We start from the raw sequence: 115343 nt of genomic DNA on the forward strand, positions 1-115343 counted from the left end.
ACTGGCTACCCGTATAGCCAATATACTGGAGCAAACGGATGCGCATGCAGAAAGTATATTGTGCTTAACTTATACCGATGCCGGTACCATAGCCATGCGCAAGCGCCTGTTAGATATTATAGGCACCGATGCCTACCGCATAGATATATTTACCTTCCATGCTTTTTGCAATACCGTTATACAAGATAACCTGGAATATTTTGGGGTACGCAGCTTAGATGCCATCAGCGAGCTGGAACAGATAAAATTTGTACAGGATATAATAGACGATTTTGCAGCCGACAATCCGTTAAAAAGATATACAGGCGAAATATATTACGAGACCAAACGCCTGCTTAACCTGTACCAGGTAATGAAGCGCGAAAACTGGTCGGCAGAACTGATTATAGTTAAAATAGAGGAGTACCTGAACGAGCTGCCAACCCGCGATGAATTTATATACAAACGCAATGGCAAAGGCTACAAGGCTGGCGATATAAAACAAGCCGCTTACGATAAGGAAGTACAGAAAATGAATGCCCTGCGTGCCGCAGCGCTTACCTTTAATACCTACCAGGCCAAGCTAAAAACGCATAACCGCTACGACTTTGCCGACATGATTCTGTGGGTGATAAACGCCTTTAAAAACGAGCCCAACATGTTGGCCCAATACCAGGAAAAATACCTGTACTTTTTGGTTGATGAATACCAAGATACGAGTGGAGCGCAAAACGATTTATTGTTTTTATTGCTCAATAATATAGAGCAGCCCAATGTATTTGCCGTAGGCGATGACGACCAGTCCATATTCCGTTTTCAGGGAGCCAACGTAGAAAACATAAGCAACTATATTAATAAATATAACCGGCAAGGTTTAGCCACAGTTACGCTTACCCAAAACTACCGCAGCAGCCAGCTTATATTAAATGCAGCCAAAGCTATTATAAGCCAGAACGAGTTGCGTTTGGATAGTGATAAGCTGTTGGTGGCAAGCAACCCAACTTATGCCGACTTGGCCATAAACCCTGCCATCTATGCGTATTACAATGCTGCCCACGAAAGCACCCATATAGCCGAACAAATAAAAGCCCTGCAAGATGAAGGTGTATTGTTAAGCGAAATAGCCGTATTGTACCATAAGCATGCGCAAGCCGATGATTTAATAACATGGTTGCAACACCACCAAATACCCATAAATACCCGCAGGCATGCCAATGCTTTTGACGAAGTGCTGGTGAAAAAAATAGTAACTATTTTACGTTATATCCATGCCGAATTAAACCGCCCCAACAGTGGTGAGCATTTGTTATTTGAAATATTGCATTACCAGTTTTTTAATATACCACCTATTGAAATAGCCAGACTGGCCAATACCATTACCCTTAAAAACAATACAGGCGATTACGATAAACCAAAGCTGCAATGGCGCGATGCATTGGTGAATACCTTTGTAAAAGCCAAAGTAGATTTACTCACCGAAAACAAAAAGACGATAGAAGCATTTACCAATGCATCTAACCAAATAGAAAAGTGGATAGGCAATGCCGTAAACTTAACCTTACAGCAGTTGGTAAAAGAAATTATAAACGACAGTGGCTTGCTGTTTGAAGCCCTGCAAAGCGAAGAGCGCACTTACAATATGCAGTTGTTGCATACCTTTTTCGATTTTGTAAAAAGCGAGTGCGCCCGCAATACCAAGCTTGCCTTAAAACAACTGGTTGAAACCATTGACCTGATGGAAAATGAAAGCGTAAGCCTGCCTACGCAAAAGCTGGTATACAACCCCAATGGCGTTAATTTTATTACCACACACTCCTCCAAAGGTTTGGAGTTTGAGTATGTTTTTATTATAGGCGCCAATGCCAACGTATGGGAAAAGGCCCGCAAAATGAGCACCTATTCCTTACCCGATACTTTGTTTGAAATATCGAAAGAGAACGATATAGAAGAGAAAAGGCGCTTGTTTTATGTAGCCATGACCCGTGCCAAAAAACAATTATCCATCAGCTATCTACTGCACGATAACAATGGCAAAGAATTAGAAAAAAGCCAGTTTGTAGCCGAGCTGGAAGAGTATGGAAACATACCCACCACCAGCTATACCGCCTCAGCCGAAGCCCTTACCCAATTTGAATTAACGGTATGGCAAAACCAGCAAATAGCTGCCCACAACGATTTATTTGCCAACGATTTTGTAGATGAGTTGCTCGATAAATACTCGTTAAGCGTTACCCATTTAAGCAGCTATTTAAAATGCCCTACCGCTTTTTATTTTAACAGCTTAATAAAAGTACCCGCTCCTTTAAGTGCCAGCATGACCTTTGGTAGTGCTGTGCATCATGCCTTAGAGCAATTGTTCCGTAAAATGAATGCCAGTGAGGAAAAACATTTTGCGGCCATTGAAGACATGGTAAAAGACTTTAACTGGTATATGCGCAGGTACGAGCAAAACTTTACCGCTAAAGAATACAAATTACGCAAAGAGTATGGCGATCAGTTTTTACCCAAATACTATAACCACTATATTAAAGACTGGAATAAAATAACGAGCGTGGAGCGAAGCTTGCGCAATGTGGTAGTAAACAATGTTCCTTTAAATGGTAAGCTGGATAAGCTGGAGTTTGACGGTAAAATAGTAAACGTGGTAGATTACAAAACGGGCAACTACGAAAATGCCAACGATAAGTTTAAGCTGCCCAATGCAGCCCAGGTAGCTACCGATGAAACACAAGGCAAAGAACCCAAGTTTGAAGATAAATACGGTGGCGATTACTGGCGACAAGCGGTGTTTTATAAAATACTAATGGATTATGATCAGTCGCCACAAACCAAAGACTGGCAAATGCGCACAGCTGAGTTCGACTTTGTAGAGCCCAACAAAAAAACAGGCGAGTTTAAAAAGATACGTGTCGCCATTACCCCGCAGGATATTGAAATGGTAATAGGGCAGATAGAATATGCGTATGCCAAAATAAAAGCCAAGCAGTTTAGCCAGGGTTGCGGCAAAGAAGATTGCCATTGGTGTACCTTTACCACAAACTACTATACCAATAAAAACAAAGTAATTGATTTAAGTACTGCTCACGAGGCCGCTGAGGAGGAAGGTTAATTGGTTGATATTGTTGAATGGTTATATTGTTAGTACTGAATTATAGTTAGGAGGTGTGCGTTGGCCCGACAAAAAAGCGAGCCGCGCATCAGGCCCTGCGCGCAGAAGCATTTTTTTGTCTAGACTTTTTGCTTACTTTTTTGTCAATGAAAAAAGTAAGATATTAAAAAACGTTATGAAGCTATCGGAACAATCCTTTTGATAATAATAGGGAAAGGCAAGTGATTGAAATGGCTTCACTGCGTTCGCCATAACGTATGTTGAGCGTAGCCGAAACATATTTTTTGTGTTCTCTTCCGATAGCTCCCGATAACTATCGGGACGGAATTCGCTCGAACTGACTAATAATTAAAAATTTTATTGATACAATAAGTGCTAAACTAAAACACTTTACTGGCTATGGCTTTGGTTGTTTCAGCCAAACCCATGGTATAATAATGCAATACAGGCGTACCTGCCGCTTTCAACTCTTTCGATTGTTGAATAGCCCATTCAATACCCACTTGTTTTACCGCTTTGTCGTCCTTGCATTTTTCCACTTCGTTGGTCAATGCTTCCGGTAAATCAATATGGAATACTTTAGGTAAAATAGACATTTGCTTTTTAGTAGTCAGTGGTTTTAAGCCCGGAATAATTGGTACCGTAATACCCATATCGCGTACCGTTTTTACAAAGTCTAAAAACTTCTCATTGTTAAAAAACATTTGCGTAACAATGTACTCAGCCCCTGCATCTACTTTGGCTTTTAACCATTTTAAATCAGAGCTCATATTAGGCGCTTCGTAATGTTTTTCAGGATAACCCGATACCGATATACAAAAGTTAGACTGACTGGCATTTTCCAAATCAGGGTCTAAGTATATGCCGTTGTTCATGTTCTTCACCTGGTGCAACAGCTCCAACGAAGTTTTGTTGCCATCAGGCTCAGGCGTAAAGTTGGGTTCGTTTTTAATATTATCCCCACGCAATACCAATACATTGTCAACGCCCAAAAAGTTCAATTCAATTAAAGCATTTTCGGTTTCCTCTTTGCTAAAGCCGCCACAAATTAAATGAGGTACTGTATCTATTTTGTATTTATTCATTAAAGCCGCACAAATAGCTACCGTTCCCGGGCGTTTGCGGGTATATACCTTATCAAATCCACCATCGCTTCTTTTGCGCAATACATACTCTTCGCGGTGGTAAGTTACATCAATAAAAGCAGGCTTAAACTCCATCAGCGGGTCAATACCGTTGAAAACAGAATTAATATCTTTACCCTTTAAAGGCGGTAATATTTCAATGGAAAATAAAGTGCTTTTAGCGTTGTTGATGATATCGGTAACTCTCATGAAAGGGGATTAATTGGACAAATGTATAATTACTTCACTTATATACCAGTAAATTTTATAGCAATAGGTTTTTTATATTGATAGATAGCTTGTTTTGTTATGAAAAGGGGTGGGGAAGGGGGCTCGAACTCAAAGGTCAATTTGAGCGGAGTTGCTTTCCGTGGTAATGTCTTCTGAGCAAGGGCTGTGTTTGGTGTTGTTGAAGGCCGTATTGTTTTCTATAATTACTACCAACTTTATGCTCGCGGACTTATGCAGTTGCCAATTACGGAACGAAAATCTGTCAACCAAGATAAAAAATAATGCAAAACTAAATGCTGAATTTAAGAGTGATAACGGCAACTGCGCAAGATTGCTGTTAGCTGCTGGTTTTTCTTTCAAATTTCAAGTCTGCCGCTTTTAATAATTGTAAAAAACGTCCAATTTCTGTTGATTCTACTGCGGTATTACTAGGGTCATTTTGTATGGTTGTAATTATAGTTTCTAATGTAAGAAATTCAATTTTTACTTTAAATCCTTCTTCTCCGCTCAAACTGTCAAGAAAAAGTTGGTTGTTACAAAAGTCATTTACATATCTGCTATTGTTTAATTTTGTCACAGCTATAATATAGTTAAATTGTTTTTGTTTTGTCTCTTCGAATATTTTGTTTCTAAACGCTTTTGACCAAATAGGGTCAGTCAATTCACGAAAAGATTTCCAAACTTCTCGCCCACTTACTTTTGTCGAGTGCTTCTCAGGGTCAGATAACCAATGCAAATGTTTCTCAACATTAAAACCACCCTGCCAAGATTTGCAAGTAACAACATTAGTTGTCTTTTTTTGTAAGTTGACCGAGAGAATGTCAATGTCTGAGTGAACACTATATTTGTTTTTTTCTTCTTTTTTTATTGAGCTTTGGTCAGGCCGATATTTTACATTGTGTTTTGTAAAAGTTGCAACTTGTCTTAAAAAGTAGCCGTCAATTAATTGTTCTAATATGTCTTCTTTCATTTTTCGTGTCGTGTTTAAACTTGGAGCTGCATCTACCCGAAGGGTGGGATTTATACCACAAAACTATCTTTGGAACACGAAACCCCACCTTTTTGGTAGGCGCTGTTGCGCGTTCGTATTACTTTCACCTGCTAAGACTGTCGTTCCATTGATGCAGAAATATCATTTAAAATGTCTGACATTTCTTGAAGGCCTATTCTGTCTCTTTGTATGCATGCACGAATTAACAATGTCATATCTTCAATTGGAATTTCGCTCGAACCATGAGGACTGAATTTGCCCTCTTCATTATAAACTGCTCTTCTAATAGATTCAGTTTGCTCGTCTACTGGATTATTTTCTGTCCAAGTAGAAACTCCTATTTGAATTTCGTGATTATCAAGACTAGGATGTGGAAATGCTTCTCTTACTTTCATAGAATTTTATTTTTTAAATTAATATTGTTATTGCAATCTTTGTGTTCGTGTTACTTTGACTATAATGCGGTGCAGTGACAAGTCAGTACATCTTGTGTATTATTTTAGCTTTGTGTAACTTCTATTGCAAATCTTGCATTATATGCTTTACAAATACAAGAGTATAAATACCCTTTTTTCGTAGTATAAATACTCTTTTTTTATACCCGTTGTTATGAAACAAATAGGTGTTTGACTTTTATCCTATTTGTTTTCAGTCATTTAAAGCCACATAGGTACAAGCAGTTCTATTTAGCCAGGCAAAGCGGGTTCTTGTTTAAATATATTTATATATATAGGTTTGGGGATAATTGTTCTATACAATCATTAGATATAATGAAGAAAATAACTTTAATCTTAGTAGCAATAACTTTAACAGCCGCGTTTGGTATGGCGACTGTTTACCTGCGGACAAGCAATGCGAAACAATTGCAGAATGACCCAATTGAACAAATTGCAACTGCAAGTTTTCAGGCAGTTGAACAAGACAACTCAACACTAGCAATTCCTGTAGACACAAGTAAGGTTGCACAATCAAGGAACTCTGATGATTGTTTTACTTACGAATGTGCCTATCAACAATACCTTGCTATGTTGGAAGGCAAGAAACCTTTAGACTTTAAACGTGCTGTTTTTATATACGAAAACACGTATTTGAAAGGAGCTTTAGATTATGCCGAGTTTTCAAATCATTTTACAACGGTTGCACAAAAACTAAACGATTACATCAATAAAAAAGGAATTGCTTCATACAAAACAGCAGCACAATATGCCATTTTTAGTTATATGTATGAGCCATCTTACCTCAATGATAGTCAGGTTTTCAAATACGATTTCAATGATTTTTTAGGTGATAAAGACTGGACAAATATGTTTGTAAGCAAAGTAATGAAAACAAAAATGGGTAACTGTCACGGATTACCTTACTACTATAAGTTACTTTCAAACGAACTTAAAGCCGAATCATTTTTGGCTATTGCACCCAATCATATGTATATTAAACACATTGATGAAAATGGAAAATGGGTAAATATTGAACTTACAAACGGACACCTTTCAAGCGATGCTTGGATGATTTCCTCAATGGGAATTTCAGCAGAAGCAATAAAGAAAGGCATTTATATGGATGGCTTATCAGAAAAAGAATCTATTGCTTTATGCCTTTGGGATTTGGTGATGGGTTATGAAAAAGATAACGGCTATGACGATTTTGTTTTAAAGTGTTGTAATACCGTAATAAAATATTACCCAACATGTATTACAGCACTAATGACAAAACAAAATTGCTTACAATTTATTGGCAAAAAGCAGCAAGCAGAAGCAAAGAAAAAAGGTATTAAGAAAAACACACCCAAAATGATTGCAACATACAAACAATTCAAAGCATTAAACCAACAAATAAAAAAACTGGGCTACCGGGAAATGCCTCAGGACTTATATGAACAATGGATTAAGTCTGTTGAAAATGAAAAACAAAATACAACAACCAATAATAAAAACTAATAAATTAGCAACATGAAAAAGGCGATAATAATTTTAGTTTCATTAAGTTTTGGCTTCGCCAAAATTTATGCTCAAAATGATAACCCTTATTCTGTTTTCGGTTATCAGGGTAAAGTTTTAAAAACTCCGGAAGAAGAAAGCGGAAGGCAATATTTGTTTCTTAATACAAACGATACAACTCAAAAGTTAAAGACAATTGCTTTCAATACAAAAACACAGTCGATTGAATACATAGACCACAATAATGTTATTTACAAAACTGATAGTTTACTACCAACCTTTGTGCTTCGTTTTTTAAGCACGGACCCACATGCAAACAAATATCCGGGAATGAGCCCGTATAACTTTGTTGGTAATATGCCAACAAGAGCCATTGACCCAGACGGAAAGGATATTTATATATTGTTTTATACAAGTGGAAATAAAAGAGGAGATGAAATGTTTAGAGCATCAGCTTTAACTCGACAAAAAGACATTGAAAACAGCAAAGGATTTGACCCTTCAAAGGACAAAGTTGTAGTTTTAGCCGTTCAAGATATGGCTTCAATTCAAAAGCAAGTTAATAATACAGTAAAGACTTTTAGCTCTCAATACGGACAAACTCAGGAATTTAGTATTTGGTCACATGCAAGTCTTGACGGTCCAACGGGAACGGCACCAACGAGTTCAAATGCACTTGATGGAAAGCAAATGACAACTACTGGTTGGGGTAATATTAACTTTAATTGGAAAAATAATGGTGCAGGAACAAATGCAAATTTTTTCGGCTGTAGAACCGGAGTGAATGGAGAACAAGTCGTTGATTATGGTGCTGGATATGGTTCTGGAACACAAGCAACACCATCTTTTGCAAACAAATTGTCTTCTCTTTCTAATTTTAATAATGTAAATGTTGCAGGTCAAACATCTTTTGCCTACCCTTCGGCTTTTACTAATTATAGACAAAATTCAGAAAATGGTGCAGACAATTTTATAAACAGTGAAAGTAATGGAATGGTTTATTTCCAAAGAACATATATGGTTGGAGGCAATCCCAGTTTTATGGGTCTTAACACTGATGCAAGCCAAACAACTGCTTATCCCATGCAGACAAATGTAAATGGACAAACAACAGGAACAGCAACGCAACAAGGAACTACTAAAAAGCCATGATAAAAAAAATATTCTTCACCCTTTTGATATTGATTGTAAGTTTTATTGTTTTTCAATTACTCAACCATTTAGTAATTGAAAAAATTATTATTGGAGACCCATGTGAATACGATACAGAAGGAAATGAAACAGGTAAATTGTTTAACTTGTTTTATACCATATCATCCAATACAGGCTATCATCCGGAACCATCATTGTTTAATTTTTATTTTACTACTATATTGAGTACTGTAATAGGTTTACTCGTAGCATATAAACGACTTTGGAAACCGACAGGAAAAAGAAGTACGAATGCCTAGTGGAAGGAAGTTTCTTCTTAGAACAAAAGCATTGCAAAATTTAGTACCCGAAGCCAGAGTCGAACCAAGTATGTTTTTCTTAAGTCAATCATAAAACCAACCAATTTGTGATGGCTTTGTGTTCTACTATTACATTACTATCGCTGCATTAATTAGTTTGTACTTATTATAAACGCTACACGTCTATTCTTTTGTCTGCCGTCTTCGGTATCATTGGTTGCAATGGGTTTTAAACCGCCAAATCCGGTAAAGGTAATATGGCTTTGGTTTATTCCATTTTTAATTAAATAATCAGCCACAGATTTTGCCCTTGCCATAGAAAGATTTTTATTGTGATGCTCATTTCCAATATTGTCTGTATGTCCGCTTATTTCAATTTTATGAGTAGGGTTCAATTTTAAATATTTCACCAACCTATCTAATTCTGCATAAGATTGTGAAAGAAGTGTGCTTTTATCATTCTCAAATAGTATGTTTTTAAGGATTATATTTTCCCCAATTTTAGGTGTTAATGGCTCCGTTGTATTTTGCTGAAAGATATCTCCTCCCTTAATATCATCCATATGAACAAAACCATCTCCTCTAATAAATAATCCACCTGGCTTTAACTCCGGAATATCAATCGTAATGGAGTTGATAAGTGTTTTACCATTTGAGCCATACAATTTACCAGTTACATTGGTAGCAGTATTGAATCTTATTTCAGCTCTATACCATACACCCATTCGGTATGATTGATTGACTGATTTTAAAATGGGGTTTGTATAATTAGGGCTACTAGCAAAGTGCATAGTATTGGTACTTGGATCTATACATAAATAGAAAGCCTTTGAAGCATCGGCTCCAAAACCAAAGTGAACCCTTGATGGTATTTCAAAACGCTGCCACCAACTAATTATTTGTCCTTGTGTTCCTATTTTTATATCAGTACGAAACATCAGCTCACTTGAATTTCTAAGTCCAAATTTACCTGTATGTGCAGAAAGCGATGTTTTTTTAGAAATAACATTGTTTTTATTGCTTGCATTAACCCAAGGTGTCCAAGGCCATGAATCAGTAGTTTCAAAATTTTCTATAGTGGGAATATTCTCGTCACCTTGTCCGAAAGCTTTGCTACATAAACAAAATAGCAAAATCAGGATTAGTAAGTTTTTGTTCATTGTCATGGGTATTTAGTACATACAGAAAATGGTACTCGGAGTTGGAGTCGAACCATGCATATTCTCATCAAGTCGAACCTATTTATGGTCGGTGAGGACACCAACCATGGGCAGTCAGTATTATTGTATAAACAACAGCTTACCTACTATCGATTTACTGCCATCTTTATTAGCGGCATAAACCACATACACACCTGTTTCTACTTTACTGCCTGCAAAGTTGCGTCCGTTCCATATAGCAAAGCCTCCGTTAGATGTTGTTTCCGCTACCAGGTTACCTGCCACATCGGTAATTTTTACATTTACATTCTCCGCCAATCCTTTAATAGAAATATTGCCGTCAAAACCTGGCTTAATAGGGTTCGGGTAAATCTCTACCCCTTTAAAGCCTTTATCTGCTTCGGTAGCATCGCCCATATAGCTGATAATACCTTTGGCCGTACCAAAAAATACTTCGCCTGTATTGTCGTTAATGCCTATACTTATAATAGCATTATCCAGCAAGGGACTGTTTTTAATGGTAAAGTTTTGCAATACGGTATAACCATCAGGCGATACCAGCCAAACACCATTGTTGGTACCTATCCATTTACGGTTGGCGCCATCTACTTTTATGCTGGTAATGTTTTCACCACCTAAAAAGTTGGCGTATACCAAACCTGCTTTTATCACTATTTGTCTGGAGTCGTACGACTGGCCGTTGTTTTCAAATATTAAATCAGGACTGCTGAAAATACACAAGCCATTGTTAGTACCTACCCACATTTCGCCTTTCCTGTCTTTGCTGATGCAGTTAACCTGGTTACTTGGCATTTCGCCATTGCCTTTTTCTTTGGTCAGTACTTTGTAGCTGTCGTCACCGGTGTTTAATAAATCTTGCCCGTGGTTATAAACCAACAAACCTCCGTCACGCGTATGGGCTATCCATTTATTGTTTAAATCGTCAATGCTGATGGCGCTTACTGCATTGTTACCACCAAAGGCACTACCTACCGAAAAACATTTTAAAGTACCATCTGTGGTGAGCACACAAACAGGTTGTCCGCTTGAGTGGTTGGTTAACCATATATTATTGTCAACGTCCATAGCCAAACCGGCTACACGGCAACTACCTGCAAATACTTCCTGCAATGCACTGTTGCTTTTGTTGTAAACGGCTTCCACTTTCCCGGTCGGGTCCATTTTTACCAAACCGCCACCATACGATGCACCATATAACTTATTGTTATAAGCATCGTAAGTAAGGTTTAAAATATCCCGAATAGAATCAGGCGTAAGGGATAAAGCAGAATTATTGGGATTAACGGTATTGCTCCAAGTGGTGCCATCGTATATATATATGCCATTGTGGTTAAAACCTTCGTTAAAAGAGGGTGCGTAACCACCGGCTGCATACATCAATCCATTGATAAATTTAAAATCCGTAGCCAAACTTTTTAAAGGTCCGTTAGGGGCTATATAATCAATGCCGCCAAACTCGCCACCCGGAAAAAGCTGTAAGCCATAAGAATCGTCAATAGTGGCAAAGCGGTTGTTAGGTAAAACCAAAGCTGAGTTTTTATAGGGACTGCTTGTTTTATCCAATACATTATCAGTATTAATGGTGCTTACAAAGTTGGAGTCAGTAATAACCAACTTGCTGTTATAAACCTGTAAATCGTTTACCACTTTAATGGTTCCGCTGCTTACAGGGGTCCAGTTGTTGGTATCGTATTCCTGTAAAGTACTGTCTATTTCGGCATAAACTTTATTGTTAAAAGTTTCTATTTTATTGCTTTTGGTTGAAGCTTTAATTTTAGTCCAGAAAGTAAAGTCGCTTAAATTACCGGTGGTTAAGTTAGCTCTGTATATTCCATCAATACAGCTTGCATAAATAAAATTATTTAAAATGGCTATATCCAGTATTTCTATAGTGCTGCCGTTAGGGCCAATGTTTTGGTACGAGTCAAATATCTGCGCTTTGTTAATATCAATAACGGTAATGCCAAAGCTACAAGCAAGGTAGGCTTTGCCATTGTAAAAAGTAACATCGTTAATGGCTTTTTTACCAATAATATTGCGTTGGTATATTTGTGGCATATTGGTAACCTGTCCGTTTACCATTAAATCAATATTGCTGTTTTGGTACACAATAAACAGCATGCTGTTTATTGCATTGGCACGTAACAGGCGAACCTCCACATCAGAAAGTCCTTCGGTTTTTGAAATACGCTCCGTTTCGCGGGTGCTTTCATTGTAGCTGAACAAGCCGCTGGCTGAGCCACAATACACCGTACTGCCTAAGGCCGCCACCGCATTGTTTTTTAAATAAGGTAAATGTACGCGCCATGAGCCCAAACCGCCTTTGTTTTGAGCGGTAGTGAATAGGGGTAAGGCAAAAATTAAGTATATGAAAAATCTTTTTATCATTCAGGTGCAATTACGGTAAAGTAGTTAGCAAACGTAAATTCAATCAGTTTATTTTACAATAATATAAAAGTAAACTGTAAGTGTATGGCAAAATTATTTGATTATTTTGCACCCGTTTTATGTGGAGCAAATTAGCTGATTTTATTCTTAAATATAGATGGCAAAGCCTTTTAGCCATTTTATTAACAACCGTTTTTTTCGGTTACTACGCAAGCAAAGTTCAACTGGCTTACGATTTTGCCAAAATTATTCCGGCCGATGACCCGGATTATATTGATTACATAAAATTTAAAAACACTTTTGGCGAAGATGGAAGCTTGCTGGTAATAGGAGTGCAGTCGGATAAAATATTTGAATACAACTTTTTTAAAGACTGGGCTGATTTAACCACCAAAATAGAAAACATTGAAGGGATAGAGAAGGTTGTTTCGCTAAGTAATATCCAAACCATATACCGGAACGATACGACACAAACCTTGAGCTTAAGTCCGTTATTAACGACTAAAATAGCTAACCAAACGGAATTAGATAGTTTTAAAACCAAGGTGGCCGACCTTAAATTTTACAACGGCTTTTTATACAACCCTGAAAACAATGTAACCCTTTTAGCCATTACGCTTAAAAAAGATGTATTGGATAGCAAAGGCAGAATTCCATTAGTACTTAGCATAGAAAAAGCTGCGGATGCATTTGGGGTAAAAAATAACTGCGAAATGCATTATTCGGGTTTGCCTTATATAAGAACTTTAATGAGTAGTAAGGTAGCTGACGAAATAGAAATATTTATTTACCTTTCTATATTAATAACGGCTGTTTTTATTTTCGTATTCTTTAGGTTTTTAAGTGCCGTTATATTGTCGTTGCTGGTAGTTATTATAGGTGTTATATGCACCGTTGGTACCACTGCCTTGTTTGGTTATAAAATGAGTTTGCTTACGGGCATTATTCCTCCTTTAATGGTTATAGTAGGTGTGCAGAATTGTATTTACCTGCTAAACGTATACCACCAGGAGTTTTTAAAACACAACGATAAAATTAAAGCCATTAAAGAGTTGATTGCTAAAAATGGTTTGGCTTTGTTTTTAACCAATATTACTACCGCCATAGGCTTCTGTGTATTTAGTTTTTCGGGCAGTTCTATGCTTGACCAATTCTCTGTAGTATCTGGCATTAATATTATGCTTATTTACATTATCAGTTTGGTGTTAATTCCTATTGTGTACAGTTATTTACCGGCACCAAAAATTAAGCATACCAAACATTTAAAAGCCAAACGATTAAATAAAGTATTGGCTTACTGTAATTACCTGGTGTACAAAAAACGCAAAGCCATTTATATTGGAACCATTCTGTTGGTTTTGGTAAGTATAGGCGGAGCTTTGATGGTTGATGAAACAGGTTACGTGGTTGATGATTTACCACAAGACAATAAAGTATACAAAGACTTAAAGTTTTTTGAAACCAATTTAAAGGGAATTTTACCTTACGAAATATCCATTGATACCAAGAAACCGAATGGCGTAAAAGACTATGTTACCCTACAAAAAATTAACAGGCTGGAAAAAGAATTGTCCAAAGTACCTGAGTTTAGCAGAGGTGTTTCCGTAGTCGATTTTTTAAAGTTTGCCAACCAGGGCATGCACTATGGCGACCCTAAATATTACCAGGTACCGGATGTGTTGGATATAAGCGAAATAGTAAACTACCTGCCTAAGCAAACAGGGAAAGTAAATTTACTCAAATCAATGGTTGATAGTAATTTTCAAACGGCCCGTGTAAGTATTCAAATGGCTGATGTGGGTTCGCAAAAAATAAAAAACATTCATAAGCTGGTACAACAAAAAGTTGATTCCATTTTTGATAAAACCAAGTACGATGTAAAGCTGACCGGTACCAGTGCTATATTTTTAAAAGGCAACGATTACCTCATCGATAATTTATTAAGTTCTGTATTTTGGGCTTTGTTGTTAAACTCGTTCATGATGATATTTTTATTTGCTTCGTGGCGCATGATGCTGATATCGCTTTTACCTAACATCATTCCATTAATAGTTACCATTGGTATTATGGGCTTTTTCCATATACGCCTAAAACCTTCTACCATTATTATATTCAGTATTGCTTATGGTATTGTAGTTGACTTTACTATTCACTATTTAGCCAAATACCGCCATAGTTTAAAGAAAAACAACTGGGATATGAGTATAGCCATTCCTGAAAGTTTAAATGAGGCAGGTCCGAGTATTATTTATACTGCGGTAGCCTTGTTTGGTGGGTTTATTGTATTTGCTGCCAGCTCATTTGGTGGCACAGTAGCCTTGGGAATACTTACCTCTCTATCGTTGGTATTTGGTATGCTGATGAATTTATTATTGCTGCCATCTTTGTTGTTATCGTTAGAAAAATCAATCAACAACAAAAAGGAATTTGATACCACTTTTGTAGAGGTAGAGCCGGAAGATTAATGAAATAAAAGTTTATTAGCCCTTAAGCTAATAAACTTTCTCCATCCATTTCTTTTGGTTTATGAAGGCCAATTAAAGCCAAAGTTGTTGGTGCTAAATCAGCCAACTTACCATCGTTTATTTTATCGGGAATATGATTGCCTACCAATATCAAAGGTACATCGTTGGTGGTATGGGCTGTATTGGCTGAGCCATCCGGGTTCATCATAAACTCACCATTACCATGGTCAGCAGTAATTAAGAAAGTATAGTTGTGGGCTAAACCTGCTTCAATAATCCGGCCTAAACATTCATCTACTTTTTCTACTGCTTTTATTTCAGCAGCAATAACGCCCGTATGTCCAACCATATCAGGATTGGCAAAGTTTACACACATAAAATCAGCTTCGTTTTTAGCTATTTCGTCCAATGTAAATTGGCAAACACCTTCGGCATTCATTTCTGGTTTAAAATCGTAAGTAGGCACATCCTTTGGCGATGGTGCCATGTGGCGAACCTCTCCTTTAAATAAGCTTTCACGCCCACCACTAAAAAAGAAAGTTACATGCGGATACTTTTCTGTTTCGGCAATACGTACTTGTTTTTTATGGTTGGTTTGTAATACTTCGCCTAACGTATTGTTCAGTTCAATATCGGCAAACATGACGTTTACATTTTCAAATGTTTTATCGTAATTGGTGAGTGTAATATAGTGCAAAGGTATTTTAAACATACCATTGGCTACAAAATCGTGTTGGGTTAAAGCTTGGGTAATTTCCCTGCCTCGGTCTGTTCTAAAGTTAAAACAAATTACTACATCGTTAGGCTCCATGGTAGCCATTGCATGGTTGTTTTCATCCACACATAACAGTGGTTTTAAAAACTCATCCGTTTCGCCTTCGGCATATTTGTGTTTAATACTTGCCAGTACATCGTGTGTTTTTTCGCCTATACCATTTACCATTAAGTCATAGGCCAGCTTAATACGTTCCCAACGGTTATCCCTGTCCATGGCATAGTAACGGCCAATAACACTGGCTAATTTACCATTGGTTTGTTCCAAATGGTTCATTATATCAGCTAGGTATTTTACCCCATTATTAGGATCCGTATCGCGTCCGTCAGTAAAGGCATGTAAATAAAAATTGTCGAAGTCGTTTTCTTTAAGTATAGAGCATAAGCCTTTTAAATGGTTAATGCTGCTGTGCACACCACCATCGCTTAACAAACCCATTAAATGTATTTTTTTATTGTTGCCTTTGGCATGTGCAATGGCATGTTTCAATACATTGTTATCAGCTACTTTATGTTCACGGAACATTTTATCAATCAGCACCAGTTGTTGGTACACAACCCTGCCTGCTCCAATATTCATGTGGCCCACTTCACTGTTACCCATTTGTCCATCGGGCAAACCAACCCATTCGCCACTGGTATGTAACAAACTGTTCGGGTACTTTTTTATCAAAGCATCAAAGTTTGGAGTATTGGCTAATTCAATAGCATTACCGGGGTATTTGGTTCCCTGTCCCCAGCCATCAAGTATTAATAATATAACGCGGTTATTCATAAATTGGAGTGCAAATAATTATAAATTATTTAATAGCGCAAATGTATTATAAAAACACGTACAGAGCCCGTTTTTAATAGAAGTGAGTGTAATTTAATCTGCTTGAGTTTTAAGTCAAATTACCTTTATTGGTAGAGACGTTGCATGCAACGTCTTTACTAAATGGTTTTCAACTGCGCTCGAACTGACAGTATTGATAGGGCAAAAAAAAGGAGTAAGTTATTAGCTTACTCCTTTTTTGTTATTCAACTAACCATTTCTGGTTAAATGATTTGTCGTTTTCCTGAAACTTAATAATGTATAAGCCTTTTGCAAATTCGCTTGCATTTAAGTCGAAAGTATGTTCGCCACTACTTAATTCATCGTTGCAAATATTTTTAACCAATTTACCGCTGATATCAAAAATACTGATGTTAATGTTTGATTGGCTTTGAGTAGTAAATGATAATTTTGAAACGCTGTTACTAGGGTTTGGATTTAAGCTGAATTTAATATTTTCTTTTAATCCGTCAGCAACACCTACAGGAGTGCTAATAGAAACATTGTCAATATAAGTATTGTTGCCTCTGCGAGCTTGTAATTCAAATCTAACCCTGAAGTTAGTGTATGTTTTATAAGCAGCTAAATCTAAAGTAATGGTTTTCCATTGGCTGCTGGTAGGTACAAACTCAGTTGCAGTTACATCAGCTGTTTCTATATCTGTTACGGTGTATGTTTTAGCTAATATTTCAGTTCTTCCGTAATTGTCAGAAACGTATACGTTCAATTGATCTGTTGAACCGGCTACTCTTCTGGCATGTGCCACTTTAAAAGTTAAAGTAGGGTTGGTTAACTGGCTAATATTATAGTTTCTGGTATGGAAAGCATCGCGTGTATTCAATGTGCTGGTAGCGCCATTTTTAAAAGTCGATATGCTCATACAGTTGTTGTCATCAAATCCAACCGAATTGTTTACTGCCCAACCATTGACAGGGTTATTAAAGTTTTCAATAAACCAAGTAGTAGTAGTTTCCTGGAAACTTGTATTAAATGGTGCTGTAACTGTAGCCGGGGTTAATACTTTGTAGGTTCCGTCAGCATTTAAACCTGCGGCTGATATGTTAGACGCAGAATAAATAGTTGAACGGTACTGACTCAGTAAGCTTTTCATACGTGTTACTTGTCCGGCAGTGTACATATTCATACAAGTACCGTCAGCATAATCCATATAGTTCTGTACATTATCAGGTAAATCAGGTACATCGTTGGTACATGAGTTTTGACTGGTAGGGCAACCGCTTGTAGAGGTAGCAACCGGTGGCGTATCGCAAACCTGATCTCCGGAACCTGCACAATTAGAAGCCGTTCCGCCTACGCAACCACCTTGGAAAGTATGGTATAAACCACACCAGTGGCCTGCTTCGTGCGTTACTGTTCTGCCCCATTGGGTTTGTTGAAATTGGTAACCAATGGCTCCAATATTATCTGCTCTTACTATTATACCATCAGTACTGGCTGAACCTCCGTTAGGAAATTGCGCATAACCCAGAGTTGTTCCTGCAGTGCTACCCGATGCTGCAATGGTATTAACAACCCAGATATTAAAATATTTTTTGCTATCCCAATAGCTTAATGCTTTGGCTGTATTGTCTGCATTTACTGTTTTAGCTGCATTTAAAATTCTGTTTACCCCATCCATTGGGTTTCCGTTAGGGTCATATTGAGCCAATCTGAATTCAATTTCTGCATCAGCGGCACGTGTATTTGTCGATGCGCCCCCATTGGTTCCAACCATTTTTCTATAGTCTTCATTTAGAACCCTGATACAATCGTTTATTTGTGCTTGAGTAATGTTTTCTAAACCACTATTGTGTATGATATGAAAAACAACCGGTATATAAATAACAGTGCCTTTTTTGCCCATTTGTAACTTAGCCGCATAATCGCGGGCAATGGCATTGGCTTTTTCTTCCTCAATTTTAGCCTGAGGATTTTGTTTTACATACTCTTCGTATAATTCATCTGTTGCACAACGTTGTGCAAATGTGCTGATACTTGAAAGGAGTAGTAGGGAACATAAAAATCTCTTCATTTTATAATTTTTTAATGCGGTAAATTAAGTAATAATTATTTAATAATGTTGTATTTGCTTTGTTTGCCTTTAGTAAAAATAACATTAACTAGCTATAAACTTTATTTAATAAATAATAATCAACCAGTACCAAAGCGGCCATTGCCTCTACAATAGGAACGGCTCGGGGCACTACACAAGGGTCGTGGCGACCTTGGGCTGTAAATTGGGTGTTTTCAAAATGCGTGTTTACCGTATTTTGGTTTTGTTTAATGGTAGAAACAGGTTTAAAAGCCGCTTTAAAAACTATATCCATTCCATTGCTTATGCCACCTTGAATACCTCCGCTGTGGTTACTTTGGGTGGTGAGCTGCCCGTCTTTCATTTCAAAAATATCGTTGTGCTCACTGCCTTTCATGGTAACGCTGTCAAAGCCATTTCCTAATTCAAACCCTTTGCAGGCATTAATGCTTAAAATAGCTTTACCTAGTTCAGCATGCAGTTTATTAAAAACAGGCTCACCTAAACCAACAGGTACTTTTTTGCAAACACAGGTAATAACTCCACCAACCGAATCACCTTCCTGTTTCACCTGTTCTATCAAGGCTATCATTTTATCAGCCGTGTTGTTATCCGGGCATCGAACTATATTTGATTCAATAGCAGCAAAATCAAGGGCGTCAATATCCTTATCCAGTTTAATGGTATGGATTTGCGAAACAAAAGTGTGTATTTCAACACCAATGTTTTGAAGTATCATTTTGGCAACAGAACCCGCCAATACACGCGCTACGGTTTCTCTGGCCGATTGACGGCCTCCACCTCTTACATCCCTGATACCATATTTTTGTTGGTGGGTATAATCGGCATGTGAGGGTCTGTATATATCTTTTAAATGCTCGTAGTCTTTCGATTCGTGGTTTTTGTTTTTAACTATAATAGTTAAAGGGGTACCTGTAGTTACTCCATCCAATAAACCACTTAATACTTCAAAGCTTTCGTCTTCGTTTCTTTCCGTAGTTATTTTCGATTGGCCGGGTTTGCGTTTGTTTAAATCAGCCTGCACCAAATCGAAATCAAATTTTATTTTTGGTAAAACGCCATCAATAATTACACCCAATGCAGGGCCGTGGCTTTCGCCAAAAGTTGTTATTTTAAATAGATTACCAAAAGTATTACCTGCCATACGTAAGCAAAAGTATGTTTTTATTGTAAATAATGCTTGTTAGTTGATAGGCGTTCAGTTTTGCAGAGATATTACTTTTGTAATAGTACCTGCCAGTTGGAGAACAATGCAATTAAACCTTACGAAATATATTTTGAATTAAAGTTACAGTAAAATCGGGTATGACTTTTTGTTCTTTCTTACTTTTTTCATTGACAAAAAAGTAAGCAAAAAGTCTAGACAAAAAAATGCTTCCCCGCACAAGGCCTGATGCACGGCCCGCTTTTTTGTCGGGCTAACACACGCCTACTAATTATAATAGTCAACACTCTTGTAAGGTACGAAGCAATAAAGTTTAATTCATTACCAACAATATAGCAATCCAACAATTTAACAGTCTAACCAATAATTCAAAGCAACCAAAAACCAATTTAAATATTATTTTGCGCCACTTTAATAAAAGAAAATGCAAGCATTTAGTAAGCCTACTATTTTATTTAATCCGCAACAAACAACAAATGCAGATGCTGTTTTTAGCATCGTTATTCCTTCGTGGAATAATTTAGCCATGCTGCAATTTTGCATAGCTGCCATTCATAAAAATTCGCATTTCAAACATCAGATAGTTATACATGTAAATGAAGGTACCGATGGTACTTTGGAATGGGTAAAGCAACAAGGGTTTGATTATACCTATTCTGCCGAAAACGCAGGCGTTTGTTATGCCATGAATGCCATGGCAACTTTAGCCAAGACTGATTATATATTGTTTTTAAACGATGATATGTATGTATGCCCTAACTGGGATTTACCTTTATGGAACGAAGTAAAGAAACAATCCGATAACTTATGGTATTTTAGCGGTACCATGATTGAGCCTACTTTTAGTGGTAATAAATGTGCTATTGCACCTTTCGATTTTGGTAACAATCCAACCAATTTTAAAGAAAAGGAATTATTGGCTTTTATAGCTAAACTAAAACTAAGCGATTGGTTTGGTGCAAGCTGGCCACCAAGTTTGGTGCATAAAACATTGTTTAACCAAATAGGAGGCTATAGCGAAGAGTTTAGTCCCGGTATGTACAGCGACCCTGATTTTTCTATGAAACTATGGAATGCTGGCGTACGTAATTTTAAAGGATTAGGCAATAGTTTGGTATACCATTTCCAAAGCAAAAGCACGGGTAGGGTAGTGCGCAACGATGGACGCAAACAATTTGCGGCCAAATGGGGAGTACCTTCTTCGTATTTCTATAAGCATGTATTATTGTTAGGCGAAAAATACAAATCAGACCAACTACTTACTATGCGTAAAAATGTATTTTATTATGTGGCTAAATTAAGAGCCTTATGGATTTCAAAATAAGGAGTACATGGAATTAAGTATAGCTATTATTACGCATAATGAATCGTTGAATATAGAGCGGTGTATTAATTCTGTTAAAGGTATTGCAGACGATATTATTGTAGTTGATTCTTACTCCACAGACAATACCGTTGCATTGGCTCAACAAATGGGTGCAAGAGTAGTATTACAAAAGTTCTTGGGTCATATAGAACAAAAAAACTTTGCTGTTTCACAAGCCAAATATCCTTTTATTCTTTCGCTTGATGCAGACGAAGCCATTGACGAAACTTTACTGAACGAAATAAAAGCCATTAAAAGCAATCCGATACATGCAGATGGTTATTTAATTAATCGGTTTAATAACTATTGCGGCCAATGGATAAAACACGGTGCGTGGCAAAGCGATATAAAACTGCGTTTGTGGGATAGTACCAAAGGCAAATGGGCAGGGCTTAATCCGCACGATAAATTTGAAATGATACCCGATGCCAATATTCAACTCTTAAGAGGCCAAATATTGCATTGGTCATATACTTCAGTGGAGGAGCATAAAGGTAAGGTGGAGTATTTTTCAACCATTGCTGCGCAAGCTTATTTTAACAGGGGTAAACAATCTTCGTATTTTAAAATTGTGTTCAGTCCGTTATTCCGTTTTGTACGCGATTATATTTTTAAGTTGGGTTTTTTAGATGGCAAATATGGATTGATTATAGCCCATTTAACAGCCAAAGAAGTAAGGCTCAAATACCAAAAGCTAATGGCTTTGAATGTCGGTTAGTGTGTTGGATTTTCTTTTATCCTTTATAAAGCAAAAAAGACCACCTTTTCAGGTAGTCTTTTTTACTTATAATGTTTTATAAATATTATTTTACTCTTTCTGAGTAAGACTCTGTACGTAAATCAACTTTTACTTTTTCGCCTTGGTTTACAAACAATGGAACCATTATTTCTGCACCGGTATCAATAGTAGCTGGTTTAAGCGTGTTAGTAGCAGTATCGCCTTTTACACCCGGCTCGGTATAAGTAATTTCGTAAATGCCAAAGTTAGGGGGCTCTACACCAATTACGGTATCGCTTTCAAAAGCTACTTTTAAAATCATTTCTTCTTTTAAAAATTTAGCGGTAGTACCCACGGTTGAATCTTCTACATAAATTTGTTCAAAGTTTTCTGGGTCCATTAATACCAGGCTGCTTCCGTCTTTATATAAAAATTGCATTTCGCGGTGTTCAACACGCATCATTTCTACACTTTCGCCTGCACGCATGCGGTGCTCAACTTGTTTACCTGTTTTTACGTTACGCAATACTACCTGATAAAATGCTCTTAAATTACCCGGTGTGCGGTGCTGATATTCCATTACCTGGCATAATTCGCCATTGAATTTTATAAAACAGCCTTTAAATAAATCGCCTGTACTTGCCATTATTGTCTATGTTTTGAGTTAACTATTAATTGTTATTTGGTGTGCGAAAATACATTTTAGTTTTTAGTTTACAACTAGGGTGTATTTTAAGTTAATTTATGGAGTTTAAAGCTCCGTAAAGTATTGTTTCTTTTCTACAAAATGTTTCCAAACCACACTGTTAGCATATAAGCCATGTAGTTTTTTGTTTTTAATGGTAGCCTGTGTTTTTTTACGCAGTTTTAGCCAAGTAAAAAAATGTTTGGCAAAATGGTAGTGTGCTTTGTGTATAGCCAAACTATGTTTAGGAAAACCGTTCAATAAGAAAAAACCGGAACTCATTAAGTCCAAAAAGTGCCTGAAAGGAACAAGCCACCATACTTTATGGGCGGGTAAATTTTTCAGTAACATAATAAGCGAGTTCCTGAAATTTAAATAGGTTTTTTTCTCGCTTTGCTTATTTAAAGTGCCGCCTCCTACGTGGTAAACAGTACTGGTAGGTACACTTATTATTTTGTAGCCTCTAAGCTGCAAACGCCAGCAAAGGTCTACCTCTTCCATGTGGGCAAAAAAGTGTGCATCAAATCCGTCCACTTCGTGAAAAGCTTTTGCTTTTATAAACAAGCAGGCACCTGTAGCCCAAAAAACCTGTTCAATGTCTTGGTATTGATTTTTATCCTCTTCGCATGTTTCAAATAACCGGCCTTTACAAAACACATAACCAAAACTGTCCATATAACCGCCTGCAGCACCTGCATATTCAAACAGCTTTTTATTATTGTATTGCAACATTTTGGGTTGAGCGGCTGCTATGGTTTCATCGGCCTGCATGGCTTCAATAACGGGTGCTATCCAATTATCAGTTACTTCAATATCATTGTTTAAAAGTACATAATAATCAGCTTCTACATGTTTTAAAGCATGGTTGTAGCCACCCGCATAGCCATAATTATAGCCGTTTTGTACAATGGTTATTTGCGGGTAATTTTCTTTTACAAATGCAATAGATTCATCGCTTGAATGGTTATCGGCTAAAACTATTTCTAAGTTTGGATAATCATTAGCAACTACTGAAGGAAGAAACTTTTGTAAGTATTCAACTTTATTCCAATGGATAATTACAACAGCTACCTTCGGGTAATTAATCATCAGGGTTTTCCTCCTTGCTGTTTTTTTTGTATGGAATATATACAAACTGGGCCGTTTGCGGTGTTAGCCACAATACGCAGCAAAATTTCTTGTAGTTTTTATAAGCTGTTTTAAACTCAGCTACTTTGTCTTCAGCAATTACTTTTCTTTCCACCAATTCTTCCAGTGTAGAGGCATAAATATCATTATCCCTCGCAAAGTCGCGCATTGATAAAATAAGCTCACCTATTTTTACCTCATGGGCCGAGGCCAAGAATATAGGAAATTGGGTAAAGTTTTCTTTTACCATTTCTATTGCTACTTCCTTCACTGATTCGGTGTAAAAATCAATATCAGCCTTGAGTGCATTTAACTGCGTTTCGAATGTTGAATCCATTTTGGGATGGCGAAGATAGTAAAACCTTAAATAATTGAAAATTTGCTTTGGCTATTTTCCAATTCTATTATTCAAAATACCAAAATATACCTTTTATCTTATACCAGACACGTTGGTATAAATAGTGTGCGTCATTAGGCTTATTATAATTTATATTGCAACCATTATTAATCAAAATTTATATGAAACAATTTTTTAAATTCATGTTTGCCAGTATGCTAGGCTTTATTATAAGCGGAGTAGTATTGTTTTTTATCCTTGTTGGCTCCATAGCCGGTTTGGCCAGTAAAGGCGATAAAAAGGAAACAAAAGTGGCCAGCAATTCCATTCTGAAGTTAAATTTAAATTATGCTATTCCTGAAAGAAGCAGCAGTAATTTTTTTAAGAACTTTAATTTTTCGAGCATGGAAAATAAAGAAGAAATTGGTTTAGACGATGTATTGAAAAATATTAGAAAAGCAGCTGGTGATGACAACATAAAAGGCATTTATCTGGAAATGGGTATTTCTATGAACAGTTTTGCCAATACGGAAGAAATAAGAAATGAGTTGATTGCTTTTAAAAAGTCAAAAAAATTCATTGTGGCTTATGGCGAGTTGGTTGATCAAAAATCATATTACTTATGTTCAGTAGCCGACAAAGTATATTTAAATCCGGCAGGGGAGCTTATTTTGAATGGTTTGTCAAGTAGTACACCATACTTAAAAAACATGTTCGATAAAATTGGTGTGAACCCTGAGTTGATAAAACATGGTAAATTTAAATCGGCAGGAGAGCCGCTTATTTCAGATAAAATGAGCGATGCCAACAGAGAGCAAATCAGTGCATTTATGGGTAGTTTATATCATACCATGACAGGTAATATTGCCACAGCACGTAAAAAACAAGCGGTTGAAATAGAAAATATTATCAATGAATTAGCCGTTCAACATCCATCAGATGCAGTAACTTTAGGTTTAGCCGATGGTTTAAAATATGATGATGAAGTAGAAGCTGAATTGAAAAAATTAACCAATACAGAAGAAAGTGCGGACTTGAAATTTATATCGTTAGGGAAATATAAAAACACACCTAACCCAAGTGTTTCCACAAGTGATGATAAAATTGCAATTATTTACTGCGATGGAGAAATAGTAAGTGGTGAAAGCAACAACGAAAACATGGGTAGCGAAACCATTTCTAAAGCCATTAAAAAAGTAAGGTTAGACGATAGCTATAAAGCCATTGTTTTACGTATTAACTCACCAGGCGGAAGTGCTATGGCAAGCGATATTATTTGGAGAGAAGTAATATTGGCTAAAAAAGCCAAGCCAGTTGTAGTAAGCATGGGTAGCGTAGCAGCCAGTGGAGGTTATTATATAGCTGCTCCTGCTGATGTAATTGTAGCACAACCAAATACTATTACAGGTTCAATAGGTGTTTTTGGTGTGATGTTCAATGCCAAAGAATTAATCAATAACAAACTGGGTATTAAATTTGAAACCGTAAAGTTTGGTGAGTTTGCTGATTTAGGTTCGGTTGACAGACCTTTAACCGAAGCAGAAAGAGCTATTATTCAAAAAGGTGTTGACAGAGTATATGATGAGTTTATTACCCGAGTAGCTGATGGCCGTAAGTTAAAAAAAGAACAAGTGGATAGTATTGCACAAGGAAGAGTTTGGGCTGCTAACGATGCGAAAAAAATTGGTTTAGTAGACGAAATAGGTGGATTGGATAAAGCTATTGAAATAGCTAAGAAAAAAGCAAAACTAAGCGATGCACGTACCGTAAACTTACCGGAACAAAAAGACCCGATAGAAAATTTCTTTAACGATATGGCAAATGAAACAAGTATTTTCTTTACCAAAAGAAGCTTAACTCCTGAGCAATTTAAATTGTATAACGACATGAATAAAGTAATGCGTTACCAAGGCATTCAAGCCAGAATGAGCTTTGATTTAAATGTACAATAAGCATTGAATGCAATGAATATAAAAACAGCCTCAGAATAATCTTCTGAGGCTGTTTTGTTTTATGTAAAGTTGGTTCTATTTTGAGTTTGTTGAAGTTTGTTAGCTACCGACAAATTTTTCTGTTTGTTTTTTCAAATTTACTTTTACGTTTTCGTCCCATTCATTTTTCAAAATACTCAATTTAATGGCATCAATTATATTTCCATCAGCATCTTTACCATATTGCCTTAATATTCCTTCTACTTTACAACCAATACTTTTCATTGCGTTAATGCTTCTCTCATTTTTGCTGTTTGCTCCAAATCCAACCCTTACCATTTGAAGTTTGTCAAAAGCAAATTCAAGTAGCAAATATTTACAGTTTTTGTTTAATCCTGTCCCTTGAAAGTTTTTTCCATACCAGGTAAACCCAATGTCAAGCCGCTTAGATTCATTGGAGATTTCGTATAATCTCGTCATGCCAACATACTTATTATTTCTTTTGTCAAATACGATAAAAGGATATTGATTTTTATCTCTGAACTGTTTGATTGCGGTATCAAAATAGTTCTCAAAATTTTCTTTTCCGTTTCCTCCGTTAGCGTTAAATTTCCAAATTTCAGGTTCATTTATCCCAAATTCTATCAGAACTTCTTTGTCCATAACTTCTAATGGTCGTAATAAAACAAAGTCATTCTCTAAAATATATTTTTCTGTAAAGTCCAAATTCATAATTGTCAATTTTGTTAAGTTTAAATAGTTTATTCTAAATTCATTAATCGGGTAAAACCAGTATAGGGCTGCAATGCCATTATTTCAAAAGCTATTATTTCTTTCTGAACCAATGGTAATTCGGCTAATAGTTGCTTGGCAGCAATTTTATCCTCACATTCAAGAATAAGTACGGCATGCTTGTTTTCAGTGAAGTATATTTCCCGTAAATTACCTGAAAGTATTAATTTATAAGCTGATTTTGCTTCTTCGATCAGTGTTTGCATTTCATTTTCCCAATCAACGGTTTTCAACTCTTTTTCTATGGCTAATATTTTCATTTCTTTTTTACCTGCTTTCTTGCTTTTACAAATGATAAAACGGAACGTGTTACATCATCTTCTGTTGTTGCCCATGAACAAACACTTATTCTGATTACCTTTTTATTAAACCATACAGAACCACCACACCAACATTCTCTTAACTCTTGCAGGTTTTTCAAAATTTCTTCCGTCTCAGCATCACTATCACAAGCAACTAAAACCTGGTTAAATACCACCTCATTTAGTATTTGAAAGTTGTTTTCTTTGAGTGCTGCAGCAAACTGTTTAGCTCGTTCATGTAATCCATAAACTAACACATCAATACCCTCTTTACCTAAATATTTCATGGTTGCCCAAAGTTCAACAGCGCGAGCCCTTCTCGACATCTCAGGTGTGTAAAGCATTCCATCTCTATTTTCGCCATATACTATATATGAACCCGTTGCCTGAAGAGCAGAAACCAGTGCTTCTTTATCTTTGCATAATACAATACCACAATCGTATGGTGTATTCAACGTTTTGTGTCCATCAACAGACCATGAATCTGCTTTTTCAATTCCTGATGTTAAATGTTTGAGTTGCTCCGAACCAGCAGCCCATAAACCAAAAGCACCATCAATGTGGACCCATGTATTTGTTTTTTTTGCCTTATCGCAAATTTCATTAAAATTATCAAATGAGCCGGAGCTTACATTGCCTGCCTGGAGAATAAGTATGGTGCTTTCATCCAGTTCCGGAATTTTATCTACAATCATTCTTCCTTCACTATCCACATCAACCCATTCAATATTGTCATTTCCAAAACCTAGCAACGCTACGGATTTTAGAACAGTAGCATGTGCGTGTTGTCCAGCAACAATTCTAACTTTAGGAGCATTCATGAATCCTTTTGCATTAATATCCCAGTTTAATCTTTGATAAATCCTGAAACGTGCAGCAGCAAGTCCGCACAGAATTGACATGGACGTGCCACTTACAAAACCTGCAACAGTTGATTCTGGAAAGTTAAAAAGTTGTTTCAGCCAACCCTCAACCACGGTCTCCAATTTTGATGTTATCGGAGAAGTAACATATAAAGGTGTATTCTGGTCCCAAAAATCATTTAGCCATTTAACCGCCAGAGCCGTTGGTATAATACCGCCATTAACTAACCCAAAGTATCTTCCTCCAATTTGAGTAACTGTTGCAGGAGAACCATATGTATGAAGTAATTCTATTATTCCTAAAGAATCACCGATGTTATCAGGTAATTGTTCATCGAAAATAGCCAGCTTTTCAAGTGCTTCATCAGTCGGATAAACATTTCTTTCCAATGCTTTATCTGCATAATCAAATGCATATTCTTTAGCTTGATTGAATATTTTTTTATCAATCATTTCTTGTTGCATCTGTCTTTGTAAATTCTTCTCAGTCATTTTATGCTATCGTATTCAGTTTTGTGTATTTGGTATTTACCTGATACAAAAAACAACGAAATAATGCAATAAGTACAGATACAAATTTGATTATTTTAACCCGTACAGTTTCGTTTTACAGATGAATGAGAAAGGACGACCTTAATCAGGCACACAGCTCTGTTTAGTAGCTCATAGGTTGAATATTTTTTATGAATATTTCTTGCTTCATCTGTCTTTGTAAATTATTCTAGGTCATCTTATGCTATATTTGATTTCAGTTTTGCATGAATATTCCATAAGCCAATCCAGTTGTCATAATTAGTGTAAGTATAATCCATGCAATTCCGTTAAGATTATCAAGCAGGTAGAGTAAGAAATGTCGTTTTTGGTCTTTAATTTTTCCTTCTTCTCTTTTTAGTTTATTGAATGTCTGATGAAACTCTTCAAAGTCCAGATGCCCAATACTGTTGAGTTTAATAGTTCTGCTATCAGAAAGGGTTATTAAGGTTGTAATATCTGTGTAAATGTGACTTGATTTCCATAATGAACTACCCACAACAGCACTTACTTCTTTTTCCGTTTGTACCATACTTTTTATCTCCTGCAAATTATGGGTCTTTTTAATTGGTAAAAGCAAGTATGAAATTATTACATTGTCTTTTGTAAGTTTTATTGTCTTAATAGATAAAAAATAGAACAAAGATGCCAGCGAAAGAGTTGCGAAAAACACCAATCCGGTCAGTGCAAATAAATCGTATTCACTTTGAGAATAGAGTATAGTCAATAGAAATAGAAGTCCAAAAAATACAAACGCTAAAAAAGTCATACTAAGTATGAAAAGCCTTGGTTGGGTTTTATAGATTATTTTGTTCATTTCTTGTCTGTATGGTTTGTTGTCTTAGTATTGGGAGTCACGTTCTCTGCCAAGAACTGTTGCCATTTGTGGAGCATTTGTTTGTCAAGCAAAGATAAAAATAAAAGCGGAATGAAATGCTGAAATTTAAGGAGGATAACGGCAATTGTGCGAGTTTGCTGTTAATGGTAGTTTACTGGTTTATCCAAATTCCCATAGAACACTTTTTCCTGCCTTAATTGCTGAGTCCAAAAAGTCGTAACATTTCTTAAATTCATCTTTGAACTCTTCGGCCTTGGTTATTGATTTGGTAAAATATCTTTTGTTAGCGATTTCTACTTCGGGTTTTACTTCTACGAAAAAGTCAACTTTTCCATAATCTTCATTGTAACTTTTCACATGAATTTTATTTTTGACATTATCATAATTGTCATAGAAAAATAAATCACCCTCAAGGTGGGCTTTAATACCTTCAATTTGAACGTAGCCTATTTCATCTTTTAGTTCTGAATCCGTATACACAAAATGAACTAACGGTAATTCTGAACTTTTATCTGTCAAATATTTTTCAACTCGTTTAAGAGCGTTTTTCAAACTCTCAGGGTTTCTTTCTCTATCATTTACTTTTTGGCTTCTTACAACCAGTTCATCTCTCATTTTATTTATTTCATCTACTGTAATTGTACCTTGTAGTGCTTTATACATTATGATTGGAAGTTTGGCCTTTTCTAAAAAGGTAGCATCTCGTTTTTTGCCAAGAACTATTTCACCATAGGAATTTGGTGCAACTATGGCAGATTCATCTTTGGAGAGAAAGTCACTGAACTTTATATACCCTTCAAAAATAATTTCATCCTTGAACTTTCTTGATATATAGGGGCTTTCGATGCTTTCATCATCAACATATAAACTTATATTCTGTCCCATATTGTTCTTTATTACCGCTAACGTTCCCGCGCCTGCCACTGGTGGCGATTGCGAGGAATAATTTATCAAGCTAAGATATACAAAATACGTAAACGAAAAACTCGAACTTACCATATTGGCTCCATTGCGGCAATATCTTGTTAGCTGCTGTAATTTTCAATTATTATTTCTTCTGTCATTTTCAATTCAAATATTTTCTGGTATTCATAAGCTTTGCTCTCCATCTCAATAAGTCTTGCCATGTCTATTAAATTGTTTGAAGAGTCAGGATTCTCCCAACTGAAAAATGTCTTGTATAATGTTTTGAAATTTTCAAAATCATCATTTTCATAGTCAGATATTCTACAGTCAAACAAACTAAATAGCACTTGAAGAGCATATGAAATTTCCCTTTTTTCTTTCAGTTGTTTAATTTCATTATAAAGTTCCGAAAATTTGATATTCAAATTTTTAAGCCCCTCATAAGTAAATCTAACTGTTCCTGTAGAACCAGAATAAGTTTCCCAATTTGGATTGAATAAAGCTTTCTTGAAATATTTTTTCCCTTCTTCACCACATAATGAAAAACCCAATATTATACCTGCATTACAATCAGTTGAGGCAATTTTGTCACCTGATTCGTATAATTTTTCAAGCATTTGTTTTTTGTCTGACAATTTACAAACCAATGCAGGAATAAATTCCGGGAACAGATTTTTATTTAAACAGTTCTCAATATTTGCTTTGATAGTGTCTTTGTATTCGTTACAATCATAGTTTAACAACCCTAAAATTGAAGCTTTTTGAAATTGGTAGTCAGACTCAATATTTGAAAATGCATAGTTAAAAAGAATCTTCTTTATTGGTTCATAATTTAATTCAGCCAGTAATGTTAATATATCAGGGTCGGCATTTTCATTTAACTTTTCGTCAGCTATAACTATATTAAAGATTTTATCTGCAAATGTTTTATCACCAAACTTTCTAAACAGAATAAGTAAATAACTATGGGCAAAATCGAAATGTTGCTTTAAATAACTATCCAACAACAGACTTGCATCTTCTTTTGAACCAAGTTTAAATATTGCCTCCACATATGATTGAACTAGTGAAGTCTCTCTTTTGTCCTTGTCAACTTTTAAATATTCTATAAGTTCGGCTGTTGATTTTATCATTTGTAGAGTCTGTTATTATATAGCAGCTAACTACCATATGCAAGAACTTTCTTCCTTATAAGTTTCCTAGTATCATATCTCTTGGTTAATACTAGGATTCTTTCGCAGAATAGTTAGTGCTGGGTATTGCTCATTTTTTTATTTTATCAAAAGGGCTAAATTTTACCCAATTGTTCCTGCCTCTCCAACTCTAGCTAATTTCCTAAGGCCTTATCAATGTAATAGAACCACGTACTACCGTTTCTTTGTCTTGTGGGTTAAACTTATATTTAAATATATAATAGTAAACCCCGTCAGGGCAAATATTTCCTTCGTTATCTGTTTTACCATTCCAGTTGTTACCATCGTTGGCTACACCGTCTTTGGTACCTTCAAATACTTTACCACCCCAACGGTTAAATATTTGTATGTTATAGTTCGTTTGCCCTAGTATTTCTATGTCAAACGCATCGTTTTTATTGTCGTTATCAGGCGTAAATACATTTGGAATATTGATTAAACGGGCCACAGGAATGATGGTTTTGCATAAGGTATCGTAACAGTCGTTTTTGCTTTTAGCTATTAAACATACTTTAAAACTATCGTTTAAATTGTTATAGTTATGTGTAGGGTTTTGTAAGATCGACTCGTTAGCACTACCAGAACTAGGCTGCCCAAAATCCCACTGATATGAAACCGCATTAACAGATTTATTGGTAAATGTATAAATAGGTGAATTAGCGGCATCAATATCAAAATCAGCTTTAATGCTTCTTACATATATTGGATGCACAGCGGTATCAATACAAGTGATAGGAGCAGTAGTTGAGGGCGTTAGTTTAATATAGTAACTACCGGAGTCACTAAAACTATATTTAAAAATAGAATCAGAACTAGGACTTAATGGTTTGGTAAATCCGGTACTGGTTTGCCATAAAAATTGTTTATATATAGTATCGGCATTATTGGTCTTAACAGTAAACTCTACATTCGGGCAAATGGTATCAGGCCCCGATAAATTAACCAATGGTTTATCGTATACCGTTACGTAAACCGGTCGCACATTAGGGTTCAATGTGTCCGGGTAAACAGAAGTACAGAAAATAATTCCACCCGTAACATTATCTGTAATAGAGTCGGTTCCCAATAGCAATATTCTATAACGGCCTGCTTTTACTAAAGTAAAATCGGTAGCCGTATCTTTTTTGGTAGATATGACAAAATCAAGCGGCCCATTTACAGTCCATTGCCAGCTTTGCAGTTGGCTGCCTGTTGTATTGTTTAATTTAATTTTTACAGGGCTACAACCTATTGTATCGCCACTGGCAACATTGTATTTAGGTTTAGGTCCTTTTATGGTTAACGGAGTAGTAATAGAATCTCTACACCCGGCTTGTGTTATAACGGTGTGCTTCAGTAAAAACGTACCGTTTTCCGTAAAGTCATGCAATGGGTCCTTTGCTTGGCTTGTACTCTTTAAATCACCAAAATCCCATTCGTACGAAATAATAGAATCGTATGGAGTACTGCCATATAACAACGATGAATCTATTTGTAATGATTGGTCTTTTAATGGAATAATTTTAGGTGCACAAATTAAGTTGGCACTAATAGGGGCAATACCGGCTTTTACATCCACTATTTTAATTTGGTCAGTATAGGTAAATGTATCACGACAACCTAAACTATCCTGAACAGCTATTCTTATAGTATAATTACCCGGTCTGCTGTATTTATGTTTGGGCGAATAACCTACCGGTACAAAAATATTGGTATCGCCAAAGTTATACCATATACGTTCTTTGTTTGCAGCCGCCCTAGCGGGTTTGTTCCAGTTGCCCGTGGCCAGTTTATAGTAATCTATATCATCTAAAAACTGCACACTATCCGACACACACCGTATTGAACTGTTTACTTTAGAATTTATCCTAAAGCCCAAATAAAGAATGGTATCATACGTTTCGGTACAGCCTTTGGTATTTAGTAAGGTGACGGAAATATGCTTAATACCCATGGTGCCAATGGTACTCGTTTGTTCATGAATAACAGAATCAGTGAGGGCAAAATTTTGTGTCTTTATAACACTTTCAAAACCAAAAGTGGCCTTTTTTAAACTGTCTTGTATGGAATCAACCATATTTAAAGTTATTTTATAGGGTGCACAAGTACCCTCTACCTTTAATCTGAATACGGGATTAAGAGGTAAAATTTGAAACATATTATGGTACCAGGCAGTATCATAACAATCACCATTTTTTACAATTAAGCCAACGGTAACAAATCCCTTTGGGTCAATAGTATTATTGTAAACAGTAGGATAGAACTTTTTATCGGTGGGCACACTGTCCCATCGGCCTGATAGGGAGTCAGTCATTATCCAAATTCTTTCGGGCTTACAGGTTGGTAATAGCTGATCGATTTTAAATATAAAAGCACTTGAAAAACAGAGTAGTGGCGGACCAAGTTCACCGGGTGGAATGGTATAAAAATACAAGCCTTTTCGGGTAGGCAAATCAGGCCCTGCATCGGGCGGTGATAAGCTAAGGGTTAAAGTATCTTCGTCACTACAATTCCGAATAGGGTCGCTAATAATTAATTTTACTTTATAACAACCGGGTTTGGTTGGGTCGTACTTATGTTTAATATAAGTACTATCCTTACTGTAACGGCAGTTTACACCAACGTTTTGCCCATTTTTAGTATAGGTAGTACATGGTGGCGCAAAGCCATCGCCAAAATCCCAAAGCCAATCGGGTACGTTTTGGTAAAAGCATGATAATTCAGGACGGGGTACCCTGAAAAATACAGTATCGTTTGGATTACACTGCGCTGCATTTAATGGTTTGGAGGTGTCGTTTGCTAAAATAGTATTAGGCCCGTAAATGTCTACAAAAGTATCAACTACTGAGTTACAGGTACCGAGTGAAGCACGCATGCGCACTTTGTATCTGCCGCAACTAAAACGTTTGTATATTTGGTAATAAATGTCAGTAACTACGCTATCAAATAAATCATTCTTTGGGTCAAATATAATCCATGAAATATTGGCTCCTACAGCACCCGGTACACTAAACGTATAGTTCTGGTCGCTGAAACATTTGCTGGTGTAATCAATTTGTAACTGATCGCTGAATTTAATGTTTCTGGCCCCGTTCACAAGTGTAAAGCTGTCTACACAATTGTTAAAATCAGTTACAATTAACTTGGGCGAAAAAAAGCCACCCTTGGTATAGTTGTGTACAAAGTTATTCCAGTTGATTCCGCTTGAGTCAATAGTTCCATCGTCAAAATCCCATTTGAACTTTTTTATTTTACTCAGTGGCATAATACTGGTATTTAAAAAAGTAACGGGGGTGGTATTACATTGTATAGTATATTGGGTGGTAAAACTAATTGGATCCATAGCCGGAAAAATCCTTACGGCATTGTTTCTTTCTAATCGGGTTAAGCAATTATTGGCATCGGTTACTTCTATAACCAATGAGAATAATCCGCCAAATTTTGAAGTATAGTTATGACAGAAATTTTTTGTTGCCAAAGGTGAGGGTTCAAAATTACCATCACCCCATAAAAAAGTACGGTCAATAATGGCTGCTCCACTGCTTCCCGGTGTAGATAAATCCTGCACACAAATAGCATTGCCTTTAAAACACTGGCTGTCGCTGCTTGTTATGTTAAAAGCGGCTATAGGTTTTGCTAATACCGTCATAAGCGGACCATTAACAATACATTGGGAGTTATTGGTAAATGTAATTTTTATGCTGGGTGTAAAAGTCCCCGTTACCGGGTAATTGTAGGTTGGATTGGCCTGTGTATTTAAAACGCCATTTCCAAAGTTCCATTCGTAAGTATTGGCCGTAAGTGTATTGTCAAAAGTTACGCTAAAGCTAACTGCATTGCCCAAACATACACTGGTAGAGGTAACAGCTATAACGCAGTTTTGTGCTTTAACACTTAAGCTAAGTAGGAATAAGGATAATAGTAAGAGGTTTTTTACCATATTGTATATGTTCAAAAATGCACCTATTAGGTTGCATCGCTATTGTTTTTTATAAGCCAAAACGAATATAACCATGTTTTATATTACCTTATATGCCTATTTATGTAATTTTTTCTTAATTGTTTAAATATGTTTTACTTATGAGATAATCTGTTTACATTAAGTGCAGTAAATTAGCTATGTCCTCTTCGAGTGTATTTTTAGCTTTTTCAATAATACGTCCTTGCTCTTTACCATCTTTAAAAAATATAAAAGTAGGTACATTGGTCACTTGCAAAACACTAACATTAAGCGCATTTGTTTCCTTTTGCTCGTTTACCATTATCAGCTCAATATTTTTATTCGGAATGCCAATGGCATCGGCTAATTTGTAAAAATGAGGCAATTCTCTTTGTGTATCACCACACCAGGTACCAGCAATTACCAGTATTTTTAAATCTTCTTTTAAAGGTTTTAGTTGGTTTACAATTTCTGGGTTTGGTTTATAGTTTGTGTAACCTTCATCAAACCATTTAAAGTTTTTGTTATTGCTTAAATCACTTTTTGAAACACGTCCGTTTAAAATCATATTGCCATTTTGGTTTTGAGAAGTAAAGTTTTTACAAGTAGTGCAAGCACCTATTGTAAACAATAAAAAGATATAAAAATATTTCATGTATTAGTTGGAATAAATAATAACAATAATACTAATAATAGTTTGATAAATGAGTATTTAACCACAGCCGTTTATTCAGGCTTTTAACGGGTAAAAAAAGTAGGGACAACAGCACTAAATGGTACTGATAAAATTGAAAATGCGCTGAGGTAAATGGGTTAAATCGGCTGTTTTATCTAGGCAAATAGAAATATGTCCGTTGTCAATTTCTTTGATTAGTTGAAAGAAGTTGCCATAGGCTATAATCATAAAATTTAAACCGCCACAATCAACATTGCCTCTTTGCCTTGCCAAAGTTAATAAAGCTGGATTGACAAACAACTCTTCGTATTTATCACTTTCGCCCGAAGAGTTATCAGGATGTTGTTGTTTTTGCTTAGCCGTTAAATGCTGATTTCTGTAAATAGCAACGTACCTTATTTGCTCAGAAAATTGAAATAAGGATGCTATTATTTTATCATCTTCCTGTTGCATATTAGTAGTCTAATTCCAATTCAAGTAATTGCCTTAAAGTAGCCAGGTTAGGGTTTTGCTCCGTCATTTTATTAAACTTATCTTCTACCGAAAGCGATTTAGTTTCAGGAATCAGTGTAGGGTCAATGGTGAACTCAACATCTATAGTCGTATTTTTAAGTTGCGTTCTTAAAAATTGAATAATATTTAAACGCTGGTCTTCAAACAAACTTTTTTCATGGTTACTGCCTAGTACAATGCTAACCATGTTGGTTTCAGATAACTTGAGTGTACGTTCTTTTATAAAGCTTAAACTGGCTTTTTCAATTTGCCTCACGTAGTCTTTCCAGGTTTTAACCAAATCGTCATAAGTAAAAGATTCATCAACGTTTGTTATTACGATGCTTTCCTTCTTTTCCTCGTCTTCTGTTTGGCTGGTGAGTATGGCTGTTTTAAGTCTTTCTGCCATCTCCTCCTTTTTCTGCGATAGCAAATCATCAGCTCTTTTGCCAAACAAACTTCCGCCTGTATTGCCGGTAAAAGAAGGTTTTTCAGTAACAGGCTTTGGTGTAGTTTCCGTATTGGCAGCAACTACATTTGGCAGCGGTTCTGCAATTGGTTTTACTTCCTCTTGTATGGTGGTATTGGTTAAAGTAGCAGTAGTACTGGTGTTATCCGGCATATTGATGCCAGTATTTTCAGTAGTATCAGTTATTTTTTTTTTAGTTCAACATTGCCATTTTGCAAGTTGATATAAGATTGTAGGTGGCAAAGTTTCATTAAGCAAAGCTCTACATGAAGCCTTTGGTTTTTGGCCGCTTTGTAATCAAGTTCACATTTGTTTAATACATTTAATGCATTAATGAGTAATCCTGAACTGGCTGCAGCGCCTTGCTCCATAAACTTTTTAGCCACACTTTGTGATACTTCAAGTAGTTTAACCGTATCTGGGTGTTTACATACCAATAAGTTTCTGATATGCTCGCTAAAGCCTCCTAAAAAATGAAGTGAATCAAATCCATTGGTTAATATATCATCAAACAGCAATAACATACCTGCTAAATCTTCGTTTAACAGTAAGTTTACGGCTTTAAAGTAATAGTCGTAATCAAGTATGTTTAAGTTATTTATTACATCTTGGTACTTAATATTATTACCGCTAAAACTAACAATCCTGTCAAAAATAGAAAGAGCATCACGCATAGCGCCATCAGCTTTTTGCGCTATAATATGTAGTGCATCTTCATCGGCAGTAATGTTTTCTTTTTCACAAATTTGTTTAAGCTGCTTTACTGCATCGTCAATTTTTATTCTGTGAAAATCAAAAACCTGGCAACGGGAAATAATAGTCGGTAAAATTTTATGTTTTTCTGTAGTAGCTAAAATAAACTTAGCGTATGGAGGTGGTTCTTCTAATGTTTTTAAAAAGGCATTGAACGCTTGCGCACTCAACATGTGAACCTCATCAATAATATATATTTTATAAGTAGCTCCTTGTGGTGCATACCTAACTTGTTCTACCAAAGCCCTTATATCGTCAACCGAGTTATTGCTGGCAGCATCTAATTCATATATGTTAAACGAAGCATTGTTGTTAAAAGCATTGCAACTATCACAGTTATTACAGGCTTCTAATTCAGGTGTAAGATTGGTACAGTTAATGGTTTTTGCTAAAAGTCTGGCCGATGTAGTTTTACCTACACCACGTGGTCCACAAAATAAAAAGGCGTGCGCTAAATGTCTGTTTTTAATAGCATTTTTTAAAGTTTGTACAACATGGCCTTGGCCAATTACTGTATCGAAACTAGCCGGACGATATTTACGGGCAGACACCACAAAATTTTCCATGCCCGCAATTAATTTCATTTTTTGCATAAAATAAAACTTTTTGTGCTTTGTTGATATATTGTTGGTGGTACCCAGCGGTCAACTGTTTTATGAGCAGACTTTTAGCTATAAATGTAATCTGTTAGCTAAAGTCTGTTATGAAAATAACGGGAAGCATTATTTGGGAAAAAATTTGTGCTTCAAACCATATTAGTTTAATTTCGAAGCCAAGAAAGGTATAAATGAAAAAAGCGCATGTTTCGCAAATAAATGCATTGCAGGATGTTATTCTGGTAAACAAACCATTGGGATGGACAAGTTTTCAGGTGGTAAATAAATTGCGCTATGCCATTACCCGGTTTCACAAAGAAAGTTTATTGGAAAACAATGGGCAAAAACGCAGAATAAAAGTAGGACATGCAGGCACACTCGATCCTTTAGCTACCGGTTTATTAATTATTTGTGTGGGAAAAGAAACCAAAAATATAGACCAATACATGGCTACTGAAAAGGAATATACGGGGAGTTTTTGTTTAGGTGCTACCAGACCCAGTTACGATAAAGAAACAGAAATTAACCAGCACTTTGAAACAAGCCATATTACCAATGAATTGATAATGGAAGTAGCTGCCGGTTTTGTAGGAGAGCAAATGCAAATGCCACCCATATTTTCAGCCATAAAAAAAGATGGACAAAGGGCATACAACGCAGCGCGTAGTGGCACTGAAATAGTTTTAGATAAGCGATTGATTAATATACTATCGTTTGAGATTACAAAAATTGAAATGCCTTTGGTTTACTTTAAAATAGTATGTAGCAAAGGAACTTATATACGCAGTATTGCAAACGATTTTGGCGAAAAATTAAGCAGCGGTGCTTACCTTGATTCACTGTGCAGAACAGCTAGTGGAAACTATCTTTTAACCGATGCGGTAACCATTGAAGAATTTTTGCAGGTAGAAAATAAAGAATAAGTAGTTTTAAATTGATAAAAATATGAAATCATATAGCATAGAAACAGGACGGTTTAAATTAGATGGTGGAGCCATGTTTGGTGTAGTTCCTAAATCAATCTGGAACAAGTTAAATCCGGCCGATGATAACAATATGATTAGTTTGGCTATGCGTTGTTTATTAATTGAAGATGGAAACAGGTTGATGTTAATAGACAATGGAATGGGCGATAAACAAGATGCTAAATTTTTTGGACATTATTATATGCATGGCGATTTTACATTGGAGAAATCGCTGGCAGCACATGGCTTTACAACTGATGATATAACAGATATGGTTTTAACACATTTGCATTTTGACCATTGTGGTGGCAGCATAAAATGGAACAGTGACAGAACCAAATATGAAACAGCTTTTAAAAATGCTACTTACTGGATTGCTGATGCACACTGGCAAGAAGCTATAGCACCCAACCCAAGAGAAAAGGCTAGTTTTTTAAAAGAAAATATTTTACCGATTGAAGAAAGCGGACAATTAAAATTATTGAAACAAAACGAAAAATTCCATTCAGAAATTGATTTACTTTTTACCGTTGGGCATACCAATAACATGATGCATCCCATTGTACCTTATAACAATACTAAATTGATTTATTTGGCTGATGTAATACCAACTATGGCGCATATTCCTACCCCTTATGTAATGGGCTATGATGTGCGTCCGCTTGATACGATGAAAGAAAAAACTAATATTTTAAAGCAAGCTGCCGATAACAATTATTTACTCTATTTTGAACACGACCCATTCAACGAAATGTGTTCGGTGCACGAAACAGAAAAAGGCATCAGGGTAAAAGATATTTTAAAAATGGAGTAATAAAAAAAGTGGTATTTATTGTACCACTTTTTTTATGCTTATCCGGCTTTTTTCAAATACTCGTTAGCCTTGTCTTTATAATAAGGTTTTAGTTCCGTTGGAACGGTTTTAAGTATTTCTATTTGTTTGTTTTTCTCATCCAGGTATTTATCAAAAATAGGAGGAGGGGCAGTCTTTTCTTTTTCCTTACTTTGTTCTGCTTCCCTTTTTTTATCCTGTTCCTGTTTCTTTTCTGCTTTCTCGCTTTCAAGCATACGTGTCAGTATTTCTTCTTGGCGGTTTATTGTTTCCTGACTCAAACGTTTGTTAAACAATTCCCGTTCGGTTTGTTCCATTTGTTTTTGCAGTTGTTGCAATTTACCGGCACCACCCAATCCTTCTTTTTCTTTGGCATCCATTTGGCTTAGCATTTTTTGTAATTGCTGGCGAATAGCCATTTGTTGTGCGGCCATTCTTGCAAATTGTTCACTGCCTGTACCTCCTGGTTTATCTCCATTTTTGCCACTGCCATTGTTGTTTTGGCCTTCGCGCAATTGTTTGTTCAGCTCCTCTTGCATTTTTTTAAGTTGACTCATGCTTTTGTTGCCCTTGCCTTTTCCGCTGCCTTTGCCTTGTCCCTTACCTTCACCTTTTCCTTTTTGCGGCTTACCACTTTTTTTGCCTTTACCTTCACCACTACTTTGCAAGTCGTTTTGCATTTGTTTTAATACATCGCTCAGCATTACGGCAAGGTTATTCATATGCGTCATAGCCGTTTGTTGGTCAACTCTTATTTGAGGGATGTTACGTACTGTAAATCCTTGATTAGCCTTGTTCATGTGGCTATTCATTTTGGTCATTTCTTTATTAATAAATGAGCTTATTTCTGGTACCCTTTTACTTAATGCATCCAAGCTGTCTTCTATTATTTTAGCATTGTCTTTTAAGTTTTTTTGCTCCTGACCCATTTGCACAAATTGAGGATTGTATCCATTTACCTCTCTGAATTTTTGCATAAGCCCTTCTTGCTGCTTACTTAACTCTACCAAGTTTTCAATAACTTCCCTTATTGCCTGCACATCTATTTCAGCCTCTTTGGCTTCCTGCTCTTCTTTGTTTTTCTTCATTTTCTCAGCCATTTCTTTCATTTTTTCGGCTGCTTTCTTTTGTTTTTTTTGCGCCTGACTTTCTTTGCCATCATTTAAGTCATCGCTGCTTTTTTTCATTTCTTCTTCTATACTTTTTTCTTCCTCTTTGGTATCAGTCAGTTCTTTTTTATCTTCAAGCGACTCGTTTTGTTTTTCAATGTCTTTCAGGTCTTTTTTTAACTCGTCAAACTCTTTATTCAGTTTGTCTTGTTCCTTTTTCAACTCTTCGCTCGAAGCCTTTTTTTGCTCTGTTTTTTGTTGTAAGTCTTCTTGTTTCTGCGCTAAATTCTCCAAGTCTTTGGTGGCATTATCCAGTTTTTTTTCTAACTCTAATTCCTTGTACATTTCCAGCATTTTATCCAGCTCTTTTTCTACATCCTTATTGTTCAGTTGCAGGTTTTCCATTTCTTGTTTCAACTGATTTTTGTTTTGCTGTTTCATCATGTCCTCCACCTTTTTCATCAGTTGTTTCATTTCATCATTCATCAACTCATTGTACATTTTTTCAATTTGTTGTTGCTTTTCTAAAATGTTTTCAGCCTCTTTTTTATATTCTTGTTCACGCTGGTTATTCAGTTTAAATTCTTTGTTGAGCTGTTCAATTTTTTTATTGAGTTCCTGTTGTTGTTTTAAAATGCTTTCAGCTTTGCGTTTCTCTTCCCACGTTAGTTCTCTTTTCTCCTGCATTTTTTGTTGTAATAGTTTTAATTCCTGTTGCAACTCTTTTGCTTCTTTAAGCGCTTCTTCCATTTTACTTTGAGTAGCCTCTGCATTTTTACTGCTTTGTTCTTTTAACTCCTGTTGGCTGGCCGCTTTAAATAACATGGTTTTCGATTTGGCTGATTTGGCGCCAAACACACCATCATTATCCCATATTTCAAAGTAATATTCTAACTCATCACCCGATTCAATATTGGTTTCATTCAAATCGATATAGTAGTTAAAACGAATAGGGTTTTGTTTCCTGTCAATAGCAATTAAACGGGTACTTGTTTTGTTTAATTTTGCTTTGTTTTCACTATTTACAAAACGATAATTAAAAGTTAGTTTAGTTAATCCGTAATCATCATTTCCATCGCCAATAAAGTAAACCTGTTTGCCAGTAACCGAATCACGTTTTTCTTCTACATTAATAATAGGTAATGCATCGGGAATAACGGTTAAAGCATAGTACATGGAGTCGCCTTTTGCTTTGGTTAAATTACTGTTTTTTATAAAATAATTTTGACTGACAAATACTTTTTTATGGAAAGAAAAATGGCTTTCATCACTAGCCGAAGCTTCTACTGTTTTATTGTCAAATCCAAGTTCAATTTTAGTTGTTTGTTTACTGGTAAAGTTCCATGTTAAATTAGTTCCTGCCGGAACCGAAAAATCAGTTGGGTTATTTATTACCTCTTCTTTTTTACCTAAATAACTAGGGTACACACATTTTACTTGGTAGCCTAAAATAATAGGCTTAGCCACTACATTTAAAGTATATGCCTGGCTATTAAATTCATCAGCTTGTAAGTTAAATAAAGTACTTTTTTGTACGTTTTTAAAACTGTATAAAAAATGGGTTTTATCCTTTTGTTGTAGTTTGTATAAGTTGCCATCTACATTAATGAAAACCTCGCTGGGTATTTGCTTACCCGATACTTTAACCTGTAAATCAAAATCAGTGAACTGTTCGCTATTTAAGTCAGTGTTTTCAATAGTAAAATTAAAAGGGGCAATAGGGGCAAAAGTTTTATCGTATTGTAATATACGTTTACTTCCATCGCTCAATAAATCAGGCTTTACAAAACTTAATAAAACAATAGCAATAATGGGCAGTATAGCATATTTGGCGTATTTTAAGTTTTCTTTAAAATTAACAGCGAGTTGAAAAGGAATAGGATTTAGCAAAGCCGTTTTTTGTTCAATAGCTGCTATTAATAAACTATTGTCTTGCTGCAAAGCATCGGCTGTATGTTTCAGTTGTAATGTATTTAGTAAGCTATCGTTTACGTTGCTAAAATGCTTGCCAATAATAGTAGAAGCCTGTTCGTAATTAATGGTTTTTCTTAGCTTTAAAATACCGGTTAATGGAATAACAATATACTTAACAATACCAAAAATGGTAAAAGCCAAGAAAGTGAAAAATATGCAGGCCCTTATTGTTGAATTATACCTGCCAAAATATTCCAAAGTAGCAATTAAAATAAAAGTAGAAATGGTAGCAATGAAAAAAAATATAGACCCTTTTATTAATTGATTTTTGTAATATTTGCGTATAAACGCATCTAATTTTTGTGTTAGTATTTGATAATGGCTGCTCATGGTTACTCAAAAGCGAATTTATAGTTTAATAACGAAGGAAAAAGTAAAAATTTTTAAATGGAAAACGACCCTATTTAGGCGAAAATTACCTGAAATGGTTAAAGTCAGTAACTTATGTCTTGGTTTGGAAAATATAGCCATTTTTACCCTACAACAGCGCCCTTACCAATGCCAAATAGTTTTTACCGGAATACAACCAATTACTAAATTATGTTTACTTATTGTTTTATAAAAGCAAAGTTTATATTTGCTAACTAGCTTAATTAAACATAAACAGATGTTATTGAGAGCTAAAATTTTTGTAAAATATTTTAAATCAAATAAATGAAACACTTTAACGCATTAAAAAAAGGTTTATTTCTGTTAAGTGCCAGTGCATTTTTGTTAACAGCAAAAGCGCAAACGGCCCGTTTTCAAATCATTCATAATGCAGCCGATCCGGTTTTAGATACGGTTGACGTTTATGTAAATGGAACTAAATGGGATAACATAGCTTTCAGACAAGCCTCTTCTCTAATTACAGTAAATGCAGGAACAGTATTAATCAATATAAACGATAAGTCAAGTGTTGATAGTAGTGATCAGGTATTGACCAGGTTCTCAAAAGCATTAACTGCTAACTCAAATACTATATTAATGGTTGCAGGTGTAAGTAATACAAGCAATTTTGCTGCTAACCCCAATAGTGTAAATACAGCTATCCAGTTAGTTTCAAAAGCAGTAACCACTTTGGCTGCAGGCAGCGGAAAAGTACAAATCAGCTTTATGCATGGAGTAACAGATGCTCCATCTGTTGATATTTTCTCTCGTCCTTCACCTACATCAGGTGCATTACCAACGGGTTTATTATACGGACAAGCAAGTGGTACAACACCTGTTTTCTTCGATAATGGTACCATTTACGCTGAAATCCGTTTAGCCGGAACAAAAAACGTATTGAAATCATATACAACCAGTTTAAGTGCATTTAACCAACAAGCCATTACTGTTTTTGCTTCAGGATTTGTTGATCCTTTAGCCAATCAAAATGGCTATGGAATGGGTTTATTTGCGGTAGATACTAACGGAAATGTAGTGGTGTTAAAAGAAGCTGCAAGAGTTCAGTTAATTCATAATGCACCCGATACAGCAATAAAAAATGTAGATATTTACTTTAATGATGATAAACTGGTATCGAATTTAGCTTTTAGAAAAGCAACTGCTTTTTTTACTGCTGAAGCAGGTGCACACAGAATAAGAGTAGCGAATGCTAACCAAACCGATACTATTTTTTATATACCATCGGTAACTTTATTTACAGGTAAATCATACGTGGCTATAGCTACAGGTGTAAAAGATACTACAACTTATGCTGCAAATCCTGAAGGACACGACAGAGGATTTACCATTAATGGTTTTGACAGTTTATCAGAAGGTTCAACAGTAACCGGTAACTTTCAGTATGTAGTTTATAATGGTACGCCAGATGCAGTAGATTTATCATTCAACAGAATTTCAAATAACACTACAATTATCAGTAATTTAGCTTATGGCAAATTCTCTAATTTATTAAACGCCAATGCAAACTTTATTTTTAATGTAAGTAACAGTACGCAAACTGCCTATAACGGAGCTTATACTTTAACCGCTACAGGTACTAACTTAAACCAATCAGGTGTTATATTTACTTCAGGTTTTTATAGCGAAACTGGAAACCCTGTTAATTCACCATCGTTTAAAATTTATGTTGCTTATAACAATGGTACTGTAGCTGAGTTAATTCGTTTAAAAAACAAATTACAAATTATACATAACTCGCCTGATACAACCATTAAAACTATTGATGTATATGCAAACGGAGTAAAATTTGTAAATGGATTAGGCTTTAGAAAAACAACAGGTATTGCAGCTACTGATGCATATGTGCCGGTTAGGTTAAACTTAACTAATGGTGGTTCGGTTGATACAAGTAATTCATTATGGGCAGTTAGTTTATTACCTGATTCAAACTTTAATATTGCTATCACTCACGGATTTACCGGAACTGCATATAGAGCTAACCCTGAAAGTATTTCAACTAACTTTGGTGTAACCGTAATAAGCCCTGCCAAACAAGTTGCTACTTTACCTAAACCAACCAATGAGGTTACGTTTTTCCATGGTGCGGTTAATCTAGGGAAAATTACTATACAAGGTGAGCAAGAAGGTTTGTTTGTAGCAAAATCAAACTCATATAAAACTACTTACAAATACTCTCCAACAAAAGGTAATGCAGCAGCTACTTACAATATTACTGATGCTAATTCTGGTGCAGGTATATCAACTTACAAAGCGAATTTCGTGGGAAGAACAGGTAATACAGGTGTGTTATTAGCTTCGGGTGTTGCTTTGGATTTAAGAACAGTAAAAGTACAGTATAAATTAGATTCATTACATACAGCTCTTAAGGACTCTGCTTTAAACTACGCTGATTCATTATTGTATACACAAAATAAAGATATACTATTAGGTTATTATATTGTTTGGACTGATGGCTCAGTAGATACTTTAGAAAGAGTAAGAGGAGTTGGTATTGCTGAGGTAACTAAACAAAACGAATTACTTTTATATCCAAACCCGGTTAAAGAAACTTTAAATGTAGTATTCACAAGTAAATCAAACCAGGAAGCAGCTATCAATATTATTGATTTACGAGGAGCGATTGTAAAATCGGAAAAAGTAAATTTGAGAAACAGCTTAAATGAAATAAGCTTAAATGTAAGCAACCTGAATGCAGGCATCTATTTTGTTCAACTAACCACCAATGAAGGTGTAGTAACAAAAAAATTAATTGTTGAATAAATAAGAGAATTAATACAATTGAAAATAGAAAAGCGGGCATTGTTACAATGCCCGCTTTTTTAATGCAAATACCTTATAAAAATATTATTTACTTAAGGTGTTTGCAATTATATTTGCTGCCTTATTTAAAAAAGCAATATGAGCAAAGGACCTATTTCAAATTTCATTGAAACACATTATAAACACTTTAATGCAGCCGCTTTAGTTGATGCTGCTAAAGGTTATGAAACACACCTTACCGAAGGTGGTAAAATGATGGTAACATTAGCAGGTGCTATGAGTACCGCTGAGTTAGGTAAATCATTAGCTGAAATGATTCGCCAGGGTAAAGTTGATATTATTAGCTGTACAGGTGCAAACTTAGAAGAGGATATTATGAATCTGGTAGCTCATAGTCATTACAAACGCGTACCTAATTACCGTGATTTAAGTCCGCAGGATGAATGGGATTTATTAGAAAACCATTACAACCGTGTAACCGATACTTGTATTCCTGAAGAGGAAGCTTTCCGCAGATTACAAAAACATATTTATAAAATTTGGAAAGATGCAGATACAGCAGGCGAACGCTTTTTTCCGCATGAATACATGTATAAAATATTGTTAAGTGGCGAGTTAAAACAATACTACGAAATTGATCCTAAAAACTCGTGGATGTTAGCTGCTGCTGAACGTAATTTGCCAATGGTAGTTCCGGGTTGGGAAGACTCAACAATGGGAAATATTTTTGCTTCATACGTTATTAAAAATGAAATAAAAGCCACTACAATGAAGTCAGGTATTGAATACATGGCTTGGTTAGCTGACTGGTATGTGAAAAACAGCGAAGGAAAAGGAATTGGTTTCTTTCAGATAGGTGGCGGTATTGCCGGTGATTTTCCTATTTGCGTAGTACCAATGTTATACCAAGATATGGAGATGGAAAACATTCCGTTTTGGAGTTATTTCTGCCAAATCAGCGATTCAACAACCAGTTATGGTTCGTATTCAGGAGCTGTACCAAACGAAAAAATTACTTGGGGTAAATTAGATATTCATACACCTAAGTTTATAGTAGAAAGTGATGCTACTATTGTGGCACCGCTTATGTTTGCCTGGATATTGGGTTGGTAAGATTAAAACTTATCTATACATAAAAAAGCCCTGCATGTTTTCATGCAGGGCTTTTTATTTTATGTCTTATTATTATTTCTTACTGGTTAATTCATTTACCAGATTATCGGCTTTGGCTACTTTTTGCAGTATCCATAAAACGTAGCGAATATCAACAGCTACACTTCTGCTATAGCTTTCGTTCCAGGCATAATCATTTATAGTAGCTGTGTAAGCCCTGTCAAAGTTTACACCTACCAGTTCGCCTTTTGCGTTCATAACAGGGCTACCGCTGTTACCACCTGTAGTATCTAAATTATATAAAAAATTAATAGGCAAATCATTAATGCTTGGTTTCAATAAATCGCCATAATCTTTGGCTGCATATAACTCTTTAATAACAGGTAGTAATTCATAATCCACACCATCTTCTTTTTGTATAATTCCGCTTAACGAAGTAAAAGGTGCATGGTATTCTGCATCGTTAGGGCTATAACCTTTTACATAACCGTAAGTAAAACGCAGTGTTGAGTTGGCATCCGGTACAAAGCTTTTGTTTTGATATACCGTTTTGGCATCTACATATTTTGCCATCAATAAATTTAACTCCGCGTCTCTTTTTTTATCCTCTTCATCAAAATAATTTATTTCAGTATTTAACTCATGTGCAAAGTTTAATAATGGGTCGTTAAGGGCAAACAGTTTTTCAATATCTTCATTGGCAAGCTTGTCAATAGCTTTGGCATCTTTAAAAATAGTGGTATTATAGAGTACATTTATATCGCCTAAACTACCTATTGCTTTAACCGTATTTTCTTTATTAAATGCTGCGGCATCGTCCGCCATTTTTGCTATGGCTACGCGCTCAAAAGTTTCATCGTATTTGTAGAATGTAGTATTGAGTAATTGTTTTAGTTTAACACCTTGCTTTAGTTTAAATTCAGTCCTTTCTGCATCGGTTTTTAAATTTTGAAAAGCTACTTTATAATTATCAACGGCCGCAGCAACTGATAGGATAGGGGCTATACTATAAATTTGATCGTACCATAAGTTACGTGGAGCATATTTAATAATATCATCATATAATACATTGATACGTGGAATAACCTGGCTGTAGGTAGCCTTTAAGGTTTCATCTTTTGATAGAAAATCTTGCAACAATTTTTCATCAGCATATTTTTTATCTGTTAATTTAACACGTTTAAAACCTTGTAATTTTCCTTTGAAATTTTTAGTTGTATTGGCTAATTGTTTTATACGTGTAGCATATTTTATTTCTAATGCTTTATTGCCTTTACCCAATTTTTCCATTTCATTTATTTGCCAATCGTAAATATTGCTGATGTATTGGAGCATGTATTGTTCGTGGTATTTATAAAATGCAGCAGGTTGGTGGCGGTAAGTTCTGCCGGGGTAACCCAGTATAAAAACAAAATCATTTTCATTTACACCTTTAGGGTTAATGGGTAAATACTTAGCTGGTTTATAAGGTATATTGTTGGGGCTATAATCAGCCGCACTTCCGTCAGGAGCTACATAAGCTCTTAAAAAAGCAAAGTCGCCACTGTGGCGAGGCCAAACCCAATTGTCTTTTTCTCCTCCGTATTCACCAATACTACGTGCCGGTACATAAACCAGTCGTACATCTTTTAATAACTTGTACCTGAATAAAACATAAGTCCTGCCGGTAAACATTTCCGATATTTCACAGCTCAATCCTTGGTTGGCTTTGTTTTCAGCCTCGGTTACAGTTTTTATATTATTGGCAATTATTTTTAAGCGTTCAGCCGCATCGCTGGTGCTTTGTGTACCTTGCAGTATTTTGCCCGATACATCTTCGTAGCTGGCTGTAATTTTGCATACCAGTCCTTTTGCCTGCGCTTCTTCATTTTTTGTTTTAGCTAAATAGCCATTTTTTATATAATCATGTGCGGTATCACTAATAGCAGCAACAAAGCTAAATGCACAGTGGTGGTTGGTTACTATTAAACCATCGTTACTTACAAAACTTCCTGTACATCCGCCAACACGTACTATAGCATCCATTATGCTAATACCATTAGGGTTATACAATTCAATTGGTTTTATTTTTAATCCAATCTTTTTAAGATCAATTTTTTTAATTTCAGATAAAGGAAACATGCCTTCGTCAGCTTTAAAGCTTTGGCTAATCCCAATAATAGCAAGGGTTAGTACAACTACAATATATTTTTTCATAACGTATAAAAGGCAGGCAATATAAATTATTTGTTAAGCATAATATATAAATATTGGTTTATGTAATAATGGAAATAATGCGACATTTTTCTTGAAGGTATTGTAACAAGCTTTTACCCCCCTTGCTTTTTGTTGTGTTTTTAATAAGTCCAATTTTTTTAAAATACGCACTATTGTATAATGTTTTGACAGTTAAATATTTGTAAGTTTAACTCGTGACAAATAAGTATTAAAATTTGAGTTTTCTGAAAGTTTTTATTGTAAAATTTTTGACAGCCGTAAATAAAATGACAAGGTGCTACTCCTTACCGCTACTCATTTTTCTTAATTTTTAGTAAATTTTAAGTTATTAAATAAACAATAATCTGGATTAAATGTAGAAGAGGCTGCTTTTTTATGCTAAATAAAACGGATAAATAGCAATAACAAAATTCACAAAAATCAAACAAAATAAATCAAAAGAATGTATGAAAAACAACTACAAAAACAAAGTCTTTAACCCTTTTATTTGGCTGTTAGCCATTGCAGTGAACTTGGTTTCATGGAGCAATATCAGTGCACAGACCTGTACTACGGTTTTAGCAACTCAAAATTTTGAGACTGGTTCTACTACTATGCCTTCCGGCTGGACTTCTTTATTAACGAGTGGTAGTGGTGCTCAATGGCAAAATGCTACAGCATCTAGTTACGTTTATGTTGGAACAAGTGGAGTAATGACTGCTAAATCGGGTACTCAAGCTGCTTGGTTTAATGGTTATGCTTACAACACCGGAAACAATGCTGCTTTAGTTTCTCCATCTTTTAGTTTAAGTAGCAGAGCTGCGAGCGACTCTGTAACTGTTTCTTTCTGGGTGTATCGCCATAATGCATATACTGCTTATGCGGGTTCTCCTATTACTGTGTATGTGAATACAACAAACAGCTTATCTGGTGCAACTGCAATTTCACCGGCAATGCCTTGTTTCACAGCATCTGCACCATCAGTACCTTCTGTAGGATGGTATTTAATGAGATTTAATATCCCTGCTTCTTTTGTAGGTGCAACTAATTATGTATTGATTAATTGTGCTTCTGATTACTGGAATGATGTATTAGTTGATGATATTTCTATTGTACGTTATAATACTACTCAAAGCTATGTTGGTTCTAGAGCATTTCAACCAACTACAGCCGGAGCTTCTGCCGGTATTCCTAATCAACAAATTTTAAGTTTAGGTATTGCTACTGCTGCTTATGATACAGCAGGTTTATTAGCTACTCAATTTGATTTCAATACTGCTAATACTTTAAACGTTGCGGGCATTACTGCTGCTAAATTATATTACACAGGTGCTAATAAAGTATTTTCAACTGCCAATTTATTTGGTACTGCAACTTCTCCAAGTGGTGCTTTTACTATTACCGGTTCACGATCGTTAAAAGATTTAGCGGGTTTATGTGTGGGCGATACGGCTTGGTTTTGGTTAGTTTACGATTTAGCTTCAACAGCCAGTGATACTGTTAATGCTTCATGGACAAGTGCTGTTCTTGCTTCTTCTACTATTACTCCTTCAGTTTCAATGCCGGGAAGAGGCCGTTTAGTGGCTAATCCATTAAGTGGTGCTTATACTATTGGTGGTTCAGGTGCAAGAAACTATACCACATTTGCGGCAGCATTTTCTGATTTAACAAATTTAGGTGTGAGTGGCCCTGTAACATTCACAGTTGCTGCCGGTACTTATACTGGTCAGTTAACAGTTCCACAAAATATGTTGAATGTGAGTGCTACCAATAACGTAGTATTTGATGGTGTTAACCCTGCTACCCGTATTATTACTTCTTCAACTTCTGGAGGGTCTACTTTATTACTTAACAAATGTAGATATGTAACTTTCCGTAACTTTACTATTGCTAATACTGTTTCAGGTGCTGGTACAGCTGTTGCTATTGTAAGTACTACTACTGGTTATGAAGGTACAGGTTGCCAGTTAATTGGTAATATTATTAATTTACCAAACGTAGGTACTAATACAAGTTATGCAATCAGTATTACAGGTACTGCTAATGGTCATGGACAAGCTACATTCTCTGCCGATTCAATTATAATTGATAGCAACACAATTAATGGAGGTTACTACGGTATCAGTGCATACAACTGCTGTACTGCTTCTTCATTATATGTACGTGGTATGAAAATAAGAGGTAATACCATTAACAATGTTTTTTACATGGGTATGTATTTATATTATATTTATAATGCTATAGATGTATTAAACAATACAGTAACAATGCTTCCTACTTCTACTTCAAGTTATGGTATTTACTATTACTATAACCAAAACAGTAGTTCAATACCAACACAAATTATAGGTAATAAAGTATATAATGGTTACTACTATGGTATGTATATTTACTATCCGGTTTCTAATGCAAGTACTACTTTAAAAGTGTATAACAACTTAGTAACTAACTTAACTACAGCTACTGCTACTGCTTATCCTGTTTATGTATATATGGGAACCGGTATAACTGAAATTTACCATAACACATTTATTCAAAATGCAGCAGCTTCAAGCAATACTTATTCTGCTTTGTATTATTCAGGTACTACTACTAACGTAAACATTAAAAACAATGTTTTAGCTAATAGAAATACTTCTAGTGCTGGTTTAGGTTTATATTGTGGTGTTAATCCATCAGGAAATACCATTAACTATAATATTTACCACAATGCGGCTAATACTAATTTATTATACAGAGGTTCTCTTTATAATACTACTAGTTATAGAACAGCTACAGCAGGTGGTGATAGCTCATACTATTCTACTTCAAATCCATTTGTAAGTACAACTAACTTTAATTTGGTGAATGGTTGTATAGGAAAAGGTGTTAACATGCCTAATATTCCTTTAGATTTAGTGGGTAATACCAGAAATACATTACCTGATCCGGGTGCTTATGAGTTTACTGGTGGTACTGCAAACGACTTAGCTCTTGATGCTTTATTAACTCCGGTTGCTCCAGTAACATTAGGTAGCCAGGATTTGGTATTCAGAGTACGTAACGTAGGTAATGCAACTGTTTATAATTTTAATGCTTCTTATACATTAAATAGTGGTACTCCTGTTACTCAATTTTGGTCGGGTACTTTAAATACTTGCGATACTGCATCTGTTTCATTTACAAGTTCAAATCAAATTACTTTAGGTGCATCAAATGCTATTAAAGTATTTACTGATTCTCCTAACTCATCAACTGATCCAAATAGAACAAATGATACTATTTCAGTAACTTATTTAGCTCCATTAAGTGGTAATTTTACCATTAACCCTGCTTTGCCTTCAAGTGCTACTAACTTTAGATCGTTTGGTGCTGCTGATACAGCTTTACAAGCTGGTATAGTTGGTCCGGTTTATATTACAGTTGCTGCCGGTACTTATACAGGTAAAATTAATATCAGAGGTGGTGTTATAGGAGCTTCGGCTATCAATAATATCGTTTTTGATGGTGTAAGTGCTGCTTCTTGTATCCTTACATCTTCATCTTCAGCTGCATCAACAGTATTGTTGAACAAATGTAATTATGTAACTTTCCGTAACTTTACTATCAATAACACTGTTTCAGGTAATGGAACAGCTATTGCTATTTTAAGTACTACTACGGGTTATGAAGGTACAGGTTGTGCTATTAAAAACAACATCATTAACTTACCGAATGTGAGTAGCAATACAAGTTATGCTATCAATCTTACGGGTAGTGCTGATGGATACGGACAAGCTACATTCTCAGCTGACTCTGTATTAATTGATAGTAATGTTATTAATGGTGGTTATTACGGTATCAATGCATACAACTGCTGTACTGCTTCTCCATTGTATGTACGTGGATTAAAAATAAGAAACAATACCATTAATAATGCTTATTACATGGGTATGTATATCTATTATATCTACAATGCTATTGATGTATTAAATAACACAGTAACCATGTCAACTGTTTCTACCTCAGGTTACGGTATTTATTTCTACTATAACCAAAACAGTGGAACTACGCCAACTCAAATTATTGGAAATAAAATTTACAATGGTTTCACCTCTGGTTTATATGTTTACTATCCTATTAATGGTTCAGGTACTTTACGTATGTACAATAACGTATCACGTAATACCCGCTCAACTACAGGTTACGGTGCTTATGTATATATGGCATCAGGAGTAACAGAAGTATTTAACAATACATTTGTTCAGGATGCTGCTACTACATCGGCTACCTACTCAGCTTTATATTATTCAGGTACTACCAGTAACGTAAATATTAAAAATAATATTTTAGCTAATAGAAATGCTTCAGGTTCAGGTTTAGCATTGTATTGTGCTGTAAATCCGGGTGGAAATACAATTAACTACAATACTTACATGAATGCTGCTAATACTAACTTATTATACAGAGGTACTACTTATACTGCTGCTAACTATAATACTACTACTGCAGGTGGTGATTCATCATTCTACAAAACTACTTCGCCATTTGTAAGCACTACTAACTTAGCTATAACTAATGGTTGTGGCGGAAAAGGTGTTACTAACCCTAATATTACTACTGACGTTGACGGAACCGTAAGAAATTCTCCTCCGGATATAGGAGCCTATGAATTTGCCGGTGGTGCTTCTGATGATATTGCTGTTGATGCAATACTAAGCCCTGTTTTCCCGGTAGCTTCTGGTTCAACTTATGTTGTTGCAAGAGTTAGAAACGTAGGTCTTAATCCTGTTTATTCATTTGATTTATCATACTCTGTAAATGGTGGAGCTCCGACTTCAACAACATGGTTTGGTACTTTAAATGCTTGTGATACATCAAGCGTAAGTATTCCTACTCCTTTTACCGTTGTAGGTAATGTTCAGTATACTTTAAAAGTATTTACTTCTAACCCTAACTCAACTACTGACCCTAACAGAGGTAATGATACCATGACTTCTACGGTAGCTACACCATTAAATGGAACTTACACCATTGGTGCAACTGCTTCTGATTATACTTCGTTTACTGCAGCTAATACTGCATTACAATTACGTGGAGTTGATGGTCCTGTTACTTTCAATGTTAAAACCGGAACTTACAATGAGTCAATTAACTTAGTTGCTGCTCCTGGTCTTTCTGCTACCAATACAGTTACATTTACTTCATTAGCTAACCATGTTGATTCGGTAAAATTAACTTGGAACTCTACTAGTGGTAATAATTATGTATTAAGTTTTACAGGTAACTACTATAAAGTAAACAAAATAAGCATTATTCAAGCAGGTACTACTGTTAGTGCTTATGGTGTAAACGTAAATGGTTATGCTTCTTACGATACATTGAGTAGCTGTAAAGTAAGAGTGCCTTACTACTATTTATATTTCTATACAACTGCTGCTTTATATGCAAATAACGTAAGTGGTACAGGTATGGCTTATGTTAATAATTCATTCGCTGGTTCGTATTATGGAGTATACTATAATGGTGTAAGCACTGCACGTCCTAGTAGAACTTATTTTGCAGGTAATACTTTTGATAGTTCATACTACTCACCATTCTATTACTTGTATTATACAAACTATACTAAGATTGATAATAATACATTTAACTTATCAAGCCCTACAGCTACTACTACAGGTTATACATACTGGTATTACAATGATTCAGCTTTTACATTTACTAATAACAGAGCAAACTTTGCTTCGGGTATAACTACCTACTGGTATAACTACTACCGTGCAAATACAGTTGCTGCAAGAGGTTTAGTTGCTAACAACAGTATTGCCAGCGCTGGTACATTATATTACTATTGGGGTAATGCTACCACTTCAAATATTGATTTCTACCAAAATAGTTACAATATGGGTGGTGGATATTTCTATATCTCTAACTCAGGTTTAACTGATATTAGATTCAGAAATAACATTTTCTCTGGAACAGGTTCATACAGTTTATATTGGACTTCATTACCAAGTATTGCTACTGCAAACTCTAACTATAACTTAATTACATCTACAGGTAGCAGTACTCCAATCTATGCGGGAACTGGCTATACATTAGATGGATTTAGAGCTGCTGCTGCTGGCTTTGAACGTAACTCAATCAGTTACCGTGCTCCATATACTTCAACTACTAATTTAGTTCCAAATGCGGCAGATACTGCAGTATGGGCAATTAATGGTCGTGGTATTCACTTAGCTGAGGTTACTACTGATAAAAACAATGCAGTTCGCCCTGCAACTATTGTTGAAGGTGCTCCTGATTTAGGTGCATTTGAAGTAACTCCAACTGCTTTACCTCCTAGAGCTGTTGCAACTCCTGCAACTCCTGCTGCCGGTACTACTCAGTTATTTACTTTTGGTAATGATACAGTAGCTTCTATCACTTGGGATGCATTTACAACTCCTCCTGCTTCTATTGCTGTTCGTCAATATAGTGGAAAACTACCTTTTAATCCAGGTTCAGGTACTCCAGGTTTAATGTATTTCTACACAGATATTTCAGTACCTACCGGTACTTACTTATACAACGTTAACATATACTATAAAAACCAATGGTTTGGAACAATGTTCAGTAACAATGCTTTCTTTGCTAAAACCGATTTAAAATTAGCTAAGAAAAATGCTTCAAGCACTTGGGTTGCAGGTTTAGACTATGCAAGTGTGGTTGATACTACAAGATGTATTTTATCTGGAAGCGGTTACACAGACTTCTCTCAATTTACAGGTTTTGATAACTCTAATCCATTACCGGTTAAAATTACTCAGTTTAACGGCAGCTTAAATGCTAACGATGCTAAATTGAAATGGATAACTGCAAGTGAATTAAACGCTAACCAATTTGTTGTTGAGCGCTCATTAGATGCTATCAAATTTGTTGAGGCAGGTAAAGTAAAAGCTGCAGGTAACTCAACTAGCTTAGTTTCTTACGATTTTGTTGACAGAGGTGCTGCTTTATTAGCAAAACAATCTGCTTCAATATTCTACAGATTAAGAACTGTTGACAATGATGGTAGCTACGAATATTCAAAAACAATTGAATTAAGAGCTGATGGTTCTATTAATGAAGAAGTAGTTGTTGCTCCAAATCCATTTACCAATAACTTAAGCATTAACATAAATGCAGCTAACAGCGGAACGGCTAAAGCGGAGTTAATGGATTTAAGTGGTAAAGTTTTAGGAACTCAAAACTTAAACGTTGATAAAGGAACTAACGCTATCTCTGTTCAAAATATCGAACAATTGAATCAAGGTATCTACTTATTACGTGTTATCACTAATACTGGAACTCAAGTATTCAGAATCGTTAAAAACTAATTTTTAGTTTAAAATAAAAGAGAAGCTGCCCCGAAAGGGGCAGCTTTTTTTATGCACGTAATTCTGGCACTTCTTAAGCTGTAAACCCTGTAAAAAAGCATTACCCATGCAAATAGTTTGATAATACATCATAATTACATACTTTCGCCAAGCTTTCAACAATAATGGAAACTCTTATACTAAATGCCACTGTTTGCTTCCCTGCAAGCCCTTTTAATAGCAAAGTTTGCGATATTTTAATAGTTGATAATCAGATTGAAACTATTGTGTTGAGCAGTAAAAAGGTGTTTGATAAAACATCGAAAAAACAACTGGTATTTGATGCCCAAAAAGCCATTATAGCCCCTTCCTTTGTTGATTTGCGTTCACACGGAACCGACCCCGGTAATGAGCAAAAGGAAACACTGGAAACTTTAGCCAAAACGGCTATTGCAGGCGGTTTTACTACCGTTTGCGTATTGCCTGACAGTGAACCCACCACAACCAACAAAGCACAGGTAGAATATATTGTTAACCAGTCAAATAAATTAGCTGCCGAGGTATTACCATACGGTACTTTAAGCCATAAAATGCAGGGAGAGCAGTTAAGCGAAATGTACGATATGCATTTGGCCGGAGCTGTTGGTTTCAGCGATGCCAACCATGCCATTAAAGAAAGTGGCTTAATGATGCGCGCTTTGCAATACAGCCAGATATTTGGTGCTAAATTATTTATACATGCCGAAGATTTGAGTTTAAGTACCGCAGGCAGAATGCACGAAGGTAAAACAAGCGTTGTTTTAGGCTTAAAAGGCATTCCGGCTATAGCCGAAGAAATGGCTGTAAAACGCGATATTGAATTGGCTAAATATTGTAATGCACCTATTCATTTTTCGCACATATCAAGCAAAGGTTCAGTTGAAATTATAAAAAGAGCAAAAGCAAAAGGAATACCCGTAACCTGTGATGTGGCAGTAGCCAACTTGTGTTATATTGATGAAGATTTAATGCAGTACAATGCCAACCTGAAACTCAATCCGCCTTTGCGTGGCCGTGATGACAGGAAGGCTTTATGGAACGGTTTACTGGATGGTACTATTGATGCAATTGTTACCGACCATTTACCACAAAATTTAGAACTGAAAGAAGTGGAGTTTGAGTATGCCAGCGAAGGAATGATTATGCTGCAAACAGCCTTACCATTATTATTGGCCAATGCTCCTAAAAATTTAGACTTAACCATACTTATTGAAAAACTAAGTATCAACCCCCGAAAAATTATTAATAAAGCAGTGCCTGCTTTTGAAAAAGGTGCACAGGCAGAGTTTGTTATTTTCAATACACAAACAACCTGGTTATTTAATAGCACCAGCAACCAATCCAAATCAAAAAACTCATTTGTTTTCAATAAAGAGTTAACCGGAAAAGTATTGGCTGTTTTCAATAAACAAAAATTAACTATCCTATAAATTTATTATGATCATAGAACATCAATCAAAATTAGTTTTAAGCGCTTTAGAATCATTACTGTCAACTTATGCTGCGGGTAAAGAGTTAAAAAGCATCTATAATGAATGTAAGGACATTTTTTTATCAAGCGATGATTTTTCCAGCAAGTTAAAAAGTTTAGATGCATTAATTGGCAAAGCAGGTTACGCAGAGTTGGAAGATGTAATTTTCGACTTAGTGTTGGTTCATTTCTTATCAGCTATAGAGCATGACGAAGAATATTTTGACAGTGACGAGTGGCTGGATATTGAAGAGCAAACAGTAAACAGGGGAACAGAGTTATTGAATGTGTTTTTATACATCAATGAGGCTACCGATACCGATGCTGAAATATCATTAGATGATTTTTTAAATGAGTTCCTGTTAACCGATATGGATGAATTCCAGGACGAGTTTAAAATTTACGAACCGCTTATCGAAAATGACTTGGAAGAAGCAGAGGTTGATGACTTAATTGCATTAAAAACAAAACTGGCCGATGATTCAGCTATCAAAGAATTTTTAGTGCCAATGGTTATGTTTTTCCAAACACCGGCCGATACCCGAATGTTAGAACAATATAAATCAAAAACCAATTTGTTTGAACAAAGTGTATTAGCTTCGCTTTTAGCTTTTAATAATCAAATTTAACATGATACAGGACACAACACAATCAACCCATTGGCAACTGGTAATAAAGTATGCCATTGCTTATGCATTATCGTTTATAGGTTTTCAATTGTTGTTGTTTATAGCATCTGTTGAACAGGATAAAATTAAGTGGATTGTTTTTATTATTAATATGGCCATATCGTTTGCCGTATTATTCATCAGCTTACGAAGCAGGCGTAACGAGCAATTAGGAGGCTACATCAGTTATGGTAAAGCCTTGGCAACAGGTTCACTTATATTGTTATTAGCCTCTGCAGTAATGGCAGTATGGACTTATATATTTTCAGCCTTTATTGATGCGGATGGTATCAAAGCATCCATGGAGTTAGCCAAGCGCCAAATGATAGAGAATGGGGCAAGTGAGGAGCAAATAGCGATGGGTAAAAAAATGGCTGATATTTTCAGCTCTCCATCAGCATTAGCTGTTACTTCATTTTTCGGCACTTTTATTATAGGTTTTATAGTCCTTTTAATTACAGGCATTTTTGTTCAAAAAGTGAATCCGGATGAGGCGTACAATCAGCTTGAACAATAATTAAATTACAGACGATTAATTAATGAAAGAAATAAATATTTCGGTAGTTATACCATTTTTAAATGAAGAAGAATCGTTGCCAGAATTATTGGCTTGGATTGAGCGTGTAATGTTAGCAAACCAATTTAGCTACGAAATTATTTTGGTTGACGATGGCAGTACCGATAATAGTTGGGCAGTAGTGGAGCAACATGCACAAATAAACACAAACATAAAAGGCATAAAATTCAGACGCAATTATGGTAAATCAGCTGCGCTGAATGTAGCATTTCACAAAGCTGTTGGCACTGTAGTTATTACCATGGATGCCGATATGCAGGATAGCCCGGATGAAATACCTGAGCTATACCGCATGATTGTAGAAGAAAACTACGACTTAGTAAGCGGTTGGAAAAAAAAGCGTTACGACCCTATTTCTAAAACCATTCCTACCAAAATATTTAACTGGGCTACCCAACGCATGAGTGGCATTAAGTTGAACGACTTTAACTGTGGCTTAAAATCATATAAGCTGGAAGTAGTAAAAGCCATTGAAGTATATAACGAAATGCATCGCTACATACCGGTACTGGCCAAATGGAACGGGTATAGAAAAATAGGGGAGAAAGTAGTAGAGCACAGAGCCCGGAAATACGGAACTACCAAGTTTGGTTTAGAAAGATTTATCAATGGCTTTTTAGATTTATTAACCATATTTTTTGTTTCCAAGTTTGGCAAAAAGCCCATGCACTTTTTTGGTGTATTAGGTACCCTGTCATTTCTTTTTGGTTTTGGTGTTACCGCCTTTTTAGTATTCCAAAAAATATATTACGCTATACAAAACTGGCCGTATGGCCGCAATATAACCGATCAACCTTTGTTTTATATAGCCCTTGTAGCAGCTATTATTGGCGTACAATTGTTTTTAGCCGGATTTATTGGCGAGCTTATCAGCCGCAATTCATCAGACAGGAACCAATATGGTATAACCAAAACTTTAGGGTATAATGACTAAAAAAAAAGTTTTAATTATTGGTCCGGCCTGGCCTTTAAGAGGGGGCTTGGCTACCTACGATGAACGTTTGTGCAGGGAGTTTTTAAACGAAGGGCACGAATGCGAAATAGCCAGTTTCTCTTTACAATATCCTGAAATTTTATTTCCCGGCAAAACACAATTGAGTGACGATGCACAGCCAACGGATATAACCATATTACCCATTATTAATTCCATTAACCCGTTTAACTGGTTAAGCGTAGGTAATAAATTAAAAAACAAACAGTACGACTTAGTTATTATCAGGTATTGGATGAGCTTTATGGCACCCGCTTTGGGTACTATTGCCCGTATTATTAAATCCAACGGCAAAACAAAAATTATTGCCATAACCGATAATATAATTCCGCACGAGCAACAGTTTTTCGATACCGCTTTTACCCAATATTTTATTGATGCCTGCGATGGTTTTTTAGCCATGAGCAGAGAGGTTTCAACCCATGTAGATTTGTTTACCAATGGCAAGCCCAAAACCTATGTGGCACATCCCATGTACGATATGTTTGGGCCCTTGCTGGATAAAACAGCAGCCAAACAACAATTGGGTTTAGATGTAAACTATAATTACCTGTTGTTTTTTGGGTTTATAAGAAAATACAAAGGCTTGAGCTTATTGCTCGATAGCTTAAAAGAGCTGAAACAAATAGTACCCAATATAAAATTAATAGTAGCAGGTGAGTTTTACGAAAACAGCGAACCCTATTTGAACCAGATAAAAAATTTAGGATTAGAAGACGATGTAATTTTACGCACCGATTTTATTCCCAATCAACAAGTAGGCGTTTATTTTTCGGCAGCCGATATAGTAGTGCAAACCTATTTAAACGCTACCCAGAGTGGCGTTACCCAAATAGCCTATTATTATAACAAACCCATGCTGGTAACCGATGTGGGAGGTCTGGCAGAGCTGGTTCCACATGAAGTAGTAGGTTATGTAGTACCGCGCGATTCAAATATTATAGCCAATGCTTTGCATGGGTTTTATACGGAGCAAAAAGAAGAACAATTCAGGGCAAACATTGAAATAGAAAAACAAAAGTTTACTTGGAAATATTTAACCGAACAATTGTTATCTCTGTGATTTTTTTGTAGCATTGAATGAATTTATATGCTACAAAAACTACGGCAAATACTACGCAATCTTCCCTCAAAATACCTCAAAGCATTTCAGTTTGATTTGCGGGCATTTGCTCTGTTTCGCATAGCATTAGGCTTTACCATGTTGCTTGACATTTGTATAAGGTTAGCCGATATAGAAGCCTTTTATACAGCAACAGGTGTTTTACCTGTAAGCCTTTTAAAACAACATTTAAGTACCTTTTATTACTTACCTATTTACTCGCTGGTCGATAGCCTTCCGTTCGTATCGTTGTGTTTTGGTATACATTTACTATGCGTTGTTTTATTTACACTAGGCTATAAAACCAAAATAGTACAAACACTCTGCTTGTTGTTTTACATAAGCCTGCACATGCGCAATCCTTACATACTGCAAGGGGGCGATGATTTGTTACGATGCCTGCTTTTTTTTAGTTTGTTTTTACCTTTAAATGCCGTTTGGGCAGTAAGCAAAACAAAAGTAAGGGTGAGTTATACTTTGGCGGCTATGCTTTTTATGTTTCAGGTAATGCTGGTGTATTTTGTTTCCGTTACCATGAAAGGCGAAAACGAATGGTGGTTTGATGGAACCGCTTTATACTATGCCTTTAACCTTGACTTTATGCAATGGCCTTTGGCCAAATATTTGTTAAACTATCCAACAGCATTGCAATTTGCAACCCGCTTAACATCATTAGTAGAATTTATAGTACCCATGCTTTTTTTTATTCCGTATAAGAACAAAAAGATGCGCATGGTGGGTATAGTTATTTTAGTGCTGTTTCAATTGGCTATAGCCTCTACGCTATTTGTAGGCTTGTTTTTTCTGGTTAACATAGTAGCGCTTATTCCGCTGCTGCCGGGCAACTTTTTTCAATACCTGAATATAAAAGATTATTCCTTCCCCAGTATTTATAAAAGTTCCTATCGTAAAAATATAATAATAGGCATACTGGCTGTTTATTTGTTTTTATGGAATATGAATTACATGCCATTTTTTAAATTTGGCTTGTCGTCAAAAATTACCCCTTATGCCTATGCTATAGGTATAAACCAAAACTGGGGTATGTTTGCGCCTTGTGTGTTTAAAGAAGATGGTTGGTATATATACGAAGCAGTAACCAATAATGGCGATACCATAGATTTAAACAATGGAGGTTTGCCTGTAAATTATAATAAGCCTGCCAATGTATTGGCTACCTATAAAAACGACAGGTGGCGTAAGTTCAGCGAGTTTTTAATGTTAAACAGCAGCTACTGGTTAAGAGAACCAACCATTAATTATTTAAAGCATGTTTATAGCGCACAGCCTATAAAAAACATACGGTTATTGTATATGTTAGAGCTGACACCCAAGCCCGGTGAAAAAGGAATTATAGAAAAAAAGTATTTAGACTAAAAGGACTATTCGTTTTTAAGGAAGGTATCTGAATTGTCAGTTTGAGCGAAGGAGAGTTTGAACGGATCAGGCCGGAGTTTGAGCGTAGCCGAAAACTCGAGCTATCGGACCACGCTCGACATGACATTAATCCCGATAGCTATAGATACTACGACTCAAACCTATCGCGTATGGCCGTTTTCAGTACCTCCATATTAATATCCTTCAGCTTTTTAAACTTAATACAATACCCTGTTACGCTAGCCTTGCCCAGTTCTTTTCCATACGTTTCTGCTAAGTATGTTTTATCATCAATACCCATAATATAAACAGATATACCACTGGTGTTACCACTCAAACCAACCCGGTAAAACTCCCTTGTTGATCCATCAGTATATTTCATGGTGTAAGCACCATAGCCTATATTAGGATTAGAAACAACTTTGCCTTCACTGTTTTTACCATCCAAAAACCATAATTTACACGCAGGGTCTACTTCCATAATCATGCGGTGCAACGTTTCCATGTCGCTGCGTTTGGCTTCCGGTTGACTGCTAATATAGGTTTCTATTTCTTCTTGTACGTTCATGTATAATTATAGGTTGTTTTGTTAGTGTTATAAACTTGTTACTGTTGCAAATCATTTGTTAGCAGTTCATGTTTCTCTGTTCGTATTTATCAGTTGTTGCATGTGAGCAGTTAAAATTTATATGGTGAATATGGGTTCCATGATTTTCGTTTAAGTGCGTAGTTGGGTTCAACTCTAAAGGTTGTGAAGAACTCATGTAATGCTATGTTTGTTTGTGATTGGTAGCTTTGGTTTATTTGTAATTCGCAAAGGGCTTTAATAATCATAAAGGTAAAATACTGTCCGTATTTCTGCTTTGTCTCTGCATGTAAACCATTTTTTGTCAATTGATTATAGTCAGTTATATCATTGTCACTCTCAGATGTATGTCTAACAATTGAGTTTTCTGCAACAACTGATGCTAAAGCCGTCATAACTCTATCGTTTTTTGTTGGTCGGTAATATCTATTAACTATTACAGCACCTATTTCAGTTTCCCACCTAATTAAAGGGTCGTCTGTTGTGTTATTACCAGTTAGCTGATTAAGGTGTGAGTATCTGTTCTGTTTTGCAAAGTCAGATAGGTTTTGCAAGATGGTTATGCAAAGGTCCTGTTCGTCAATACTGTTGAAGTGTCTGTCAGCAGAATACTTAGTTGAAAGTTCTCTCACTTTTAAAAACAACTGTGTTAAGTTGTGTCCAAAATTTTTTATGTTCTCTTGTTTTGGATAAGTGTCGTTTACATAAATATGCTCATACACAAGTATAAGTTTCATCAATCTCTCAAGTCCGACACTTAGCGAGAAAAATGATTGGTAAATGAACCCGATTTGGGTAAAATTATGCCTACGAAGAAATGTCAAGCCAACACCCAAGTTCATACTGCTTAGTGCTGCCTCTTTCGATAGAAGTCTTTTTGTTGTCTTGTCAAGCAGTTTCATTTTTGTCTGTTGGTATTTAACTGTTCACTTGCTCTTTGCAAAAGTAATTTATTCTGAAAAACGGGTAAAGGTTTTTCCATCGTAACGGCATAAGTCAGTATTCCTGCTGCCTATCCAAAGGTTACCTGCAGTATCTTCCACAATGGAGTATACACCATTGTGACACAAACCCTCTTGTCTTGTAAACCGCGTAAATGATTTGCCATCGTAACGCCATAGTCCACCGGGCTCATTAAGCTCTCCACTGCCTAACTCAGTTCCAAACCAAAGGTTTCCTGCTTTATCTTCAAAGGCCACATTAATAGAGCCATTTTGAATGCCTCCTTTTGCTGTAAAGTTGATAAAATTTTTGCCATCAAAACGACATACACCGTAGTGTCTGCTTACAATGAGCAAGGTGCCATTTTTATCCTCCATGATAGAACGAACCCATCCCTCTCCATAAGGTTTGTATTGGGTTATTGATTTTCCGTCATAACAGCAAATACCCTCATTGGCAAGTACCCAGGAGCCAAACCAAATATTTCCTGCTTTATCTTCAAAAATACATTGTGTCCATTTGAGAGAAACGTTGTTTGTATTTAGTATGTTTTTGTTATCTAAAAAGCGGGTAAATGTTTTTCCATCAAAGCAATAAATACCATCAGTGGTGCCTAACCAAATTTTACCGCTTCTATCCTGCATCATACTCCATAGCTCATTTTTTGTTGATGGGGTATTATGGAAAGAATTATTAGGTAGAGAGCTGCTTCCAACAGAGCCGGGTATTGATATGTTTGTAAATTTTTTTCCATCAAAACGGGATATTGCCTCTTTTGTGCCGAACCAGATGTCGCCAGATATATCCTCTAGTATGAAAAAGATACCCGTTCCACACAAGCCGTCCTTTTTGGTAAACTGCGTAAATACTTTTCCATCATATCGGTAAACACCTTCGCCTGTGGTACCAAACCAAATATTACCCGATTTGTCCCTTAAACTACAACCTATCTGCTGGTATTCGTTTGAGCCTTGAGTTTTGCTCAGCTTTGTATGTTTGCTGGTGAACGATAGTTGTTCCGAAACAGTTTCATTTGATTGTTCAGTTATTGTCTGCCCGTTACATGATGTAAAAAATACCAATACAAACAGTAAAGAGAAGATGGAGTTTTTAAATTTAGTCATTGTTATAGTTACTTTATTACTGTTGTTTTTAGGTTGTTTTCAAGGTTACATACTAACACCCATTTTTGCCGCTAACTTATTTATAAGAATGATTTTATCATCTTGTTTCCCGCATATCAACAAGCACAATATTTTCAACTCGTTTTCATTATTCTGAAAATGTTTCAAATGTTTGGCCGTTGTATCGATACAGGCCGCAGTTTCGTGTTCCAATCCAAATTTTGCCGTTTTTGTCTTCAAACATATTCCAAACGGAATTTTTCCCCATACCGTCTTTAGTTGAAAAGTTTTTAAAAGTATTTCCATCGTAACGCCATAAACCACCAATGCTTTCTATCGAGTTTACTTTTTCACCTCCGTCAAACCAAATATTTCCGGTATTGTCCTTAAAAATAGCAGAACCAATATTTACTTTTTCAGTAAAAATTTTAAATGTTTGGCCATCGTAACGGAATACTCCGTTGTGTCTTCCACTAAACCATATATGTCCGTTTTTATCTTCTACTATATATCTTATCCATCCGTCACCATTGGGTTTAGCACCGGTTACAGATTTTCCGTCAAAACGCAAAACCCCTTCTTCTGCAATGGGTCCTGAACCAAGCCATATAATACCCTTACTATCTTGTAAAATAGACTGAATCCATTTAAGTTGAAGATTTTGTTTGTTTGTAATGTTAGTCTTATCTAAAAACCGGCTGAAAGATTTTCCATCATAGCAATACAAATCTTGTGTAGTACCAAACCAAATAATGCCGCTTTTATCCTGCATAATAGCCCATACCGCATTGCCTGATTGTAATGTTGTTGTTCCCAATGCACCGGGGCTAGATAGCATCATCGGAATTTTTGAAATTGTTTTGCCATCGTATCTACTCAATCCATTGTCCGTACCAAACCAAATATTGCCCTCTTTATCTTCTAAAATGGACCAGACTTTATTATCACTTAAACCATCTTTTTTTGTAAACTGGGTAAATTCTTTTCCATCGTATTTATAAACACCTTCACCAGTTGTACCAAACCAAATATTACCATCTTTGTCCTGCAGGCTACAATGTACGTTTTGATGTTCGGTTGTGCCTTGTGTTTTGGTTAGCTTTATATGGTTGCTGGTAAACGATAGTTGTTGCGCAACCGTTTCATTTGATTGTTCTGTGGTTGTTTGTCCGTTACACGATGATGTAAAAAACACAAACAGTAAAAATAAGAGGAAGTTTTTAAATGGAGTCATTGTTATAGTTACTTTGTTACAGTTGTTTTTAAGTTACACCAATACCTGTCAGTGTTTATTAGCAAACTTTGCTAAAACAAATATCTGTATAAATATCCTGTTTTAAGTAGCCAGCCTGCCCCTTTAACAGATCAATAACAAGCGGTGCTGCCCTGTTTTTTCATTGGGTGCCCGGTGAATACAAGGAAGCACGTGACTTTCCGGATGGTCAACCGCCAGGCGGCATAAGTGACCAATACCTAAGCTAACAGGGCTTGCGTTAGGTTTGGCTTGGTAGTGTAAATCCAGGAAATGTTCTGTTAAAAACAATTCAAAGGCTGCATCTGCTCCACCATATTCTTTTTTAAGCGCCTCCCGAATGGCCGGAACAAGCACTTTCTGTTCCGCTTGTGAATTGGGTACTACTTCACTTGGCTCACCATAATACGTGCATAAAAAAGTATCCGTTGGTACAGGCGAGCGGTCCACATGAAATGAATATACATCCGTTGGAAAAAACGGGTTTTCATCATCCCGCTCATAGCACTTAATTATATTCAGGCTGGGTGAGGCACCATGCGCTTTCAATAGCTTCATATCGTTTAACAGCACTTCGCGGGCAAGTTGTCCCTGCTCACTCAGCTTCATGTCCAAAAGTGCCTCTTCATCCAATTCCGTTATATTTCCGTTTAGTGTTACCTGCTTAACAATCTCCGCAAAATCACCCGCTAGTTGACGTGTCCAGCAAATGGCATTCCTGTCGCCCTCAAAAGGCGTAGCAACAAGCTCTTCAAAATTAGAGACAGTTTGAATGGTTTGCATAGCAGAGGAGAGGTCTTTCATAGTGGGTAATTTAGGTATAACGGTTTTGCGCTTGTTTAATTAGTTCGTCAATCATGTGTGTTGTACTATCAAGTTCTTTTGCTTTTCTAAATAATTCAAGTGCCTTCGAATATTCTCCTTTGTCAAGATGATAAATACCCAGGTTACGATAACTGTATGAATTATTATTGTCAAGCTTGAATGAATAGTTTATATCTTCAAGTCCTTCTTCTTCTTTTCCAATTTTTATTTTTGCAAGGCCTCTGTTGTTGTAAGAATAAGCAAATGTGTTATCAATTTCTATCGCTCTGTCAAAAAGCATAATAGCTTCTTGAAATTTATGGAGTAAGTTCAATGTAAATCCTTTATTATTTAATGAATATTTATTATCAGGATCTAACTGTAATGACTTTTCATAAAACTCTAATGCTTTATTATGTTGGTCAAATTGGGAGTATAAAACACCCAGGTTTGCATAGTCATCAGAATTGGGCTTGCAATGGACTATAAACTCATCAGATAATTCTTTCGCTTGCTTATAGTTATTTACTTTAAGCAAAGAATCAATTGCTAATCTGTAAATGTATTCGTCTTTTATTCCATTTCTTAGTATGTTTTTAAATTGAGTAGCAGCTTCTGCAAATTTTTGCTGGTTATATAATTCAGTAGCTTGTTCATACTCTTTCGGTAAACGTTTGTAATAAAACAGTTGTTTTAGTCTGTAACCATCATTGTAAACTAATTTGCCGTCATAAAGTTGTAGTGGCTCATTACTTGGTATAATGTTCACAAACAAGTCAAAGATTGAGGAAACAAGAAATATAATGAGAATGAGTTTCAGTAAACCGTGTAGGTCATATGCAAATGTTAAATAACAAGTAACTATAGCAATTGTAAATGATGTTAGTGGTCCTGTTAAAGTGTAAATGATTTGTTTTTTTATGGAAATTTTTTCTGCTGAAGGAACACAAAGGCCAATTCGCCATGAAAACGGATTATACTTAAACCAAATATCTAAAAGGCCTATACTAAAATGTAAACTCTTTTTCGGGTCACCATAAGAACCTATATAAATCGAAACGGTCTGTCTTGTCATTAGAATAGCTGGTATCGCATGTCCAAGTTCGTGAAACAGAACTGTAAATGGTCTTGTGATAAGCGCAAGCAGAGCAAAAAATAGAAGTATAGAAAGAAATACTGCCATTAGGTGTTTATTTTAGTAAAGTCATTTATCATGTACTTTTAATTAATTATTGCCCTTTAAATGTTGGGAAGAAATATTGGATAAGGTTTGTTAGAACAATGAAGCCAATAATCATTAATATTAACTGTTTTGTTTTTTTTGTCTTTAATTGAAATGCTATCATAAACGATAATATTGCCCCAAAGCACGTAATGCCAATAACACCAAATAAAAAATAATAAACGTGTTCGTTTAGGGTGTAAGCTATTAGCGTTGGTTGCCGTACCGTTTGGAAAATTACTTCGGAAGAAAAACAAATGAAGGAGCCCAAAAGAGTCAGCTTCATGATGCTTATTTTAGGTTGTAGTTTTATGCATTTCTTTTGGGCTAAAATTAATAGGCTTAACAAAAGTCCTACTAAAATTAAGCCGCTAATATTAATTGGTGTATAGGGAATTTTTTCCGGAATATCGAATGGTGAGAAAAAGAATATCCACCAGCATATTAGTTGTCCCACCAATAATAGTAAGGAGTATTTTATAATTGTTGGTCTCATGTTGTTATCGGCTGGTGTTCGGTTAGAAAATCAAATAAATGGAAAGATTGTAACTTCATTTTGGGTATCTATTTCTAAATAGTTATTCGTCTCCGTTTTTGTTCTTAACTTAGGGTCTTACTAATGTTTCAATAGGTAAGCTTTTTATCACAAACCTTGTTTATTGCACATGTGCTGTTAGGTGTAGTTAATTTTTAGGTACGTTTGGTAGTATATTTGCTTTTTTGAAAACGGAGAGCCAAACAAAAAAAATCAAAAGACCTACTAATAGAGTTGGTTTCATTTTACTTTTTCTAAAATCATTTTCAATAAAAAATATGCGTTCTTATAAATTGGCTGAATACCGTCTGACGGAATAAGTTCTCCGTGAAATAAAATGTTTCTAAGTTGATACAAAGTTTCAATAAGAGATTTACAAACATAATTTCCTCTACAATAGCTGTCAACTGTGTCACGTTTGAAATGGTATGAATCACATTTGTAGTAATTCTTTGGAGTCTCTTGTATGTTTGTTTCTATTGCATTTGTCGTAATAATAGGGTGCAGTTGTAAAAAGAAAATTCTTACTTGCTCCTTTTGTCTTGCACTTAGATTTTCAAAATTTGCTTGTGCCGTTGAAATTAGTTTTAAATGTTCAAAATCGTATGAGGTGTGTTCGTATTGAAAGAATGTCGTATTTGTATGGTCTTTAAGAAATACTTGAATCTTATTTATTTCGCCAAGTCTTCTGCTGTCTTCCCTTTTTAAATAGTACTTTATTCTATTTATAGTTTCGTTGTCAACTATATTTTTAGGATTACTTTCCTTTATTATTTCGTGAAAAGATATTACGCCTATTTCACTTGTCAAAATGTGGTTTTGAAGTCCGTGATGTAATGCAGATAGATAGCTTCTGAAATTCTCACCTTCTTGTCCATCATTTTCTAAGTATGCACTTATGCCATTTCTAACTGGATTAGCGTTGTTTTTGGTAGCATTAATTTTTGCTCTTTCGCCATCAAGTGCAGGGAAATGTGAATTATACCAAGCATTAAATGGGATCCAAGCTTTAATAAAATAGGTAACGTAGTCAATATTCGACTGCTCTATCCAACGTTTTAAATTTTCTGTTGTTACTGCCATTTTTAGAAGTTTTCTTTTATAAATTTGATTGCATTGCCTTCACTTTTTTCAATTGAAATTTCAATTGTGGCTTTTGCAACTTTTAAAATGTTTTCGCTTTTAATTTTTGATTGAAAGCTTTGCTCAACTAAATCAGATATTTTTTTCTGTATTGGAAAATCAACTACTGGCACAACAACATTTTCAATTTCTTCTTTTCTCCAATGCAAAATTATCGAGCCTCCAGAATCTCTTTCTGCTTGCATTTGAACAAGTTTAGAATTTAAAACAAGTGTCAAATATTCGGGTATTAGTTCTTTATTATTTTTAATTTTTAATTGAAGAATTGCTCCAGAAGTAATTCCGTCTAAATTTTCTCTTAATAAATATGCAGTACCTACACTACCGTCTTTTGAAAACAATATTGTTCCCTTTTTCGGTTTTAACTTTTCAATTTGTTCAAGGTTGGTATTGACAAATGAGTTTGTTAACTTTTTGGCAGGCTTGTTTAGTCCGAATTTATTATAATCTGCTACTCTATAAAAATTCATTCCTTCATCTTCTGAATAATGAATTGAACCAGGCTCAATTGATTTAGATATACTAACAATATTTTTTAGAACGTTGTATTTTTGTACAGTAATATGATTTACGATTTCTTCATATTTTTTTTGATAGTATTCTGCATCAATTCTTCCAGTTTTTTGAAAGGAATCCTTGAATGATTTGATATTAATTGGCTCGGTGTTGGGAACGAAATCTTTTAAATCAAGTGCGTCAAACAAAATATTTTCAGCCTCTTGATATAATTTTTTACTTCTTTGGATTTGACTGTGTGCTTCAACAATTAATTTTTCAACTGCATTTTGAAAGTTCGTTGACGGAACGAATAACTTTAATTTTCTAATTTGAAAGATACTAACCCAAGGTTGAACATTTCCTGTGGATAATCTCTCTACTTGTTTTAAACCATATTTTGAATTGAAGAATGCAGTAAAATAAAAAGGATTAATCTTCTTTTTGTCTCTAATGTTTAGTTTGATAACATTTTCATTGCAATTAAAATCTACATCTTCAGGCATTATGATTGATGCACCTCCAATTTTGCCCTTACGAGCCATCATAATGTCGTGTAAATGTGTTGTGGATTTTGGAAGTCTGTCGTGTGCTTCTTTAGAAATAAATTCTAATTCAGATTTATTTATAAAAGTGTCTCCAGTATTTCCAGAACGAATGAAAGGAATAACCTTTGGTTTATTGTCGTGAATAATTTCTGCAACTGTTGCAAACGAACCGTTTGTTGATAGGTCTGACATATCAACCAATTCACTGAGGATTGGAGTTTCTATTAATTTCTTATACAGTTGAAGGTACTCTGCTTTATAATATTCAGAATCAATACGGAATTCCGAATTGTCGTCTAAAATTTGACTTTTATTAATAATAGTTATTTCCAGCCCTTCTAACAAAGTCTTATACTTTGCTTCGTTAAAAGGGCTTAGAGAAAAAAACTGAGTTTCTCTTTTTTTGCAAATTCAGCAAATGCTTCTGCAATGCCATCTTTTGTTAAACCATCGTGATTAAAAAGGTCGTGTTTGATAATTAAATGCCCGTGAGTATCTAATAAAAATTCATCAAGATTATTTGGCGTTTCCTCATAGTGTGCCGGTGGATCATTTACTACATTGTTTTTTGTTTTCTCTGCGGATTTTGGAAAGTCTTTTTTGCGAACATAAATTTTTTCTCCGCTGTTGTCCTTACTTGATTCTTGCATTGTGGCAAAGAAAATAGGGTAGTCCTTAACTTTTGGACAAAGTTTATCATCCCATTTCTGAACTAACAATACACTTGTTTTTGTTCCTGTGTGTGGTTTAAAAACATTACCGTGAAGTCCAACAACTGCCAATATTCTGCAATGTTCTGTAATGTAATCTCTAATATGTTTGTCACTATTATTATTGAATCGTCCTTGGGGTAAAACAACTGCCATTCGTCCACCTGATTTTAAAAAGTCAAGATTACGTTCAATAAATAAAATATCTCTACCAACTGAATTTTGATATTTGCCGTCAGATTTTTTGCCCAATTCGTATTTAGCTAAAATTCTACTTTCCTTTATATCTCCTGCAAATGGTGGGTTTGCCATTAAAATATCAAAGTCAAATTCTTTATTGCTGTTTTTGTCTTTGCGTAATTTTTTTAATTTTTTCCATCCATCATTGTATGTATCTGTCCATTCTTCATCTGATGTTTTTTCATCCCAACGTTCGTAATCTAATGTGTTTAAATGTAAAACATTGGTTTGTCCGTCACCTGCAATTAAATTTAAGGTTCTTGCAACACGAACGGCTTTTTCGTCAAAATCAATTGCAAATACTTTGTCATTTACATAGTCTGTTTGTTCGGGTAGTTTCTGTTCTGCTGTAAACAAATGGCTTTTGGGAATTCCTCTTTTCTTTAGTTGTTGCTCCCAAACATTGAAGATTGTGTGAACAGGAAAACCGCAACTGCCAGCGGCAGTGTCAATAATTGTTTCGCTTTCTTTTGGATTCAACATTTTAACACACATATCAATTACATAACGTGGTGTAAAATATTGTCCTTTTTCTCCTTTGCTACTTTTGTTTATTAGGTATTCAAATGCTTCATCAACTACGTCAAGATTTGAATTGAATAATTTAACGCCTTCTAATGATGCTACGCAAACGGAAAGATGCGAAGGAGTAAGCATTAACTTTGAATCTTCTGTAAATACTCCTTCCCATTTCTTTTTAGCTAAGTCAAAGAGTCTTTGGATTTTAGATTTTAATTCTGTTTCTGTATCACCGTAATTTCTAAATTCTAAATGGCGTTTGCGGTTTCTACCGCTTTCCATTTCGTCAAATAGTTTTGTGAAAATTAGCTTAAACAATTCCTCAAATACATCAACTCCTGCATTTGCTAATACCTCGTCTTCCATCTCTAAAATCTTGTCTTTCAAAGATTTTTTTTCGGTAACAAGTTTGTCCTTTTTTATTAAGTCATCAATTGTCCAGCGTTCTTCTAAAATATCAGAAAGCTTTTGGTCTGCTCTTGGAATACCCGGAATATCTTCAAAATAATTTGGGTCTTTTCTGTGATAAAACGAAATTGATTCTCCGTTGCTCCAAATTCCAATTGGTGCACCTGTCGCATTGCAATAGCTTTTTAATTGGTCTTTTCCGTCTTTAAGTTTTGGTTTTTTAAGTTCAACAATTATGAAAGGCGTTGTTGTTTGGTCTTTGTCAAAAACTACAATGTCGGCACGTTTTTTTTCTTTACCAAAAGTAACAGCGTATTCAAGTTCCATTCTTTCAGGTAAGTAACCAAACTCCTCTTGAAGTGTTAAAACGTAGAGTTGTCTAACTGCTTCCTCTGGTGTCAATTTAATTTCCTTTTTACGCACAAGGCAAGTAACATAAGCTGATGATTTGTCCTTGATATCTTTAACGAAAATGCTTTCTTCAAGTCGTAAAATTTGTTCTTTATTGAATTGTGTTAGCTTATAGTTGGAGTCCTTGAGTATATCTGATAGAATCATATTTTGAATTTCTTGTTGTTAAATTTCTGTCTGTAAAAGTAGTTTTTTAAAGCGTTTTTGTTCCAAAGTTGCCTTCAAATTTTCAATCAAATACTAGGTGGACTTTGATAAATTCAAATTTCTACAAAAGCACTGGTTACCAAGCCCTGTAACACGCCCGGCCCATTCTCCTTCTATAAGCATTCTGCCTTCCAGCTTCAGGCCTATCTCCGAGAAAAACGAAATAGCATTGTCGAGAGACTCCACCACAATGCTCATATTATCCATTCTGAGTAATTTATTTGCTGCCATTGTTTAATTGTTTATGCTGTTTTCGTTTATAGGGTTCTGTTCTTATCAATCCGCATTCATAGCCTATAGGCAGACCTTCTATCCATTCCTTTTACAAATAAATACCTTTTACCCGTTTTTAAAGCATAGGCCCCCTGTTAAAATTAGTTTCCCTCAAAGAGGTAAAAAACCAATCACCAAACGACCCCATCAAACAGGCAATAATATACTTTTTTATATACCCGCAGGCCCCAAACCACCACCGCCATACAGCCTGTTTTACCCAAAAAGGCCCTCCAAAATGCCTTCGTTTTAGGTTCGCTTTTCCTTCGTTCTGGGTTCGTTCTGCCTGTACCTAAAAATTTCACTAAAAACAGCCCTTATTTTTCCCAAAACAGCACCAAAACCACCCGCCAAACCCATTTCCGGAATATACATATGCGTACAGGCGTCCCGATAGTTATCGGGATTTATCGGGCAGCGTTTAATTGGAGCTTGAGCGTAGCCGAAAGCTCGAGTTTTCGACTACGCTCAAACTCCGGCCTGTTACGCTCAAACTCACCATGCAGATGCTTTTCTATAAACCAATAGTAGATTAAATACAAAAGCCTCTGAATAGTATGTTGAGCCGGGTTTGATTGGTGTTTGAGCGGATTGTAAATGGAGTTTGAACAAAGGTTGAATGGCGTTTGAGCGGAGCCGAAAACCCAATCAAACTGACAATAAAGCAAAAATAATGAACCCCTTACCTGGCTGATTTGCCCCAGGGTATTTTAACGTAGTTCATATAGCGCACAATAATCATTTGCTTACGCTGAATATACCTCGATGGTTTATTGGCTGTCCAGCGCCTTGGGTTAGGGAAACAGGCCACAATAGCCGCAGCCTCCTGCTTGGTTAGCTTATCCGTACTCTTATTAAAAAAATACTGTGCAGCCGCTTCCGCACCATAAATACCATTACCCATTTCAATAATATTTAAGTACACCTCTAAAATTCTGCGTTTGGTCCAGAGCACCTCAATACATACCGTTAAATAAAACTCAAGCCCTTTCCGTATCCAGCTTCTGCTCGGAGTAAAAAATAAATTCTTAGCCGTTTGCTGGCTGATGGTGCTGGCACCCCTTAATTTTCGTCCGCCATTGATGCGGCTTTTAATGGCTTTATATATTTGTTCAAAATCAAAACCGTGGTGTTCAAAAAACTTTAAATCCTCGCTTACCACAGCCGCCTTTACCATATTATTGCCTATATAGTCAATATTTCGCCACGATTTATTTAAACGCACTTCATCGCTGCCACCTATTTGCTGGAACACCCGCACTATAGGAAGAGGCGTCATTGGTATAGGCATAACCCGGTACAGTATTATCAGCATAAAGCTATACTGCCAAGTAAGCGTAAGCACTTTAAGTGTCCAGTCTTTTAACTGAACCAGTTTAGCTTTAATACCTTTTATGTGTTTGTTAAGTCCCAAAATTTAAATGTGCGGTGCAAGTTTACAAAATCATTACGTAAACTCTATTTGTGTTTATGTACAAAGCAGTGTTTATTTGTGTTCTTTTTAAAAATTATTATAAAAATCAATGCTCGCCTTTAAAATACGACTCACTTTAATTCTTATTGCATTTGCCTTTCTCATTGATTGGTACTCATGGCAAGCCATAAAAGCTTTGGTGAGAAATAAAAGACCATTAACCCGTAAAATATTTGCCTGGATATATTGGAGTATTCCAATAGCCGTTACCAGTATTTTATTATTGAGTTTTGTTTTTCCGGGGCTTGATACCGGAACTACCTTCCGTTCTTATTTCTCCGGTTTTTACTTTGTTACCTATTTGTCCAAATTAGTAGTATGTATATTTTTATTTTTTGATGATATAAAACGACTCATTAAACTAACGTATAGAAAAATAACAGCACCCAAAGCAGTAGAAACTGTTACGAGTGTGGACGACCCCACACAGGCAGAAGTACTGGAACATATACATGAGGAACAAGAGGAAGAAAAAGAAAAAATTACGCGTAGTCAGTTTTTAGCACGCACCGGTTTAATGGTAGGAGCCGTTCCTTTTATTATTTTATCCCGTGGCATTGTAAAAGGCGCTTACGACTACAGAGTAAGAAGAGTACAGTTGTATTTACCCAATTTACCATCAAGTTTTGAAGGTTTAAAACTAGTTCAGATAAGCGATATACATACCGGAAGTTTTACCAATAGAGATGCAGTTTACAGAGGTGTACAAATGGTAAAGCAAGAGAATGCTGACTTAATATTTTTTACAGGCGATATAGTAAACAATAAAACAGACGAGTTATACCCTTGGCAAGATATGTTTGCTGAAATACAAGCACCAATGGGTGTTTTTTCAACCTTGGGTAATCATGATTATGGCGATTATTACAGCGATTGGAAAGGCCCTGCCGATAAACAAAAAAACATGGACGACTTAGTAAAAGCACATGCCGATATGGGATGGCATTTACTGCGTAACAAACACACTACTTTAAGCAAAGGCTCACAACGCATAGGTATTATAGGCGTAGAAAACTGGGGCGATAAAGGCCGTTTTCCTAAGTATGGTAATGTAGAAGAAGCTACTACCAATATGCCCGATGTACCTGTTAAATTATTACTATCACACGATCCAAGCCATTTTGATAAAATAGTTTCTATAGACAATAAGGACATAGATGTTACCTTTAGCGGACATACACATGGTTTTCAGTTTGGTGTGGAAATAGGAGGCTTTCAATGGAGCCCTTCGCAATATATGTACCCGCACTGGGCAGGTATGTATAAAGTAGGTAACCAGCAGTTGTATGTAAACCGTGGTTTTGGCTTTTTAGGTTACCCCGGCCGTGTAGGTATTTTACCGGAAATAACCGTTTTTACTTTAACCAAAGATAGCTAGTTTGTAGAAACGGACGGAGTTTGAGCGTAGCCGAAAACTCGAGCTTTCGGCTACGCTCAAGCTCCCTTCTACTCAAGCTCCAATCGACATAACCAACATGTAGAGACGTTGCATGCAACGTCTCTACCAAACAAACACTTTGTAAGCTTTTAGTTAAGAACTACGCATACACTTTACAAAAGCAATGCATTAAGCTTCCAAAACAATTGAATGATTATTTTTTGTAGTATTATCGTACTATGAAAAATAGTTTAGCAAAAATGGCCCTCTTTATTTTATTAAGCAGTCCTGTTGCACTATGGGCGCAACCTGCTAATAACTGGTGGAACCAATCCGTGTTTTACGAATTGTTTACCCGTAGTTTTTACGATAGTGATGGCAATGGCATTGGCGATTTTAATGGCATTACAGCCAAGCTCAATTATTTAAACGATGGCGATTCCATTACCACAACCGATTTAGGTATAAAAGGCATTTGGTTAATGCCCATAACCGCATCGCCAAGTTACCACGGATATGATGTAACCAATTACAAAGCAGTAAGCCCGCAATATGGCACCATAGCCGATTTTAAAAACATGGTAACTGCCGCACATAACAAAGGCATAAAAGTAGTCATAGATTTTGTGATCAACCATACTTCATCGCAACATCCATGGTTTGTGAAGTCAGCCGCTAACGACCCTTTTTACAGAAACTTTTACCGCTGGAGCGATACCAAGCCAACTTACAAAGGTCCGTGGGGGCAAGATGTTTGGTACAGCAAATCAGGTAGCAATTATTATGCTTTGTTCTGGAGCGAAATGCCCGATTTAAATTATAACTACCAACCCGTAAAAGACAGTATTTATGATGCCGCTCATTTTTGGTTAGACTCCATAGGCATTGACGGTTTCAGACTGGATGCTGCTATGTATTTATATGAGAACGGAAACAGCTTAATGAACCAGCCCGAAACTTACCAGTTTTGGTTAGACTTTAATACCTATTGCAAAACCATCAACCCGAATGTAATGCTGGTAGGGGAGGTTTGGACAAACAGTAGTACTGTTAAAAATTATAATAGTAAGTTAAGTTATTGTTTTGAGTTTGATTTAGCCGGTTCTATTTTAAGTAGTGTAAAAGCAGGCAACACCGTAAGTGTAAGAGATGCGGCTAAATATAGTTACGATAATTTATTGCAAAATGAGTTTGGCACTTTTTTAACCAACCACGACCAGAACCGTGTGTTTGATGAACTGGCTGGAGATGATAATAAATTAAAAACAGCAGCCAGTATGTATTTAACTTTACCGGGTGTGCCTTATTTGTATTATGGCGAAGAAATAGCCATGAAAGGAGCCAAACCCGATGAGGATATACGCAAACCTATGCAGTGGAGTAATACAGCCAATGCAGGGTTTAGCAATGTTTCACCTTGGCGTGCGGTTAATACAAACTACACCACTTACAATGTAGCAACCATGCAAACCAACAATGCTTCCATATTAAGTCACTACAAAAGATTAATCAATGCCCGTAATAAAAACGAAGCTTTAACCATTGGTACTTTTCAAAACAGCATAGCTACCGATACTTCCGTATTTTCATTTGTAAGGCAATCAGCCAACCAGAAAATTGTCGTGTTAATTAATACCAGCAATAAGGTGATCAATAATTTAACCATTAGTTTAGCCAGTAGCAGTATTCCTAACAGAACTTATGCCGCTAGGGATTTATTGTCAAATAGCATGGAAACATTTAATGTAAGTGGTTCATTGGTGAGCTCGCTTACACTCAATCCATATCAAACCAAAATACTGTTGTTAGGCGATAATGTAGGTATAGATGAAGCGGTAGCCAACCAGATTTCAGTATTCCCTAATCCTGCCAATAACCAAATATATGTAAGTGCCTTGAGTACTGATAAAAGCATACAGGTAAGCATTACCAACCAACTAGGACAAGAGGTTTATAACAATGTATTGGCAGCTAATCAAACAAGTACTATTGATATAGAAAACCTTGTAGCAGGGGTGTATTTTATAAAACTAAACAATGGCCAAGCATTGAAGTTTATAAAACTATAATCCATTTGCATAAGCTAATGGGAGTTTGAGCGAATAGGAAGGAGTTTGAGCGTAGCCGAAAACTCGAGCTTTCGGCTCCGCTCAAGCTCCCACTTCATTCATTACACTTTCCATTTTAGCAATAAGAGTTCTATTACAATAAACAGAAACGCGGCCAGTAAAAACCAACGCCAAAGTTGTGTTCCGTTGTAAGCCAAATCAATTTGTTTCTGGTGCTTTAACAGCTCATTGGTTTGTAGCAGCGCCATATTGTTTTTAGTATCCATATTGGCAATGCTTAAGTCACTCTCATTGCGGTTGGTGTTAAATGAAACCGCACCCAATTGCTCCTTTTTATTCTGATCCATGAGGATGTAATTACCCGCATGTTTTATATTGTCAATAGTGATGCTGCTATGGCTCGTATTGTTATTAATATCAAAAGCTATTTCTTCTTTATTGTTTTTTACATACACCACTTTACTATTCGTGTTCTTATCAAACACATAACTAAAAGGTTTACCAATATTGTAGTATAAACCTGCACTTTGTTTATTAACCAAAGGTAAGCGTAACATAAAAGGCACAAACAAAGCATGGCTCGTAAAATTACTCCATTCGTTTTGCAAAGGAGTACTCATGGTATACATATAACCTTTACCGTATTTCGATTTAAAAATAAAAGGCATATCGTTATTTAAAGTAGCTACTGCATACCCTTTAATATTACTGGTAATCTGTAAAGGGTAAAAGTTGGTAAGCGTTGGCCAGTTAGCTTGCTCCGGTATTTTGCTGAATACATTTTTAAATACATCATCAAACATATTAATACGTGTTACCTTTATATTTTGTGTGGTTTTAGGTCCGTATACAGGTGCATTTAATTGCTGCAAAAAAGCATTTGTCTGTGCTAAATTACCCGCATTGCTTGATGGAATAAACAATACAACGCCACCATCATTCAAGTATTTCTGCAATTCGTTTTGAAAGCCGGTAGGCATATTACTCACTTCATTTACAATAATTAATGAGGCTTGATTAAACTGGCTATAATCAATGGCTTTCTCCGTGTTGTTAATAAGCGTATAGTTTTTATCAATGGAAAATACATTTTGAATGCTACTGTTGCTGTTAATAGCTAACACATTTTTATTGCCAAATGCTTTTAAGCTTAAAAATAACTTATCGTCAAAAATAACAGGGTTATCCAATACGCTTAATTCAGCCTGATGGTATTGCACATCGTTTAAGCTAAACTGCAGTTGAATAGTATGGTTTGTATTTGCTTTGCAGCTTACGTTTGCTATTCCTTTTTGCACGCCATCTATTTTAAAGGTAAGCGGTACATCAGTAATATCCAGTTTACCATAATTACTTATTTTAACAAACAAGTTAGTAGGTGTATTAGGCAATATAAGCGGTTGCTCCACCCATGCCGAATCAATACTGATATTGTTATTTTGGTTGGGTTTTATTTGTATAAAGGTGGTTTGAATAGTTGAGTCAATTTCGTTTAAGTTTTCAAACTGGTTTTGTTGTAAATCACTTACTATGTAAGCAATTTTATTGCTGCCTGCGTTGTTCTCAAACTGTTGCTTTTGTTTGGCAATAATCTGGTTAATGTTTTTACTTTGGTTCGAAATGCTTAATTCATCAACCAATTGCATAAAATCTTTTTTGTTTACCTGTTGTTGGTGTTTACCTTCAAAATCATTGCTCAGCAATTGAAAGTTATCGTTGTCATGGTAAAAGGAAGCAATTTCTTTGGCTTTGTTTTTAGCTACTTCCAGCAGCTGGCCTTCGTTATTTTGCTGGCTCATGCTAAAGCTGTTGTCAACAAATATGCTAATGGCTTTATCCTTATTGGCAACAGGGTTTATTTTATTAAACGGAATAAAAGGTTTGGCAAAAGCCAGTACCAAACAGGCAATAGCCAGACAGCGGGCAGCCAATATAATCCAGTCTTTAATATTGCGTTGCTTTTGGTTTTGTTCCGTAATTTGTTTTAAAAACCTGATATCACTAAACACTACTTTTTTATACCTGCGTAACTGAAACAGGTGTATAATAATGGGTATAATTAAAGCACTTAATGCAAATAAAAAACTCGGATAGGCAAATAACATTTATACTTTTTGGCTTACTAGTTGTTGAATAATAGAATCAATTTTTTGTGCATTTAGTTTGTTACTAAATGGCGCTTGTAATGCATTTTTTCTTTTGGCATAATCTTCTTCATTAAAGGCAATATGCTTTAATTTATCAATGGCTTGCAACATACTTTCTGCCGAATCAGCTAAGTGAATAAACTCTGCTAAACCCGTACCTTCAACCATTTTCTGGTTGCATATTATATGTTTGCCATTGAGCAATACATGTAATAGTTTAAGCTTAATACCTGTTGATTGAAAAGTAGGTAAAATATGCATATGTGCCTGCATAATTAACTGCTGCATTTGTTTTTCGTCAGGGTTTTCAATTAAAGTAATATTGGGGTGTTGCGCTACTAATTTTTTTAATTGGTGGCTGGGTTTATAACCCGCTATAATTAACTCCGTATCTGTTTTACTGAATACCTTTTTAATTAAATATTGTGCAGCATTTTCATTTTCGTTTACACTTAATTTACCATGGTATAAAGCGTATGTTTTGCTTTCCGCATTCAACTTCCATTCAAATCCATGAAAAGCATTGATTAAATTGACGTGCTCGTATTTGTTTTGTAAATACGTTAAATCATTAGCTGAAATAGCTAAAATACCTTGCGCATAACGAAGCGCTTTTTCATACCTGCTTAACGCTTTTGCTTCCAGGTAAAAATATACTTTCTTAAAAATGTTTTTTTCGTTACTGGCTAAAGCTTGGTAATAGTGGTGTTCAATATTGTGTGTGCGTACCAGCTTAATTCTATGTTTTAGTTTAGGGTGTTTTATAAAATAAGTAGTATGCAGTCCTTCAAATAAAATGGGTGCATTGTCGTATGATAGTTCATGTAAAAGCATCCGACTGTTTCGGGTAAAAACAATCATGGGGTAATGTATTTTAAATGGATTAATTAATAGAACACTGCGGGTATAGGTTTTTATTCTGAAACAATATTTGTTTAACTCTTTGGTTATTTCTCGGTCGTTATACTCATAGCAATGTAAAGTTATCTGGTAGCCCAATTCAAACAAACTTTTTATTTTGTAAAATACATCAATCACACCACCATAATTGGGCGGTGATGGAATGTCGAAAGAAACGATATGTATTTTTTTGCTTTTAATAACAGTACGAGTAAAGTAGTCAAAAATATATAATTTATGCTATATGTGTTTAGTAATAATTTAAATGGCAAAAAAATAGTTTAACGGCCGTAAGTACAAAGGCCTAAGCCTTGCCAACTATATTACCTGACGGTAATAATCAATGAGCTTTTGCTCTTCAATAGCCCAGTTAAAAGCCTCACTTGCTTTTAAACAGTTTTTACTCAGTTGTTCGTACTGTTCCCAATTGTTCAGCAAATTATTGATAGCAGAAGCAATAGCTGTTACCTCGCAATCAGTTAAAACACTGCAAGCATATTGCTGGTTGATGTGTTGGTACTCAGGAAAATTGGCGCAAACACAAGGCACACCTGCCTGCATATAATCAAAATATTTATTGGCTAAGGAGTAGTAATAACTCAAACCAACAGGCTCCAATAAGTTTAAACCTATGGCTGCTTTTTGGGTGTGTTTTTTTAGTTCAGTCGGGTTTAAATAACCCAGGAAAATAACCTTCTCACTTAGTTTTTCTGTTTGTACCAGTTCTCTTAACGTGTTACTCAAATCACCTTCACCTGCAATCAATAATTGTGCATTGGTTATTTGGTGCATGGCTAAAATACTTTGTTCCAGTCCACGGCTTTCATTTAAAGCACCTTGGTATAAAATTATTTTTGGTGAGGCCGCAAAATTTTCAGCACTATTAACGGGCTCGCTTGTTTGTTTAGTAACAGCAGGCACATTCATAATAAATTGAAAGTTATTGTGGTATGTTTTTGACAGAATGCTTGCCAGTTGAGGTCCAACCGTATAACATAGTTTAGCATACGGAACCATTAGCTTACCCAGCTTATGCCAAACCCATTTGGTAAAAGGTCTATTGGTTACTTCGGGTACTTCGGTAAAATGCTCATGAGCATCAAACACCAGTATTTTATTATGTAATTCAACAGCTTTTTTTGCTGCCAGTAAAGTATCAAAATCTACTGCACATATAGCATCAAAATTTTGTTTAACAAGGTAAAGCAACAAACGGATATTATACTCTATGTAAAATAGTTTCCCTTTGTTAATGATGCATTTTAAGCGTGTTGTTTTAAAAGGAAAAGCATTATCAATAGGCTTGGAGTTAGGTAATAATCGGCCAATTAATTCAACCTCATAACCTGCGCGGAACAAACTTTCACATATACGTTGCATGCGCTGATCGTAACTAATGTCATTAGTTACACATAATAGTATTTTCTTTTTTAGTTGCAATGCAGTAGGTAAGCGCTATCGTAGCGCAATATATTATTATCTAACAAAAGCCTTAAAACTATTGTAAAAATTCGCATATCGTCTGTGCTCATTTTCTCAAAAAGGTCTACCGAGCTAATAGGCTGTTGTTGCACAATGCTAATTATTTCCTGCTCTATTTGTTGTGATAGTGTTGTTTTTTCGTGGGCTTTTTTATTATCAATACACACATCGCAATAGCCACAATCATTAGCGCTGTAATCGTTAAAGTATTCCAGTAATTGTCTGCTGCGGCAAATAGCCGAAGGATTGGCATAGGCTATCATAGCCTGCATTTTTTCAATATACGTTTGCTTGCGTTCTGCTAAATATTTTTTATCCAAACTTAAGTATTGTGTATCCTGTCTCGTTATGGTAAAACTCAATTGAGCTATTTCATTTGCCTTTACATAATCTATTATTTCCAGCTTATGTAAACGTTCTAAATATTTATAAATAATGGCTATAGGTTGTTTTATTCTGTTGGCCAGTTCTTGTTCGTTTATACGCAAATAGTTATCAAACAAACCACCATACGTGCGTAGCAATAACTTAATAACACCATCAAAATTTTCATTAGCTACCTGAAACTTATAAAGCTCCTCATGGTTACAAATAAATTTTATTTTAGAGGGTTCGTAAAATGCTTCCGATAGCAATATTAAATTGGATTGCTCCAGTATTTTTAAACAGCTATAGGTTTTAAAAGCATCAAAATTATAACGTTTTACAAAGCTGGCAATATCAAAATTAAAGCTCCGCTCAGGCTTTGTATTTACAGGTACTTGCAAATAATCACAAATGGCCTGGTAGGTTAAACTTATTTCATTAATGTCAGGGTAATTAACACCAATTTTTTTCTTCGCGTTAATGTCGTCACTGGCATCGTGCAGCAATACACAATAGGCTGTTTTTTCATCTCTGCCCGCACGCCCTGCTTCCTGATAATAAGCCTCTATACAATCAGGCATTTCGTAATGCACAACTGTTCTGCAATCGGGCTTATCTATACCCATACCGAAAGCATTGGTACAAACCATTATTCTGGTTTTGTTCTGAATCCAAAAGCTTTGTTTTTGGCTGCGTAACTCTCCTTTTAATCCTGCATGGTAAAAGTCAGCGTTAATATTGTTTTTGTTTAAAAACTGGGCAATCTCTTCCGTTTGCTTGCGGTTGCGTACATACACCAAACCACTGCCCTGGCTATTGTTAAATACACTCAATAGTTTAGCCGCTTTGTTTTCGGTTTGCCTTACTAAGTATTGTAAGTTTTTTCGCTCAAAGCTTTTACTGAAAATAGCTGCATTGTCTAAAGCCAATTGTGTTTGAATATCGGCAATTACACTTTGCGTTGCAGTAGCTGTTAAAGCAATGGTGTTTACCTGAGGAATTAGTTTTCTAATAGCCGCAATTTGTCGGTATTCAGGCCTGAAATCGTGCCCCCATTGGCTAATGCAATGGGCTTCGTCTATGGCTAATAAATTAATAGGTAAGTGAGGTAAATTGTTTAAGAAAAGTTCCGTATTTAATCGCTCAGGCGATAAATATAAAAACTTCATTTCCTCATCCAATATGGCATTGTTGAGTATCAAGCTAATTTCTCTATAACTTAATCCACTGTATATGGCTTTGGCTTTAATGCCTCTTTGACTCAGGTTTTCTACCTGATCCTTCATTAAAGCAATCAGTGGCGAAATAACCAAACACAACCCAGGTTTTACCATAGCGGGAACTTGAAAACACAATGATTTACCACCACCAGTTGGCAATAATGCAAGCGTATCTTTTCCTTCCAATACCGCCTGAATAATATCAGCCTGTAAAGGGCGGAATTTATTATAACCCCAGTAATGTTTTAAAACTTCAACAGGTGTTTTTAAAGGAGTGGTCATTTTTAGGTATTAAATGATTATTCCGTCTTTCATTTGCAGTTTTCTATCGCAACGCTGCGCTAACTCTTCGTTGTGTGTTACTATTACTATGGTTTGGTTAAATTGATTGCGCAAATCAAAAAACAAATCGTGTAACGAAGCTGCACTTTGTGAATCCAGATTACCACTTGGTTCATCAGCCAATAAAACAGCTGGATTGTTAATAATAGCCCTGGCAACAGCTACGCGTTGTTGTTCTCCACCACTCAGTTCGCTGGGTTTGTGGCTCATTCTGTCTTTTATACCTAAATAGTTAAATAACTCTATGGCTTTATTTTTGGCTTCACTTTCATTGGTTTTACCTATCCAGGCAGGCATCATTACGTTTTCAAAAGCAGTAAATTCAGGAAGCAGTTGGTGAAACTGGAAAATAAAACCAATATTTTTATTTCTAAAAGCCGATAGTTTTTTGTCGTTTAAAGTATTTAGCTCCTGATTGTTTATGAGTAGTTTGCCTGTATTGGCTTTGTCTAAAGTGCCAATAATTTGTAGTAAAGTTGTTTTTCCTGCACCACTCGGCCCCACAATAGAAACTACTTCGCCTGCGTGAATATGAAGGTTTATCCCTTTTAGTATTTGCAAATCATCGTAACTTTTACAAATATTTTCGGCTTTAATCATACGGGCAAATTAAAAATATTTATCTGTTATTACCTTTCCTTTTTTCAAACCAATAAAAAACTACTCCATTATTTAGTGCATTACTAATTCTTTTTTAAGTGTTTATTGCAATCGCATACAAACAAAACCAATTGTACAGAATCACTTGGAGCATATCCGTTTTTGTATAATTATATTTTTCAACTTACTTTGTACGCTTACCATGAGTAAACAACAGGCATACAAAAAAATAAACATCTTAAATAAAAAAGCAAGTTTTGAGTACCAGTTATTGACCAAATATACTGCTGGTATGGTATTATCTGGCACCGAAGTAAAATCCATTAAGGCAGGCAATGCATCCATTAGCGATGCTTTTTGTTTTTATAAGGACAATGAACTGTATATTAAAAACATGAATATTGGTGCCTTTAAGCAAAGTAGCTTTAAAGCCCATGAGCCTTTAGCTACCCGAAAATTGCTGCTTAAAAAAATAGAGCTTAAAAAATTAAAGACAAGGGGAGAGGAAAAAGGTTTTGCCATTGTACCCACTAAATTATTTGAAGCGGAAAACGGATTTATAAAATTAGAAATTGCTTTGGGGCAAGGAAAAAAAGCATTTGATAAACGCGAAACCATTAAAGAGCGCGATGTAGACCGTAACATGCGCAGACACGAAGATTAAATACGACAGAAACAAAAACATGAATATTTCATTATTAAATAAAAATGCATTGGTGTGCGGAAGTACCAAAGGAATTGGTTACGCTATAGCTATGCAAATGGCTAAGTGCGGAGCCAATGTTACTCTAATGGCACGCAATGGCGAATTACTTAAAAGTATAGTGAGGGATTTAGATACCAGCCTTGGTCAAACCCACGATTTTTTAGTAGCTGATTTCTCGCAACCACAAGAAGTAAAAGAAGCCATTGAGGTGCAGGCACAAAAACACCATATATACCATATTTTGGTTAATAACAGTGGTGGGCCTGCTGCAGGTTTAGCTATTGATGCAAAAGAAGAAGAGTTTTTAAATGCATTTAATACCCATATTTTAAGCAGTCACCATTTGGTGCAAAGTTTATTCCCTGGTATGAAACAAGCAGGTTATGGCCGTATCATCAATATTATTTCTACCAGTGTGAAAATACCTTTAAAAGGTTTGGGAGTAAGTAATACCATAAGAGGAGCAATGGCCAATTACAGTAAAACTTTGGCCAATGAATTAGCCCCTTTTCAAATTACCGTTAACAATATATTGCCAGGAGCTACTGCTACTGACAGGTTAAAACAAATTATTGATAACAAAGCCCAAAAGCAACAACATTCAACAGATGCAGTAAGTCAGGAAATGATGAATGAAATACCAATGAAACGTTTTGGCGAGCCAGATGAAGTGGCGTACGCAGCTACCTTTTTAGCCAGTGAATATGCCTCATACATTACAGGAATAAACATGCCTGTGGATGGAGGAAGAACAGGAAATTTATAATACAAAATGAAATGGTTGGTAAATGCGGTTTAGCTTTATCAACTATTTTTCATCCCTTCCAATCATGCGTTGCTCGTTCAGTAATTTTTGTTCATTAGCAATGTTTTCTTTCAATTGCTCATCATTAGGTTTGGTCGTTTTATTACCTTTTACCAGTTCGTTTAAGTCTGGTTGGCCTGCATTAACCCAGGCCGTGTACCAAATATTACTTACACTTAAAATACTTTCTTTTAAACGTCTTTCCACTTGCCCGTTAAGCATTTCATTGTAAGCTGTAGCATATTCCTTCGAATACGTTTTTACTTGTGACGAACCTTTAAATTCAATAGTATATTTTTTAGTAGCATCAAAACTGCTGCTTAATTTTTTCTCAAACGAAAGTACCGTGTCAATGGCTGCAAAACTGCTTATACTGGCTTGCCACGCATATTGCAAAGGATTGCTTATATAATAACATTTACCCACCCATAAGTCGTACCCTGCACTAAACATTTCAGGCAAACGGCTTTCCCAAAAACCATGTATGCCGTGTTGCCCCGTCAATTGCCCGTTATAGTTTTCAGAGGCGTGTAATGGAACATGCGCATCGGCTATATAATGTCCAATATCAGCCGACAAAAACAAAATTCTATCCATGTCCTTTTCTTTAAAAGCAGTGGTTAGTCGTTCCAGCATAATTTGAATATGCCAGGGCACAATACCGTATGCCAGTAACGTATCCTTAGTCAATTTTTTCACCGCATCATTCCAACGAATTGGAACAGTATCAATAGGCAATGTTTTTTCGTAATGGTCCAAGTCAATATAATGGCGGCAAGCCTCCGATGTATCGCTATACCTGCGTTTATCAGGGTTGACTGCGTTTTCTGTTAAGTAATCAATATTGGCTTTGTAAAAAGCAAACATTTCAGGCGGCAGACTATAAACCGCTAAACGGTTTACCATTTTATGTCCATAAAATCCCCAAGCCGAAACATGATGGGGTAAGTATATAAAAACACATAATAAAGCCAGGCACACTTTTTTCATTGATACTACATTTAATGCAGGCAAAATAAAGTTTTGAATAGTATTTGTAGCATGTCTTAGCGTAATTTAAGTTATTTAAAGATAACTTAATCTAATAAAGCAAAGTAATGGTTCCGTGGTAATCTTTATCGCGGTATTTTAAAATATAAAAGTAAACACCAGTCAGGGCTTTGTTACCTTCATAAGTTCCATCCCAGCATATTCCATCTTTCGAAGAATCAAACATTACATGCCCCCATCTATTGTATATAATGAGCGAAGTACATTCATTTCCCAAATGAATGCCACGTATTTGAAAACAATCGTTCTTACTATCGCCATTAGGTGTAAAAATATTGGGTATTAAAATAATAGAATCTGTTTGGGTAGGAATAAAATCTTTTACCAAAGTATCGCTGCAAAAACTATCGTTGGCTATTAACTGAATAGCATAAGGGGTGTGAAAAGGCAATTTGTGTGCATGTAAATTATTGAATTCAATAGCACTGTTATTTAAAAACCAGTCTAAATATTTATAAGGTTTTATAGAGTCAATAAAAAGCGTAGCATCAGTACAATTACTTTCCAGGGTGGTAGTAAAATAGGCATTCACCTCGTTTACCTGAATATTTATAGTATCCGTATTGGTGCAATATTCACTTTTACGCGTGGCTATATATTGTATATTTTGCGTTGGCGTACTTTTGGGTTGAGCCAGCGTTGAATCGTTTAAAAACAAACTTGGGCGCCAGATATATTTATACTGAGTGGTATCAAAAACACCTAATACTATCGATGAACCTTTACAAATAACAGTATCGTTACCAGCAAAGCGAATGGTATCGCTTAAAATATTTACAATAGCAGTAGTGCTATCCGTGCAATTGGCATTCCCTATTTTTAGTTTTACGTTATAGCTTCCCTTCTTTGGGAAAATAAAAGTAGGTTCTTTTAAAGTGCTTGTATCGGTGGTTGAATTGGCAATGCCAAAATCCCATAAATAGTCAGTAGCACCCATACTTTTATTTACAAAAGTTACTGTATCGCTGCAAGTTTTTATATTATTGGTAAATGAAGTAACCAAATTAAACTGGCACAGCAACACATTAAACTGAAAATCCCTGCGCGATAAGTTAATGAGCTTGCCTTTTCTGAACTCCTTAGTTAAAATACCCACTACATATTGCCCTACATTACGTGGTTTTACCGTTAATAAACCCGTTTTGGCATTTATGGCCAGCTCTGGCAATCCATTCATCATGTTATTTACATCATAAGGAGCTTGCCATATTACACCCGTATAAGGTGGGTTGCTGGGTGGTCTGGGTAAATTGTTAACCTGGTCAGCTCCAATATAGGGCGTATATAATTCATATGCTAAAGAATCGCCATCCGCATCAGTAGCAGAATGGTCGTAAATAAAATCGCGGTTATTACACAAAAAATTAGGCGGAACGGTTTTAAATATAGCAGACGAATTATAGCCTTTGGTTTGTACCGTATCAGGAACATAAGCCCAATAAGTAGCCCCCGTTTGTCCTGGATTTACAATATTGGTAATACTATTATTTCTGCAACAGCGCTGGTAGGTTAAAATATATCCTCCGTTAATGTAAGGTAGCCGTGCAAAATAAGTATAAATGTATTTGTCAACGCAAGCATTACTGGGTGGTTGCACACAATTATAGTTTACAGAGTTAATTCGCTGGGGCAAGCCCCTATATTTTAAATATCCGTATTGAAGATTACCGATAGTGTCAAAAACACCAATCATGGCATTCGTATCTTGTCTTATAGCAGTTGCATTTCCGTTAATACAGTCAATATAAAGCGTCAATGTAATTTCAAAACTGTCATTGGTTATATGCTTGTAAGTGATGTCGCCCCCGACCACATGCGTAGCCATTAGTTTTACCGTTGCCAATAAAAACAACACCAATAGTAGAGCTTGTTTAGTTACAAAAGGGGGCATTGCAAACGAAATTATGATTTATTTATGAATAAGGCTTCCTCTGTGCCAAAGATGACAAAAGATAAACTTAATTTTAACATAATATAAGGGCATTATCATTGGTAATTACTCAAGTTATAGTAGAATAATACATAGCAATTACTCATGAAGTAATATAACAGTTCGCAAATTTTTGTATTAATTGAATAGTTTAGTGTAGTTTAATCATTAATTTATATGGTTTAAATGCCTACATTTGCAGCATTAATTTAATTTATTTTAACTTTTTATGACTGAAAAGAAAAAAAATATTATGCTGGTTCCTGTTGATTTTAGCGAAATTAGCTTAAACGCATTAGACCATGCTGCACAAGTAGCCAAACATTTCGATAATGAATTAGTGTTGCTTTATATTGTTGAAGAATATTTAATTACTACTATTTTTAAATTTGGAAGTAACAGTGACGATAAAACACAAATGGCACGTGAACAATACTTGCCAGAGTTGGAAGAGTTAGCCAAACAAACCAATGAAAAATACGGAGTTGTTTGTAAAACAGAAGTGAGGGTTGGGCGTATTTACAAAACAGTGGTAGAAACAGCTACCGAATATGGTTGCGATTGTATTATAATGGGCACACATGGTGCCAGTGGAGCTGCACGTATTATTGGAAGCAATGCAAGCCGTGTAATAAATTACAGTACCGTACCGGTTATTGTAGTTAAATCACAAAAATGGCCAAATGCTTATAAAAATATAGTATTCCCGCTTGATTTATCAATTCAGTCAAAACAAAAAGTAAAAATGGCTATTCACTTAGCCAAATCGTACAATGCTATTATCCATATTATATACAATAAGGACAGCGATGAGTTTTTAAATAATAAAATGGTAGCCAACTTACGCCAAGTTGAAAACATTTTTGTAGAGAACGGCATTGAATACACCGTAAAAGAAGTAGACGAGTCAGTATCAGATTTTGCTGTAGAGTCTTTAAAATATGCAGAGTACTCGCAAGCCGATTTAATTATGATTATGACCCAGTCAGAAGATAAAGACTTTACCGAGTACTTAATTGATACCTATGCACAACGTATAGTGAATGCCGAAGGTACAGTACCGGTAATGTGTGTTAATCCGAGCAGAAGTGGATTTAAATCTGAATTTGTAATTTAACTTTATAGATAAAAGCAAGGGATAAGCTTTAGAATTATCCTTAAATAATAATCAATCAACAGGGCTATGAACCCTGAAATGTTTTGAAAAATGAGTAAACACGGAAAAATTTTAGTTGCCATGAGTGGCGGCTTAGACAGTACTGTTGCGGCAGTTATGCTGCGCGAAGAAGGTTACGAAGTAGTAGGAGTAACCATGAAAACCTGGGACTATCAGAATAGTGGAGGTTCCAAAAAAGAAACAGGCTGCTGCAGCCTTGATAGTATTAACGATGCCAGGACGATAGCCGTTAAGCATGGCATCCACCACATGATACTGGATATTCGTGATGAATTTGGCGATTTTGTAATAGATAATTTTGTTGATGAATATTTAGCAGGCAGAACACCCAATCCTTGTGTTTTGTGCAATACCCATATTAAATGGGAGGCATTGATTAAAAGAGCCGATATGCTTGATTGCGAATTTATAGCTACAGGCCATTATGCCCAAGTTCGTCATGAAAATAACCGTTACGTTATCAGTAAAGGTTTGGATGATAATAAAGATCAATCGTATGTTTTATGGGGTTTAACACAAGAAAGCTTAGCTAAAACCCGTTTTCCTTTAGGTGGTTTTCGCAAAACTGAAATAAGGCAAATGGCTATAGACATGGGTTACCAAGAACTAGCCAATAAAAGCGAAAGCTATGAAATATGCTTTGTGCCCGATAATGACTACAGAGGTTTTTTAAAGCGCAAAGTAGATGGATTAGAGCAACGCGTAGAAGGAGGTAACTTTGTTACTGCCGATGGAAAAGTATTGGGCAAACACAGAGGTTATCCGTTTTATACCGTTGGGCAACGCAAAGGATTGGAAATAGCTTTAGGCGAACCCATGTTTGTATTAAACATTATGCCCGAAACCAATACCGTAGTGTTAGGTAAAGAAGAAGAGTTACAACAAAAAGGTATGTGGGTTAGAAACGTAAATATGGGCAAGTTTGAAACATTGGTCAATCCAATGGAGTCATTAACAAAAATACGTTACAAAGACCCGGGCAGTATTGCCACTATTGAACAAGAAGGCAATAGAATGAAAGTTATATTTAATAACCATGTAAAAGCAATAGCACCAGGACAAAGTGCTGTTTTTTACGATGGCAACGATGTAATAGGAGGCGGTTGGATTCAGTCGAGTTTTGATGTATAGTTGATTTTACATTCACTATTTTTATAACACGAACGTTATGTTTAGCATAAGCCGGTAACAAGGCTTCTATTTATTATAGAAAATTATATTTATTTGTAAAACAATGAAGCCAATAGCAAGCATACTTATTTTATTTTTTATTGTAGTTTCATGTCGGAAAGAAAGCGACCCGATACCCGGGCAAAATAACCAGGGTATTGAGTATTTTCCTATTGATAGTGTTAAACAGTACTTATATGCAGTTGATAGTATTGCTTACAACGATAATAACAACAGTATAGATACGTTCAGCTTTCAGTTGAAAACTCAATTTGTAGAAAGTTTTTTAGATAACAGCGGCATACAAACGTGGCGTATTAAGCGTATGGCAAAGTATGACACTACCGGTAATTTTATTGAAATTCAAAATTACTTTTACAAACGCAACGGTAGTTATTTAATAGCCACTGAAAACAATGTAGAGTTACTAAAAGCCATTTTACCCATTAAAGCAGCATTTGTCTGGAACGGTAATTTGTTTAACTCCTTAGGGCGTATTAACTCAAAAGTAGATGCTTTAAATTCCGATTTTATACTAGCAGATACCACCTTTATTAATACATTACAAATAACAGAAACCTTTAACAGCGATTTTATTTTAGAAACAAATAAGCAAAGCATTTATCAGTTTAACAGAGGTTTGGTTTATGTACAAAATAAAAATATAGAAACACAATATATAGATGGCAAGGAGCGTAGGTCAGGTTACGATATACGCCAAAAATTGATTGGTATAATTGAATGAAGCAACACATCGCGGTCCTTTTCTTTTCATTGTTAAGTTTATTAGCAAACGCACAACAAACAAGTTATTTTATTTCGTTCGGTAATAAAGACACTGCTGACCTTAATACCAGTACTACCTTTAGCACATTAAACCCATTGCAGTTTATTTCGCAAAAGTCTATTGACCGCAGGCTAAAGTTTAATTTACCTGTTATAACCATACAGGACTTACCCATTAATGAAGCATATATAGCACAAGTATTGAGTAAAGGATTTGTGTTGCAACACACTTTAAAATGGTTTAATGGAATAATAGTTAGCTCCACTACAAACAATATAGATTCTATTAATAAATTACCCTTTATAAAAAGCATTCAGTTAATAGCAAGCGAACAGATTGCAGAGAAAGAAAAGGAAATAGATTTAACCGAAAGAGTTAACTTATTAGCGCAAAAATTTGATAAGAATGAATTGATAGATTCATCATCCATCAATGGTTTTTCTAATTTTCAATTAGCATTAAATAATATAGACCAACTTCATAAAAAGCAATTGAAAGGAGCTGGTAAATATGTGGCGGTATTTGATGCCGGTTTTAAAAATATGCAGCGCTCGCCTTATTTTAACCAACAAAATATTATAGCTACTTATAACTTAGTTAACAGCGATGAAAGTGTTTTTGCCAGCAATCAGGAAGAACATGGTTTGAGCGTAGCCGGATGTATAGCTGCCAATGCACCTTACAGGTATATGGGAGCTGCACCTGAAGCTAAATTGGTTTTATTTGAAACGGAAGTAGAAGATTCAGAACTGCCTATTGAAGAATATTATTGGGCTAAAGCCGCGGAGTTGGCTGATAGTTTAGGGGTTGATATTATTAATTCATCGTTGGGTTATACCGTTTTTGATGATGAAAAATTAGGACATAAATACAAGGAGTTTTCAGGTAATAAAACGCTCATAGCACAAGCTGCAAACATAGCTGTAAGCAAAGGCATATTGGTAGTAGTAAGTGCAGGTAACGAAGGCGATAAAATATGGGAAAAAGTAAGTACACCTGCCGATGCCGATAGCGTAATTACAGTAGCCGCTTGTGATGCACAAAAAACAGTAACCACTTTTAGTTCGGTTGGATTTAGCAAAGGAAAAAACCAAAAACCGGAGGTAACCGCTCTGGGCGAAAAAGTACAATTGGTGAATGCAATGGGTAAGGTAAGTAAAGGCAATGGTACTTCCTACTCAACACCTATTATTACCGGTTTATCAGCTTGCTTAATGGAGGCCTATCCCAATAAAAACCCACATGCTATTAAACAAGCATTTATACTCAGTGCCGATCAATATTACGACCATAATAAATACTTAGGCTACGGTATAGTTGATGCTTTATTGGCCTATGAAATACTAGCTGATTATACACGCGATACTTTACTTGATTTCAGACCCTTAGCCGATAGTAATTACCATGCTGTTGTGTTTAGTAGCTCAGATCAAAAAGTAGAAATTGAAATAGAAATTCAATCAGGCGATGAAAAAATAATTAGCAGGCAGAAAGAAAAAATACAAGAAGGCATAAACCGTTTTGCAGTTATAAAAACAAAAAAACTCCAACAAGGGGTTTATATTTTGAAAATAAAAACCAATGCAGGAGTTTTTCTTATAAAAAGGTTTGAGAAACTGTAGAAGTAAAGTAATTAAAACTTATTCTTCCACATCATACTTTCAACAGGTTTAACTGTACGTTTATTGTATTTAGCTCCTTTTTTAGTATTGTACATAATATCAATTTCGCCAGCTACTTCAAAATAAATTAACTGACCAATAGGCATACCTGCGTATATGCGTACAGGTTGCGTTGACGAAATTTCCAGTGTCCAGGTATTGCAAAAACCAACATCACCTTTTCCGGCTGTTGCGTGTATATCAATTCCTAAACGTCCGGTACTTGATTTACCTTCTAAAAAAGGTACTTGGCGATGTGTTTCAGTATATTCTGCAGTTACACCCAAATACAAAGTATTAGGCTGCAACACAAAACCCTCTACCGGAATTTCAAATACGTCTATTTTATTGTGTTCGCGTGCATCTAAAACGCGGTCCTTGTAACAAGCCAAATAACGTCCTAAGTGAACATCATAACTATTAGTTCCTAAACACTCCTTTTTAAATGGTTCTATTAAAATATTACCATTCTCAATTTCTTCAAGTATTCGTTTGTCAGAAAGTATCATTTTGCGTTGAAATAATTTTTTATTAAAGTGCAATAAAAAATAAAATCTTATTTACTTTGCCCACTATCAATCAACAATTAGCTATTAAAAATTTTGACCAAAATTTTTATGGGTTAAAATAATACCGGTCCATATTATTTAGAAAAGGACAAATAGCGGCTTAAAAGTACAGCAATAATTTAAACAACTAATTTTAAAATATATGACAAATGCACAAAACCTTGGTATAGGTAGCAGAGTTAAACACCACGATTATGGTGATGGCGTAGTAATTAATGTAAAACCCAATACCTATTATATAACTTTTGTAGCTGAAGGGGCAAAAGAAATTTCGCGCACTAACCATAGTTTGGAAATAATAGAAGCGGTGGAGCCACCGGAAGATTTAATTAGCAGTGCGGAAATAGAGAAAACACTTATTGGCATATTGCGCAGATGGACAGATGTGCAAGAGGAAGTATTTTTACACAATAAATGGCAAGGTGGTAAAATGGTTTTTTACCCTGCCGATAAAACCCAACAAGCCAAAGAAATTCCTATTGACAGCTTTTTTCACAAAATTGTAATGTTACGTGATAGGTTGAGGGTTTTAGAGCAAAGAATTAATGCCCACGATAAATTAACCGATGAAGACAAAGTAAATATGCAACAGTATATTACTAAAATTTATGGCTCCTTAACCTCATTCAATATTTTGTTTAAGTACCCTCACAATAATTTTGTAGGAGAAAAAGGAAAAGGCGAGTAGGGGCAGCATAATGAAGCAAATAGGCATTTTTTCAGATACACACGGTTTTTTTAACCCTAATTTATATAAATTTTTTGAGCATTGTGATGAGTTATGGCATGCGGGCGATTGGGGAGATGTTGCTACTTTTGACAAGGTTGAGCAATTTAAACCCTTAAAAACTGTCTGGGGTAATATTGATGGAACCGATTTAAGGGTAAGAATGCCCGAAATACTTATTTTTGAAGAGCAGGGATTAACAGTTTGTATGCTTCATATTGGAGGATACCCTTTAAAATATAGCCCAAAGTTTAAACAAATTGTTCAGAAACAAAAAATTGACATAATGATTTGCGGGCATTCACATATTTTGAAAGTAATACGCGATAAGGAATATAATTTACTGCATATAAACCCCGGTGCCGCTGGTAATCATGGCTTTCATAAAGTTTGCACCGCTGTAAGGTTAAAAATAGAGCGGGGCAAATTGTTTGATTTAGAAGTTTGGGAACAAGCTAAAAAATACTAAGTCACGCAACCCTTTAAGTTTTGCTATTGACATAGTTATTAATTTTATTATTTTGCTAACCTATTTACAAGTATTAGAGAATGAAAAAACTTTTTTATACAATTTCAATTTTGGCATTAAGCCTAAACACCTTTGCTCAACAAAAAGTACATGTTTGTGGTACAGATGAGCATTTACAAGCCAATTTAAAAGCCGATCCTGCTTTAGCAGCTAAAAAGGCACAGTTTGAGCAAAACTGGAAAGTAGCAGCTCAAAGCTATAACCCTAATGATTACAAAAACACAAAATCAATGGGTAAAGCAGCCGCTAAAAAATATATTATTCCTGTTGTGGTGCATGTTTTTCATTCAGGTACTTCATCAATTGAAAACATTTCCGATGCTCAAATTAAAAGTGAAATAGCTCAATTAAACAAAAGTTTCAGAAATTTAAATAGCGATACCAATAAACGCAGAGAAATTTTTAAAGACATAGCTGCTGATATGGAGGTTGAGTTTAGATTAGCTAAAAAAGATCCGAAAGGCAATTGTACCAATGGTATAGTTCGTGTTTATACACCACTTTCTGATAATGGCGATGATGTATTAAAAACAAAAAGTGTTTGGGATACCAAGCGTTATTTTAATATGTGGGTTGTAAGATCAATCAATAGAGGTAGTGGAATAGGTGTAGCGGGTTATGCTCAATTTCCTTTTGCTGCAGGTGCTTTATCAGCAGCAACTGATGGTGTAATGGTTATTTATAACGAATTTGGAAATATTGAAAAATCATTACCAGGTCAAACACCAAATGTAACTACCACTACCCATGAAGCAGGCCATTGGTTAGGTTTATACCACCCATTTCAAGATTCAGATACTTGCGATTCAGAAGGTGATGGCGTATTTGATACCCCAAAAACTTTTTTTAGACCGACCAGCTCATATCCTTTGAGAAACGAATGTGGTAACCCTACTTACAATTCATGTGGTGGTAAAGATTACAGATATATTCCAGAAGGAGGTACTACCTTTATTAGTAATGTTGACTTAACTAAATTTGGCGAAGCATTAGAATTGCCTGATATGCAAGAAAATTTTATGGATTATTTTATTGGTTCATGCGCAAGCAATATGTTTACTTTACAACAAAAAGCACGTGTTCATTTTTGCTTAGAAAATTATAGAAGCCAATTGTGGGATGAAGAAAATTTGTTAAGAATAGGTGTTAGCGATTCTTCTCCTGCTAACTTCTGTCTAACGACATCAGCAATACCAAGTATTTATTCAAATGTAAATAATATCTGTGCCGGAAATGCTGTTACATTCAGTAACAATACTTATAATGGAACAGCAACAGCCTATAACTGGACTTTTGACGGAGGTACTCCTGCTACATCAACAGCTGCAAACCCTGGTAACGTTGTTTATGCGAACCCAGGTGTATATAATGTAAAACTAAGTATTACTACTAACGGAGGAACCGTTGATACTACTTACGTTAATTATGTAAATGTAGCTAACAATGTAGCTAACAATGCAACATTAAACTTTGCTGATTGGGAATACCAAAATAACTGGCAAGAACAAGGCTGGAGTTTTGTTTCAGAAAATGGTAGATCAAAATGGGTTAGACAACCAGGTGTATCATACAATGGGGGAATAGCCAGTATGAAATTAGAAGATGATCCATTTAATCAAGTTCCTTCTAGCGGATTTGAGCAAAATTTCATTTCTCCATCATTTAATTTATCAGCAGCAACTAATCCTACTTTTAATTTTGCTTTTGCTACTGCTTTAACTACAGGTCCTGGCTCTGCTACTTCGGCAGATGAATTAAGAGTATACTCATCTACTAACTGCGGAACTACTTGGACGCAAATGACAGGAACAGGTATTCCTTCTTTGGGAACTAATATTTCAACTACGGGTACTACCAGATTGGATTACACCATTGGTTTTGTTCCAACTGATAAAAGCAAATGGCGTGAAGTAAGCTTAGTGGCTCCTAAACAAGCTAATGTGCGCTTTAAAATTACTTTACTTAGAAAAGGTGGGGCTACATTTTTCTTAGATGATGTAAGAGTAAGTGCCAGCGGATCTTTAGGTATTAAAGATTTAGCAGAAGCTATTAATTTTAATATAGCTCCAAATCCATTTAGTACTAGTACTGAATTAAGCTACGATTTAACTACAGCTAACGAAGTGAAAATTTCAGTAATTGATATTTTAGGAAGAGACTTAGGTACTGTGCAAGAGGGTAAACAACAAGCAGGTAACCATACTGCAGTACTTGATAAAAACACTTTAGGATTAACTAACGGTATTTATTTTGTAAGAGTTGAATTAGGAAACCAAAGTTTTGTAAAGAAAATTATGGTTAACTAAATAGAAAAATAAAAAACTATTTAAATAAAAAACCCTGACTATTAAAGGTTGGGGTTTTTTATTGCTTAAAAGTGAAAAAAAATTTGTGAGAAATAATCCGTAGCCTTACTTTCGCAGATGGAGAGTTGGCAGAGTGGTCGATTGCGGCAGTCTTGAAAACTGTTGTCTGTAACAGGACCTGGGGTTCGAATCCCTAACTCTCCGCCAGTTTAAAATAAAAACAACAAAAAAGCCTTTTAATCTTACGATTAAAAGGCTTTTTTGTTGAAGTCATATCTTTACAGCACGGTTCCATTTACGTTCATATTACAATTGATAGCAAAAGGGCTGAAATCTCTTTAGGAAAAGAGTGTATTCCCGAAGATTAGCAAATTTTCAATAAAAAAGCCTCCAGGTGTTGCCAAGCATGATAAAAAGGAGAGTCAGGGGCTTTTAAAAAATTATAAACTAAAAGAGGGAGGTTATTACACCTCCCTCTTTTACTAATTAAATATAAAATAAAGCTTAATCGTTCTTTAACAGTTTTTTTGTTAACACCAATTTGTTTCCATTGTATACTTTAATAAAATAAACACCCGATGTCCAGTTAGCAGAATTAACTACAAGGGTTTGGTTAGTGTTTATGTTATTAATAGTATATACTTCTTTGCCCAACACATCTTGTATTTCTATTCTATCAGCAATCTCATTATTAAACTCAATAGAGAAAGATTCGTAAGAAGGGTTAGGATAAACAGAAATCATATTTTGGCTTAACGTAAGTGCTTCTTTTTCTTTTGTACCAGTATGTGCTTGTGCCATTCTCGGAGGTGTAGGAGCACATGTCATTTGGTTGATAGGGATAATTCCTCCTGGTTCAAAATTGGAAATAAGAAAGTCATTGAAGCCTATTCCTTTACTGTGCCCATTTAACACAACAGTAGTTGGGGAAGGATTAGTAGGTGTATTAGGCATGTGTGCAGGATTGGCATAATAAGTAAATCCAGGGCCTCCCACATAAGCATGATCCCAGATCAGATCCCAGTTTAAGATATTGTTGAAAACGTTGCCTGGATCAATATAGGCAGGAGGAGTTGGGACAGTTAAAGGCTGATAGATCTGATCCACCAAACGTCCTGATCCCAGGATACCATAATTTCCACCTTCTATATAATTACATTTTATCCATACACCTATCCAGTAAGTAGAAGGATAATTATTTTCACCCAGCGTTGCTATATAAGGGTCTTTATCGTAGCTCACCACCACTCCGCTGCGCAATGGGTAAATGATATTATACCGGATTTCATTTCTTTTGCCATAAGTACTAACACCTCCCGTATCAAACCCAATATATTCATTATCGAAAAATTCAATACCATTGGTATATCCTGAAACATAGTTATCGCTGATATCAGAGTATGTAGCATTTTTAACAGAAATGCCGGCAATATTAGCAGGATTGCCGTTTTGCAGGGTACAGTTTTGAATATCTATATCCGCGTTACTGATTGGGTTAATAACTCGTATACCGTATTCATTATTATTGCTTTTCATGTCTTCATAGCTCACATAAAGTCCATGGGCATCATTTGCATCTATTCCTGATTTGAAGAGCGCACGGTAAAAATTATTGACATATTGAACATCACGAAGAAATCTTCCTCTAAAACCAGTAACTCTAGAACCATTTAGGGCAACACCAAACAGGTAATTACCTACAGCACGGAAAAAATCTCCTCTTTTGCCACTAGTATATACATAACAATTGTATGATCCTCCCATGTTTGATTTTAAAATAACGTAAGGAGAATATGTTCCACACGCACTTGTTTTAAGACCAAACATACGGTTAGCATAAATAAAATTATGGGAGGTAAATGATGCACCATCATTCATATTGGTACCCAAAAGCGCAATATGCAGGTTGTTATTATTAAAATTATTGAATAGAATGTCCATGCTTTCACCACTTACAAAATTGCCGTAGTAACGGTATATACCAACCGCAGCATTAGAGATTCCGCATTCGGAAATAGTACCTTTAGTGAACCGGCCGTTATACAAAATACCATCCCAGGAAGTACAACCTGTAAGCACCGAGTGATCGATATTCAATATTCCGTTACCCGTTACTTCAATACGCGAACACGAGTATGCTAATACCACGCTTTGTGTAATATTAACGGTATACCCCGCAGGTACTATTACTGTCTGGCCCGATTTAATCTGATAGTTACCAGAAGGTACATTAATCTTATGTATTCCCATGCTCACCTTTTGGCTCACATATAACGCGAGGTCGATATATGTTGCTCTTGCTTTTTCACAATCATATCCGAAGCTTACAGTTTGTGTTTGAAAGGTACAACCACCATAACTAACCGTTACATAATAATCGCCAGGTAGGTTAACATACATGCTTTGTGCAGTAGGAACCTCAGTATACGGATCGGGTGTATAAGGCATTCCATTAAAATACCATTGAACAGATAAGGCTCCACTGCTTAAGCTACCTAGGTTTGGAATAGAAAGGGTAGTAGGCAGATTGTTGCCATTGGAAGAAAGTATGGTGATAGGGTTATCATCTTTCACTACACTATTTATACCATAAGTAATTCCGGTATTGGTAGCAGTAATACCAGTAAGGTAAATAAGTGTTTTACAATTAGCAGCCACCTCTTGTACCCGGGTTACATCTATTTCAGCTAATCTGTCGGCATAAATATTTCCTGTTCGAGTTAAAAATCCCAGAGAGTAGTCAGGGTTAAAACGGGCAATCATAATATCAGAAGTGTTTGTAGCCGGTGTGCCCGGTAGCCCTGTTCCACTTACAGTATTATTATGTGTATATGGAATTACTGCACTATTAGTTGTAGCGATAAGATAGGTGTTGCTCAACCAGTCTCTTTTAACACAAACGGGAGTGACAACAGGAGATGTTACAGCTTGATAAAAATACGTGGCATAGTTAACAGTAGCCAAAGTAGATGTTAGTGAAATATAGAAGTTATTGTAAACGCTGCCGCTAATATTTTTCTGATATGCATTTGCCGGTGTTATGGAATTGAGACCGGATGATTTGGTTAAAAAGGAGAGATGAAAATCATTTACTGCTGATGGCGAAGTGTAATTCTGCACATCGATTTTGGGCATATCCTCATCTTTTCCATCTGTACCTATTGATGCTGCATAATAGGAGTAAAACTCTCCGGAACCATGAAAGGCCGGGATGTCGAAATGTATGGCAAATATTTCTTTGTCTGAATCAACAGCGTTGGAGCCAATAACAGTAGTAATTGAAGGGCTAAATCCCGCTGCGTTTGAGTAAGTTGTTCCGGTAACAGCAAGCTTAGTGGTATTGCTCATAAAGTCAATATCAGTTACTTCATCCTCTTCGATAGAACCAACAAAAACATATTTAATCGGGTCAAAAACAACTCCGCTTATAGGAAGATCATAAGGTAGTACAGTACAAACAAAACCATCTTTACCACCTTTAAAAGGATATAGTCCTGTATAAGGAGTTAGATTTAAGGTTGCATTATAGGTGTATCCGCCAACAAGGAATCCTGTTTGCGGAGCACCATCATCAGAAATACATGTAGCACCATCATCATTTGGTCCTCCTATATATAATGATTTCAATAAACCTCCAGTGCTGTTAAATATGGATACAAATGCATCACTTCCTCCATTAGCAGAATTGTACGTAGCTCCTGGTAATACTCCTGAGTTTGACCCTGTTCCTGCTGTGGTTCCGCATACTACATATACAGAACCGTTTGCGCTCACATCGGAGAATGTAATGTTACAGTCAGTATATTCCATAGTAGAGCACCACTGTATAATACCTGCAGCATTAAAGTGTGCAATAAATGCACGTTCCGCTGCTTCTCCGTTAAAGGTGGAGTATTTGGCACTACCAGGCGATAGGTAAAAAGTAAGTGTATTGGTTGTTCCCACAATATTTATATCGCCATTTGCATCATGCTTAATGGCATTTCCAGAAGTAAGGCCATTGCCTGTTCCTCCGCCATTAATAGTTGATGGACCGATATTGTTAAAGAACTGAAGTGTAGGGTCAATTACCAGTATTTTTGTTTGATCATACTTTGCAGGTTGAAACGATACAATATTATCTGTATGTGTAAGATGAATAAAATCTACTTGTGTATGTTGTGCATCATCATAATAGGAGAGAGGGATATTATCCGTTATGGTGCCTAATGATGTTTGGATATTCATGGCATCGCCTTTTACATCCAATTGATCTGCGCCATCTACCTGGAATTGAATATCTGCAATGTTTGCCCCGGGATAAACAATAATATCATACTTTATTGAATGGTCCTTAACTGTGTATACTAAATCAATAGACGGGTATAAGTTATGATAGGTTAACTTTTGGTATCCTGATATATTGGTAATTCCTTCTCGGTTTTTATCCGAATAAAAATTGTACCTGCCAGTTGCTTCATTACTGGTGGTTACTGATACTGCAGGGTTACTGTTTAAAAAGCGAACATCTACTTTGTGTGCTTTAGGTTTCTTTTTATCTGAAGAGTTATACTGAATGTAGGAAACGGTGTTCTTCTGGAAAAAGATTCCCGTGTTTTTAAGTTCGGTGTAATACAATACGGCATCGGTATTTTTTCCATGTTCATCATGGATTTGACCTTTGTTCTTAATAAAAGCGAGTTCGCTTTTAGGTTGAGGAGGGGAGGCAGGGTCTGCTGCATACAGGTAGCAAGCAGAAAAAAGCAAGGAAGCTGAAGCCATTGCTTTTAATAAAAGATGTTTCATTTTCATAATTAATATAGATTAAGTCTTCAAAGTTGTGTAAAGCATTCACCTTAAAAACCACTTATGAGAAATTGTTCAGATTACGTTTGAAGGTGTAAGGAAGATTTAAGAATTCGTAATAAGTTATATCATCTATCAGTAGATGCTTAGATAATCTTTAACCTTGACAGCACTTCCTCTTTTCTTCTTACTGAAATTTCCAGTTGTATTCCATTTTCCATCTCTAAATAACCAGCCTTGCCTTTTACATATTTTTTTACTTTGTTGAGGTTCACAAGATAGGAGTTGTGAATGCGGCAGAAAGGATGGTTTTCGAACAGTTCTTCATAGTATCCTATATTTTTGGAGGAGATGAGCGGTGCGTTATCATTTGTATAAACAGAAGTATAATTGTTGTCGCTTTTTAAGTAGCAGATATCTTTAATGTGAACGAATTCCACATCCGTATAACTGGAAATGGCCACACGTTCAAACAAGTTTTTGTTCTGCGCAAGCATATCGCGGAATGAAGAGAGTTTATCGGTATCTTTTTGGTTGCCCTGTAAAGAAACAAACCTGTCCAGAGACTCATAAAGTTCTTTGGGATCAACCGGTTTTAACAAATAATCGAGAGCCGAAAACCGAATAGCTTGTATCGCAAACTGATCGTATGCAGTTACAAAAATGATTCTGAAATCAAATTTATCCAGTTGGCTCAGCAAATAAAAACCATCTCCATTTGGCATTTGTATATCTAGAAATAGAATATCTATTTTGCCCTTGTTCTTAAGGATCATTTTTAATCCTTCTTCGGCTGAAGAAGCTTCACCTATCACCTGTATATCCTTTCCGGATTTCTTCAATAATAGTTTTAACGTCTCAATATTATTTATCTCATCATCAATGATGGCTACTCTCATAAAATTGGAATTAATAATTTTACTCTCGTTCCCAAAGCTATCTCGTCTTCATACAAGTCAACGATTTCTACAGGTCGGATGTTTTTGTCCTGCGCCAGTAATTTTAATCTGTCCTCAATATACCTGATGCCCGTTGAGTCTTCGTTATTGTTCATACTTAGTTGTTTTTTCTTTGCCTTTTCACGGCCAATACCATTGTCAGTTATCACACAACATATAAAACTATCCTGACGGATAAATTCAATGAGTAGTTTCCCATTATTACTCATTCCGCTCAATCCATGTTTAATGGCATTTTCTACAAAAGGCTGAATAATAAGAGTAGGAATATGAGTATTCAGAGTATCTATTTCGGGGTCGATGGTAATGGAGAACTCAAAGGCTTCTGTAAATCTTCTTTGTTCCAGGTGAATATATTTAGTCAGTAATTCTTTTTCTTCTTCAATGGTGATAGAAGAGCGCGATGAATATTTCATAATCATGCGTATTACCCGGGAAAAAGAAAGAATATACGAACCAGCCTCTTCTACATTGTTCTTGAGGATAAACATCTGCAGAGAGTTGAGAGAGTTAAAAATAAAGTGAGGGTTCATGTATAAGCGTAGCGCACGTAATTCACTTTGCACCAGTTGGTGTTTGAATTTGTTTTCTTTTCTCACCCTTTTTATCTTCTGCAGAACAAAGTATGCAATAGCGGCTACGGATGCAAATACATATAAGCTAATAAACCACCAGGTTTTCCAGTAAGGTTTTAAAATAGTGAAATAGGTAACTGTTGGCGGGCTCCAGTTGCCAAAATTGTTTCGCACATATACTACAAATCGGTAACCACCCGGGTTGAGATTGGCAAACCGTATAGTGGTATTAGTGGTGTAATTAAATTCCTGATCGACTCCATCCAGCTTATATTTAAATAGGTTACCTGCAGATCCGTTAAAAGAAATGGTAGCATAGCTTACAGAAATATTATTTTCATTATAAGGAAGAATATAGTGATCAATATAGGTGCTTGTATCTTTTGAATTAATAGAAATAGTTCTGATATATACCTGTGGCTGTATGAATGTATTTTTTTTAATTTCTTTCTCATCAAAAAAGCTTAAACCTCCTGCAGTAGCAACATATATTTTGCCTTTGTAGGCGAGTATGTCCCTCACTTCATCTGCAATGAGAAAGTTAGCAGAGGTATAATTTTCTACGCGTACCAAATGATCGTTTGTATCCAGTATTACTTTACTAAGCCCATTATCTGTGCATACCCATATTTTATGATCGTTATAATATATTTTATTACAATAGTCATTAATGAGGCCGTTACTGGTATTCACATACTCATATGTATTATTCTTCATTAAAATGATTCCTTTTTGTTTGGTTTGGAGTATAATGGTTCCTTTTTGGGTAATATCCATTTGCGAAAGAGCATAAGGCAAATGTATTTTTTCGAAGAATCTTTGATTTTTCCTGATGATTATTTTCAAGCATAAGTTATCTAACACATAATAGAATGCAGAGTCTCCTATATTCAGTTGAGGTAAAGCAGAGATACTAGGATATCCAAGCAAGGAGTTAACGGTGTCGTATGGGTAAATGGATTTATGGGGGCTCTCCTTAAAAAGTGCAGAGCTTATATAATAGAGAGAAGACTGGTTTTTGAAGGGAACATAAAGTCTTACATCAGGATAGTTCATTCGTGTAAAAGTTCTTTCCCAAAGCTTATATAATATGTTTGAACCAATGGATGTAAAATAGATATTCTGATCAGTTGTTTTATAAACATGGATCAGACGTATGAATTCTTCGGCAGAAATATTTTGTTTAAGTTTTACTATTTTATGGTTGAAGAGAAGGTTAAATTTCCCATTTCGTGTCACAAAATAAATATCGTCATTGGAATTTTGTACAAACCTGATGTCATTAGATGGTATACCATCCATTGTATTCACATGTTGTGCAATAAAATTTCCATAATAGATACCTCCCATGTCTGTGCAAAACCAATACAACCCTTCCCTATTTTTGATGATAGAATGAATAGATATATTGGTAAAATATTTTTCGGTATTACTAGGATGAATTATGCCCTTTTTAAAACGGATAGCACCACCGGATCTGGTACCTATCCATATATCATTGCTTAGTGTATCTTCAAAGAAACAGATAACTTCATTCTGATGAATAGGGTAGACTAATGTGACCTTATTTTCGGATGGGTTTTTGGAATAGATTCCTTCTTCAGAAGCAATTAATACATTCCCGTTTTTGAGAAGGAACAATCGTGGTGCAATATAATACTTACGGTTGCTTTGAATAGGGAGAATATGTACCTTTCCATGTATGATTTCCTTGATATTATCTATGTGTGTGGAAATAATAGAATCACGGTTTTTTATTGTAAAGTTGTATAAAATGGATTGATGTGGTCCCGTATTAACTATGCTATCGACAATCATATCATGATACACTTTATAATAGAGACTTTCCCGTGTTCCAATCCATACACAACCTGATTGATCTTCTGCAATCCAGCAAGGATTCTCAATTCCTTTGAACTGCCTGAAATTAGTTCCGTCAAAATAAAACAGGTTAAAGTTAAAACTAATTACCCATATTCGGTTCCGTTTGTCTTTGTAAAGATGATAGCCACCTATTTCGGTATACCCTTCGTCATATCCGAATACTTTAAAATGAGTTCCGTCAAATCGGCAAATAGCTTTGTTGGTAACAAACCACATATATCCTTTTTCATCTTCTACCGAAGAGAAAACCCCGGAGCCAACAAGTCCGTTTTTTCCGCTGATATTTTTAAACTCGTAATGCTGACTTAAGACTTTTTGTTGCAGGAGGAATAGAAGAGAGAAACAGCACACATAGGGTGTGAATAAGTAAATGAGTTTTTGTTTCACCGTTGTGAAAATACAAAGGCATATGAGAATTTCAAAATGAATATCTCTGCTTTGGGTTAAATTGAATCAAAAGTTGGTTCCGTTGCATACAGGTAGCATGACGATAAAAGCAATGATGCTGAGATTACTACGATAATAAATACTATTAAAAATATCAGTAATTTAATTTAACGAAGTATAAAAATCATGGCATAAACACGGGGACTTTTATTCTTTAAATTAAGATTACATCAGTTGCTCACTCAATGGTTCGTACCTTTTAAAGAAGTTAGATGTATGAGTTTTCGCTCGTTTAATCACATTCATAAGAAGATTAATTACCATCAGCCTTAACAATAGAAAACGCATTCAATCTTCCGTTTTTCAAAGAATACTCAATACCATTTATCGATTGATAGAACTCAATTCCAACAGCAGGGAACAATGGATGTGCACTGTCGGTTGTAACCGCATCAAATAACCAATAAAAAAGCCCGATAATTCGGGCTTTTTTATGCATGTAAATTGGCGTTTTTTTTTATTGGAATGGGAAACTAGAATTTAATTTCCTGTATGGTAAATACTTTTGATTTTGGCTGCGTAGGGTCAAATAACTCGTTTAGTTTGGCATTTAAAACATAATACGAGCCTTTTACATAAACACCTGTAGTAGGTCCGCTTTGTTCGCAATCAGTAGAGCCTATCTGGTCGGCATTTGTCCAATCGCTGTTACTTACCAGTTTAAATACTTTTTTGTCTTTGTTTGAAATGACCAGCAATTCATTTTTACCATTTAATACCAAACCATCAGCACCTACTATTGGCGGGCACATAATGTGGCGAATATTGCTTGGGTCTTTACAATCAATTTTATAAAGTACACCTGTGTTTGATTGGGCTACAATTAAAAACCCGTTTGGATGGTAAACAATGCCGTTCAGGTTAAATCCTTCCTGTTTCCATAAGGTTTGGCTGCTGGCAAAAATGGAAGGCACTCCTTTTTTGTTAATTTTAAAAATGATGGGTGAAAGGCTGTTGGTTACATATAAATTACCTACTGTATCAGCCGTAATATCGTTAGCAAAATTGCCATTGTCTTTATTTAAAGGTTGTAAATCAACAACAAATTTTCGATGTCCATCTGTTAAATCATATGCTATTACTTTGGCCAGCTTGAGTTGTGTTTTTGTACTTGTAAGAGGGGAAACACCCGGGTCGGTAACACAAACAAATAGGGTATTGGTTTTATTGTCTACATGTAAACCGTTGGTTGATATTAAAAGGGAATCGGTAATAAAGGTAGTATAAGTACCATCCCTGTTAACCTTACCTATTTTGCCATATTTTAAAGAGCTTACTAAAAACTCGTCCGTTATTTTGTTGTAAGCAATTCCTTCCGGATATAATTGGTCAGCTTCAAAGTTTATACTTTGGGCATTTGTATAAAAGCTGCTTGCTACAAATGCAGCGATTAGTAGTATATTTTTTTTCATAAAAAAGGGGTTCAATTAATAACTAGAGTAGCAAAATGCAGTATTTGTTTTAATAAGTCAAACATTAAAATTCCCACCAAATACTATCGGGCAAATTTTCATTTAGTTTAATTAGTTGCCCTATCAATGGGGTGGTTGTTTTTACCTGCATTTCTTTTGCTTTGGCTGTTACTCTTTTTATGGATTCGTTCCAGGGATGCAGTGCTAAAGTAAATTTACTCCAATGTACAGGCATTAAAACTTTGGCTTTTAAATCCTGTGCTGCTTGTACTACTTCTTCTGGTTGCATATGTATGTAAGGCCACATTTTATTGTATTGGCCACATTCCAATAATACCAAATCAAATGGTCCGTATTTTTCACCTATTTGTTTAAAGTGTGTATCAAAACCGCTATCGCCTCCTAAAAATATTTTTTCGCTTGGAGTTTGTAAAATATACGATGCCCATAGGCTTTGGTTGCGTTTAAATTTGCGTCCTGAGAAGTGGCGAGCGGGAGTAGCTATAAACTTAATATCGCTGCTAAAGTTTATTTCTTCCCACCAGTCAAATTCAACAATACGTTCATTACCTATACCCCATAAATTTAAGTGCTCGCCAACACCTAATGAGGTATAAAACATTTTGGCTTTGTTCTTTAACTCTAGTATTGTTTTGTAATCTAAATGGTCGTAATGGTCGTGGGTTATGAGCACAATATCAATAGCAGGGAAATCGCTAATTTTATACTCATTGCTACCAGCATAATTTTTACCAAAAAAGCTAACGGGTGATGCATTGCCACTAAAAACGGGGTCGACCAATATAGTTAGTCCTTTGGTTTTAATAAAATACGATGAATGGCCAAACCATATAATTTGTGTTTGGCTGGTATCTAAGTTTTTTAAATCGGTTTTTACAAAGGGCAATGAATGGGGTGGCTCTGTATTTTTTGGTTTGTTAAAATACATTTTCATTATTTTCCAATACGAAGCATCGGGAGCTAAGTCGGGTGTAACACTTAAATTTTTAAATGAACCATCTTTGTAGTTGGGCGATTTTTTAATTCTTTCTAACCGGGCACCGGTCGGTAATTGGCCAAACTGTTTTTGCTCTAAAAACAAGTACCCTCCGGTACTTAAACTTAGTAAAATAGCTATTAGTATTATCATTTTTCTTTTTGTTCTTAATTTCATTCTATATGAACGTTGTTCGCTTTTTCGCGGAGCAAATAAACATAAAAACAATTGCTTTCAATGTAGATAGTGAAAGTAATTACTATATATAATTGAGCGGTTTAAATGATAGATAAACGCACATTTTTTGCTTATTTTTTTTGGTATTCTACCCTTACCTTAAATATTATTTCTTTGATTATTAGTAGGGTATAATTTTCCGATAAATAAAATAAACCAATCGGTATATTTTATTTAGTTTTGTGCTCGAATACTAAAGTAACATGTCGAAAGCGGAAAAAACAAAAGCGTTTATTATTGAAAAAGCAGCATATACTTTTAACAAAAAAGGTTATGCGGGTACTTCGTTAAACGATTTAATGGAAGTAACCGGTTTAACCAAAGGCGCTTTGTACGGACATTTTGCAAACAAAGAAGCTATTGCCATTGAAGCGTATTTGTACAATGTAAAGGAATTGGAAAAAAAACTTTCCAACGATATTAGTAAGCAGGTATTGGCAAAGGATAAACTAATAGCCTTTATTGATTTTTACCGTTTTAATTGGAAAACGATATTTGAATGGGGTGGATGCCCCATGTTGAATGCTGCTATTGAAGCGGATGATAACTTGCCTTTTTTAAAAAAATACATTGCTACCAGTATTAAAATATGGGTTAAAATAATTGTCAGGGTTATTGATTCGGGTAAAGAAAGCAAAGCTTTTAAACAGACCATTAATACGCAGGATTATGCTTATACCATTGCTACTTTGGTAGAAGGTGGTATTATGATGGCTAAAATAAATAACAATAAAGATTTATTGGTATTGGCTTTGGATAGGGCTGTTAAAATTATAGAGGAAGAAATGGTGCCATAAATTTTTTTGTCATAAAATATACCGATTGGTATAAAATATAAAAATGAAAGAAGTATATATTATAGATTACCAAAGAACACTTGTTGGAAAATATGGTGGCATACTAGGTAGTATCAGACCCGATGATTTGGCGGCATTTGTTATTGCAGCATTGTTGAACAGAAATGGGTATTTGGATGTGGGCAATATTGATGATGTTATATTGGGTTGTGCTAACCAAGCAGGTGAGGATAACCGCAACATAGCAAGATTTGCTGCGCTACTAGCCGGCTTACCCGTTGAAGTGCCGGGTGTTACTGTTAATAGATTATGTGCATCAGGCATGCAGTCTGTAATGGATGGTTTTACGCGTATTAAAGCAGGATTGGCTGATGTTATTATAGCGGGAGGTGTAGAGAGTATGAGCAGGGCTCCTTATGTAATGGCTAAATCGAATAAAGCTTTTGAACGCGGTTTGGAATTGGCTGATACTACTTTGGGCTCAAGGTTTGTGAATAAACAATTGGCTGAAATGTATTATCCGTATGCCATGGGTGAAACGGCTGAAATTATTGCTGACCGATGGCAAATAAGCCGCGTTGAACAAGATGCTTTTGCTTACGCTTCACACATGAAATATATGAAAGCTTTTGAGGAGGATAAATTTAAAGGAGAAATAATGTCGTTGCCTTCATTGGCTATTGATGATTCAAAACCATTAGATCAAGGGGTGAGGGCTGATACTTCAATAGAAAAACTAGCACAACTTAAACCTGCATTTAAAGAGCATGGTTCGGTGACGGCTGGTAATGCATCGAGTTTAAATGATGGTGCTGCTGCTATGTTACTGGTATCGGGTGAGGTGGTGGAAAGGTATGGTTTAAAGCCTTTGGCTAAAATAGTTTCTTCATCGGTTGTAGGCGTTCACCCTGATATAATGGGAACTGGTCCTGTACCGGCTACGCAAAAAATTTTAAAGCAAACGGGATTAACTATAGCCGATATTGATTTGATGGAAATTAATGAGGCTTATGCGGTACAGGTAATTTACTCCATGAATGAATTAAAGATAGCACCAGATAAGGTAAATGTAAATGGAGGTGCTTTGGCTATTGGGCATCCTTTGGGTATGTCGGGCACACGTATAACGGGGCATTTGGCTTTGGAGTTGAAAAGAACCAATAAACAATATGGTATTGCTACAATGTGTGTGGGTGTAGGGCAGGGTACTGCGTTATTAATTGAAAATATAATTTAACTAAATAATATGAAGGAAGTATTTATTGTATCGGCTAAACGAACTCCTATTGGCGGTTTTTTAGGCAGTTTATCTCATTTATCGGCTACTGAATTGGGAGCCATTGCTATTGAAAATACGTATAAGGCAATTGGTATGGAGGCTGATTTAATTGACAGTGTTTATATGGGCAATGTGTTAAGCGCTGGTGTGGGTCAGTCGCCAGCTAGGCAAGCAGCTATGTTTGCCAAAATACCTGATAGCAAAGATGCCACTACCATTAATAAGGTGTGTGCTTCGGGTATGAAAGCTACCATGATTGGTGCGCAACAAATTCAATTGGGTTTGGAAAATATAGTGGTTACGGGTGGTATGGAGAGCATGAGTAATGTGCCACATTATGCCAATATAAGAAAAGGGTTAAAGCTGGGCGATATGAATTTGGTGGATGGTATGGTGAAGGATGGCTTGTGGGATGTGTACCATAATTTCCATATGGGTAATGCGGCTGAAATTGGCATACGTAAGTTTGGTTTTACTAGGGCTGCTCTTGATGAATATGCTATTCAATCGTATGAAAAAGCAGCTTGGGCTACAGAGCATAAAAAGTTTACCGGTGAAATAATACCAATTGAAGTAATGCAAAAAAAAGGTACTGCTACCATTGACCGTGATGAGGATATTGATAAAATAATTTTGGATAAGGTGGCTACTTTAAAACCAACTTTTGAAAAGGAGGGTATGCTTACGGCTGCTAATTCAAGTAATTTAAATGATGGTGCAAGTACTTTGTTACTGGCATCGAAAGAGGTTGTTGAAAAATATGGATTAAAACCTTTGGCTAAAATTATAGCTTATGCTGATGCGGCTCAGGCCCCGGAATGGTTTACTACTACACCAGCCATTGCTATTCCAAAAGCTTTGCAACTGGCTAATTTAAGCATAGCAGATATTGATTTGTTTGAAATTAATGAAGCTTATGCATCGGTGGTACTTTCTATGCAACAAATTTTATCGTTGGATTTAAACAAGGTAAATGTGTATGGAGGTGCAGTGGCTTTGGGTCATCCTATTGGTGCATCGGGTGCCAGGATTATAACTACGCTTATATCTGCTTTGAAACAGGAAGGTGGAAAGTATGGTGTTGCTGCTATTTGTAATGGCGGGGGTGGTGCTTCGGCTATTGTTATTGAAAATGTATAATGGTTAAATACAAAAAGGAAGTGTATGCTTCCTTTTTTTATTTATTGCTGTTTTGCTTTATACAAGGCTGCCAAAAAGGTTTCTGTTTCCTGTGCGCCTGAAATAGCATATTTATAGTCGAACACAAAAAAGGGAACACCTTTTATACCTATTTGCATGGCCTGATAAATATCGTCCTGTACTTCTGATTTAAACTGTGTTGATTTTAACATAGCTGTGCTTATATCTGCCGCTATGCCAATGTATTCGCCTATGGCTACGAGTGTTTCTATATCGTCTATGTTTTTACCTTGGGTAAAGTGCGCTGCAAACAATGCTTCTTCGCACTCATTTTGCTTATTGTGTGTTTTTGCCAGATGTGTTAATCTATGTGCATTGAATGAGTTGGCTACAACTGCTTTTTCAAAATGGTATTGTAGTCCTTCGTTGGCTGCCATATTGGTAACATGCTCTGTTGTTTTACGTGTATATTCCATATCCCAGCCTTTGGTTTGCGCCAAATGTTCAACGGTGTTTTTATTGGGGTTGGTTTTTAGTGTAGGGTCTAGCTGATAGCTTTTCCATTCTACTACAACTTCGTCTTTATGTTCAAATTGTGCCAGTGCATTTTCAAACCTGCGTTTACCTATATAACAAAAAGGACACATTACATCGCTCCAAATTTCAACTTTCATATTGATTGGTTTTTAAACAAAAGTATCTATTCCATGCTTAAATCAAAATGCTTTTATTGTTTACTTACTGGGTTTAGTTTTTAAGTTCCATTAAATGTATATCGGGCCTGTGAATGGTGAAAAAACCATAACCACCCTGCACATTGGTAGGGAAATTAATTACTTCTGCCCGTATTTGATTGACCAGTTGCGATGCTTTTTTCTGTACGGTTAAAAAATCGTAATAGCCTTTGCTAATATTTGAAATGGCTACACCAATGGTATCACCTAATTTTACTCGGCTTAATCTTTTATCTGTTATGTATTTGCCTGCTACAAAATCTTTTT

General features: G+C 35.7%; 84 protein-coding genes, 1 tRNA gene and 1 pseudogene (2 of these 86 cut by a window edge). 34 read left to right on the plus strand and 52 right to left on the minus strand.

The features are described 5' to 3' along the window. A protein-coding gene (locus tag V4538_07950) for an ATP-dependent DNA helicase (GenBank protein ID MES2380958.1) crosses the window boundary here: on the plus strand, positions 1-3088 show its 3' portion. Its footprint begins 128 nt before the window's first position; the window shows 3088 of its 3216 coding nt (coding positions 129-3216); its start codon lies beyond the left edge, outside the window; it ends in the stop codon at positions 3086-3088. A gap of 380 nt (positions 3089-3468) precedes the next feature. Here the strand turns inward: V4538_07950 and metF are convergent, their stop codons facing one another. The 3 genes from metF to V4538_07965 all read right to left on the minus strand — a co-directional run bounded on the left by metF (position 3469) and on the right by V4538_07965 (position 5829). Beyond that, positions 3469-4422 (minus strand): methylenetetrahydrofolate reductase [NAD(P)H], encoded by a 954-nt coding sequence (gene metF / locus V4538_07955; protein MES2380959.1) that lies wholly within the window; start codon positions 4420-4422, stop codon positions 3469-3471. 358 nt (positions 4423-4780) lie between these two features. Beyond that, entirely contained in the window at positions 4781-5413 is a 633-nt protein-coding gene (locus tag V4538_07960; protein ID MES2380960.1) for a hypothetical protein, read from the minus strand. A 131-nt stretch (positions 5414-5544) separates the two neighbouring features. Then, positions 5545-5829, minus strand: coding sequence for a hypothetical protein (locus V4538_07965; GenBank protein MES2380961.1), 285 nt, complete (start codon positions 5827-5829; stop codon positions 5545-5547). 375 nt (positions 5830-6204) lie between these two features. Between V4538_07965 and V4538_07970 the strand changes: the two genes are divergently transcribed. From V4538_07970 to V4538_07980, 3 genes are read left to right on the plus strand one after another with little or no spacing between them, the layout of a single operon-like run. Continuing rightward, positions 6205-7371, plus strand: a complete 1167-nt coding sequence (locus V4538_07970; GenBank protein ID MES2380962.1) for a hypothetical protein — start codon at positions 6205-6207, stop codon at positions 7369-7371. Positions 7372-7383: 12 nt separating this feature from the next. Beyond that, positions 7384-8523: a hypothetical protein gene (locus V4538_07975; protein ID MES2380963.1), complete on the plus strand. Its 1140-nt coding sequence runs from the start codon at positions 7384-7386 to the stop codon at positions 8521-8523. Beyond that, entirely contained in the window at positions 8520-8822 is a 303-nt protein-coding gene (locus V4538_07980; GenBank protein MES2380964.1) for a polysaccharide biosynthesis protein, read from the plus strand. Before V4538_07975 ends, V4538_07980 begins: the two co-directional genes overlap by 4 nt. Before the next feature lie 152 nt (positions 8823-8974). Here the strand turns inward: V4538_07980 and V4538_07985 are convergent, their stop codons facing one another. Both V4538_07985 and V4538_07990 read right to left on the minus strand, forming a co-directional pair. Then, positions 8975-9982, minus strand: coding sequence for an OmpA family protein (locus tag V4538_07985; GenBank protein MES2380965.1), 1008 nt, complete (start codon positions 9980-9982; stop codon positions 8975-8977). Positions 9983-10102: 120 nt separating this feature from the next. Then, the gene (locus tag V4538_07990) at positions 10103-12391 is read right to left on the minus strand and encodes a two-component regulator propeller domain-containing protein (protein ID MES2380966.1); all 2289 of its coding nucleotides are present in this window, start codon (positions 12389-12391) and stop codon (positions 10103-10105) included. A gap of 119 nt (positions 12392-12510) precedes the next feature. Between V4538_07990 and V4538_07995 the strand changes: the two genes are divergently transcribed. Next, positions 12511-14856, plus strand: a complete 2346-nt coding sequence (locus tag V4538_07995) for an MMPL family transporter (protein ID MES2380967.1) — start codon at positions 12511-12513, stop codon at positions 14854-14856. Positions 14857-14878: 22 nt separating this feature from the next. On the opposite strand, the gene gpmI is transcribed toward V4538_07995, so the two are convergent. The 3 genes from gpmI to aroC form a co-directional block, all read right to left on the minus strand. Further along, complete coding sequence (gene gpmI, locus V4538_08000) at positions 14879-16405, minus strand: 2,3-bisphosphoglycerate-independent phosphoglycerate mutase (protein MES2380968.1); 1527 nt, start codon at positions 16403-16405, stop codon at positions 14879-14881. A gap of 241 nt (positions 16406-16646) precedes the next feature. Next, positions 16647-18476, minus strand: a complete 1830-nt coding sequence (locus tag V4538_08005; protein MES2380969.1) for a M43 family zinc metalloprotease — start codon at positions 18474-18476, stop codon at positions 16647-16649. A gap of 88 nt (positions 18477-18564) precedes the next feature. Beyond that, positions 18565-19641, minus strand: a complete 1077-nt coding sequence (gene aroC, locus V4538_08010; protein MES2380970.1) for a chorismate synthase — start codon at positions 19639-19641, stop codon at positions 18565-18567. A gap of 445 nt (positions 19642-20086) precedes the next feature. Here aroC and V4538_08015 point away from each other — a divergent pair, with 445 nt between their 5' ends. Together V4538_08015 and V4538_08020 are read left to right on the plus strand one after the other, a co-directional pair. Next, the gene (locus V4538_08015) at positions 20087-20986 is read left to right on the plus strand and encodes a glycosyltransferase (protein ID MES2380971.1); all 900 of its coding nucleotides are present in this window, start codon (positions 20087-20089) and stop codon (positions 20984-20986) included. Between the two features lie 7 nt (positions 20987-20993). After that, positions 20994-21746 (plus strand): glycosyltransferase family 2 protein, encoded by a 753-nt coding sequence (locus V4538_08020; protein ID MES2380972.1) that lies wholly within the window; start codon positions 20994-20996, stop codon positions 21744-21746. An 85-nt stretch (positions 21747-21831) separates the two neighbouring features. Here the strand turns inward: V4538_08020 and efp are convergent, their stop codons facing one another. The 3 genes from efp to V4538_08035 all read right to left on the minus strand — a co-directional run bounded on the left by efp (position 21832) and on the right by V4538_08035 (position 23896). Further along, positions 21832-22392 (minus strand): elongation factor P, encoded by a 561-nt coding sequence (gene efp / locus V4538_08025; GenBank protein MES2380973.1) that lies wholly within the window; start codon positions 22390-22392, stop codon positions 21832-21834. Positions 22393-22497: 105 nt separating this feature from the next. Further along, the gene (locus tag V4538_08030) at positions 22498-23520 is read right to left on the minus strand and encodes a glycosyltransferase family 2 protein (protein MES2380974.1); all 1023 of its coding nucleotides are present in this window, start codon (positions 23518-23520) and stop codon (positions 22498-22500) included. After that, positions 23513-23896, minus strand: coding sequence for a hypothetical protein (locus V4538_08035; protein MES2380975.1), 384 nt, complete (start codon positions 23894-23896; stop codon positions 23513-23515). Before V4538_08035 ends, V4538_08030 begins: the two co-directional genes overlap by 8 nt. Before the next feature lie 182 nt (positions 23897-24078). On the opposite strand from V4538_08035, the gene sppA reads away from it, so the two are divergent. Beyond that, positions 24079-25848, plus strand: a complete 1770-nt coding sequence (sppA, locus tag V4538_08040; GenBank protein ID MES2380976.1) for a signal peptide peptidase SppA — start codon at positions 24079-24081, stop codon at positions 25846-25848. A 99-nt stretch (positions 25849-25947) separates the two neighbouring features. Here sppA and V4538_08045 read toward each other — a convergent pair whose 3' ends face one another. The 11 genes from V4538_08045 to dnaX form a co-directional block, all read right to left on the minus strand. Beyond that, complete coding sequence (locus V4538_08045; GenBank protein MES2380977.1) at positions 25948-26559, minus strand: GNAT family protein; 612 nt, start codon at positions 26557-26559, stop codon at positions 25948-25950. A gap of 29 nt (positions 26560-26588) precedes the next feature. Continuing rightward, on the minus strand, positions 26589-26879 hold the full coding sequence (locus V4538_08050) for a superoxide dismutase (GenBank protein ID MES2380978.1): 291 nt from the start codon (positions 26877-26879) through the stop codon (positions 26589-26591). Beyond that, positions 26876-28276 (minus strand): aminotransferase class V-fold PLP-dependent enzyme, encoded by a 1401-nt coding sequence (locus V4538_08055; GenBank protein ID MES2380979.1) that lies wholly within the window; start codon positions 28274-28276, stop codon positions 26876-26878. The genes V4538_08050 and V4538_08055 overlap by 4 nt, the downstream gene beginning before the upstream one ends. A gap of 256 nt (positions 28277-28532) precedes the next feature. Beyond that, a complete protein-coding gene (locus V4538_08060; protein ID MES2380980.1) occupies positions 28533-28847 on the minus strand; it encodes a hypothetical protein in 315 nt (104 codons plus the stop codon). Between the two features lie 465 nt (positions 28848-29312). Next, complete coding sequence (locus V4538_08065) at positions 29313-30038, minus strand: hypothetical protein (protein ID MES2380981.1); 726 nt, start codon at positions 30036-30038, stop codon at positions 29313-29315. Positions 30039-30178: 140 nt separating this feature from the next. Next, positions 30179-31192, minus strand: a complete 1014-nt coding sequence (locus tag V4538_08070; protein ID MES2380982.1) for a hypothetical protein — start codon at positions 31190-31192, stop codon at positions 30179-30181. Between the two features lie 202 nt (positions 31193-31394). Next, positions 31395-35171 (minus strand): PKD domain-containing protein, encoded by a 3777-nt coding sequence (locus V4538_08075; GenBank protein ID MES2380983.1) that lies wholly within the window; start codon positions 35169-35171, stop codon positions 31395-31397. Between the two features lie 154 nt (positions 35172-35325). Beyond that, positions 35326-35826, minus strand: coding sequence for a thioredoxin family protein (locus tag V4538_08080; protein MES2380984.1), 501 nt, complete (start codon positions 35824-35826; stop codon positions 35326-35328). A 114-nt stretch (positions 35827-35940) separates the two neighbouring features. Beyond that, entirely contained in the window at positions 35941-36300 is a 360-nt protein-coding gene (locus V4538_08085; GenBank protein MES2380985.1) for a hypothetical protein, read from the minus strand. Position 36301: 1 nt separating this feature from the next. Beyond that, positions 36302-36961 (minus strand): hypothetical protein, encoded by a 660-nt coding sequence (locus tag V4538_08090; GenBank protein ID MES2380986.1) that lies wholly within the window; start codon positions 36959-36961, stop codon positions 36302-36304. 29 nt (positions 36962-36990) lie between these two features. Next, a complete protein-coding gene (dnaX, locus tag V4538_08095) occupies positions 36991-38145 on the minus strand; it encodes a DNA polymerase III subunit gamma/tau (protein ID MES2380987.1) in 1155 nt (384 codons plus the stop codon). A gap of 203 nt (positions 38146-38348) precedes the next feature. On the opposite strand from dnaX, the gene truB reads away from it, so the two are divergent. Beyond that, positions 38349-39080, plus strand: coding sequence for a tRNA pseudouridine(55) synthase TruB (truB, locus tag V4538_08100; protein ID MES2380988.1), 732 nt, complete (start codon positions 38349-38351; stop codon positions 39078-39080). Between the two features lie 22 nt (positions 39081-39102). Further along, the gene (locus tag V4538_08105) at positions 39103-39936 is read left to right on the plus strand and encodes an MBL fold metallo-hydrolase (GenBank protein MES2380989.1); all 834 of its coding nucleotides are present in this window, start codon (positions 39103-39105) and stop codon (positions 39934-39936) included. 38 nt (positions 39937-39974) lie between these two features. On the opposite strand, the gene V4538_08110 is transcribed toward V4538_08105, so the two are convergent. Continuing rightward, positions 39975-43367: a hypothetical protein gene (locus V4538_08110; GenBank protein ID MES2380990.1), complete on the minus strand. Its 3393-nt coding sequence runs from the start codon at positions 43365-43367 to the stop codon at positions 39975-39977. Positions 43368-43691: 324 nt separating this feature from the next. Here V4538_08110 and V4538_08115 point away from each other — a divergent pair, with 324 nt between their 5' ends. Further along, on the plus strand, positions 43692-46187 hold the full coding sequence (locus V4538_08115) for a DUF4397 domain-containing protein (GenBank protein MES2380991.1): 2496 nt from the start codon (positions 43692-43694) through the stop codon (positions 46185-46187). A gap of 138 nt (positions 46188-46325) precedes the next feature. After that, a complete protein-coding gene (locus V4538_08120) occupies positions 46326-47300 on the plus strand; it encodes a deoxyhypusine synthase family protein (protein ID MES2380992.1) in 975 nt (324 codons plus the stop codon). A 72-nt stretch (positions 47301-47372) separates the two neighbouring features. Here the strand turns inward: V4538_08120 and V4538_08125 are convergent, their stop codons facing one another. Beyond that, the gene (locus V4538_08125; protein ID MES2380993.1) at positions 47373-49496 is read right to left on the minus strand and encodes a S46 family peptidase; all 2124 of its coding nucleotides are present in this window, start codon (positions 49494-49496) and stop codon (positions 47373-47375) included. Positions 49497-49963: 467 nt separating this feature from the next. Between V4538_08125 and V4538_08130 the strand changes: the two genes are divergently transcribed. The 7 genes from V4538_08130 (at position 49964) to V4538_08160 (ending at position 63016) form a co-directional block, all read left to right on the plus strand. Next, positions 49964-56812, plus strand: coding sequence for a T9SS type A sorting domain-containing protein (locus V4538_08130; protein MES2380994.1), 6849 nt, complete (start codon positions 49964-49966; stop codon positions 56810-56812). Between the two features lie 164 nt (positions 56813-56976). Continuing rightward, positions 56977-58260, plus strand: a complete 1284-nt coding sequence (locus tag V4538_08135; protein ID MES2380995.1) for a dihydroorotase — start codon at positions 56977-56979, stop codon at positions 58258-58260. Positions 58261-58267: 7 nt separating this feature from the next. Further along, complete coding sequence (locus V4538_08140; GenBank protein MES2380996.1) at positions 58268-58930, plus strand: hypothetical protein; 663 nt, start codon at positions 58268-58270, stop codon at positions 58928-58930. Position 58931: 1 nt separating this feature from the next. Further along, positions 58932-59486, plus strand: coding sequence for a DUF4199 domain-containing protein (locus V4538_08145; GenBank protein MES2380997.1), 555 nt, complete (start codon positions 58932-58934; stop codon positions 59484-59486). A gap of 31 nt (positions 59487-59517) precedes the next feature. Then, positions 59518-60480, plus strand: coding sequence for a glycosyltransferase family 2 protein (locus V4538_08150; protein MES2380998.1), 963 nt, complete (start codon positions 59518-59520; stop codon positions 60478-60480). Next, complete coding sequence (locus V4538_08155; GenBank protein MES2380999.1) at positions 60473-61600, plus strand: glycosyltransferase; 1128 nt, start codon at positions 60473-60475, stop codon at positions 61598-61600. The genes V4538_08150 and V4538_08155 overlap by 8 nt, the downstream gene beginning before the upstream one ends. Positions 61601-61627: 27 nt before the next feature. Beyond that, the gene (locus V4538_08160; GenBank protein ID MES2381000.1) at positions 61628-63016 is read left to right on the plus strand and encodes a hypothetical protein; all 1389 of its coding nucleotides are present in this window, start codon (positions 61628-61630) and stop codon (positions 63014-63016) included. A 148-nt stretch (positions 63017-63164) separates the two neighbouring features. On the opposite strand, the gene V4538_08165 is transcribed toward V4538_08160, so the two are convergent. From V4538_08165 to mtgA, 12 genes and pseudogenes are all read right to left on the minus strand, one after another. Beyond that, the gene (locus tag V4538_08165) at positions 63165-63584 is read right to left on the minus strand and encodes a DUF1801 domain-containing protein (protein MES2381001.1); all 420 of its coding nucleotides are present in this window, start codon (positions 63582-63584) and stop codon (positions 63165-63167) included. A gap of 110 nt (positions 63585-63694) precedes the next feature. Then, positions 63695-64504 carry a hypothetical protein gene (locus V4538_08170; protein ID MES2381002.1) on the minus strand — a complete coding sequence of 270 codons (810 nt, stop codon included), beginning with the start codon at positions 64502-64504 and terminating at the stop codon, positions 63695-63697. Positions 64505-64552: 48 nt separating this feature from the next. Beyond that, positions 64553-65668, minus strand: a complete 1116-nt coding sequence (locus V4538_08175; GenBank protein MES2381003.1) for a two-component regulator propeller domain-containing protein — start codon at positions 65666-65668, stop codon at positions 64553-64555. A gap of 148 nt (positions 65669-65816) precedes the next feature. Then, positions 65817-66902, minus strand: coding sequence for a two-component regulator propeller domain-containing protein (locus V4538_08180; protein ID MES2381004.1), 1086 nt, complete (start codon positions 66900-66902; stop codon positions 65817-65819). 123 nt (positions 66903-67025) lie between these two features. Further along, the gene (locus V4538_08185) at positions 67026-67724 is read right to left on the minus strand and encodes a hypothetical protein (GenBank protein MES2381005.1); all 699 of its coding nucleotides are present in this window, start codon (positions 67722-67724) and stop codon (positions 67026-67028) included. Between the two features lie 10 nt (positions 67725-67734). Further along, on the minus strand, positions 67735-68907 hold the full coding sequence (locus V4538_08190) for a tetratricopeptide repeat protein (GenBank protein ID MES2381006.1): 1173 nt from the start codon (positions 68905-68907) through the stop codon (positions 67735-67737). A gap of 46 nt (positions 68908-68953) precedes the next feature. Next, positions 68954-69442 carry a hypothetical protein gene (locus V4538_08195; protein ID MES2381007.1) on the minus strand — a complete coding sequence of 163 codons (489 nt, stop codon included), beginning with the start codon at positions 69440-69442 and terminating at the stop codon, positions 68954-68956. 279 nt (positions 69443-69721) lie between these two features. After that, on the minus strand, positions 69722-70564 hold the full coding sequence (locus V4538_08200; GenBank protein MES2381008.1) for a hypothetical protein: 843 nt from the start codon (positions 70562-70564) through the stop codon (positions 69722-69724). Positions 70565-70566: 2 nt separating this feature from the next. Next, the gene (locus V4538_08205; GenBank protein MES2381009.1) at positions 70567-72012 is read right to left on the minus strand and encodes a restriction endonuclease subunit S; all 1446 of its coding nucleotides are present in this window, start codon (positions 72010-72012) and stop codon (positions 70567-70569) included. 29 nt (positions 72013-72041) lie between these two features. After that, positions 72042-74102, minus strand: a complete 2061-nt coding sequence (locus V4538_08210; GenBank protein ID MES2381010.1) for an N-6 DNA methylase — start codon at positions 74100-74102, stop codon at positions 72042-72044. 129 nt (positions 74103-74231) lie between these two features. Continuing rightward, positions 74232-74393, minus strand: a pseudogene (locus V4538_08215) (VOC family protein). Between the two features lie 724 nt (positions 74394-75117). Beyond that, positions 75118-75849 (minus strand): monofunctional biosynthetic peptidoglycan transglycosylase, encoded by a 732-nt coding sequence (gene mtgA / locus V4538_08220; GenBank protein MES2381011.1) that lies wholly within the window; start codon positions 75847-75849, stop codon positions 75118-75120. Positions 75850-75958: 109 nt separating this feature from the next. On the opposite strand from mtgA, the gene V4538_08225 reads away from it, so the two are divergent. Both V4538_08225 and V4538_08230 read left to right on the plus strand, forming a co-directional pair. Further along, positions 75959-77287 (plus strand): metallophosphoesterase, encoded by a 1329-nt coding sequence (locus tag V4538_08225; protein ID MES2381012.1) that lies wholly within the window; start codon positions 75959-75961, stop codon positions 77285-77287. A 239-nt stretch (positions 77288-77526) separates the two neighbouring features. Beyond that, the gene (locus V4538_08230; protein MES2381013.1) at positions 77527-79356 is read left to right on the plus strand and encodes an alpha-amylase family glycosyl hydrolase; all 1830 of its coding nucleotides are present in this window, start codon (positions 77527-77529) and stop codon (positions 79354-79356) included. 101 nt (positions 79357-79457) lie between these two features. Here V4538_08230 and V4538_08235 read toward each other — a convergent pair whose 3' ends face one another. The 5 genes from V4538_08235 to V4538_08255 form a co-directional block, all read right to left on the minus strand. Further along, the gene (locus V4538_08235) at positions 79458-81461 is read right to left on the minus strand and encodes a BatA domain-containing protein (GenBank protein ID MES2381014.1); all 2004 of its coding nucleotides are present in this window, start codon (positions 81459-81461) and stop codon (positions 79458-79460) included. Continuing rightward, complete coding sequence (locus V4538_08240; GenBank protein MES2381015.1) at positions 81462-82541, minus strand: hypothetical protein; 1080 nt, start codon at positions 82539-82541, stop codon at positions 81462-81464. 180 nt (positions 82542-82721) lie between these two features. Continuing rightward, positions 82722-83783 carry a glycosyltransferase gene (locus V4538_08245; protein MES2381016.1) on the minus strand — a complete coding sequence of 354 codons (1062 nt, stop codon included), beginning with the start codon at positions 83781-83783 and terminating at the stop codon, positions 82722-82724. Between the two features lie 50 nt (positions 83784-83833). Continuing rightward, the gene (locus V4538_08250; GenBank protein MES2381017.1) at positions 83834-85753 is read right to left on the minus strand and encodes an ATP-dependent DNA helicase RecQ; all 1920 of its coding nucleotides are present in this window, start codon (positions 85751-85753) and stop codon (positions 83834-83836) included. Between the two features lie 9 nt (positions 85754-85762). Continuing rightward, positions 85763-86413: an ABC transporter ATP-binding protein gene (locus V4538_08255; GenBank protein MES2381018.1), complete on the minus strand. Its 651-nt coding sequence runs from the start codon at positions 86411-86413 to the stop codon at positions 85763-85765. 202 nt (positions 86414-86615) lie between these two features. On the opposite strand from V4538_08255, the gene smpB reads away from it, so the two are divergent. Both smpB and V4538_08265 read left to right on the plus strand, forming a co-directional pair. Further along, a complete protein-coding gene (smpB, locus tag V4538_08260; protein ID MES2381019.1) occupies positions 86616-87077 on the plus strand; it encodes an SsrA-binding protein SmpB in 462 nt (153 codons plus the stop codon). A gap of 19 nt (positions 87078-87096) precedes the next feature. After that, entirely contained in the window at positions 87097-87885 is a 789-nt protein-coding gene (locus V4538_08265) for an SDR family oxidoreductase (protein ID MES2381020.1), read from the plus strand. 42 nt (positions 87886-87927) lie between these two features. Here the strand turns inward: V4538_08265 and V4538_08270 are convergent, their stop codons facing one another. Next, entirely contained in the window at positions 87928-88914 is a 987-nt protein-coding gene (locus V4538_08270) for a zinc dependent phospholipase C family protein (GenBank protein MES2381021.1), read from the minus strand. 91 nt (positions 88915-89005) lie between these two features. Beyond that, entirely contained in the window at positions 89006-90865 is a 1860-nt protein-coding gene (locus V4538_08275; GenBank protein ID MES2381022.1) for a gliding motility-associated C-terminal domain-containing protein, read from the minus strand. Between the two features lie 268 nt (positions 90866-91133). Here V4538_08275 and V4538_08280 point away from each other — a divergent pair, with 268 nt between their 5' ends. The 4 genes from V4538_08280 to V4538_08295 all read left to right on the plus strand — a co-directional run bounded on the left by V4538_08280 (position 91134) and on the right by V4538_08295 (position 95660). Continuing rightward, entirely contained in the window at positions 91134-92021 is an 888-nt protein-coding gene (locus tag V4538_08280; GenBank protein MES2381023.1) for a universal stress protein, read from the plus strand. 90 nt (positions 92022-92111) lie between these two features. Beyond that, positions 92112-93212: a tRNA 2-thiouridine(34) synthase MnmA gene (gene mnmA, locus V4538_08285; GenBank protein ID MES2381024.1), complete on the plus strand. Its 1101-nt coding sequence runs from the start codon at positions 92112-92114 to the stop codon at positions 93210-93212. 103 nt (positions 93213-93315) lie between these two features. Beyond that, positions 93316-93996: a hypothetical protein gene (locus V4538_08290; protein MES2381025.1), complete on the plus strand. Its 681-nt coding sequence runs from the start codon at positions 93316-93318 to the stop codon at positions 93994-93996. After that, on the plus strand, positions 93993-95660 hold the full coding sequence (locus V4538_08295; GenBank protein ID MES2381026.1) for a S8 family serine peptidase: 1668 nt from the start codon (positions 93993-93995) through the stop codon (positions 95658-95660). Before V4538_08290 ends, V4538_08295 begins: the two co-directional genes overlap by 4 nt. 11 nt (positions 95661-95671) lie before the next feature. On the opposite strand, the gene dcd is transcribed toward V4538_08295, so the two are convergent. Then, on the minus strand, positions 95672-96208 hold the full coding sequence (gene dcd, locus V4538_08300) for a dCTP deaminase (protein MES2381027.1): 537 nt from the start codon (positions 96206-96208) through the stop codon (positions 95672-95674). Between the two features lie 202 nt (positions 96209-96410). Here dcd and V4538_08305 point away from each other — a divergent pair, with 202 nt between their 5' ends. The 4 genes from V4538_08305 to V4538_08320 all read left to right on the plus strand — a co-directional run bounded on the left by V4538_08305 (position 96411) and on the right by V4538_08320 (position 100037). Next, positions 96411-96956: a hypothetical protein gene (locus V4538_08305; protein MES2381028.1), complete on the plus strand. Its 546-nt coding sequence runs from the start codon at positions 96411-96413 to the stop codon at positions 96954-96956. Between the two features lie 10 nt (positions 96957-96966). Beyond that, complete coding sequence (locus V4538_08310) at positions 96967-97464, plus strand: metallophosphoesterase family protein (protein ID MES2381029.1); 498 nt, start codon at positions 96967-96969, stop codon at positions 97462-97464. A gap of 80 nt (positions 97465-97544) precedes the next feature. Further along, on the plus strand, positions 97545-99830 hold the full coding sequence (locus V4538_08315; protein ID MES2381030.1) for a zinc-dependent metalloprotease: 2286 nt from the start codon (positions 97545-97547) through the stop codon (positions 99828-99830). A 119-nt stretch (positions 99831-99949) separates the two neighbouring features. Continuing rightward, positions 99950-100037: transfer RNA gene (locus V4538_08320), tRNA-Ser, on the plus strand. Positions 100038-100334: 297 nt separating this feature from the next. Here the strand turns inward: V4538_08320 and V4538_08325 are convergent. From V4538_08325 to V4538_08350, 6 genes are all read right to left on the minus strand, one after another. Continuing rightward, a complete protein-coding gene (locus tag V4538_08325) occupies positions 100335-104621 on the minus strand; it encodes a T9SS type A sorting domain-containing protein (protein ID MES2381031.1) in 4287 nt (1428 codons plus the stop codon). Positions 104622-104761: 140 nt separating this feature from the next. Beyond that, on the minus strand, positions 104762-105514 hold the full coding sequence (locus V4538_08330) for a LytTR family DNA-binding domain-containing protein (GenBank protein ID MES2381032.1): 753 nt from the start codon (positions 105512-105514) through the stop codon (positions 104762-104764). Then, positions 105511-108420: a histidine kinase gene (locus V4538_08335; protein MES2381033.1), complete on the minus strand. Its 2910-nt coding sequence runs from the start codon at positions 108418-108420 to the stop codon at positions 105511-105513. The genes V4538_08330 and V4538_08335 overlap by 4 nt, the downstream gene beginning before the upstream one ends. Before the next feature lie 313 nt (positions 108421-108733). After that, on the minus strand, positions 108734-108919 hold the full coding sequence (locus V4538_08340) for a hypothetical protein (protein ID MES2381034.1): 186 nt from the start codon (positions 108917-108919) through the stop codon (positions 108734-108736). A 34-nt stretch (positions 108920-108953) separates the two neighbouring features. After that, on the minus strand, positions 108954-109892 hold the full coding sequence (locus V4538_08345; protein MES2381035.1) for a hypothetical protein: 939 nt from the start codon (positions 109890-109892) through the stop codon (positions 108954-108956). A gap of 64 nt (positions 109893-109956) precedes the next feature. Continuing rightward, the gene (locus tag V4538_08350) at positions 109957-111066 is read right to left on the minus strand and encodes an MBL fold metallo-hydrolase (protein ID MES2381036.1); all 1110 of its coding nucleotides are present in this window, start codon (positions 111064-111066) and stop codon (positions 109957-109959) included. A 263-nt stretch (positions 111067-111329) separates the two neighbouring features. On the opposite strand from V4538_08350, the gene V4538_08355 reads away from it, so the two are divergent. Genes V4538_08355 through V4538_08365 form a run of 3 tightly spaced genes read left to right on the plus strand, consistent with a single transcriptional unit; the run spans position 111330 to position 114342 of the window. After that, positions 111330-111923 (plus strand): TetR/AcrR family transcriptional regulator, encoded by a 594-nt coding sequence (locus V4538_08355; GenBank protein MES2381037.1) that lies wholly within the window; start codon positions 111330-111332, stop codon positions 111921-111923. A gap of 43 nt (positions 111924-111966) precedes the next feature. Further along, positions 111967-113160, plus strand: a complete 1194-nt coding sequence (locus V4538_08360; GenBank protein ID MES2381038.1) for a thiolase family protein — start codon at positions 111967-111969, stop codon at positions 113158-113160. A 9-nt stretch (positions 113161-113169) separates the two neighbouring features. After that, complete coding sequence (locus tag V4538_08365) at positions 113170-114342, plus strand: acetyl-CoA C-acyltransferase (protein ID MES2381039.1); 1173 nt, start codon at positions 113170-113172, stop codon at positions 114340-114342. 41 nt (positions 114343-114383) lie between these two features. On the opposite strand, the gene V4538_08370 is transcribed toward V4538_08365, so the two are convergent. Together V4538_08370 and V4538_08375 are read right to left on the minus strand one after the other, a co-directional pair. Further along, positions 114384-115016, minus strand: coding sequence for a DsbA family oxidoreductase (locus tag V4538_08370; GenBank protein MES2381040.1), 633 nt, complete (start codon positions 115014-115016; stop codon positions 114384-114386). Positions 115017-115089: 73 nt separating this feature from the next. After that, positions 115090-115343: the final stretch of a DUF4249 family protein gene (locus tag V4538_08375; protein MES2381041.1), read on the minus strand. The gene runs 628 nt beyond the window's last position; 254 of the gene's 882 nt are visible here — the last part of the coding sequence; the start codon falls outside the window, past its right edge — the gene reads right to left on this strand; the stop codon is at positions 115090-115092.

The organism is Bacteroidota bacterium (assembly GCA_040388375.1).
Taxonomy (GTDB): domain Bacteria; phylum Bacteroidota; class Bacteroidia; order UKL13-3; family UKL13-3; genus JAAFJM01.

Bases quoted from the DNA above. Each gene is read 5' to 3' on its own strand.
- metF (MES2380959.1), bottom strand. From the start codon at position 4,422: ATGAGAGTTACCGATATCATCAACAACGCTAAAAGCACTTTATTTTCC.
- V4538_07960 (MES2380960.1), bottom strand. From the start codon at position 5,413: ATGAAAGAAGACATATTAGAACAATTAATTGACGGCTACTTTTTAAGA.
- V4538_07965 (MES2380961.1), bottom strand. From the start codon at position 5,829: ATGAAAGTAAGAGAAGCATTTCCACATCCTAGTCTTGATAATCACGAA.
- V4538_07970 (MES2380962.1), top strand. From the start codon at position 6,205: ATGAAGAAAATAACTTTAATCTTAGTAGCAATAACTTTAACAGCCGCG.
- V4538_07975 (MES2380963.1), top strand. From the start codon at position 7,384: ATGAAAAAGGCGATAATAATTTTAGTTTCATTAAGTTTTGGCTTCGCC.
- V4538_07980 (MES2380964.1), top strand. From the start codon at position 8,520: ATGATAAAAAAAATATTCTTCACCCTTTTGATATTGATTGTAAGTTTT.
- V4538_07985 (MES2380965.1), bottom strand. From the start codon at position 9,982: ATGAACAAAAACTTACTAATCCTGATTTTGCTATTTTGTTTATGTAGC.
- V4538_07990 (MES2380966.1), bottom strand. From the start codon at position 12,391: ATGATAAAAAGATTTTTCATATACTTAATTTTTGCCTTACCCCTATTC.
- V4538_07995 (MES2380967.1), top strand. From the start codon at position 12,511: ATGTGGAGCAAATTAGCTGATTTTATTCTTAAATATAGATGGCAAAGC.
- gpmI (MES2380968.1), bottom strand. From the start codon at position 16,405: ATGAATAACCGCGTTATATTATTAATACTTGATGGCTGGGGACAGGGA.
- V4538_08005 (MES2380969.1), bottom strand. From the start codon at position 18,476: ATGAAGAGATTTTTATGTTCCCTACTACTCCTTTCAAGTATCAGCACA.
- aroC (MES2380970.1), bottom strand. From the start codon at position 19,641: ATGGCAGGTAATACTTTTGGTAATCTATTTAAAATAACAACTTTTGGC.
- V4538_08015 (MES2380971.1), top strand. From the start codon at position 20,087: ATGCAAGCATTTAGTAAGCCTACTATTTTATTTAATCCGCAACAAACA.
- V4538_08020 (MES2380972.1), top strand. From the start codon at position 20,994: ATGGAATTAAGTATAGCTATTATTACGCATAATGAATCGTTGAATATA.
- efp (MES2380973.1), bottom strand. From the start codon at position 22,392: ATGGCAAGTACAGGCGATTTATTTAAAGGCTGTTTTATAAAATTCAAT.
- V4538_08030 (MES2380974.1), bottom strand. From the start codon at position 23,520: ATGATTAATTACCCGAAGGTAGCTGTTGTAATTATCCATTGGAATAAA.
- V4538_08035 (MES2380975.1), bottom strand. From the start codon at position 23,896: ATGGATTCAACATTCGAAACGCAGTTAAATGCACTCAAGGCTGATATT.
- sppA (MES2380976.1), top strand. From the start codon at position 24,079: ATGAAACAATTTTTTAAATTCATGTTTGCCAGTATGCTAGGCTTTATT.
- V4538_08045 (MES2380977.1), bottom strand. From the start codon at position 26,559: ATGAATTTGGACTTTACAGAAAAATATATTTTAGAGAATGACTTTGTT.
- V4538_08050 (MES2380978.1), bottom strand. From the start codon at position 26,879: ATGAAAATATTAGCCATAGAAAAAGAGTTGAAAACCGTTGATTGGGAA.
- V4538_08055 (MES2380979.1), bottom strand. From the start codon at position 28,276: ATGACTGAGAAGAATTTACAAAGACAGATGCAACAAGAAATGATTGAT.
- V4538_08060 (MES2380980.1), bottom strand. From the start codon at position 28,847: ATGGTACAAACGGAAAAAGAAGTAAGTGCTGTTGTGGGTAGTTCATTA.
- V4538_08065 (MES2380981.1), bottom strand. From the start codon at position 30,038: ATGGGACAGAATATAAGTTTATATGTTGATGATGAAAGCATCGAAAGC.
- V4538_08070 (MES2380982.1), bottom strand. From the start codon at position 31,192: ATGATAAAATCAACAGCCGAACTTATAGAATATTTAAAAGTTGACAAG.
- V4538_08075 (MES2380983.1), bottom strand. From the start codon at position 35,171: ATGGTAAAAAACCTCTTACTATTATCCTTATTCCTACTTAGCTTAAGT.
- V4538_08080 (MES2380984.1), bottom strand. From the start codon at position 35,826: ATGAAATATTTTTATATCTTTTTATTGTTTACAATAGGTGCTTGCACT.
- V4538_08085 (MES2380985.1), bottom strand. From the start codon at position 36,300: ATGCAACAGGAAGATGATAAAATAATAGCATCCTTATTTCAATTTTCT.
- V4538_08090 (MES2380986.1), bottom strand. From the start codon at position 36,961: ATGCCGGATAACACCAGTACTACTGCTACTTTAACCAATACCACCATA.
- dnaX (MES2380987.1), bottom strand. From the start codon at position 38,145: ATGAAATTAATTGCGGGCATGGAAAATTTTGTGGTGTCTGCCCGTAAA.
- truB (MES2380988.1), top strand. From the start codon at position 38,349: ATGAAAAAAGCGCATGTTTCGCAAATAAATGCATTGCAGGATGTTATT.
- V4538_08105 (MES2380989.1), top strand. From the start codon at position 39,103: ATGAAATCATATAGCATAGAAACAGGACGGTTTAAATTAGATGGTGGA.
- V4538_08110 (MES2380990.1), bottom strand. From the start codon at position 43,367: ATGAGCAGCCATTATCAAATACTAACACAAAAATTAGATGCGTTTATA.
- V4538_08115 (MES2380991.1), top strand. From the start codon at position 43,692: ATGAAACACTTTAACGCATTAAAAAAAGGTTTATTTCTGTTAAGTGCC.
- V4538_08120 (MES2380992.1), top strand. From the start codon at position 46,326: ATGAGCAAAGGACCTATTTCAAATTTCATTGAAACACATTATAAACAC.
- V4538_08125 (MES2380993.1), bottom strand. From the start codon at position 49,496: ATGAAAAAATATATTGTAGTTGTACTAACCCTTGCTATTATTGGGATT.
- V4538_08130 (MES2380994.1), top strand. From the start codon at position 49,964: ATGAAAAACAACTACAAAAACAAAGTCTTTAACCCTTTTATTTGGCTG.
- V4538_08135 (MES2380995.1), top strand. From the start codon at position 56,977: ATGGAAACTCTTATACTAAATGCCACTGTTTGCTTCCCTGCAAGCCCT.
- V4538_08140 (MES2380996.1), top strand. From the start codon at position 58,268: ATGATCATAGAACATCAATCAAAATTAGTTTTAAGCGCTTTAGAATCA.
- V4538_08145 (MES2380997.1), top strand. From the start codon at position 58,932: ATGATACAGGACACAACACAATCAACCCATTGGCAACTGGTAATAAAG.
- V4538_08155 (MES2380999.1), top strand. From the start codon at position 60,473: ATGACTAAAAAAAAAGTTTTAATTATTGGTCCGGCCTGGCCTTTAAGA.
- V4538_08160 (MES2381000.1), top strand. From the start codon at position 61,628: ATGCTACAAAAACTACGGCAAATACTACGCAATCTTCCCTCAAAATAC.
- V4538_08165 (MES2381001.1), bottom strand. From the start codon at position 63,584: ATGAACGTACAAGAAGAAATAGAAACCTATATTAGCAGTCAACCGGAA.
- V4538_08170 (MES2381002.1), bottom strand. From the start codon at position 64,504: ATGAAACTGCTTGACAAGACAACAAAAAGACTTCTATCGAAAGAGGCA.
- V4538_08175 (MES2381003.1), bottom strand. From the start codon at position 65,668: ATGACTAAATTTAAAAACTCCATCTTCTCTTTACTGTTTGTATTGGTA.
- V4538_08180 (MES2381004.1), bottom strand. From the start codon at position 66,902: ATGACTCCATTTAAAAACTTCCTCTTATTTTTACTGTTTGTGTTTTTT.
- V4538_08185 (MES2381005.1), bottom strand. From the start codon at position 67,724: ATGAAAGACCTCTCCTCTGCTATGCAAACCATTCAAACTGTCTCTAAT.
- V4538_08190 (MES2381006.1), bottom strand. From the start codon at position 68,907: ATGGCAGTATTTCTTTCTATACTTCTATTTTTTGCTCTGCTTGCGCTT.
- V4538_08195 (MES2381007.1), bottom strand. From the start codon at position 69,442: ATGAGACCAACAATTATAAAATACTCCTTACTATTATTGGTGGGACAA.
- V4538_08200 (MES2381008.1), bottom strand. From the start codon at position 70,564: ATGGCAGTAACAACAGAAAATTTAAAACGTTGGATAGAGCAGTCGAAT.
- V4538_08210 (MES2381010.1), bottom strand. From the start codon at position 74,102: ATGATTCTATCAGATATACTCAAGGACTCCAACTATAAGCTAACACAA.
- V4538_08225 (MES2381012.1), top strand. From the start codon at position 75,959: ATGCTCGCCTTTAAAATACGACTCACTTTAATTCTTATTGCATTTGCC.
- V4538_08230 (MES2381013.1), top strand. From the start codon at position 77,527: ATGAAAAATAGTTTAGCAAAAATGGCCCTCTTTATTTTATTAAGCAGT.
- V4538_08235 (MES2381014.1), bottom strand. From the start codon at position 81,461: ATGTTATTTGCCTATCCGAGTTTTTTATTTGCATTAAGTGCTTTAATT.
- V4538_08245 (MES2381016.1), bottom strand. From the start codon at position 83,783: ATGCAACGTATATGTGAAAGTTTGTTCCGCGCAGGTTATGAGGTTGAA.
- V4538_08250 (MES2381017.1), bottom strand. From the start codon at position 85,753: ATGACCACTCCTTTAAAAACACCTGTTGAAGTTTTAAAACATTACTGG.
- V4538_08255 (MES2381018.1), bottom strand. From the start codon at position 86,413: ATGATTAAAGCCGAAAATATTTGTAAAAGTTACGATGATTTGCAAATA.
- smpB (MES2381019.1), top strand. From the start codon at position 86,616: ATGAGTAAACAACAGGCATACAAAAAAATAAACATCTTAAATAAAAAA.
- V4538_08265 (MES2381020.1), top strand. From the start codon at position 87,097: ATGAATATTTCATTATTAAATAAAAATGCATTGGTGTGCGGAAGTACC.
- V4538_08270 (MES2381021.1), bottom strand. From the start codon at position 88,914: ATGAAAAAAGTGTGCCTGGCTTTATTATGTGTTTTTATATACTTACCC.
- V4538_08275 (MES2381022.1), bottom strand. From the start codon at position 90,865: ATGCCCCCTTTTGTAACTAAACAAGCTCTACTATTGGTGTTGTTTTTA.
- V4538_08280 (MES2381023.1), top strand. From the start codon at position 91,134: ATGACTGAAAAGAAAAAAAATATTATGCTGGTTCCTGTTGATTTTAGC.
- mnmA (MES2381024.1), top strand. From the start codon at position 92,112: ATGAGTAAACACGGAAAAATTTTAGTTGCCATGAGTGGCGGCTTAGAC.
- V4538_08290 (MES2381025.1), top strand. From the start codon at position 93,316: ATGAAGCCAATAGCAAGCATACTTATTTTATTTTTTATTGTAGTTTCA.
- V4538_08295 (MES2381026.1), top strand. From the start codon at position 93,993: ATGAAGCAACACATCGCGGTCCTTTTCTTTTCATTGTTAAGTTTATTA.
- dcd (MES2381027.1), bottom strand. From the start codon at position 96,208: ATGATACTTTCTGACAAACGAATACTTGAAGAAATTGAGAATGGTAAT.
- V4538_08305 (MES2381028.1), top strand. From the start codon at position 96,411: ATGACAAATGCACAAAACCTTGGTATAGGTAGCAGAGTTAAACACCAC.
- V4538_08310 (MES2381029.1), top strand. From the start codon at position 96,967: ATGAAGCAAATAGGCATTTTTTCAGATACACACGGTTTTTTTAACCCT.
- V4538_08315 (MES2381030.1), top strand. From the start codon at position 97,545: ATGAAAAAACTTTTTTATACAATTTCAATTTTGGCATTAAGCCTAAAC.
- V4538_08325 (MES2381031.1), bottom strand. From the start codon at position 104,621: ATGAAAATGAAACATCTTTTATTAAAAGCAATGGCTTCAGCTTCCTTG.
- V4538_08330 (MES2381032.1), bottom strand. From the start codon at position 105,514: ATGAGAGTAGCCATCATTGATGATGAGATAAATAATATTGAGACGTTA.
- V4538_08340 (MES2381034.1), bottom strand. From the start codon at position 108,919: ATGCATAAAAAAGCCCGAATTATCGGGCTTTTTTATTGGTTATTTGAT.
- V4538_08345 (MES2381035.1), bottom strand. From the start codon at position 109,892: ATGAAAAAAAATATACTACTAATCGCTGCATTTGTAGCAAGCAGCTTT.
- V4538_08350 (MES2381036.1), bottom strand. From the start codon at position 111,066: ATGAAATTAAGAACAAAAAGAAAAATGATAATACTAATAGCTATTTTA.
- V4538_08355 (MES2381037.1), top strand. From the start codon at position 111,330: ATGTCGAAAGCGGAAAAAACAAAAGCGTTTATTATTGAAAAAGCAGCA.
- V4538_08360 (MES2381038.1), top strand. From the start codon at position 111,967: ATGAAAGAAGTATATATTATAGATTACCAAAGAACACTTGTTGGAAAA.
- V4538_08365 (MES2381039.1), top strand. From the start codon at position 113,170: ATGAAGGAAGTATTTATTGTATCGGCTAAACGAACTCCTATTGGCGGT.
- V4538_08370 (MES2381040.1), bottom strand. From the start codon at position 115,016: ATGAAAGTTGAAATTTGGAGCGATGTAATGTGTCCTTTTTGTTATATA.